This is a genomic window from Caulobacter sp. SLTY (assembly GCF_009905535.1).
Classification (GTDB): Bacteria; Pseudomonadota; Alphaproteobacteria; order Caulobacterales; family Caulobacteraceae; genus Caulobacter.
Window position 1 is genome coordinate 1 of record NZ_JAAALA010000017.1, and the last position, 94,775, is coordinate 94,775.

Below are 94,775 nucleotides of genomic sequence, written 5' to 3' on the forward strand. Positions count from 1 at the left end.
CGGCTGGAGGTTGGTTAGGGGGCAGATCGATGCTTCTCCCGCAACGGGTGCGCCTGCGCCTTGACTCCCCTGCCCCACTCCCGCAGGAGAGTCCCCGTCTCGCGGGAGACGTCGGGAGTCGCCTCCCGAGGCCGAAGGCGCAACCGCCCCGGAAACGCTCAGGCAAACGGACCGCGACACACGAGGAACGCTGGAAAGAACCGCCGCAAGCGGTTCGCCGAAGGAGCAAGGCGGCTGTTGAGCTGCTGAAATCTCTCAGGCGCAAGGGACAGCGGGGGCGAAGACGAACCGGCATTCGCCGGGCGTGGACGCATCGACCCCGGAGAGCCCTTGATGAGCGACGACCTCAAGAAGACCCCGCTCTATGACGCTCATGTCGCCGCCGGCGCCCGGATGGTCCCCTTCGCCGGCTATTCGATGCCGGTGCAGTACCCCGAGGGCGTGCTGAAGGAGCATCTGTGGACGCGGGAGCATGCCGGGTTGTTCGATGTCAGCCACATGGGGCAGGCGAAGCTGCGGGGCGTCTCGCCACTGTCGGCGTTCGAAGAAATCACCCCTTCCGACTTCATCGGCCTGGCGCCGGGGAAGCAGCGCTATTCCCTGCTGCTCAACAAGAAGGGCGGGATCATCGACGATCTGATGGCCAGCCGGCCGGATGACGATGGCCTGTTCGTGATCGTCAACGGCGCCTGCAAGGACGGCGACTTCAAGTTCATCGACAATGAGCTGGCACCCCAGGTCACTATCGAGCGGCTGGAAGACCGGGCGCTGCTGGCGCTGCAGGGGCCGGAAGCCGCCGCGGTGATGGCGCAGCATGCGCCGGATGCGCTGACCCTGGTGTTCTCCGAAGCCAAGGCGATGACCGCGTTCGGCCTGCCCTGTTTCGTCTCGCGGTCGGGATACACCGGCGAGGACGGCTATGAGATTTCCATTCCCGGCGAGAGCGCCCAGGCGGTGTGGGACACCCTGCTGGCCGATCCGCGCGTGAAGCCCATCGGGCTGGGCGCCCGCGATTCGCTGCGGCTGGAGGCGGGGCTGCCGCTGTACGGCCACGACATCGACGAGACAACAAGCCCGATCGAGGCCGACCTGGCCTTCGCCGTCAGCAAGAAGCGACGCGATGCGCAAGACTTCCCTGGCGCGGCGCGGATCGCCAAGGAGCTGGCCGAGGGGCCGAGCCGGGTGCGGGTCGGCTTGAAGGTGCTGGAGGGCCCGCCGGCCCGCGAGGGCGCTGAGATCGCCGATGAAGACGGCCATGTGGTTGGCGTGGTCACCAGCGGCGGGTTCGCGCCCAGCCTGGGCCATCCGATCGCCATGGGCTTCGTGCCGCCGGCTCTCAAGGCCGTGGGGACGCGGCTGAAAGTCATTGTCCGGGGCAAGGCGGGGGCGGCCGAGGTGGTCGCCATGCCGTTCGTTCCCAAACGTTACGTTCGCAAGCTTTAGGGAGGAGCTCCGATGCGGTTCACCAAGGATCATGAATGGGTCGTCGTCGAGGACGGCGTCGCCACCGTGGGCATCACCGCCTATGCCGCCGAGCAGCTGGGTGATGTGGTCTTCGTCGAGGTGCCCGAGGTCGGCAAGACCGTCGGCCAGGGCGACAGCTTCGCCGTGGTCGAGAGCGTCAAGGCGGCGTCGGACGTCTATGCCCCGGTGTCGGGCGAGGTGGTCGAGGCCAACACCGGCCTGGGCGATGCGCCGGAGACGGTGAACGCCGCGCCGGAGGCCGGTGGCTGGTTCGCCAAGGTGAAGCTGAGCGATCCCTCACAGGTCGAAGGCCTGATGGACCGGGGCGCCTACGAAGATTACCTGGGGACGCTCTAGACCCCATGCCCTTCGAGATCGGGTTCCGCGCCAGCACCAGGACCGAGGGGCCGATCGGCTTCTCGGGCGGGGTGGCGCGCGCCATGGCGCGGATCGGGGCCCGAAACGATCGTGAGGCGGAAACCGTCACCCTGGGCAGCGGCGAGGTCGTTCAGCTGGTGCTGGACGAGGACTCGGGGATGGCGCTGATCATCGCCGACCGGTTCTCCGAAGAGCTGGTCGCGTTGACCTGGGCCCTGGCGGACGAGACGGCGACCTTCGTCCAGGCCATGGACATGACCGTCGCCACCCAGACGGCGGGCGATCCGCCGGCCGTGCTGATGAACGTGTTTCCGACGGTCTGGCGGCTGGCGTCGCCGGACGAGCTGCACGACCCGCTGCACGCCGCCTTCCTCGACGACGAGGCGGGCGACGCCGAGCTGGCCGCCCATGACCAGGCCCGGGCCCAGCGCCGGGGCTCCGCCCCTTCCGCCCCCTCCCGCAATCTTTTCCAGCGTCTCTCCGACGCCCTGTTCGGCAAGGCTATCTGAATGCGCTATCTCCCGCTTACTCCCGAAGACCGCAAGGTCATGCTGGGCGCCGTCGGCGCCGGCAGTATCGATGCGCTGTTCGTCGATGTGCCCCGGTCGGCCGTGCTCGATGGACCCGTGGACCTGCCCGGGTTCGCCGGCGAGCTGGAGGTCGAGCGGGAGCTGGGCGCCCTGGCGGCCAGGAATGTGGCCGCGGGCAGCGTGCCCTTCTTCTGTGGGGCCGGCGCGTATCGGCACCACGTCCCGGCGACGGTCGATCATGTCATCCAGCGGTCGGAATTCCTGACCAGCTACACGCCCTATCAGCCCGAGATCGCCCAGGGGACCCTGCAGGTCCTGTTCGAGTTCCAGACCCAGGTGGCGGCCCTGACCGGGATGGAGATCGCCAACGCCAGCCTCTACGACGGCTCCACGGCGGCCGGCGAGGCCGTGATGATGGCCAGCCGGGTGACCCGGCGCGGCAAGGCGGTGCTGTCGGGTGGGGTGCATCCGCAGTACGTCCAGACCATCGAGACCCTGGCCCATGCGGCCGGCGTGGCGACGGAGCGCCTGGCGGCGGCTATCGACGCCGAGGACGCGGTGATCGCGGCCATCGACGCCGACACCGCCTGTGTAGTGGTGCAGACGCCTAACGTGTTCGGGACCGCGACGGATGTGTCGAAGATCGCGGCGGCGGCGCAGGCGGCCGGGGCGCTGCTGATCGTGGTGACCACCGAGGCGGTGTCGTTCGGCATGCTGAAGTCGCCGGGCGAGATGGGGGCCGACATCGCCGTGGCCGAGGGCCAGTCGATCGGCAATGCACTGAACTTCGGCGGGCCTTATGTCGGGCTGTTCGCCTGCAAGGAAAAGCTGGTGCGCCAGGCGCCGGGCCGCCTGTGCGGCGAGACGGTGGACGCCGACGGGCGGCGCGGCTTCGTGCTGACCCTGTCGACGCGGGAGCAGCATATCCGGCGCGACAAGGCGACCAGCAACATCTGCACCAACAGCGGCCTCTGCGCCCTGGCCTTCACCATCCATATGTCGCTGCTGGGCGAGGTGGGCCTGCGCAAGCTGGCGGCGCTCAATCACCAGCAGGCGGTGAAGACCAAGATCGCCCTGGCGTCCGTGCCGGGGGTCGAGGTGCTGACGCCCCGATTCTTCAACGAGTTCGCGGTGCGGCTGCCAAAACCCGCCGCCGAGGTGGTCGAGGCGCTGGCCAAGCGCGGCGTCATTGCCGGCGTGCCATACAGCCGCCTGGACCCCGAGGCGGGGCTGGACGACGTGCTGCTAGTCTGCGCCACCGAGACCGTCACCGACGGTGATATCGAAACCTTCAAGACCCAATTGGCCGAGGTGCTGGGATGAGCATGAACAGCGTTGGACGCCCCACCACCCCGCAGGCGGACACCGCCACCGGGGGCTTCGCGTCCCTGACGGGGGCCAAGGGCCTGGTGCAGGACGAGGCCCTGATCTTCGAGATGGGCGGCTGGAACAAGACTGGCGTCGATCTGCCGGACGCCTCGATCCACGCCGATGACCTGGGCGATCTGGTCCGCACCGCGCCGATCGGCCTGCCGGGTCTCTCGGAGCCGGAGACGATGCGCCACTACGTGCGCCTCAGCCAGAAGAACCACGCCATCGACCTGGCCCTCTATCCACTGGGCAGTTGCACGATGAAGCACAACCCGCGCCTCAACGAGAAGATGGCCCGGCTGGCCGGGTTCGCCGACATCCACCCGCTGCAGCCGCAGTCGACCGTGCCCGGCGCCCTGGAGCTGATGGACCGGCTGGCCCACTGGCTGAAGACCCTGACCGGCATGCCGGCTGTAGCCCTGACCCCCAAGGCCGGCGCGCATGGCGAGCTGTGCGGCATCCTGTCGATCAAGGCGGCGCATGAGGCCAAGGGCGACACCGCCCGCAAGGTGGTGCTGGTCCCGACCAGCGCCCACGGCACCAACCCGGCCACCGCCGCCTTCGTCGGCTACAGCGTGCGCGAGATCGCCCAGACCGAAGATGGCCGGGTGGACCTGGCCGACCTGGAGGCCAAGCTCGGCCCCGACGTGGCGGCTATCATGGTCACCAACCCCAACACCTGCGGCCTGTTCGAGCGCGACATCGTCGAGATCGCCCGGCTGACCCATGCGGCGGGCGCGTACTTCTACTGTGACGGGGCCAACTTCAACGCCATCGTCGGGCGAGTGCGGCCGGGCGATCTGGGCGTCGACGCCATGCACATCAACCTGCACAAGACCTTCTCCACCCCGCACGGGGGCGGTGGGCCGGGCGCGGGGCCGGTGGTGCTGAGCGAAGCGCTGGCGGCCTATGCGCCGACGCCGTGGCTGGTGCACGGGCCGGACGGCCTCACGTTGCAGGAAGACGCCATCGGCGAAGCGGCCGGCGCTTTCGGGCGGATGAGCGCCTTCCACGGCCAGATGGGGATGTACGTCCGCGCCTATGCCTACATGCGCAGCCACGGTTCCGATGGCCTGCGGCAGGTGGCCGAGGATGCGGTTCTGAACGCCAACTACGTCAAGGCGCGCCTGAGCGACCTGATGACCCCGGCCTTCCCGGAGGGCCCCTGCATGCACGAGGCGCTGTTCGACGACGCCTGGCTGGAGGGGACGGGCGTCACCACCCTCGACTTCGCCAAGGCGATGATCGACGAGGGCTTCCACCCGATGACCATGTACTTCCCGCTGGTCGTCCACGGGGCCATGCTGATCGAGCCGACCGAGACGGAATCGAAGCAGGAGCTGGACCGGTTCATCGGGGCGCTGCGGGCGCTGGCCGAGGCGGCGAAGGCGGGCGATGCCGACCGATTCAAGGGCGCGCCGCACCTGGCCCCGATGCGGCGGCTGGACGAGACGCTGGCGGCTCGGAAGCCGAGGCTGCGGTGGAAGCCGGAAGCGCCGGCGAGCCTGGCGGCGGAGTAGTCCCCTCCTCCGTCGTCCCGGAAAGCGCGCAGCGCTTATCCGGGACCCAGGGGGTGACTGAGCGCCGGCCGCAACGCCGCGTTTGATAGCGAGATCACGCCCTCCTGGGTCCCGGCTTTGCGCGCTCTGCGCTCCGGCCGGGATGTCGGGGCTTTTGTAGGCAGAAAGTCACGCGGCCCGCGTTACAAACCGCAACCGCGAATTCTGTCTTCGAATTCACATTATCCATGGCCGTGCCGGCGAAAACGGACAAAGCCTTACGCCATCAAGGCTTTGGCACGGCCTCAGCGGATCCTTCACAGAAAATCTAAGTAAACTTCACGATTAAACCTTCGTCACACAGGGTCCGCGCACCTTTTCTTTCCACATTCATAGGCCATATGGCGAAGGACGGGATCGGACAGGCCGAGACCGCGCCTCCAGTCCGCAAAGCCGCTTCGAAATGACCGCCGTCACCCTGAGCCCCGCCGTCCGATCCGCACGCCCCGAGGGGTTCGCGCGACAGCTCGGCAAGATCGGCGCCCTGGCGCTGGGCTGGCTGGTGGTGGTGCTGGGCATCCTGATCGCGCCGCTGCCGGGGCCGATGGGCGTGCCGATCATGACGGTCGGCCTGATCCTGATCCTGCGGGCCAGCTACGGCGCCAAGCGGATGTTCGTCCGCGCTCAGCGGCGCTGGCCCAAGGCGCTCAGCCCCATCCGCCGGCTGCTGAGGCGCGAGCCGCCGATCGCCCAGGTCTTCTGGCAACAGACCCTGCGTCTCGAGCGGCTGGTGACCACCAAGGGCCACCGGGCGCTGGCGCGGATGCGCAAGAGGCTGAAGCCGCGCCGCGTTTGGCGCGCCGCCTAGGTTCGGCCTGCCTCGCGAGCCTCACGGATGGCGCGGCCCAGCAGATAGGCGAAAACATGGTCCTTGAGGGCCGGGTCGGGCAGTTTCAACTCGGCGGTCACCCGATCGATGATCGGAAAAGCCGCGGCGGCCTCGGCCCCGATGTTCTGGCGCATGGCGGCCAGGGCGAACAGCCGCAGGGTCTCACGGTCGGCCTCCGGCAAGCGGCCCCAAGCCTTATCGAGGCTGCCCTTCGCGACCTTGCCCTTCTCGAACAGCACCGCGTCGGCGCCCTTTTCGAGGATCACGGCGCCGAGGATTTCGCCGGCCGTCAGCTCCTCTTCGGGCTTCAGCTTGCAGGTCGTGCGAAGGGCGTTTTCCATGGTCGCATCGACGGCGATCTCGTTGAGGTAGTCGGCGCCCTTGTCACGATAGCCCTGGATCATCGTCGCCCGGTTGGCGTCGGTCAGCGCCCCCCACAGGCAGGCCCCCTGGGGCGCGGCGAAGGCCGGGGCGGCCAGGCTGGTCGCAGCCACGGCCACAACGGCCAGGATCAGGTTACGCATCGGGGACATCGGGCAGGCTCCGTGGGTTCCGGTCAGTCGGACATGAGCTCACGGTAGCCGCGACCGAGGATGAAAGCTATCAGATGCGGCATCTCGGGCGCGGTGGCCTGCATCAGGACGGCGAAGCGCGGCAGGGCGTCGAAATACTTCTCCTCGCCCCGGCCGTCGGCAATGGCGGTGGCGGCCCAGCGGCGCAGCTGATCCTTGTCTTCCTCCGACAGGCTCATCCAGGCCTGTTCAATGGCGAAGGCGCGGCCGGTGCGGCGGGCCCAGTAGCGGCCGGAGGCGGTCTCCAGGGCGCGGGCCAAGACCAGGTCGCGGATCTGGCCATGCTGCATCTGGGGCACCGCGCAGGCGTCGGCCAAGGCCTGGATGCGGTCGGACGGCAGCTGTGTCTTCAGCAGGCCACCGAGGTCACGGTCGTAGGAGGCCAGCAGGGCGTCACGCTCGGCCGCCGGCGTCGCCTCCCACAGGCAGTCGGCGTTGGCGGCCAAGGATGGACCGGCCAGGAGGGTCAGCGCCAGGCCAACGAGAAAAGCGCGCAAGAAAAATGCCCTCCGGCGGGACCGAAGGGCATCTTAGATCGAAGCGCGGCCGGAGCCAGCCTTCGAGATTACTGCAGTCGGCCGGCCAGCTGAGCGATCGCCGCATCGACCGAGGGGTCGGACTTGGCGGCGGCGACGCGGGCAGCCAGCAGGCGCTCGGCGGCCTCGGTCGCCAGTTCAGCAGCGGCGGCCTTCACCTCGGCGGCGGCCTGGGCCTCGGCGTTGGCGATCTTGCGCTCGGCCAGGGCCGTGCGGCGGGCGATGGTCTCTTCCAGCTTGGCCTTGGCCTCGACCGCCAAGCGGGCGGCATCCTCCTCGGCGTTCTTCAACATGGCGGCGGTCTGCTTTTCGGCGTCCTCCCGCTGGGCGCGGATCTCGGCCAGAAGGGCTTCGGCCTCGGCGCGCAGGCGGGCCGCTTCGTCCAGGTCGGCCTGGATGGTGGCCGACTTGGCGTCCAGCGCCTCGGCGACCTTCTTGAAGCCGCCGACGAACAGAACGATGCCGAGGAAGACGACAACGCCCCAGCCGACCCAGTTCTCGGGGCTGCCGAGGAAGGCGATCACGGACTCGGGCATCGGATCAGGCTCCCTTGGCGGCGGTCAGGGCCGCGTTGAGGTCGGCCTGGCTGGGCGCAGCGCCGGTCAGCTTCTCGACGATGGCCGAGGCCGTGTCGGAGGCGATGGTCTGCACGTGGGTCATGGCCGCGTCGCGCGAGGCGCGAATGCGGGTCTCGGCCTCGGCCAGCTTGCCGGCCAGCTTCTCGTCCTCGGCGGCCTGGCGAGCCTGGGCTTCGGCGTTGGCCTTGGCGCGGGCTTCGGCGGCGAGGCGCTGTGCCTTGCCGCGGGCTTCGGCGAGGTCGGCCTGGGCCTTGGCGGCCTGGGCGTTGGCCTCTTCCTGCACCTGGCGGGCCTGGGCCAGCGCGCCGGCGATGGTGCCTTCGCGCTCGTCCAGCACCTTGCGCAGGCGCGGGATGAACACCCGCGACATCATCAGGTAGCCGATGACGAACAGGATCAGCAGCCAGGCGATCTGACCCGCCCAGTGCTCGAACTGGAATTGCGGCAGACCGCCGCCGCCGCCATGGGCGGCTTCGGTGGTCGCGTGGGTTTCACCCGCTGCTGGAGCGTGTGGATCAGGCGTGGCCATATCGGTGTCCCAGGGCGGCGCGCCGCCTCGTCAGAGGCGAGCGCGCCAACACAGTCAGTGGTGCTTAGCCGAACAGGATCAGCATGCCGAGCACGAAGGCCAGGATGCCCAGGGCTTCGGCGAGGGCGGCGCCCACGAACAGGTTGCCGATCTGGCTGGCGGCGGCCGACGGGTTGCGCAGGGCGCCCGACAGGAAGTTGCCGAAGATGGTGCCCACGCCGATACCGGCGCCGATCATGCCCAGGGTCGCGAGGCCCGCGCCGATGAACTTGGCGGCTTCAGAGTCCATGACTGTATTCCTAGTTTAGAAGTTTTGGGTTTCAGGGTGGTTCGGTTTGGGCCGCTTTTAGTGACCGTGACCGAGATTGACCACATCGTTCAGATAGATCGTGGTCAGAACGGCGAAGACGAAGGCCTGCAGGAAGGCGACGAGGAACTCCAGCGCGGTCAGGGCGGTGACCATGCCGAAGGCCAGCGGGCCGATCAGCAGGCCCAGGTAACCCACGGCGCCCGCCGCGGCGGTGGCCACGAAGCCGGCGAACACCTTCAGGGCGACGTGGCCGCCCATCATGTTGCCGAACAGACGCAGCATCAGGGTGACCGGACGCAGCAGGAAGGAGATGAACTCGATCAGGATGATGACCGGCAGCAGCGGCCACGGCACGCCGCTGGGCACGAACAGCTTGAAGAAGCCCAGGCCATGCTTGCCGAAGCCGACGATCAGCACCAGGCCGATGGTCAGCACCGCGAAGGTGGCGGTGACCGCCAGCTGCGAGGTGGCGGTGAACAGGTGGACGACGCCGGGGATGTTCACCAGGCCCAGGAAGTTCATCGCCAGGATCAGCATGAACAGGGTGAAGACGAACGGAGCGTACTTGCGGCCGTCATGGCCGATGATCGAGGTGGTCAGGTTGTCGACCATGCCGAACAGCGTCTCGCCCACCGACTGCAGCCGGCCGGGGACCACCTTGGCGGCGCCGGTGACCATGGCCATGAAGCCCATGACGATCACGAACGCCAGGGTCATGACGAAGTGCGAATTGGTGAAGGCCAGATCGACCGTGCCGAGCACGGGCAGGGTGACGTCAGGAAGATCGACGATCTTCTGGATCTGGAACTGATGCAACGGATCGGCCACGGGCCTCTCGCTCCTTAGTCTTCGTCTTCATCATCGACGATCGACGGGAGCGGGGTGTCGCCCTGCTCCGCCTTCGCCGACGCCATGAGCCGATCGGCGGTCCGCTTCGCCATCCACAGCGAAAGCACGAAACCGCCAAGGACCCCGCCGATCATGCCCCACGGCCTGGTCGGTAAGAACCAGTCCACAATGGCCCCGAGCGCCAAGCCGACGAGCACGCCGCCCAACAGCTCGGCAATGATCCGCCATGCCTGCCCCGCTGCTGCTTCCCCGGCCGCATGGGACGTCGCCCGGGCGGTCCTCGCCTGGAGGGCGGCGGCCCGTTCGTCGAGACGCTTCAGCGCCTCTTCGCGGTTTTCGTCGGCCCTAGGCATGGGAGCGGTCAGCTCTGCAAACGGCCCCGAGAGAACTCCCTCCGGGCCCGGCTTGATCGGCGCGGAACCTATAGACCCTGCTGCGGTGCGTCAAGGCTGGTTGAGGACTATTTAAACCCATGAAAACGTTAGAGTTTTCGACCCTGCGTCAGGCGGTCGCCGGTTCCCGCGCCTTGATCGCCGCGACCCGGCCGATGGCGGCCTCCGCCTCGGCCATGATCCGCCGCACGATCTCGCCCGCGGGCAGGACATCATGGACGCCGCCAGCGCTCTGGCCCATGGCGAAGCAGCTCTTATCGGGGTCGAGGTTCTCGGTCTGGCCGCCGATGCCGCCCATGGCGTTGTTCTGGATGCTGATCCCGGCCTGGATCGGGAAGGGCTGGATGTCGGCCGGGCGCGATTCCCAGTCCTCGACGTAGGGGTTTTTGCGCACGCGCATCGGCTTGCCACTGTAGCAGCGAGTGCGGACGGTGTCCTCGTCGGCCGATTCGAGGATGGTCTGGCGATAGAGATCGCCGGCGTGAGACTCCTGCGAGGCGATAAACCGGGTGCCCATCCAGACCCCGACGGCGCCCAGCGCCAGCGAGGCCGCCAGACCCCGGCCGTCATAGAGGCCGCCGGCGGCGACCACCGGGACCTTCACCGCCTCGACCGCCTGGGCGACCAGCGGCAGGGTGCCGACCAGGCCGGTATGCCCGCCGCCCTCTCCGCCCTGGCAGATCACCGCGTCACAGCCGGCCTGCTCGGCCTTCACCGCATGTTTAACCGCCCCGCAGACGACCATGACCTTGAGGCCGGCCTTCTTCAGCTTCTCCATGATCGGCATCGGCACGCCGAGGCCAGCCACGAAGGCGGAGGCGCCCTCCTGGATGATCACATCGACGCTGTCGGTCAGGCTTTCGGGGCTGGCGGCCAACAGATCGACGCCGAACGGCTTGTCCGTGAGGTTGCGGACCAAGCGCATCTGCTCGCGGATGAAGTCCGGCCCCCGCCCGGCCATGCCGAGCACCCCATAGCCGCCGGCGTTGGACACCGCCGCCACCAGCTCGGCGTAGGAGACCCCGCCCATGCCGGCCAACATGATCGGATGCTCGACCTCGAGGAGGTCGCAAAGGGGGGTGTGGAGGCTCATGGCATTTCGTCCCGACGTCGTTTTTCGCATCAGACGGCGGGTTACGCGGCGGGCGTCAAGGGCGGTAGCGGTCAACGGCCTCGCGGATGACCCGGCGGGTCTCCTCCCACTCGACGGCGGCCAGCGCCTCTTCGAGCGGGAAGAACCGCGCATCCGCCGCATCATCCCCGGCCACGGGCTGGCCGGCTGTCCAGCGGGCGGCGTAGTCGATCATGATGTAGTGGCGGGTGGTCATCACCCCGTCGACCACATCGACGAGGCCGAGGATCTCCGCCTCGACCCCGGTTTCCTCGGCCAACTCACGCAGAGCGCCGGCGTGTAGGGTCTCGCCCCACTCCAGCCGCCCGCCCGGCAGGCTCCACTGGCCCTTGCGGGGCGGGTTGCCGCGCTTGATCAGCAGCACCTCATCGCCGCGCAGGCAGACTACGCCAACGGTTGGGACAGGGCGCTGGGTCATCGGAACGGCTTCTTCAGGTCGAGGCTGGAGGCGATGCCGATCTGCTCGCCGCAGCTCCCCAGCCACTCTGTCGCGGCCGCGCGGCCGCGGTCGCGCAGGTCGGAGAGGAAGCGCCGGTCGGTGTTGAACTTGGAAGCCATGCTCAGGTCGTCGAGTCGTTTGTCGGCGGTGATGGCATGGACCAGCATCCGACGGTAGCGGCCCTTGGCCTCGTCCTTGAGCAGGCCCTCGTCCAGCAGCTTCTGCACAAAGCCGATGGCCCGCAGTTCGGCGACGAGTGAGGCGTTGAAGGTGATCTCGTTCAGCCGGTCGAGAATCTCGGCCGGGGTCTTGGGCACGGCCTCCCGTTCGAAGGGGTTGAGGCTGACGATCAGGATGTCGTCGGGCGTGTCCTCATAGAAGAGCGGCCACAGCGGCGGGTTGGCCAGGTAGCCGCCGTCCCAGTAGGGCTCGCCATCGACCTCCACCGCCTGAAACAGCTGGGGCAGACAGGCCGAGGCCATGACGTGCAGGGAGGTCAGTTCGGTGCGCTTGAACACCCGCGATTCGCTGGTCTTCACCGCCGTGGCCGAGATGAACACCGGCAGAGTGGAGCGCTCGCGGACGGCCTTGAAGTTGACGACCTTCTCCAGGACGTCATGCAGCGGATTGAGGTTGAAGGGGTTGAAGTCATAGGGGCTCATCGAGCCGGCGAACCCCTGCATCCAGTTGAAGGCCGGGGTATTGCGCAGCCAGTCGGGATTGAAGGCGGCGCTCCAGATGCCGAGGTCGCCGAACACGCCGCGGCCGCTGTCGCCGACACCGGACCAGAAGGCCTCCAGTTTGCGTATCGCCCCTGCCCGGCCGCCCTCGGCCAGGCCATCGGCCAGGACCACGGCGTTCATCGCCCCGGCCGAGGCGCCGGTGACCGCGCCGATCTCGATCGTCTCGTCTTCGAGCAGCCGCTCGATCACGCCCCATTCGAAGGCGCCATGCGATCCCCCGCCCTGCAGGGCCAGGCTGATCCGGCGGGGGGCCACGCGGGTCAGCCCGCCGTCCAGCCGCCGTCGATGGAGAGGTGGGCCCCGTTGACCCCCGCCCCGGCAGCGCTGGCCAGGTAGAGCAGCATGCCGCCCAACTGGTCGAAGGTGATGAACTGCTTGCTGGGTTGGGCCGCCAGGATGACGGTGCGGACCACCTCATCCTCGGTCAGGCCGCGGGCCTTGGCCGTGTCCTTGATCTGGCCATCGACCAGGGGGGTGTGGACGTAGCCGGGGCAGATGGCGTTGCAGGTGATGCCCTGCTCGGCGATCTCAAGCGCCACCGTCTTGGTCAGGCCCAGAACGCCATGCTTGGCGGCAACATAGGCGCCCTTGAACGGGCTGGCGACCAGCCCATGAGCAGACGCGATGTTGATGATCCGGCCGTGCTTCTGGGCCTTCATGATCGGCAGGGCGGCGCGGATGGCGTGGAAGTTGGAGGTCAGGTTGATGGCGAGGATCTGGTCCCACTTGGCGACCGGAAACTCATCGATGGGCGAGACGTGCTGGATGCCGGCGTTGTTGACCAGGATGTCGAGGCGGCCGAGCTGGGCGTTGGCGTAGGCGACCATGTCGGCGATCTGCTCGCCGTCGGTCATGTCGGCGCCGTGGTAGAGGACCTTTGCGCCGGTCTCGGCGGCCAGGTCGGAGCGGGTCTTCTCGATGGCGGCCGGATCGCCCAGGCCGTTCAGCACCACATCGACCCCGTTTCGCGCCAGGGCGCCGGCCAGCGCCAGCCCGATGCCGCTGGTCGAGCCGGTGACCACCGCCGCCTGACCCTTGAGCCCGAAATCCATGGATGCGCTCCGACGTTTCTTCTTATGCTGCGGCGCAACATAGACTTTTGCGCCGCATCAGACGAGGGCGTATAATTCATCGAAACGTGAATTACGAGGCGTCAGAAGAGGACGCGAGGATTCATGATGCGCTTGGGATCGAGCGCGGTGCGGATCGCCCGCAGAGCCTCAACCTCGATCGAGCTCTTGTAGCGCAGAGCGTCGGCGGTCTTGGCCGAGCCTAAGCCATGCTCGGCGCTGATCGAGCCGTCGAGCTCGGCGACCAGATCGTGGACAATCCGTGAGCCTTGGTCGCGAAGGGCGTTGTGGGCCTCGTCCGATCCGCCGGCCGGCCGGAGAACGTCGTAGTGGACATTGCCGTCGCCGACGTGACCGAAGGCGACCACCCGGACGCCGGGGCTGAAGGCCTCGACTGCCGGGGTGGCCCGCTCGATAAACTCGGCCATCTTCGAGACCGGGACGGAGACGTCGTGCTTCCAGGCCGCGCCCTCGGCCTTCTGGCCGCCGGACTGGTTCTCGCGCACGGCCCAGAAGGCCTTGGACTGGCTGTCGGTCTGGGCAATGGCGGCGTCCGCGATCAGCCCGTCCTCCAGGGCATGGGCCAGAAGGCGTTCGAGGGCGGCCTCGGCGACGCCGGGCTCGCCGCTGGTGGTCTCGACCAGGACATACCAGGGATGGACGCCCTCCAGCGGCTCGCGCAGGCCGGGGATATTCTTGATCGCATAGCCGACCCCGGCCCGTCCCATCAGTTCAAAGGCCTCGACAGCGCCGCCGGTCTCCTCCTTGGCCCGGGCCAGAAGGGTGATGGCGTCACGGGCGCTGTTCAGGCCGCAGATGGCCGTGCAGACCGAGACCGGCTGTGGGAACAGCTTCAGGCTGGCGGCGGTGATCACCCCCAGGGTGCCCTCGGCGCCGATCAGCAGCTGCTTCAGATCGTAGCCGGTGTTGTCCTTGCGAAGCCGCTTGAGGCCATTCCAGACCTCGCCATTGGGCAGCACCGCCTCCAGCCCCAGGACCAGGTTGCGGGTCGTGCCGAACCGCAGCACCTGGGTGCCCCCGGCGTTGGTCGACGCCACCCCGCCGACCGTGGCCGACCCCTCCGAGGCCAGCCCCAGCGGGAACCGACGGCGAATCCTGGCGGCGGCCTCATGCACGGCGGCCAGCGTCACCCCGGCCTCGGCGACGATCACATCGTCGAAGGCGTCGATGTCGCGGATCGCGTTCATCCGCTCGGTGGAGAGCAGGATCTCCCCCTGCGGGATCTGTCCGGAGACCAGCCCGGTGTTGCCGCCCTGAGGCGTGATCGCAACCCCGACCTCGGCACAGAGACCGACCACGGCGGACACTTCGGCTGTGGTGCGGGGCAACACCAGCAGCGGCGTCGTCCCCTCCCACCGCCCGCGCCATTCGACCAGCTTGGGCGCGAGCCGATCCGGATCCTGGCTCCAACCGCCTTCGCCGAGCACGGCCTTAAGGCGGGAGACGACATCGGCGGGGGCGGGGATGGTCATGGCGGGAGGATACGCTTCCCGTGGCGGCGCGGCCAGTATATACTGAGGTATATATCGGAGAGCACCATGAGTATCTTCATCAGGAACCCCGAGACGGAGCGAAAGGTCAGGGAGTTCGCGGCCATGGATGGCCTGACCCTCACCGGCGCCATCGACGCGGCGATGGATGAGGTGCTTGCGAAGAGGAAAACCGCCAAGCCTCGCCGCACGATGGAATCGATGATCGCCGCCAATGAGCGGTTTCGGAAGGCCGCAGGCCTCGACAAACCTCATGACCCGATCACCAAGGCGGACTTCGATGCGCTGTACGATTACCTCGATGAGGAGATGAAGTGATCGTTGTCGACAGCTCGGCATTGATCGCCATCGCCGAGACCGAAGCCGACTGGAAACCTCTTCTCGCGAGCCTGCTGGGGACCGACCACCCCGCTATTTCGCAGATGAACTACGTCGAAGCCGGGATGGTGCTGACCAACCGTAGCTTCTTTCCTGGCCGAGCCGAGTACGACCGATGGTTGGAAGAATTCGGTGTTGTCGTAGATCGGTCGACGCCTCTCGACGCATACGCTCTGGAGGCCTTCCTGCAATTCGGTCGCGGCCGGCATCCGGCAAAGCTGAACCTGGGCGACTGCTTCGCCTACGCGCTCGCGAAGGCGTTGGATGCGCCACTGCTGTTCAAGGGCAATGACTTTTCCAGGACCGATATTCGGCCCGCCCTTCAGCCCACGTAGCCAGAGGCCCGCGTCAGGCGGTCGTTGATCGCTTCCCCTAGCCCTTCGTCCGGAATTGGCGCCACTGCGATAGCTGTCGGCTTCGTCCTGTCCGCGGCCCGCAGCATGGCGAACAAATTGGCGGCAGCCTCAGCCAGATCCGAGCCCCGGCTGAGGTTGAAGGGGCTGTCGGAGGGGCCGAAGGCGAGGAAGGCTTCGCCGGGGTTGGGGCCTGTGGCGTTCAGGCGGACGGGGGCGTCCGGGGCGTAGTGGAGGGCGAGGCGGCCGGGGGAGCGTTTGGCGTCGGCTTCGGCGTCGGCCAGAGGGCCGATCAGGGCTTCGATCTGGACGCGGGTCACGGCGCCGGGGCGCAGCAGGCGGGCCGGGCCGTCGAGGACAGAGACGACCGTCGATTCCAGGCCGACCTGACATGGGCCGCCGTCGAGGGCGGCGGCGGCCTTGTCGCCGGTTTCCTCGACAGCGTCGGCATAGGTGGTGGGGCTCGGCCGGCCGGAGCGATTGGCGCTTGGGGCGACCAGGGGACGGCCGAAGGCGGTGAGCAGGGCGCGGGCCATGGCGTGGCCGGGGACGCGGAGGGCCACGGTGTCGAGGCCGGCGCGGGCGAGGTCGCAGACGGCTGTCAGGTCGCGCAAGGGGGCGACCAGGGTCAGCGGGCCGGGCCAGAAGGCTTGGGCCAGCTTGAGGGCGCGGTCGTCCAAGTGCGCGATGCGCTCGGCCGCCGCGAGGTCGGCGACATGGGCGATCAGGGGGTTGAAACGGGGGCGGCCCTTGGCCTCGAACACCCGCGCCACGGCCAGGGGGTCGGCGGCGTCGGCAGCCAGGCCGTAGACGGTTTCGGTGGGCAGGATGACCAGGCGGCCGTCATTCAGCGCCCGGACGGCGGCGTCTATTTCGCCCGCCTGGCGGTCACCTGAACGGTCACCGTCACCGGGTCCGGAATGACGTCGATCTTCTTCCACTCGTCCTGTCCCACGCCGAAGGCCAGCCGGCTGAGGCTGATCCGGGCGTTCATCTTCGCCTGATCGCCGGTGATGACCAGGGTGAAGGGCAGGGTCAACGGTTTGCTTTGTCCGCGCAGGGTGAGGGTTCCGGTCGCCTGGTAGCGCCCGCCGCCCAGCGCCTTGAACCCGGTGGTCCGATAGACCGCCTTGGGATGAGCCTTGGAGGAGAACCACTTGGGCTCCTTCAGGTTGGCGTCCCGGTCCCCATTGCCTGTGAACACCGAGGCAGTGTCGATGGTCACCACCGCGCTGCTGCCGGCCAGGTTGGCAGGGTCGAAGCGAATCTGGGCGTCCCAGCGGGCGAAGGCGCCGTTGAACCCCTCGCCGTCGAAGCTGGAGGAGAAGCCGATTTTCGAGGCGGCCTTGTCCACAGTCCAGGCGGGCGCCGGGGCGGCGGCGGCCGGCAGGGCGGCCAGGAACAGAACGGCGAGGGCGGCAAGGAGGCGGCGCATGATCAGGCTTTCGGCGGGGGCAGGAAGGGGATGATCCGGCCCAGCTCCCCGTCCTTGTCCAGGAACTGGTGCTTCAGGGCCCCCAGGACGTGCAGCGGGAAGAGGACGTAGACCAGGGCCTTGGCCAGCACGTCGTGACCGAGGCCGAAGGCCTGGCCGATGCTCTTGGCCTGGTCGCGCGGCAGGTCGCTGATGAAGCCGATGGCCGGCCAGTCGAACAGGCCCCAGAAGCTGATTGGATAGATCTTGATCACCGGGCTGGCCGAGGTCATCGCCCAGCCGCTCAGCGGCAGGCCGATCATCACCACGTAGAAGCCCCAGTGGACGATGTGGGCCAGGGCCTTCTCCCAAGCCTTGAGGTGCGAGTTCATTACCGGCGGGCGGTGGGTCAGGCGCCAGGCCAGACGCGCCAGGCTGAGCAGCAGGATGCTGATGCCCATGGTCTTGTGCAGCTGCATCAGCTGAATCTTCTGTTCCCCGCCCTCCATGTCGCCGCCGACCCAGCCGAGGCCCACATTTGCGATCAGCATGGCGGCGATCAGCCAGTGCAGGGTCATGGCGACGGCGGAATAGCGACGGGCATCGGTCATTGGCGCAGGAACTCCACTTCGATGATCAGCTCGATCTCCTCGCCGGCGAACATCGACATGCTGGTCGAGCCGAACTCGGATCGCTTGATGAGGCCGGTGGCGGAGAAGCCGGCGCGGGCGCCGAGCAGGCCCTGCTCATAGCCGCGAAACTCGACGTCCAGGGTCACCGGCCGGGTGACGCCGCGCAGGGTCAGGTCGCCGATCAGCTGGCCCTTGGCCCCGTCGCGCTTGATCTCGCGGGAGACGAAGGTCGCCTTCGGGTGTTTCTTCGCATCGAGGTAGTCGTCGGCGAAGTTGGCGCTGGTCTTGGGATCGCCGACGTCGAGCGAGGTGGTGTCGATGGTTACGGTGACCTTGGCGGCTTCAGGCGCCTTGGGGTCCCAGACGTACTGGGCGTCGAAGCGGTTGAACCGCATGGTGTAGTTGGACAGCCCCATGTGACGCACGCGGGCAACCAGCGAGGCGTGGGTCTTTTCCAGCACATAGGTCCCGGCCGGCATCTTCGCGGGGTCGGTGGCCGGCGCCGCCAGGACAGGCGTCCCACAGACAAGCGCGACGGCGAGGGCGGCGGCGAACAGGCGCGACATCGGTGCTCCAAAGACTGGACAGTAACCTTAGTGCCCGGATCGGCTTAGGAAAGCCCCTTGCGACGCCGGGTCCCGGGTGTATCGAGGCTGGGCCGCGAACAGGACCTTTCCATGACCTACCAGCCGCCGATCCCCGACCTGACCCTGGCCCTGAAAGCGGCCGGCTTCGACCAGCTGCGGGAGGCCTATCCGGAGGCCGATGCGGCCACGGTCGAGGCGGTGCTGGACGGCGCCGGCGCCTTTGCCGCAGAGGTGATCGCCCCGCTCAACCGGCCGGGGGACCTGGCCCATGCCAAGTACGCCAACGGCAAGGTCACCGCCGCGCCGGGCTATGCCGAGGCGGTGCGGGCGTTCGGGGAAGGCGGCTGGAACAGCCTGTCAGCCGAGCCTGAGTACGGCGGCCAGGGCCTGCCCAAGGCGCTGGAGATCGCGGTGTTCGAGATGTTCAACGCCGCCAGCCTGGCCTTCGGTCTGTGCCCGATCCTGACCCAGGGGGCCATCGAGGCCCTGGCCGCCCACGGTACGGCGCGGCAGAAGGCCCTCTATCTGCCGCGCATGGTCGGCGGGGAATGGACCGGCACCATGAACCTGACCGAGCCGCAGGCCGGCTCGGACCTGTCGGCGCTGACCACCCGCGCCGACCCCGACGGCGAGGGCGGTTGGAGGCTGACGGGGCAGAAGATCTACATCACCTGGGGAGACCACGACGCAGCCGACAACATCGTCCACCTGGTGCTGGCCCGCACGCCGAACGCCCCGGCGGGGGTGAAGGGCATCTCTCTGTTCGTGGCGCCGAAGTACCTGGTCGGTGAGGATGGCAGCCTGGGCTCGGTCAACGACCTGCGTCCGGCCGGGATCGAGCACAAGCTGGGCATTCACGCCTCGCCGACCTGCGTGATGGCGTTCGAGGGGGCGAGGGCGGAGCTGGTCGGCGTCGAGGGCCAGGGACTGGCCCATATGTTCACCATGATGAACGCCGCGCGGCTGCAGGTCGGCGCCCAAGGGGTGGCCATCGCCGAGCGGGCCTACCAGCAGGCGCTGGCCTTCGCCCAGGATCGCCGCCAGGGCCGCTCGGCCTGGACTGGAGAGTCGCCGGCCCCGCTGTTCGACCTGCCGGACGTGCGGCGCACCCTGATGCTGATCAAGGCCAAGATCGCGGCGGCGCGGGGCGTCTGCCTGGCCACCGCGGTGTCGGCCGACCTTGGCCGGGCCGGCGATGCGGCGGCGAAGATGCGCGAGGAGCTGCTGACCCCGATCGCCAAGGGCTGGTCGACCGACGTCGGCGTCTGGGCCGCCTCGGAGGCGCTGCAGGTGCACGGCGGCATGGGTTTCGTCGAGGAGACGGGCGCGGCGCAGCACTACCGCGACTGCCGCATCCTGCCGATCTACGAGGGCACCAACGGCATCCAGGCCATCGACCTGATCGGCCGCAAGCTGACCATGGGCGACGGGGCGGCGATGGCGTCCCTGGTCGCCGACATGCGCGAGACGGCGCGGGCGCTGAAGGGCGAGGCGGTCGGCGACCGGCTGGGGGCGGCGGTCGATGCGATGGCGGCGGCGGGGGATTGGCTGGCGGAGCAGCGTGGGACACCTGACGCCCTGGCTGGGGCGACGGCGTTCCTGCGGCTGTGCGGGGAGACGGTCGGCGGCTGGATGCTGGCGCGGCAGGCGCAGCTTGACGCACGGATGGCGCCTTTGGCGGCGCTCTACGCCGGCCAGGTTCTCAGCGGCGTCCCCGGCCAGGTGGCCGCGGTGACGCAGGGGGCGGGGCCGCTTGAGGCCTTCACAGCCGAGACGGCTTGAAGGCCCGCAAGGACGCTTGCCAAGGTGATCGAAACGGCGTTCGCTCGGATACTCAATCCGGAGAATTTCATGCGTCGCGCCGTCGTCCTGGCCCTTGTCGCCAGCAGCCTTTGCCTGGCGGCCCCGGCCGTGTCCCAGCAGACGAGCGAACAGACCTACAAGGCGTATGGGAAGACGGCCTCGAAGCCGACTCTGGTCGCCCGTTATGGCCCTGACGATCTGCGTATCGGCCAGCTGCGGCTCCCCCCCGGCAAGGGGCCTTTCCCGGTCGCGGTTGTGATCCATGGCGGGTGCTGGTCGGCTGAGTACGACACCCTCGACGGCATCGCGGGGTTCGCCGACGCGCTGACCCAGCGCGGCTTCGCGACCTGGAACATCGAGTATCGCCGCCTGGGCAACCCGGGCGGAGGATGGCCCGGCACATTCGAGGACGTCTCGGCCGGGATCGACCACCTGGCGGAACTGGCCAAGACCCAGCCCCTGGACCTGTCGCGGGTCACGATCGTCGGCCATTCGGCGGGCGCCCATCTGGCGTTGTGGGGCGCCTCGCGGGGGAAGCTCGGCGGCGCCTACCCGCCCAAGGTCAAACCCGTTTCGGTGTTCGCCATCGACGGCCCGTCCACCCTCGCGCCCTTCATCGGCATCGACCGACAGGCCTGCGGCAAATCGGTAATCGAGCCGTTCATGGGCGGGGCGCCGGCCGACCGAGCCGACGCCTATCGCCTGGCCTCTCCAGCGGAGCATCTGCCGCTGGGGGTGGACCAGTACATCGTACAGGGCTCGCTTACCCCGCTTATCGCGCCGTACGCCCAGGCCGCCAAGGCTTCGGGTGACCGTGTCGAGGTGCTGCAGGCGGGCGAGGATCACTTCGACATGGTGACCCCCGACACCGAGAACGGCAAACGTACCCTAGACTTCATCGCCAGCCGCGCCTTCGCCAAGTAGGCTCCCGCCAGGCCCCGTGATGGGGACTGGCGGGGTCGGTAAGCCCTACAGCTGGGCCAGCATGTAGTCGGCGGCGCTGACCTTGAATTCGCCACCCTGTTCGACGTTCAGAGTCTCGACCACGCCGTCCTTGACGACCATGGAATAGCGCTGGCTGCGCGAGCCCATGCCGAACTTGCTGCCGTCCATCTCCAGACCGATGGCCTTGGTGAAGTCCCCGTTGCCGTCGGCCAGCATGATGATGTCCTCGCCGACGTTCTGGTCCGCGCCCCAGGCCTTCATCACGAACACGTCGTTGACCGACAGGCAGGCGATCGTGTCCACGCCCTTGGCGCGGAACTCGGCGGCGTGCTCCTTGAAGCCGGGCACATGCTTGGCCGAGCAGGTCGGGGTGAAGGCGCCGGGGACCGCGAACAGGGCGACGGTCTTGCCCTTGAACAGCTCGTCGGTGGTGACCGGCCGCGGGCCCTCGGCGCCGCTGGTCATAAAGGTGGCGTCCGGCAGCTTGTCGCCGACTTTGATGGTCATGAAGTCTCTCCCTGGTCCCGGCATCGGGTGTCGAGAAGGCAAATAGAGGGCTCGGGCTTTCCCGCCAAGCGGCGTGTCTTGAAACAGCCGCCAACCGGGCCGATGTTGCACCCATGGCCTCTTCCGAAGATGACAGCGAGTTCCTGGCCGGGCGGCTGCTGATCGCCATGCCGGGCATCGACGACGAGCGGTTCGAGCGGGCGGTGATCTATGTCTGCGCCCACGACGACCAGCATGCCATGGGCATCACCCTGAACCGGCCGGTGGACGGGCTGACCATGCCGGACCTGCTGACCAAGCTGGGTGTCACCGTGACCGACAACCACCGCGACGACATCGTGCTGATGGGCGGGCCGGTGGAGCGCGAGCGCGGCTTTGTGCTGCACACCGACGACTATGCGAGCCCGGCGGGAACTTTGCCGGTGGCCGAGGGCGTCGCCCTGACCACGTCGCGCGAGGTGCTGGCCGCCTTGGCCGCCGACGGGCCGCCGCGCAAGGCGGTGCTGGCCCTGGGCTATGCCGGCTGGGGCGCCGGTCAGCTGGAGGCGGAGATGCGCCAGAACGTCTGGCTGGTCGGCGATCCGGACCCCTCCCTGCTGTTTGGCGACGACCATGAGCACAAGTGGTCGGCGGCCCTGGCGCGGCTGGGGATCAGCGCCGATCATCTGTCGGGACAGGCCGGGAGAGCTTGACTTAAGCAGGGGGAAGACATGGCCGATCTGGCGGCGCGGCGCATCCAGGTGGTGCGCGACCACATGGCGCTAGAGGTGACCCACGACTGGGATGCGGTGATCGCGACCTTCGAGCATCCGAGGTACGAAATGCATGGCGGCGGCCAGGTATTCGACGGCGAGGAGGCCGTGCGCGCCTACTTCGCCGCCAGCCGCACGCCGTTTCCGGACCAGGGCAACGAGGTGATCGCCATCGCGCACGACGGCGAGACGGTGCTGGTCGAGTTCTGGCTGACGGGCACGCATCTGGGGCCTTTGCGGACGGCCAACGGTGTGGTCGAGCCGACCGGTAAGGCGTTCAAGGTGCGGATGGCGGCGGGGTTCGAGTTCGCGCCTGGGTCGGATCGGATCGTCTGCGAGCGGCCGTACTTCGACCAGGGCATGGTCCTGCGGGCGTTGGAGCTGGCTTGAAGCGTTTGCTCTCCGCCCCCGAGAGGGGGCGGAGGACGGTTCGGAGCGTGAGCGACGGACCAGGAGGCGGGGCAGCACCGGCGTTAGGGATTAGCGGTCCACCACCGGCGGGGACCCCCTCGGTTTGGCTCGCTTGCAGCGCTCGCCAAATCCACTCCCGCATTTCATGGGGGAGAGCAATCAATACCGACGCCGCCCTACCCCTGCCGGCGCACCGGCGCCTGGCCGTCGACGTAGCTTTCGTTGAGGTAGACTTCCGCTTCCTGCGGGGAGAGCGGCGGGGCGTAGCCGAAGCCCTGGCCGTAGTCGCAGCCCAGCTCCAGCAAGCGGCCGGCCATCAGGGCGTTTTCGACCCCTTCGGCCACCACTTCCAGGTTCAGGTCCTGGCCGAGCTTCACAACCGACTGCACGATCTTGGCCGAGCCCGGGTTGGCGCCCATCGTCCGGACGAAGTAGCGGTCGATCTTCAAGGTGTCGAAGGGAAGGCGGGTCAGGTAGCTCAACGAGGAGAAGCCGGTGCCGAAATCGTCCAGAGCCAGGCCCGCGCCGCCCGCGCGCAGGGCCTTCAGCACCACGGCGGCGCCTTCCGGGTCGCGCATGATGTCGCTCTCGGTGATCTCCAGCTTGAGAGCGCCAGGGCGCAGGCGGTGCTTGGCGATCAGGCCGGCGACGTCCTCGATAAGGCCCGCGCGGTGAATCTCGCCGGTCGACAGGTTGACGCTGACCGTCAGTTCCCAAGCCGGCGGATGGCGGGCCTGCCAGTCGGCGAGCTGGCGGGCGGAGGCGCGCAGCATCCGCTCGCCGATCTCCTCCATCAGGCCCATCTCTTCGGCCAACGGCAGGAACTCGTCGGGCGGCAGCAGGCCCCGGCGGGGGTGGCGCCAGCGGCAGAGGGCTTCGAAGCCGGAAAGCTCGCCCGTCGAGAGGCGGACCACCGGCTGGAAGAAGGGGCCGATCTCGCCCCGGCCGACCGCCCCGCGAAGATCCGCTTCGAGAGCGAGGCGGGAGAGACCGTCGCTCTCCATGGCGCGGCCATAGGCGGCATCGCCGCCCCGGCCACCGGTCTTGGCCGCCTCGACGGCCAGCTCGGCGCGGCGCAGCAGCTCGGCGGCGTCGGGCGCCTCGATCCCGCCCTGGGCCTCGACGGCCCCCACGGCCAGGGTGGGATGGATGTCGAAACCGGCGATACGCAGGGGCCGCTCCAGCGCCTCGCGCAGCTGGGGACCAGCGGGGATCAGGCCGGGGGCCAGGACGGCGAACTCATCCTCGCCCACCCGGGCCATCAGGCTTTCCGGCGGGAAGGCGGCGGTCAGGCGGGCGCCAAGCGCGGCCAGCACCAGGTCGGCCCGCTCGTGACCGAGGGCCTCGTTGAGGCGGCGCAGGCGGTCGAGGTCGGCGACCACCAGGGTGAAGGGACTGTCGGCCTGCAGCCGCTCGCGGGCGCGGGCGACGAAGCTGCGGCGGTCCAGCAGGCCGGTCAGCGGGTCGGTCTCGCTGGCGGCGAAGGCGGTCTCGGGGGCGACCACGCCGGCGGCGCGGCTGCCCTCCTCCAGCCAGACTCCGCGCCAGACGCCGATCTCGCCGCCGCGCATGCGCAACCGCAGGGAAATCTCGCTGTGCGGCGGTTGTTCGCGCAGCAGCTCCTCGGCCAACACCCGGTCCTGCGGCAGGACCAGGGCGCGCAGGGCGGCTGACGAGCACTCAGGGGCCAACGGTCCCAGGCCCAGGGTGCGGGCCGAGCCGGTGAAGCGGATGCGGTCTTCGGACGGGGACCAGGTCCACAGGGCTACGCCGGCGGCGCCCAACGCTTCCAGCGTCAGGGCGGCGTCCCAGCCTCGGCGGTCGTTACCCAGCGCCATGCGGCGCGCCCCTTTGGAGCCGTGATTTCACTACGGACCGGAGGCTAGGGTGCTTCGGGGCCGGCGGATACCGGTTACCTGCAACGCCCTCCCCCGCCCGTCAGGCCTGTTCCCGCTCCCGAGAAATCAACCCGAACAGGCGATGGTCTCGCCACTCGCCGTTAATTTTCAGATAAGCGCGCGCAAAGCCCTCCTCCTGGAAGCCCGCCTTCAGCAGCAGGGTCGCGGAGGCCTCGTTGCCGGGAACGCAGGCCGCCTCAAGCCGCGAAAGGCCCAGGGTGCGGAAGGCGAAACGGGTGACGGTTCGGACGGCGGCCAGGGTGTGCCCCTGGCGGGCCGTGTGGACGCCGCTCCAGTAGCCGACCGTCCCGGTCTGGGCGACGCCCCGGCGGACGTTGCTGAGGGTGATGCCGCCGGTGAGGGCGCCGGTGTCCTGGGAGAAGACGAAGAAGGGGTAGGTGACGCCGGCGTCGAGGTCGCGTCGCCAGGCGTCGAGCCGGCGGCGGAAGGCGGCGCGGGTCAGGTCGTCGCGCGCCCAGGTCGGTTCCCAGGGCTGGAGGAAGTCGCGCGAGGCGGTGCGGACAGCCGCCCATTCGGCATAGTCGGACGATTTGGGCGGGCGCAGCCGAACCGTGCCGCCGTCGAGGCGGAAGGCGGAGTCCAGGCCGGTCCAGTCGATCAGGGCCATGGAACAATTAGGGTGCGAGGCGGGGGAGGACGTCAACCCTTGGCGAGTGCGTCCGAGAAAGCCTCCACCGCGCCGAGAGCGGTCTTCGACCCCAGGACGGAGCCGGCGGCGAGGCCCGGTTCGAGCAGGCGGTCGCCAACCCGCGCGATGTCGGCGGCGGTGACCGCGTCGATAGCCCGGCCCAGTTCGGCGGCGGGGAACAGGCGGCCGAACAGCAGGGCCTGGCCGGCGGCGGTCTCGGCGCGGGACAGGGGCTGTTCGCGAGCCATGAACAGATGGGCCTTGAGCTGGGCCTTGGCGCGGGCCAATTCGGCTTCGCCGCAGTGCTGGGCCAGATCGAGAATTTGGGCGGCGGTGAGCTCCGCCAGGGGCGCGGCGTCGGCGGCGGCGCAGCCGGCATAGACGCCCAGCATGCCGGCGTCGGCGTAGGTGTCGCTCCAGCCGTCGATGGCGTAGGCGAGGCCGCGCGTCTCGCGGGCTTCCTGGAACAGGCGGCTGGACATGCCGCCGCCCAGCATTTCCACGAACAGTCGCAGGGCGAAGTAGTCCTCGTCGCGGGCCCCGAAGGCGGGGAGCAGCAGGACCAGATGGGCCTGTTCCAGCCGGCGCAGCTTGGCGGCGCGGCCTGGAGAGAAGACCGGGGCGGGTGGGCTTGGCGCGCCCTTGACGGCCGGCTGATCGCCGAAGGCCGCTTCGGCCAGGGACAGCAGCTCGGCCTCGTCGACCGCGCCGGCGGCGCTGACCACCAGCTGGTCGGGGGCGTAGAGTGCGGCGCGCCAGGCCTCGATGGCGGCGCTGTCTGCGGGCTTCAGGGACTTGGTTGTCCCGAGGATGGGGCGGCCGTGCGGCTGGTCCGGATAGGCGCCAGCCTGGGCCAGTTCGAAGACCAGGTCATCGGGTGTGTCGGCGGCCTCGGCGATCTCCTGGGCGACGACCGATTTTTCCTTGGTCAGGTCGGCGGGGTCGAGGGTCGGGCGCAGGACAAGGTCGGAGAGGATCTCCATGCCCAGCGGCAAGCCGCCCTTCAGCGCCCGGATCTGGAAGCTGGTGCGCTCATAACCGGTGGCGGCGTTGACCTGGCCGCCTTGGGACTCGACCGCCTCGACGATCTCGCGGGCCGAACGGGCGCCGGCGCCCTTGAACACCATGTGTTCGAGCAGGTGCGACCAGCCGGAGCGGCCGACGTCCTCGCTGGCCGCGCCCCGGCCGGCGACCACGGACAGGGCCAGGGTCTCAAGGCCCGGCATGGGGTCGCAGATGACGCGGACGCCGTTGGAGAGGGTGTGGATGGCGGGGGTCATCGCCCCGCGAAGCTCCGCACGTAGTCCATGACCACGGCGGCGTCGGCGGGGAGGCGGTCGTAGCGTTCGGGCTTGGTGGACAGGGCGCGGTCGGCGCGGGGGAAGGTCGGTGTTGTGCCGGTGGCGGCGCTGACCGCTTCCGGGAACTTGGCGGCGTGGGCGGTGGAGAGGACGATCACGGGCGTGGAGCCATCCATCCCGGCGCGGCGGACAGCGCTGACGGCCACCGCGGTGTGGGGGTCGATCAGACGGCCGGTCTCGTTAAGGGTGACTAGCATCTCGCGGGCGGTGTCGGGTTCGCTGGTCGAGGCGCCGGCGAACAGTTCACGCATGGCGGCCAGGGCCGAGGGCGGGATGTCGATTACGCCGGTCTCGGCAAAGCCCCGGAAAGCGCGGCCGGTCTCGACGCCGTCGCGGCGGACGGCCTCGAAATAGAGGCGCTCGAAGTTGGAGGCGACCTGGATATCCATGGCCGGGCTCTGGGTGGCGGCCACGTTGCCTCGGGCGTATCGACCGTCCTCGAAGGCGCGGGCCATGATGTCATTGCTGTTGGTGGCGACCAGGATGCGCGGAATGGGCAGGCCCATGCGCTGGGCCACATAGGCGGCGAATGCGTCGCCGAAGTTGCCCGTCGGGATGGCGAAGGACACCGGCCGATGCGGCGCGCCCAGGGCCACGGCAGTGGTGAAATAGTAGACCGCCTGGGCGGCGATGCGGGCGAAGTTGATCGAGTTGACGGCCGACAGGTCGACAGCGGTTGCGAACTGGCCGTCGGCGAACATGGCCTTGAGGATCGCCTGGCAGTCATCGAAGCTGCCCTGGAGGGACAGGTTGGCGACGTTGGCGTCCTCGACCGTGGTCATGAACCGGCGCTGGACTTCGCTGATCCGGCCCTCCGGGAACATGGCGCAGATGCGGACATTGTCACGGCCCCTGAAGGCCTCGACGGCGGCCCCGCCGGTATCGCCGCTGGTGGCGCAGACGATGGTCAGGGTGCGGCCGCGCTGGCCCAGAATATGGTCGTAGAGCCGGGCCAGCAGCTGCATGGCCACGTCCTTGAAGGCCAACGTAGGCCCGTGGAACAGTTCGGCCATGAACAGGTTGGGGCCCAGCTGCGACACCGGGCAGGTCGCGGCATGGGCGAAGGTGGAATAGGCCTCCTGGCACATCTCCAGCAGGACATCGCCCTCGATCTCCCCGTCGGCGAACTTGCCGAGCACGGCGGCGGCGACCTCGGCATAGGGGCGGCCGGCGAAGGCGGCGATCTCTTCCGGCGTGAACGTCGGCCAGGTCTCGGGCACATAGAGGCCGCCGTCGGGGGCAAGGCCGGCCAGCACCGCGTCGAGGAAGCCGATCGGCTGGGCGGCGGAATCGCCGGACCGGGTCGAGATGTATTTCATAGCGCCTTCGTGGACTTGAACCTGCGCCAGAGCATGGCGGCGTAGATGGCGACGAGCGTCGCCGCAAGGCCGTACCAGGTCAGGGCGTACTCGAGGTGACGGTTGGTGATCGACGGCGGCGTCGGGGCCGGGGTCAGGTCGCGGGCCGCCGGGATTTCGCTCTCGACGGAGATGTAGAGGTCATCGATGCCGTTGGATCCGGCGACTGCCGAGATCAGCGACGCATCGCGGGCGTTGGCTCGCAGGCCGCCCGGGATCTTGGCCGGGACCACGACGGCCAGGGCGGATGCCGTTGGCGCGGTGAGCCGCACGATGCCGACCACGGCCCGCGGCGGAGGCAGGGTCGGGACCGCCTTGGGGTCCACAACGCCGTCGAGGGCGTGGAAATAGCCGCGCTCGACGGCCAGGGTGTCGGTTCGCCCGACCAGTGGACAGGGTGTGATGACCCGCCAGGCGACCTCGCCGTTCACCAGTCCGTAGATCAGCGCATTGGAGGCGTCCGGAGCGGTGTCGGGCCGGCACTCAAGGCGGACCTTTCGCCACTCGACCTGTTGGCCGGCCGTCTTGAGTCGAAGGATGTCGTCGATGGAGACCGGGGCGGCGGTGCGGGCCGCCTCGATGCGGGTCAGGATGTCGGTCTTCCAGGCCAGCCGCTGCATCTGCCAGGTTCCCAGCCACAGCAGGATGGCCAGGGCGATGGCCGAGGCGACGGTCAGGATGATCGGGAAGCGTCTAGCGGACATCGTCGCGGCCGGCCTCGCTGGCCTTGTTGGCGAACTGGGCGGCGACCATCAGGCCCTTCATGGGCCGGAGCAGGGCGACGCAGACGATCACGCTGAGCGGCATCCAGATGAGCAGCAGCAGCCAGATGGGCGGGCGCAGGGCGATGAAGTGGAACAGGGCGCCGAAGGCCAGCAGGAATCCGGCGATCAGGATGATGAACACGGCCGGACCGTCACCGCTGTCCGCCTTCGTAAAAGGGGCGCCGCAGGCTTCACAGCCGGGCGCCACCTTCAGGAAACCATCGAACAGGAAGCCCTCGCCGCAGCGGGGGCAGCGGCCTGCCGCCCCCGCCAGGTAGGGGTTCGCCACAGCTACATCGTCCCGAAGATGACGTAGATGAAGGCGAACAGGAACAGCCAGACCACGTCCACGAAGTGCCAGTACCAGGCGGCGGCCTCAAAGCCGAAGTGCTGCTGGGGGGTGAAGCCCTTGCCCATCAGGCGGAACAGGCAGATCAGCAGGAAGATGGTGCCGACCAGAACGTGGAAGCCGTGGAAGCCGGTGGCCATGAAGAAGGCGGAACCGTAGAGGCCCGAGTTGGCGGCCTCTTCCGAGTAGAACAGCTTCTCATGCAGGATGTGCTGGTACTCGTAGACCTGCACCGCGGTGAACAGGGCGCCCAGGATGACGGTGATCAGCAGGCCCTTCTTGGCCGCGCTGCGATCGCCCTGCTGCAGGGCGTGGTGGGCCCAGGTGACCGTGGTGCCCGACAGCAGCAGGATCAGGGTGTTGACCAGCGGCAGGTGGAAGGCCGGGACCAGCTCGACGCCCTTGGGCGGCCACTGCTTCCAGGCCTCGGCCACGCCCTCGAAGTTGCCGATGGCGGGGGTCAGGGTGCGGTGCTCCCAGAACAGGGCGCTTTCGAAGAAGATCCAGAACCAGGCGACGAAGAACATCACTTCCGAAGCGATGAACAGGATCATGCCGTAGCGCAGGCCCAGGCTGACGACCGGGGTATGATCACCCTGGTTGGCTTCCTTGGTGACGTCCATCCACCAGCCGAGCATGCAGTGGAGCACCATGGCGAAGCCGGCGATGCAGACCAGCCAGTTGCCCTTGTCGAGCCCGAACAGGCCCTTCATGCCGATGACGGCGCCGATGGCCATGACCAGGCCCGCGAACGAGCCATAGAGCGGCCAGATGCTGGGGTTGACCAGGTGGTAGTCGTGTTTGACGGCGCCGTGAGCCATGTCTTCTAAGCCCTGCCCTTCTCAATTCTCAGACTCAGAGTCCCCCGGACCCTGAGATGGTTTCGCTATAGCCCCGCCTTGGTCGCATCGCCAAGAGGCGAAGCGGCCTTGGAGGCGTCGGCTTGTTGGGAGTCCACCGGGAAGAAGGTGTAGCTGAGGGTGACCTCGCCCTTGCCCTTCGTCTCGAAGTCGGTCGCGTACTCGGGATCGACGAAGTAGACCACCGGGAACTCGACCGTCTGGCCGGGCTGGATGGTCTGGTCGTTGAAGCAGAAGCACTCGAGTTTCTGGAAGTAGGCGCCGGCCTGTTCGGGCACGACGTTATAGCTGGCCCGGCCGGTGATCGGCGTCTTGCCGTTGTTGGTGACCTTGTAGAAGGCCAGGCCCGTGGCTCCGATCTTCACCTCCTGGGTCACCTGGCTGGGCTTGAAGCTCCAGGGCAGGTCGCGGACGTTGGCGTCGAAACGGATCTGCAGGGTCTTGTCGAGCACCTTGCTCGGGGCGACCTCGGCCTTGCGGATCGAGCCGTCAAAGCCGGTCAGCTGGCAGAAGGCGCGATAGAGGGGCACCGAGGCGTAGGCGGCGCCGACCATGAAGGCCAGGCCGACGGCGCAGAAGATGGCGACCTTGGCGTTGCGTTTGGCGAGCGCCTTGGGGGTAGCCGGGTCAGAGGGGGCGTTCTGCAATATGACCTCCCATCCGCATGACGGTGACCAGGTAGACCAGCACGATGAAGCCGACGAGGCCCAGCGCGATGGCGATGTTGCGGTTGCGGCGCGCCTTGGCGAAGGCGACGGGATCGGCCGGGGGCGGCGGGCGGCCCGGAACGTCGAGGTGCGGCGGCGTCGGGTTGTCGGTCATCAGGCCATCCCCAGCATGCGCTCGGCCGCCAAGGTCGCGAACAGGGCGAACAGGTAGCCGATGGAATAGGCGAACAGGTTACGGGCGTCCTTGGCCCCGGCCTTGACGTCGTAGAGTTCCGGGGTGTTGCGCGGGTCGGCCCCCTCCCCCGCCTTGCTGCGGAACAGCCGCCAGGCCAGCAGCAGGAACACCGCCCCGCCCAGCGCCGAGACCGCGAGATAGGGCAGATGGCCGAGGCCCGTGAAGAAGGGCGCGATGCAGACCGGGATGAGGACGATCGAATAGACCAGGATCTGCAGGCGGGTGGAGGTTGCGCCCTTGACCACCGGCATCATCGGCACGCCGGCCTTGGCGTAGTCCTGGCTGGTATAGAGGCTGAGCGCCCAGAAGTGGGGTGGGGTCCACAGGAAGATGATTGCCACCAGCAGCCAGGCGTTGGCCGGGGCCGTGCCAGAGGCCGCCGCCCAACCGATCGCTGGCGGCAAGGCGCCGGCCAGGCCGCCAATGACGATGTTCTGGGCCGTCCAGCGCTTCAGCCACATGGTGTAGACCACCGCGTAGAAGAAGATGGTGAAAGCCAGCAGACCGGCCGCCAGCCAGTTGGTGGTCAGGGCCAGCAGCAGAACCGACAGCAGGGTCAGCACGATACCCAGGCCCAGCGCATCGGCGCCCTGGACCTTGCCGGCCGGCACCGGGCGTCCGCGGGTGCGGCGCATCACCGCGTCGATGTCGGCGTCGTACCACATGTTGAAGGCGGCGCTGGCCCCGGCCCCGACCGCGATGCAGAGGATGGCCACGGCGCCCAGCAGCGGGTTGATCGGCGTACCGGCGCAGACCAGACCGACAAAGGCGGTGAACACCACCAGGCTCATCACCCGGGGCTTCAGCAGCTGGATATAGTCGGTCCACAGCGCCGGAGCCTTTTGGGCGGGAGCGCGGCGGGCGTCAGGGGCGGTGGTCGAATGGGCCATGGGCTCATCGCCACCCGGAAGCGGCGAACTCATCTTCTGTAATGCGGCGCCGCCGCACCTTTTGGGGTGCGGCGGGCCTGGTCCTTAGTGATGGTCGGGTTCGACCACCGGGGGTTCGTTGAACTGGTGGAACGGCGGCGGCGAGCTGAGGGTCCACTCCAGCGTGGTGGCGCCTTCGCCCCACGGGTTGGCCTCGGCCTTGCGGCGACGCACGGCGGCCTCGATCAGCACCAGCAGGAACACGCCCACGCCGACGGCGGTGATCACATAGCCCCAGGTCGAGACCTGGTTCCAGTAGGTGTAGTTGTCCGCGTAGTCGACATAGCGGCGCGGCATGCCCTGGAGGCCCAGGAAGTGCTGCGGGAAGAACACGATGTTCACGCCGACGAACATGATCCAGAAGTGCAGGGCGCCGAGGAACTCGTTGTACTTCACACCCCACATCTTCTCGAACCAGTAGTAGAAGCCGGCGAAGATGGCGAACACGGCGCCCAGGCTGAGCACGTAGTGGAAGTGCGCCACCACGTAGTAGGTGTCGTGCAGGCTGTAGTCGATGCCGGCGTTGGCCAGGACGACCCCGGTGACGCCGCCGACGGTGAACAGGAAGATGAAGCCGACGGCCCATAGCATGGGCGTCTTGAAGTCGATGGAGCCACCCCACATGGTGGCGATCCAGCTGAAGATCTTCACCCCGGTGGGCACGGCGATGACCATCGTCGCGGCCACGAAGTAGGCCCGCAGGTTGATGCCCATGCCCACGGTGTACATGTGGTGGGCCCAGACGATGAAGCCGACGAAGCCGATGGCGACCATGGCGTAGGCCATCGCGAGGTAGCCGAAGACCGGCTTGCGCGAGAAGGTCGAGACTATGTGGCTGATGATGCCGAACCCGGGCAGGATCAGGATGTACACTTCCGGGTGCCCGAAGAACCAGAACAGGTGCTGGAACATGACCGGGTCGCCGCCGTTGGCGGGGTCGAAGAAGTGGGTCCCGAAGTTACGGTCGGTCAGCAGCATGGTGATGGCGCCGGCCAGGACGGGCAGCGACAGCAGCAGCAGGAACACGGTGACCAGGATCGACCACACGAACAGCGGCATGCGGTGCAGGGTCATGCCCGGCGCGCGCATGTTGAAGATGGTGGTGATGAAGTTGATGGCGCCGAGGATCGAGCTGGCGCCGGCCAGGTGGAGCGAGAAGATCGCCAGGTCCATGGCCGGACCGGTGTGGCCCGAGGTCGAGAGCGGCGGATAGATGGTCCAGCCGCCGCCGAACGCCTTGCCGGGGCCGCCGTCGCTGAACATCGAGGCGATCAGCAGCACCCAGGCGGCGATCAGCAGCCAGAACGAGATGTTGTTCATCCGCGGGAAGGCCATGTCCGGCGCGCCGATCATGATCGGGACGAACCAGTTGCCGAAGCCGCCGATCATCGCCGGCATGACCATGAAGAAGATCATGATCAGGGCGTGGGCGGTGACCACCGCGTTGTAGCCGTGCTTGGACTGCTCGATCAGGCCCAGCAGCTGGACCGAGGAGCCTTCCTTGAAGATCTGGATGCCCGGCTCGTAGAGCTCCCAGCGGATCAGGCCCGACAGCGCCCCGCCCACCAGGCCCGCCATGATGGCGAACAGGATGTAGAGGGTGCCGATGTCCTTGTGATTGGTCGACAGGAACCAGCGGGTGAAGAAACCCGGCTTGTGGTCCGCATCGTCGTGGGCTTCGTGCCCGTGAGCGTCATGAGAGACGGTGGCCATCTAGCGTTACCTGTAGATCAGTTGGCGGCCGGCGCGGCGGGAGCCGGCGCAGCGGGAGCGGGCGTGGCGGCGGCGGGAGCCGCGCCTTCGGCCGGGGTGACAGCGGCGGGGGTGGGAGCCGGCGGAGCCTTCTTGGCGGCGACCCAGGCGTCGAACTCGGCCTGGCTGACGACCTTGATCTCGATCGGCATGAAGGCGTGATCGACGCCGCACAGCTCCGAGCACTGGCCGTAGAAGGTGCCCACGCGGTCGGCCTTGAACCAGGTTTCGTTCAGGCGGCCGGGAACGGCGTCCGTCTTCAAGCCAAAGGCGGGAAGAGCAAAAGCGTGGATCACGTCCACGGCGGTCACCTGCACCCGGACCACCTTGTTCACCGGCACCACCATCGGCTCGCTGGCCTTCAGGCGGTAGAGCCTGTGGGGCAGGCCGTTCTTGGCGACGTCATCTTCGGACATCATGGTCGAGGTGATCTCGCCGATCTCCTGGTCCGGGTATTCATAGCCCCAGTACCACTGGTAGCCCGTCGCCTTGACCGTGACGTCGGCCTTGGGCGCGTCGTGGTACTGGAAGAGCAGCTGGAACGAGAAGATGGCGATGAACATCAGGATCAGCACCGGCACCAGGGTCCAGACGACCTCGATGACCGTGTTGTGGCTGAACTTCGCCGGGACCGGGTTGGCCTTGCGGTTGTAGCGGACCACGCACCAGAGCAGCAGCCCCAGCACGAACAGGCTGATCACCGTGATGATCGGCAGCAGGATGACGTCGTGGAAGAAATGGGCGTGGTGCTTCAGCGGCGCGGCCGCCGGCTGCAGCCCCATGCCCCCATTGGTCGGCTCGCCGATCAGGTCCTGAGCCAGGGCGGCCGAAGACACCATCGCGGTGGTCAGCCCGACGCCCAGGGCGCTGACGAGTCCGCGCATCCCCTTTATCGCTTTCATACGCCTCATCCGTTTGCCGGCCGAGCCGGCGCTCCTCGCTCCGTCAAGGGTGGGCAGTCTAGCGCAGGCTGTCCGGCAATCGACTCGCCAGACCCATGCGCGCCCGCCCAAGGCCTTGATCGCCGCGTGCATACGCGTTGGTCCGGCGTTGGGCAAGCGCCCGGCGGGCCTGTGAACGCGGCTTTGGCGTCATGAATTACTAAGATGTAATGACAGGTACCTTGCATCGACCACTACCGGGCGATACAAGGGAGCGGTCAACAGGACGGAAAACACCGTGCCAGAAGCCATCGAAACCCAACTGAAAAAGGGCGTTCTCGCCCTCTGTGTCCTGGCCCTGCTGTCTCGAGGGGACGGCTACGCCTACGACATCGCCAGCCGGCTTTCCGGCGCCATCGATATGGGGGAAGGGACCATCTACCCCCTGATGCGCCGGCTGCAGGCCGACAAGCTCGTCGAGACCTACCTGGTGGAATCACCGGCCGGGCCGCCGCGCAAATATTACCGCCTGACCGATGCCGGTCGGGCCTCCTTCGCCCAGCAGAAGGCCGAATGGGAAACCTTCGCCGGGGCGGTCAACAACATCCTGGGAGAGGGGTGATGACCAAAGCCGAATTCATGGCCAGGCTGCGACGGGGCCTTGCCGCCCTCAGCCCGGTGGCCCTGGCGGAAGTGACCGCCGACTACGAGGCCCACTTCGAGGAGGCGGCCGCCGCCGGCCGCTCCGAGGAGGAGACAGCCGCGGCCTTGGGCGATCCGGACCGTCTGGCCCGCGAGCTGCGCGCCGAATACGGCCTGAAGGCCTGGGAGGACAAGAAGAGCCCGGCCAACGCCACGGGAGCGATCATCGCCCTGCTGGGCCTGGGCGCCATCGACGTGCTGATCCTGGCGCCGATCCTGTTCAGCCTGATCAGCGTCATCTTCACCCTGGTGTTCGTGGTCATCGCCCTGTTCTTCGTCGGCGGGGCGGTAATGATCGCCGGTCCGTTCGTGGACTATGGCGGCGGGCCGGTCATGGCCGTTCTGGCCGGCCTGGGCCTGGTGGGCGGGGCGACCGGTTTCGGCGCCCTGCTGACCCTGGCCACCGTGGGGCTGATCAACGCCCTGGTCTGGTACGCCCGGCTGCACTTCAAACTGCTCAAGCCCGCCATCGAAGCCCAATAGGGAGGGACACGTCATGATCCGCACACTCAGCATCATTGCCGCGGCCGGCTTCCTGGTCTGCCTGGCCTGTTTCACCGCCGTGTTCGCCCTGGGCGGCGGCGAGGTGGTCCGCGACGGCTTCGTCATCCCCGCCGTGCTGGAGCGGCTCGAGGAGGGCGACAGCTACGAGCCCAGCGACACCCCTCGGGTCGAGAAGACCATAGCCTGGGCCGGCGCCGAGGCCCTGACCATCGAGGTTCCGGCGGACGTGGTCTACATCCAGGCGCCCACCCCGACGATCACGGTCAGCGGTACGCCGCGCCTGGTCGACAGGGTGCGGGTCGAGGGCGGCCGGGTGTTCTTCGTCGATGAGGACGAGAACCACGTCAGCTGGGGCAATCGCCGCCGCCTGACCGTGACCATCACCGCCCCGAAGGTGACCCGCTTCGAGGTCAACGGCTCGGCCGACGTCGAGATCAAAGGCTACGACCAACCGACCCTGGCCATCGAGATCGCCGGCAGCGGCGAGGTCGACGCCATCGGCAAGACCACCACCCTGGACCTGTCGATCGCCGGCAGCGGCGAGGCCGATCTGCGGAACCTGGCCGTCACCGACGCCAGCATCGCGGTGGCCGGCAGCGGCGATGCGACGGTGGGTCCCACCGGCGCCGTCGAGGTGGCCATCGCCGGCAGCGGCGACGTGACCCTGACCCGCCAGCCCGCGAAGCTGGACAGCGACATCGCCGGCAGCGGTGATCTGCAGGTCGAGAACTGATCAGGACGGCGGGTGGTGACGAACCGCCCGCCAGTCCCTACCTTGTGAGGCATGAGCCTTCCCGCCCTCGCCCCCTCGCTTCTGGACGCCGCCGGCGTCGATCCTGCCCGCGCCCGCGACATTCTGTCCGAGGCCCTCAAGGGCGCCGATGACGGGGAGCTGTTCCTGGAGCACAGCGAGAGCGAGGCCTTCCTGTTCGACGACGGGCGGCTGAAGACCGCCTCTTATGATTCGGGCGAGGGCTTCGGGCTTCGCGTCGTGGCCGGGGAGACGGCCGGCTACGCCCACGCCAGCGAGATCAGCGAAGCGGCCATCGGCCGGGCGGCCGATTCGGCCAGGCTGGCCAAGCGCGGCTACAGCGGCGTCGCCGCCGAGGGGCCGCAGGGCACCAACATCCGCCTCTATGGCGAGGACAACCCGGTCGCCTCCCCCGCCTTCTCCGAGAAGGTCGCCCTGCTCCAGGAAATCGACGCCTTCGCCCGCGCCCGCGACCCGCGCATCGTCCAGGTCACCGCCTCGATGGCCGGCGAGCGGCGGGTGGTGGAGATCCTGCGGGCCGACGGCCGGCTGGTGCGCGACGTGCGGCCGCTGAGCCGGGTCAACGTCCAGATCGTCGTCGAAAAGGACGGCCGGCGCGAAACCGGCACGAGCGGCGCCGGCGGCCGCGCCGGCTTCGAGACCTGGATCACCCCGGAGAGCTGGCAGGGCCAGGTGGACGAGGCGCTCCGCCAGGCGCTGGTCAACCTGGAGGCCATCGACTGCCCGGCCGGCGAGATGGACGTGGTGCTGGGACCGGGCTGGAACGGGGTGCTGCTGCACGAAGCCGTCGGCCATGGCCTGGAAGGCGACTTCAACCGCAAGGGCATCAGCGCCTTCTCAGGCCGCGTCGGTGAGCGCGTGGCCGCCCCGGGCGTCACCGTGGTCGATGACGGCACCCTCCCCGGCCGCCGGGGTTCCCTCACCGTCGATGACGAGGGCACGCCGACCGAGCGCACCGTGCTGATCGAGGACGGAATCCTGACTGGCTACATGCACGACCGCCAGTCGGCGCGGCTGATGAACCTGAGCCCCACCGGCAACGCCCGGCGCCAGTCCTATGCCCACATGCCGATGCCCCGGATGACCAACACGGTGATGCTGGGCGGCAACCACACCTTGGAAGAGATGATCGCCTCGACCAAGCGCGGCCTCTATTGCGCCTCGCTCGGCGGTGGCCAGGTGGACATCACCAACGGCAAGTTCGTCTTCCAGTGCACCGAGGCCTACCTGATCGAGGACGGCCGCATCACCCACCCGGTCAAGGGCGCCACCCTGATCGGCGACGGACCCAGCGCCCTGACCCGCGTGACCATGATCGGCAACGACTTCGCCCTGGACCCCGGCATCGGCGTCTGCGGCAAGGCCGGCCAGGGCGTGCCGGTGGGCGTCGGCCAGCCGAGTCTGAAGATCACCGGGCTGACGGTGGGCGGGACGGCGGTTTAGGCACAGCCCCAACTGATCGCCGACAACATTTCACAGATTTAATCTACATTTCAGGCTTGTAACGTGTGGCGGTAACCGGGCGCAGGCAGGTTGCGCGTCGACCTGACGGGCCGGGGGGCTCTGATGGGGGAGACCTGATTTGAGCCCGTTGCTTGCCCTTTTGGCCGCCGCCTCGCCCGAGGTGATCGCGACCGCCGCGCCCGCGCCCCTCGTCATCGCTCAGGAGGCGGCGCCGGTCGCCGCCCAGTCGGCCGCGGCCGAGACCCAGGGGACCACCCCCTATCCGGCCAGTTTCTTCGCAGAAGCCCAGCCGAACTCGGCGATGGACATGATCATGCGCATCCCGGGCTTCGCCTTCGACGGCGGGGACAGCGTGCGCGGCTATGGCGGCGCGGCCGGCAATGTGCTGATCGACGGCCAGCGGCCGGCGACCAAGTCGGAAAGCCTGGAAGACGCCCTGCGCCGCATCCAGGCCAAGCAGGTCGAGCGCATCGACATCATCCGCGGCGGCGCCCCGGGCATCGACATGCAGGGCAAGACGGTGATCGCCAACGTCATCCTGAAGAAGGACGCGGGGAGCCAGTGGCTGTTCGCCGTGGCCAGCGCCATCCACCAGGACGGCCGCACCACCCCCGCCATGCGGTTCGAGGGCAGCGCCCCGGTCGGGCCGGGGACCTTCGAATGGTCCAACCTGTTCTACCGCTTCTTGGATGATGGGGCAGGCGAAGGCGTGCAGCGCGCCGAGACCGGGGGCGTGGCCACCCGCACCGCCTGGGACGAGACCGCAGGCGGCCATGGGTATGACCTTAAGGCCGGCTGGAAGAGCCCGCTGCTCGGCGGCCGGCTGTCGGTCAACAGCCGCTACCACCCCGAGATCTACGAGTGGTCGGTCAACGCCTTCGACAGCCCGCGGACTGGCCGCCTGTTCGTGGTCCGCGATCGAAACGACCAGGTCGATGGCGAGTTCGGCGGTGGCTGGGAGCGGGCCTTCGGCAAGGCGCGGGTCGAGCTGACCGCCCTGCAGACCCTGCGCGAGGTCGACTTCACCTCGCAGTTCGACGACGGGACCGACGACGCCCTGTTCAGCGAGCATGCCGAGAGCGGCGAGACCATCGGCCGGGCGTCCCTGCGCTATACCTTCGGCCCCAACCTGATTGTCGAGGGCGGTGGGGAGCTGGCCTTCAACTACCTCGAGACCTCGATCGACTATGCCGAAAATGGCGTGCCGGTGGTGCTGCCGTCCTCCGACGTTCGCGTCGAGGAGGAGCGGGGCGAGATCTTCACCACCGCCAACTGGCGGCTGAACCCGAAGTTCGCCCTGGAGGCCGGGCTGAAAGTGGAGTTCTCGACCATCAGCCAGAGCGGCGACACCAACCTGTCGAAGTCCTTCACCTATCCCAAGCCCCGCCTGATCGCGACCTGGGACATCACCTCCAGCGACCAGCTGCGAGTGCGGGTGGAACGGGAGGTCGGGCAGCTGAACTTCCGCGACTTCGCCTCCTCGATCGCCCTGTCCACGGGGGGTACGGTGACGGCGGGCGGCGCCGACCTGGAGCCCAGCAAGGCCACGGTCTACGAAGCCACTTACGAGCGGAAGTTCTGGAAGGACGGGGCTCTGGTCCTCAGCCTGACCCACGAGGACATCACCGACGCCACCGATCGCATCCGGGTGACCGACGTGGCCAGCTGCCCCCTGGTGGGCGGTATTCCGGACACCACCGACCTCAGCTGCAACTTCGACGCCCCCGGCAACATCGGCGAGGGCAAGAACACCGAGTTCGAGATCCGCCTGACCCTGCCGCTGGCGAAGCTGGGGGTGCAGGGCGGTCTGTTGCGGGTGAACACCGAGTGGAGCCAGTCGGAGGTCACCGACCCGACCACCGGCGAGCAGCGGCGGATCAGCGGCCAGGCGCCGTTCGAATGGGAGGTGCGGTTCTCGCAGGACCTGCCGAAACACCGCACCCAGTGGGGTGTCGACGTCTTCGGCGCCTTCCAGGAGCGCTATTACCGCTTCGACCGCATCGACCAGATCGAGCTGGAAACCTGGGTCACCTTCTATGCCGAGTGGAAGCCCCGGCCCGACTTCGCCATCCGCATCGAGGCCCACAATCTTCTGGGCCGGGACGTCACCCGGAGCCGGCAGCTGTATGACGCGCCGCGCGACACGGGCTCAGTCTACTTCGTCGAGAACCGGCCGCTGGACTTCCCGTCGTTCTTCTACATGCGGCTCCGGAAGACGTTCTAAGGCGCCGGCTGTCAGAGTCAGTTCCATCCACGGACATAGAAAAAGGGCCCCGGATTGCTCCGGGGCCCTTCCTCATTTCAAGACAACCCAGCCTAGGCCGGATTGCGGTCCGGACCGGCCTGGCGGTCGGCGTCGATGCCTTCCACCGGGTGGTTGGAGGCGTCGTTGACCCCGTGGGCCCAGTGCTTGATGGCGAAGCTGATCAGGATGAAGAACACCCCGACGCCGACGCCTGCCCAGCCGAGCTGGCCGAACACCTTCAGCGAGGTCGCCAGCGCCGCGCCCGGGTCGAGCACCTGGCCGCCGACCGTTTCGGTCCCGGCCAGACCGGCGATCCAGCCGCCGACGTACTGGGCGATCGAGCTGGACAGGAACCAGACGGCCATCATGAAGCTGACGACCTTGGCCACCGACAGCTTGGTGATCTCCGACAGACCCACGGGCGACAGGAACATCTCGCCGGTGGTGTGCAGCAGGTAGAGCAGGCCCAGGATGATCAGCGGCATGCGGAAGGCCGAGTCGACCATCCCGCCGGCCCAGACCACCACCAGGAAGCCGAGGCCCACCTGGACGATGCCGAGGCCGAACTTCATCACCGGGTTCGGATCCTTGTTGTGCTTGCCCAGCCACAGCCACATGGCCGCGAAGATCGGGGCGAAGATCAGGATGAAGCCGGCGTTGAACGACTGGGTCTGGGCGGCGGTGATGCCCATGTCGATCCAGCGCACATCGTCGGGCACGCCCGGCGCCATGACCATCTCGCGGCTGCCGAAGAACCAGGTCTGGCCGAACAGGTTGAGCGTGTAGGGCTCGCTGATCAGCGCCAGGTCGACGTTGCGGTCGGCGAAGAGGTTCAGCGAGGTGCCGGCCTGTTCGAAGAGGGTGAAGAACACCACCGCGCCGAAGATCAGCACCATGGCCAGCATCATCCGCTCGCGCTCGACCTTGGTGCACTGGCGGATCATGAAATAGACGATGTAGGCCACCGACAGCAGAGTCGAGACCCCCAGCACCCAGCCGACCAGGGCGTTGCGCTGGACCATGAACCAGACCACCGCCACCCCGGCTAGGCCGCCGAGGTAGACCAGGGTCTCGGTGTTGATCGGCCCGAAGACCGGCTTCTTGATCGCTTCCGGATTCGGCGGCTCGCCCTTGCCCATGAGCAGGGGCTTGCCCAGCACGAAGACGACGAAGCCCAGCAGCATGCCGACGCCGGCCAGGCCGAAGCCCGCCCACCAGCCATAGGTCTGGCCGAGGTAGCCGCAGAGCACCGAGGCCCAGAAGGCGCCGAGGTTGATACCGTAGTAGTAGAGGGTGAAGCCCGGATCGCGGCGCGGATCGCCCTGCGGATACAGCTGGCCGACGATGGTGGAGATGTTCGGCTTCAGGAAGCCGACCCCCATGATGATCAGACTGATCGCGAGGAAGAAGATGTTGGTGTAGGTCGTGCTGCGCTCGGTGACCTTGACCTCATAGGCGCCCTTGGCGGCGCTGGCCGGCAGCGGCGAAGCGGCCGGCAGGCCCTCGACCGTCAGGGTCTGGTCCGGCTTGATGTCGATGTCGTACTGGGCGCCATTGATCACCACCTTGGCGTCGCCGCCACGGCCGACCAGCTCATAGGTCGCGCCGTCGTAGATGATCGATTGCTTGGCCGGAGTCCCCTCGACCGCCATGGTCAGGTGGCCGGCGACCAGCAGCAGGGCGCCGAACGCGATGGCCTTGCGGGTGCCGATGAACCGGTCGGCGACGATGCCGCCGATCAGCGGGATCAGGTAGACCAGCGAGGTGTAGGAGCCGTAGAGCGAGCCGGCTTCCTTGTCGTTGAACAGGAAATGCTGGGTCAGGTAGAAGATCAGGATGCCGCGCATCCCGTAGAAGGAAAACCGTTCCCACATCTCGGCGAAGAACAGGACCTTCAGACCCGGCGGATGCTTTCGCATCTGCAGAAAGACCGGAATGCCGGTCGCCAGGGTCACGAGGATCCCCAGCACGATAACAATGTTCATACGATAGACCCTGTTTGACTCGCGGCTGTGGCGAAACGGTCGTTACGCCCCAGCCTCCCCGATTTGCGGGGAGAAAATCACGCTGCGGACGGTTTCACAAGCAACGGTTTACCCAACCTTGTTCGCCGGGAGCCCGCTCGCCATCTGAAGCGTTTAGACTGGCAAGCCTTTCAAGGAGCGCCCCCGATGACCGAATCCCGCCTGAAATTCGCCGCCGCCGATGGCCGCGTGCGGGCCCTGTTCGAGGGCCACGAGATCGCCGATTCGGCCAACGCCTTGGTGCTGCGCGAAGGGGACTATCCGCCGGTGGTCTATTTCCCCCGTGAGGATGTTGAGATGCTGGTCCTGCGCAAGACCGACAAGACCAGCCGTTGCCCGTTCAAGGGCGAGGCCAGCTACTACACCATCTACCGCGACCGGCAGATCATCGAGAACGCCGCCTGGTCCTACGAGGAGCCGATCGAGGGGGCCGAGCTGATCCGCGGCCGGATCGCCTTCTATCCCCAGCACGTCGACATTGAGATGGGCGAGGCCGGGTCGACGGTCGGTGACGTGAAGACCTTCTCGGCCGACGGGAACGACGCGCCGTTCAAGGTGCCGGCGCATGACCCGCCCTACGCCGACATCGATCCGAAAGACCGGGTCTAGTAGGCGCAGTCCTCGAACACCCGGTCGATGTCGCCGCCCCATTCGCCGTGGAACTTCTCCAGCAGGCGGTCGGCGGGGGTCAGGCCGCTGTCGGCGATGGCTTCAAGCTCGCCCAGGTAGGTGGTCTCGTCGATGAAGCTGCCGTCGAGCTCGGCGCGGTTCTTCAGGCCCTGGCGGGCGATGGCGACCATGTCGACCGCGACATCGCGGGCCGACCGGCCGGCCACCATGGCCTTGAGGCCCAGTCTCGGCACGTCACGGCGAAGACCCTCGCGGTCCTCCGGTGTCCAGTGCTTGCAGAGGTCCCAGGCCGCCGCCAAGGCCGCTTCGTCATAGAAGATGCCGGTCCATAGCGCCGGCAGGGCGCAGAGCCGGCTCCAGGGCCCGCCATCAGCGCCGCGCATCTCCAGATAGGACTTCAGCCGCACCTCAGGGAAGATGGTGGTGGTGTGGTCGGCCCAGTCCTTCATCGTCGCCCGCTGGCCCGGCATGTCATCCAGCTTGCCGTCGATGAACTGCTCGAACGACTGGCCGGCCAGGTCGATGTAGAGGCCCTTGCGCTTGGCGAAGTACATCGGGACCTTCAGCGCATAGCGCGCGTAGGTCTCAAACCCGAAACCGTCCTCGAAGACGAAGTTGAGCAGGCCCGTGCGGTCCGGATCGGTGTCGGTCCAGACGTTGGCGCGGGCGGAGAGGAAGCCGTTCGGCCTGCCCTCGGTAAACGGGCTGTTGGCGAACAGGGCGGTGGCGATCGGCTGCAGCGCCAGGCTGGTGCGGAACTTGGCGACCATGTCGGCTTCGCTGGAGAAGTCGAGGTTGGCCTGCACCGTGCAGGTGCGAAGCATCATGTCGAGGCCGAGATTGCCGACCAACGGCATGTACCGCCGCATGATCACGTAGCGGCCCTTGGGCATGATCTCCGCCTGATCGCGGCGGATCGTCGGATGGAAGCCCAGCCCCAGGAATCCCAGGCCCAGTTCGTCGGCGACGGTCTTCACCTCTTCCAGGTGCTGGCCGGTCTCCGAACAGATGTCATGCATGGTCAGCAGCGGCGCGCCGGAAAGCTCGAACTGGCCGCCGGGCTCCAGGCTAATGTTGGCGCCATTGCGCTCCAGCCCGATGATGGTCTGGCCGCCGTCGGCGCGGTCCTCCAGCACCGGGGCCCAGCCGAATCGCATCAGCCCTTTCAGCATCGCCTCGATGCCGCCCTCGCCGTAGTAGGGCACGGTCGAATGGTCGGAGAGCTTGAACCCGAACTTCTCGTGCTCGGCGCCCACGCGCCAGGCGCTCTTGGGCTTACAGCCGTCGGCGAAATAGCCCGTCAGGTCTTCGAGCGTCAGCGGACGGTCGTCCGTCACAGCGTCTGCCATGTCTGCCTCCCCAGGCTATCAATAAGGCGTTGGCGGGGGAGGCCCTTCCCCGACCGGGCGCGATCTTTACGCTGTTCAGCAGGTGGGAGACAATCGCGGTTTGAACAAGGGGTCGTGACGGGCTGGGGACTGGTTATCCGCCGCGCCGTCGCTTCCGGACTTTCACCGGCGGTTCCCGGATAACCTGTCCCCGATCTGGCGCATCCGGCGATGGTGGACCGTCGGGGACAGGTTGTCCGGGACAAACTTGGGATGCTCGGTCACGTCGTAGACGCGGACAACCAGTCCCCCAGCGCCACTTGCCAGAGGGTCATGGCGCTGATCGCCGCCGTGTCGGCCCGCAGGATGCGGGGACCCAGGGAAACCACCGTGGCGTACTCGAGGCCGCGAAGCCGCTCGGTCTCTTCCGGCGCGAAGCCGCCCTCGGGGCCGATCAGGATCGCCCACGGCCCGCCCTCGACGCCGGACAGGGCCTCCAGCACCGGCGCGCCGCCGGTCTCGTCGCAGAACATCAGCCGGCGCGATGCGTCCCAGCTGTCGAGCAGCTTGTCGAGCTTCACCGGCGGCAGGATTTCCGGCACGTCCAGCCGGCCGGTCTGCTCCGCCGCCTCGACAGCGATGGCCTGCAGCCGTTCGACATTGGCCTTGTCGGCGTTGGTGCGGCGGGTCAGCACCGGCTGCACCCGCGCGACGCCGAGCTCCGCAGCCTTCTCGACGATGGTCTCCAGCCGGCCCCGCTTGACCAGGGCGACGACCAGGGTGAGGTCCGGTCCCGTCTCCTGGACCCTTATCCGCGAGCCGACGGTCAGACGGCACCGTCGCTTGTCGGCATCCACCACTGTGGCGCGCCACTCGCCGTCGCGGCCGTTGAACAGCGCCACCTCCGAGCCGATGGCCAGCCGCATCACGGCGATCAGGTAGCGGGAGGCGTCCATGCCCGGCGCGATGGGGGCGCCGGCCTTCAGGTCATCGGAAACGAACAGGCGGATCATGAGGCTCTTCTAGCAACGGATCGCCGGTCGTGGTTAGCCTTCAACCATGGCCGAAAACGACGCATACGAAACCGAACTGATCGCCCTGCAGACCGCGATCGTCGCCTGGCGGCAATGGTCGCTGGAATCCCAGGAGAAGGTGCTGGTCATCTTCGAAGGGCGCGACGCCGCCGGCAAGGACGGCTCGATCAGGCGGATCGTCGAGTACCTGCCGCCCCGCACCACCCCGGTGGTCGCCCTGCCCAAGCCGTCGGACCGCGAGCGCAGCCAGTGGTATTTCCAGCGCTATACGCCCCATCTGCCGGCGGCCGGCGACTTCGTGCTGTTCAACCGCTCCTGGTACAATCGGGCGGGGGTCGAGCGGGTCATGGGCTTCACGGAGGAAGCGGACGTCGCCTGCTTCATGCGCGAGGTTCCGCATTTCGAAGCCATGCTGGTCGATTCGGGAATCAAGCTGATCAAGCTCTGGCTCGATGTGTCGAAGGCCGAGCAGGCCGAGCGGATCGAGGAGCGGCGCAAGGATCCCCTGAAGATCCTCAAGATCAGCCCGCTGGACGCCGAGGCCCAACTGCGCTGGGACGCCTACAGCGAGGCCCGCGACGCCATGCTGTTGGCCACCTCGAGCGAGGAGGCCCCCTGGGTCTGCGTTCGCGCCGACAGCAAGAAGAAGGCGAGGATCGCCATCATGCGCCACCTGCTGCAGGAACTGGCCCCGGCCAAGCTGCGCAAGGGCGTGGAGATGCCCGACCCGAAAATCCTGTTCCGGTTCGAACCGTCGGCGCTGAGCGACGGGCGGCTGGAGCGGTAGGGACCGTGACGGACGGTGACAGTCATCCGGCTGCGCCGGAAGACAGTCACCGGAGGCGGCGCCATGCTCCGGTGACGGTCTCGCGCAGCGTGACTGTCGCCGTCCAGCGCATCAGACTAATCCGTACCCAAGATCATGCTTCAGGTGGGCCCCGAACAACCCCGCCAGGTGCGCCTTGTCCTCCGCCGACAACGCCACCGCCTCACGCTTTTCCGCATCCGGCACGATGGTCTCGCCATAGGTCGGGTCCAGACTCCGGGCCACCGCTTCTCGGCCTGAGACCGCCACCGCCGCCGCCACATCGGCGTCGGTCAGGGTCACCCCCCAGTGGGCCCAGGCGCGCCGCACCCCCTCGCCGGGGTCGGCCTGCAGGTCCTCGAACCGCAGCACCAGCACCCGGCCGGGCAGGGCCTCCGCCAGCTCGCCCCAGCGGTTGAAGAAGCGGATGAACCACCAGGCGTCATCGATCTTGCGCACACCCGGCGGCGGGCGGCGGAGAAACTCGGCCAGGGTCCCCAGCGGATACTCGTCCCGCCATTTGACGTAGTAGCTGAGCAGGGCCTCAGGGATCCCGCGGACCAGCACCACCGTCGGCGGCAGCCTGACCAGCCCCGCCTTCACCAGCGGCGCGATCAGCCGCGAGGGGATGTTGTGCGAGCTGCCGATGCGCGGCGCGGCGGGATGCACGCGGGCATGCTTGGGGTGGCCGATGAAGACGTCGCTGTCGGGGCCGCTGGAGTGGGTCGGCGGCGGCAGGTTCAGGTGGTGGGCGATGGCGTGGCTGGCCATGTAGCGCAGCCAGTGGGTGCCGCTGTTCTTGGCGGTGGCCAGGAAGCCGTCGACGGCGGGGCCGTACTTGACCAGGTGGAAGCTGGTCAGGTCATTCTCCAGGTCGCGGCCGGCCAGCCGCTGGGCGTCGGTTGCCAAGAGCGCGGGCCTCCACCAAGTAGGAGATCGCGGTGTAGCCGCCGCCGGAGGGATCGTCGATGGACTACGTGCGACTTGGCAACACCGGCCTGAAGGTCTCCCGCCTGTGCCTGGGCTGCATGACCTACGGCAGCCCCGACTGGCGGCCCTGGGTGCTGGACGAGGCGGCGGCGCAGCCCTTCTTCAAGGCGGCGATCGAGGGCGGGATCAACTTCTTCGACACCGCCGACATGTACTCCAACGGCGTCAGCGAACAGGTCACCGGCAAGTGGCTGAAGGAATACACCCGCCGGTCCGACGCGGTGATCGCCACCAAGGTGTTCTTCCCGCACGGCAAGGGGGCCAACGCCGGCGGCCTGTCGCGCAAGCACATCTTCGATGCGGTGGACCGGTCGCTGAAGAACCTGGGGACCGACTATATCGACCTCTACCAGATCCACCGGTTCGATCCTGACACGCCCATCGAGGAGACTCTGGAGGCGCTGCACGACGTGGTGAAGGCCGGCAAGGCCCGCTACATCGGGGCGAGCTCCATGTACGCATGGCAGTTCGCCAAGATGCTCGCCACCAGCGAGAAGCACGGCTGGACGAAGTTCGTTTCCATGCAGCCGCAGTACAACCTGGTCTATCGCGAGGAGGAGCGGGAGATGCTGCCGCTCTGCAAGGCCGAGGGCGTGGGCGTCATCCCCTGGTCCCCCCTGGCGCGCGGCTTCCTGGCCGGCGGCCGCGCCAAGCCCGGCGAGGGAAACACCGAACGCGCCCGCACCGACGAGTTCTCCCCCCGCCTCTACTACCAGGACGCCGACCATGCCGTGGTCGACGCCGTCGAGACGGTCGCCAAGGCGCGCGGCGTCTCCAACACCCAGATCGCCCTGGCCTGGGTCCTGCGCAACAGCGCCATCACCGCCCCTATCGTCGGGGCGTCCAAGCTGCATCACCTGAGCGAGGCGGTGGCGGCCCTGGACCTCACCCTGACCGACGAAGAAGCCAAAGCGCTGGAGGCGCCGTACCGGCCGAAGCCGGTTCTCGATCACAGCTGACCCGATCTGACGCCAGCAGCGAATCGGTCCAGAAACATATCGAGAACATCGGCCGCCCGGCGGAGCACAGATGACCCGCACCCTCTCCGCCGCCCAGGCCCGCCGGATCGCCCTGGCCGCCCAAGGCTTCGCCGAGGCCCGGCCCGACGCCCCCGTCCGCCGCCACTTCCGCAAGGCCGTCGACCGCCTCGGCGTCATCCAGATCGACAGCGTCAATGTCGTCACCCGCACCCACTACCTGCCGGCCTTCTCGCGCCAGGGCGCCTATGACCGCGAGCTGCTGCACGAGGAAGCCTGGGGGAAGAAGCGCAGCCTGTTCGAATACTGGGGCCATGAGGCCTCCCTCCTCCCCCTCCCGATGCAGCCGCTGCTCCGCTGGCGCATGCAGCGGGCGCTGGACGGGGACGGCATCTGGAAGGGCATCGCCCGCTTCGCCCGCGAACGGCGCGACTACATCGACGGCATCCTGGCCGAGATCGAAAAGCGCGGCCCGGTCACCGGCGGTGACTTCGCCACCGGCCCGCGCGGCGCCCCCGGCTGGTGGTCCTGGTCGGAGGGCAAAAGAGCCTTGGAGTGGCTGTTCTGGACTGGCCAGATCACCACCAAGACGCGCCGCGGCTTCGAGCGGTTCTATGACCTGACCGAACGGGCCCTGCCCGCCGCCATCGTGACCCTGCCGACGCCCACCGAGGCCGACGCCCAGCGCGAGCTGGTGCGCATCTCGGCCCGCGCCATGGGCATCGCCACCGAGACCGACCTGCGCGACTACTTTCGTCTCGGCGTGGCCGACACCAAGGCCCGCATCGCCGAATTGGTCGAAGCGGGCGAGCTGGAGCCGGTGACCGTCAAGGGCTGGGGCAAGCCCGCCTACCTGGCCGCAGGGGCGAAAATACCACGCCGTATCGAAGCCCGCGCCCTGCTTTCCCCCTTCGACAACCTGATCTGGTTCCGCGAACGGACCGAGCGCCTGTTCGGGGTGCGCGTCCGGCTGGAGATCTACACCCCGGCTCACAAGCGCGAGCACGGCTACTACGTCCTGCCCTTCCTGGAGGGCGAGGCGATCACCGCCAGGGTCGACCTGAAGTCCGACCGCAAGGCCGGCGCCCTGCTGGTCCAGGCCGCCTGGCGTGTGCCGGACGCGGGGCCGGAGACGGCGGCGGCGCTGGCGGCCGAGTTGAAGCTGATGGCGGGATGGCTGGGGCTGGAGCGGGTCGAAGTCGTGGGCAAGGGCGATCTGGCGGAGGCGCTGGCGCATCACGTCTAACGGCGGTGGGGCCCGCCTCCTGGTCCGTCGCTCACGCTCCGAACCGTCCTCCGCCCGCAAGCGGGCGGAGAGCGAAACAACACCGAACCGCTCTCCCCAGGAAATGGGGGAACCATCCTTTGGCGACCACGGCGGGGCGAAACCACCCCGCCTCGCTCTCCCCCATGAAATGGGGGAGTGGCTTTGGCGAGCGCTGCAAGCGAGCCAAACCGAGGGGGTCCCCCGCCGCGCCCTACGCCGACCCCTCGGTCAACGCCGCCAGCCGTTCATAGGCCCCACCCTTCGCCCGAAGCTCCGCGTGCCGCCCTTCCTCCACCACCCGGCCGTTCTCGAACACCAAAATCCGGTCCGCCCCCCGGATGGTGCTGAGCCGGTGCGCGATCACGATGGTGGTGCGGCCCACCATCAGCTCTTCCATTGCCGCCTGGACCTCGCGCTCGGTCTCGACGTCGAGGCTGGAGGTGGCCTCGTCGAACACCAGGATCGGCGCGTCGGCCAGGAAGGCGCGGGCGATGGCCACGCGCTGGCGCTCGCCGCCGCTGAGCTTCACCCCGCGCTCGCCGACCAGGGTGTCGTAGCCTTTGGGCAGGCGCTCGATGAAGTCGTGGGCGCGGGCGCGCCGGGCGGCCTCTTTCACCTTGTCGACCGTCGCGTCCGGACGGGCGTAGGCGATGTTCTCGGCGATGGTGCGGTGGAACAGGGCCGGGTCCTGGGGGACCACGGCGATGGCCGCGCGCAACGACCCTTGCGCGATGTCGGCGATGTCCTGGCCGTCGATCAGGATGCGGCCGCCCTGCAGGTCATAGAGCCGCTGGACCAGCTTGACGAAGGTCGACTTACCGGCCCCCGTCGCCCCGACCAGGGCCACCCGCTCGCCCGGCGCGATGCGCAGGGAGAAGTGGTCGTACAGCGGCGCCTCGGCGCTCTTGTACCGGAACGTCACGTCCTCAAAGACGATCTCCCCCACCCCGCCGCCAAAGGCCGGGGCGCCGTCGCGGTCGCGCACCTGCGGCTCCATCCGGGCGAAGGCGGCCACGTCCTCGGTATCGTCCAGGCCCTTCTGCAGCATACGGACGTTCTCGCCGAGGTTCCGCAGGTAGCCGCTCATCAACATGAAGGCGGTGATGGCGAAGGCGATGTCGCCGGGCGTCGCCTTGCCCTGGACCCAGAGGTGGACCAGCACCCCGGTGCTGCCCGCCTGCAGGATCACCGACAGGATGTTCTGGATGATCCAGACGTCCATGAACCGGTTCCAGGTGATCTTCACCGCCCGGCGCCAGGCATCGGTGATCTGGCCGAACCGCGCCTCCTCCCGCGCCTCGGCGCCGAAGGACTTCACCGTCGGGTTGGAGGTGATGGCGTCCGCCAGGGCCCCGCCGATGCGGCTGTCCAGGGCGTTGGACTTCAGGTTGGCCGGCCGCACATAGGCCTTCACCAGCCACAGGTTGGCCCACAGGTAGCCGCAGACCACCACCAAGGCGATCGCCCCGACCAGCGGCCACTTGAAGGCCATCTGGATGCACAGGCCGAACAGCACCAGCATGGCCGGGCCGATCCACAGGATCACCGCATCGGATACGGAGTCGTATCCCCACATCGCCCGGCTGATCTTGCGCACCGTGGAGCCGGCGAAGCTGTCGGCGTGCCAGTCGGCGCTGAAGCTCTGCACCTTCTTGAAGGCCTCGTCGGTCATGTCCCGCATGTTCCGCGCCGCCAGCGGGTTCCAGAACCGGAACGCGATGTTCCGGATGACGATGAAGGCCACATAGACCCCGACGAACCAGCCCCAGGCCGCCCAGGCGCGGTTCGCGTCCTTCTCCGGCGCCGCCACCGCGTCGAGCAGCCAACCGGCCGTGGTCGGCAGCATGAGGTCGAAGACCACCGCCACCAGCATCAGCCCCGCCGAAACGCTCAGCAGAAAGGGCCGCCGCAGCCACAGCCGGGCGATATAGGCCAGCACCTGGCCGTTCGAGAGCACCCGACCCCGGGTCTCCTCCTCGTCTTCGTAGTGATCGGTCATCCCGTCCTCAGGGCGCCGACATAGGCCAGACCGGCGTTCGGCGGGAGGGGCGGACGGTCAAATAGCGGCGGCGCGGCTTTGAAGCGACAGCTTGCCAAGGCGCCGGCCGGGTGGTCCGCTAAGCCAACACCACACAGGGAGAAGAGACATGGACCTAGGCTTGAAGGGCAAGCGCGCCCTGGTCACCGGCGGCACGCGCGGCATTGGCCGGGCCATCGCCGATCAGCTGGCGGCCGAGGGCTGCGACGTGGCGATCTGCGCCCGCAACCCCGATCAGGTGGCCGAGGCGGTGGCGGCGCTGAAGGCCGCCGGGGTCAACGCCTGGGGCGAGGCGCTGGACGTTTCGGTCGAAGGATCGCTGACCGGCCTGGTCGAGCGGGCGGCGGAGGCGCTGGGCGGGCTCGACATCTTCGTGTCGAACGTCAGCGGGGCCATGGGGCTGGGCAACGATCCGGCCGCCTGGAAACAGGCGGTGGAGGTCGACATTCTGCGCACCGTCGAGGGCTGCGAGGCCGCCGCCGCCCGCCTGCCGGACGGTGGCTCCATCGTGGTGATCGGCACCATCTCGGCGGTCGAGGTGCCCGGGCCGCGCCGCCCCTACGCCTCGGTCAAGGCGGCCCTGATCCCCTATGTGAAGAACCTGGCCCGCGATCTGGGCCCGAAGAACATCCGCGCCAACATCGTTGCGCCCGGGCCGATCTACTTCAAGGGCGGGGTCTGGGACATGGTCGAGCAGCATATGCCCGACCGCTTCAAGGCCACGATCGAGCGCAGCCCCCTGGGCCGCCTGGGCAAACCCGACGAGATCGCCAACGCCGCCGTCTTCCTGGCCAGCCCCCGCGCCAGCTACATCACCGGCGCCAACCTGATCTGCGACGGCGCGGTGACACAGCGGGTGGATTTCTAACGGCGGAGCGAGGCGTTCCTAAACTCTCCCCCCGCGAAGCGGGAGGAGGACAGGTTTCGAGCCTAAGCGAGAAACCAGGAGGCGGGCCCCACCGGCGGCAGGGAGGTTCCTCCTGAAGCGGACTTGCCCCCCTCCTGCTCTGTCGCTCCCGCTCCAGAGCGGTCCTCCCCCCGCAAGGCGGGGGGAGAGTTGAGACTCAGAACGTCTCCCCGACCATCTCCTCGCTCAGCTCCCACAACGCCTTGGCGTTGGCCGGGTCGATGGCGTAGCTGCGGACGCCGCCGCGCAGGCCGGGTTCGTTCTGCAGTTCGGCGAGGTGGCAGTCCTCGCAGTAGAGGCCGCCGACCTCGTCCGTATCGGCCACCACGGCGGCCCAGACCGAGGTGGCGGCGCCCTGCGGGATGGTCTTCCAGGAGAAGCCGGCGCCGGTCGAACCGGCCGGGGCCTGGGCGTTGATGCTGTCGATCATCTGTTGGGTGACTTCCGGCGTCATGTGGCGGCCCAGCTCGGTCTGGATGCCGCCCGGATGCACGGCCACGGCGCGGACGCCGCGATCCTTGTGCCGGCGGTCGAACTCCACCGCGAACAGGATGTTCGCCGTCTTCGACCGGCCATAGGCGCCGAACTCGGTGTACTCGGTGGTCTCGAAGTTCGGATCCTCCAGATTGACGTCCGAGAACCGGTGGCCGGCGGAGGCCAGGCTGACCACCCGCGAGCCCGGCTTCAGCAGCGACGCGATCCGATTGACGAAGACGAAGTGCCCCAGGTGGTTGGTGCCGAACTGGGTCTCAAACCCGTCCTCGGTCTTGCCGAACGGGCAGGCCATAACGCCGGCGTTGTTGATCACCACATCGAACGGCCGGCCATCGGCGACCAGCCTGTCGGCGGCGGCGCGAACGCTCTTCAGCGAGGCGAGGTCCAGTTCGATCAGCTCCAGCGAGCCGCCATTGGCCGCCTGTTTGCGGACCGTCTCGGTGGCCCGGCGTGCCTTGTCCAGGTCGCGGGCGGCGCCGACCACTTCGGCGCCATGGGCGGCCAGGGCGCGGGCGGTCTCGACGCCAAGCCCGGCCGAGACGCCGGTGACGAGGATTCGCTTGCCCGACAGGTCGACGCCGGCCAGGACGTCGTCGGTGGTGGAGGTGGCTCCAAAGGTCATGTCTGTGCTCCCGGACCCTGCTCCCGCGTTGCCATTCGCCGGCCGCGCCGATAAAACGGAGGGGGTCTCCGGTTAATATGCGGAGGGTGCCTCCGTTTATCAAGGAGTCGTTTGTCCGTGAGCTCGGAATCCGCGCGCAAGCCCCGTATCGACGGCCAGCGAAACCGCGAGCGCCTGCTGGAAGCGGCCAAGGCGGGGTTCGCCGAAACGGGGCCGGACGTCAGCCTGGAGGAGATCGCCCGCCGCGCCGACCTCGGCATCGGCAGCCTTTATCGCCACTTCCCCACCCGCGACGCCCTGGTCGGGGCCGTCTATCGGCGCGAGGTCGAGGCCCTGGCCGCCACGGTGGACGGCCTGCTGATCGCCCACCCGCCGGGTGAGGCCCTGCGCCGCTGGCTGCATCTGCTGGTCGACTATGTGGCGGCCAAGAAGCTGATCGTGGCCGCCTTGTCCGGGCCGACGGACGAGCTCTACGCCGGCTCCGGCCAGCTGATCACTGCCTCGCTGGACCGGCTGGTCGCCGCCGCCCGCACGGCCGGTGACGTTCGGCCGGGCATCGAGGCCAGCGACCTCAAGCGGCTGATGAGCGGCTTCTTCGCCGGCGCGGCCGAGCCCGGCTGGGCCGACAGCGCCCGGCGGCTGGTCGATGTGCTGGTGGATGGCCTCGCCGCGCCGAACCGGCGATAACCGCGCGATGACAGAGGTTCTGCCCGACGCCGCCCCGACCAACTGGGTCGACCGCCATGCGCCGGCGTCGCTGCGGCCGTGGCTGAAGCTGGGGCGGTTCGACCGGCCGGCGGGGATCTGGCTGCTGATGCTGCCCGGCTGGATGGGAATCGCCCTGGCTGGGTCAATGCAAGGACGTTGGCCGGACCTTGTCCTGATGGCGCAGTTCCTCGTCGGGGCGGCGCTGATGCGGGCGGCGGGCTGCGCCTTCAACGATATCGTCGATCGCGACTTCGACGCCCAGGTGGCGCGCACGGCGATGCGCCCGATCCCGGCGGGGCAGATCAGTGTCAGACAGGCCTGGGGCTTCCTGGTCGGCTGCTGCCTGCTCAGCCTGTTGATCCTGCTGACCATGAACCTCTGGGCCGTCGGACTGGGCGTCGCCTCGCTGGCTCTGGTCGCCGCCTATCCCTTCATGAAGCGGATCACCTGGTGGCCCCAGGCCTGGCTGGGCCTGACGTTCAACTGGGGGGCGCCGCTGGGCTTCGCCGCCGCCCTGGGCGGGCCGACGCTGCTGAGCGTCGCGGGCCTGATGGCCGAGCCGACGCCGCGCCTAGCCGAGCTCTGGCCCGCCGTCATGCTCTACGCCGGCCTCATCTTCTGGACCCTGGGCTACGACACCATCTACGCCGTCCAGGACCTGGAGGACGACGCCCTGGCCGGGGTGAAGTCCTCGGCCCGGCGGCTGGGCGAGAACACCACGCGCGGCGTGCTGGCCTTCTACGCGGTCTGTTTCGTGTTGGTGCTCAGCGCCGGCTGGCTCGGCGGTCTTGGCCCCCTGATGCTGCCGCCGCTGGCGGTGTTCGGCCTGATGCTGTCGCGCCAAGCGGCCGCCCTGCGGCTGGACGATCCGGCCGCCGCCCTGGCGCTGTTCAAGTCCAACGTCTGGGCGGGGGCGGTGCTGGTCCTGGCCCTGGTGGCCGGAGCCTGGCAGCCGGCGACGGCGGAGCGCGCCTTCCAGCTGGACCTGCAAAATCCGCCGACGGCCTCCCCTCCCTAGCCAAGCTGTTGCTCCGGACGCCAATCAGGTGAACACTGATCACCTGAATTGACGCAGATCAAAGCCACACCGGCGGCTCCGCCCAGAGTGTGGGAAAAAGCCTGAGGGAGACGACCATGCCAGAGGCCAAGGCCGAGCATTTCGACGTGCTGATCGTGGGGGCCGGCATCTCCGGCGTCGGCGGCGCCTATCACCTGAAGCAGCAGTGCCCGGACCGCAGCTTCGTGGTGCTGGAGGCGCTGGACAGCTTCGGCGGCACCTGGCTCTCCCACACCTATCCCGGCATCCGCTCCGACAGCGACCTCTACACCTTCGGCTACCGGTTCAAGCCCTGGGTCGGGCCGCCGATCGCCACCGCCGCCGAAATCCTCAGCTACATGGGCGAGGTGATCGAGGAGAACGATCTGGCCCCCCACATCCGGTATGGCCACCGCATCGAACGGGCCAGCTGGTCGAGCCAGGACAATCTCTGGACCATCGAGGCGGTGCGCGAAGACACCGCCGAGCCGGTGCGGATCACCGCCAATTTCCTGTGGATGTGCCAGGGCTACTACCGCCATTCGAAGGGCTACACCCCCGACTGGCCGGGCATGGCCGACTTCAAGGGGACCATCGTCCATCCCCAGACCTGGCCCGACGACATCGACCTGACGGCCAAGAAGGTTGTGGTCATCGGCTCCGGCGCCACGGCGGCCACCCTGGTGCCGGCCATCGCCGACGACTGCGGCCACGTCACCCTGCTGCAGCGCTCGCCCACATACTTCATCCCCGGCCGCAACGAGAACGAGCTGGCCAACACCCTGCGGGAGCTGGACGCCCCCGAGGAGTGGGTGCACGAGCTGGTCCGCCGCAAGGTGCTGCTCGACCAGGCCAACTTCACCAAGCGGGCCTTTGAGGAGCCCGAGGCGGTCAAGGCCGAGCTGCTGGCCGGGGTGGCGATGTTCCTGCCGGCCGAGGCGGTGGAGCAGCACTTCACCCCCAGCTATCGCCCCTGGCGCCAGCGGATCGCCTTCGTGCCGGACGGCGACATCTTCCAGGCGGTCACGCAAGGCAAGGCCAGCGTGGTCACCGACCACATCGACCGGTTCGTCCCGGAGGGCATCCTGCTGAAGTCCGGCAAGACGCTGGAGGCGGACGTGGTGATCACCGCCACCGGCTTTGACCTCAACGTGCTGGGCGACATCGCCTTCAAGGTGGACGGCGAGCCGGTCGATTTCTCCCAGTCGGTGACCTATCGCGGGATGATGTTCACCGGCCTGCCCAACCTCGTCTGGGTGTTCGGCTACTTCCGCGCCAGCTGGACCCTGCGGGCCGACCTCTTGGGCGATTTCGTCTGCCGCCTGCTCAACCACATGAAGGCCAAGGGCGCGGCCAAGGTCGAGGTGGCGCTGCGGCCGCAGGACGAGGGCATGGAACTGCTGCCCTGGATGGATCCGGAGAACTTCAATCCGGGCTACCTGATGCGCGGCATGCACCTGTTGCCCCGGCGCGGCGCCAATCCCGAATGGCAGCACACCCAGGACTATTGGGCCGAGAAGGATGTGCTGCCCAAGGTCGACCTGGACGGGCCGGAGTTTCGCTATAGCGCGGGGAAACCGGAACCGGCGGAACGCCAGCGAACCCCGGCCGAAGGCTCGGTGTGACAGGCCTCCCAGCCACAAGATATTGTGGGTGAACAAACCCGGAAGACGGCGCATTCCGCGATTCGGTCCGGGTCTGTTTCCTCCGTGTTCGGCCAAGGCTTAACGGAAGGCCGATCGGCGTTAACCGGTCAGGTCTTAACGAAATAGCCACCCGGCGCCGAGGCCCAGGGAAATTTGACGATGCGTGGCGGCTTGCCGTCGAAGAACTCTTCCACCGCCTCGGTCTCGCCCGGCCATTCGCGGATGGCGAACTCGTCGAACAGCACGACGCCCCCGGTCAGGATGCGCGGCCAAAAGGCCTTCAGCGCCGCCAGGGTGGGGGCGTAGAGGTCCATATCCAGGTGCAGCAGGCTGATCCGCATGCCGGGATGGTCCGCCGTGTACTGGCCGGCCGTCTCGCAGACATCGCCATCGACCAGTTCGATGCGCGGGCGGACCTGGACGAAGGCGTCCTTGTTGAAGGCCTCGACCAGGGCGAACAGGGTGTCGCGGAAGGCGCCGGGGTTCCAGCCCTCGGCGGTGTTGCCCACGCGGGCGTCGAGGCCGTCCTTCTCGCTGCGGTCGGCCAGGCCCTTGAAGTGGTCGAAGCCCAGCACCTTGCGGGTGCGGTCGCCGGGGCAGAAGGTTTCCAGGAAGCGGGCGAAGCTCAGGAGGGAGCTGCCCTTGTAGACCCCGCACTCGACGATATCGCCGGGCAGATCCTGGATCAGCTTGAACACCTCATAGTGGGCGAAGGCCTTCATGAAGTGCATGCGCCGGGCGAAGCTGCCCAGGTTGGCGATCAGGTCGTGGTCGTCCAGGTGGCCCTTGAGCAGGCCGCGCAGGGTTTCGTCGGCGGGGATCATGCGGGCTCCTCGAAGGCGATCAGCTCCGGGTGGAGCTGTTTGAAGGTGTCGAATCCGTCGACCCGGCGGTTGCGCCAGGCGCGGTCCAGGATGTCGGGGGCCAAGAGGTCGCCGAAGCGGACCTGGACCGAATAGCGGTGACGGGGGCCGGGGTTGCGGCCCGAACGGTGGACCAGCCGGTTGTGGAACAGGACCACGTCGCCCGCCGCCAGTTCCAGCGTCCGGGCGTCGGTCTCGAAGCGGGCCTGGAGGCCCTCGGCGATGAAGGCGTCGCGGGTGGCCAGCCGCCGGCCCTCGCCGTCGCGCTTGTAGCGTATGTCCACGGGCCACAGCCGGTCCGACGCATTGGGCGCGACCTCGATCGAGCCGTTGTGGGCGCCGGCCGGGGTGAGCGGCAGCCAGGCGGTGACGAACTGGCCCGAGAGCACGTTGTAGGGCGCGTCCTGATGCCACTGGAACCCGCGCCAGGCCTCCCCGGCCAGGTCCATGCGGAACACCGCGTGCTGCACCGGGGCGTGCAGCCGCTCGGCCCCCACCATATCCCGCGCCGCGGCGACCAGGGCCGGCTCGGTGACCAGCCGCAGGAAGACCAGGGTCTCGCGGAAGGCGTCGTAGACCGCGCCCAGCCGCGCCCGGTCGGCGGCGCGCAGCCGATCGACCAGGGTGTCGAGGTCGGCCTCGCCCGGCCCCTCCGGCGCCAGCATCTCGCGCAGGGTCTCGACCGCCTCCTCGATGAGGGCTGCCGGCATCAGGCGAGGATGCAGCCGAAGGAGATCGCCGGCGGGTTCGGTCATGCGGGCGAGCATAGCCAGGTTCGTCCTACTCGGCCTGATTGACGGCGTTGGCCTTGATCCGGGCCGCGCCTTCGCCGTCGAGGTCCACCCGCGTGTCCTGCAGGGCCAGCGGTCCCAGCAGCGAGGCATTCACCCGGTCCATCCCGGCGGGACCCGCCCCCTTGGCGAACAGGTAGCGCAGGGAGATCCGCTCGTGGTCGGCCTCGTCCGGCTGGGTGCCGTGCAGGGTGCAGGCGTGCCACATGGCCACATGGCCGGTCCCGCCGGTCAGCAGCCGTTGGCGGCAGAGCATCTCGCGGCCGTCGCTGCGATAGCGCCAGGCGTCGCCCTCGCGGGTCAGGTCATGCGGAAACACCGAGGCGCCCAGCCGCTGGCTGCCCTCCAGCAGGAACAGAGGGGCGTCGGCCCGGGTGACCGGGGCGAGGTAGACGTAGAGGGTCAGGAAGTCCGCCTCCCGACCCTTGAAGTCGATCAGGTCCTGGTGGAAGTCGATGCCGTAGAAGTAGGTGACGTCCCGGTACCGCGGCTTCACATAGGCCCCGAGATTGTTGACCGGATTGCCGGCGATGCGGGCCTTCAGCCAGGCCGGGATGACGCTGGCCGGCACGCCGCAGACAACCTTGCGTTCCATCAGGCTGTAGCCCTCGCCCAACAAGGCGGTCAGGCCCTCGATGATGGCCGGGGCCTGTTCGACGAAGGCCAGCCGGTCCTCGAACCCTTCCAGCAGGTTGCGACCCGGCCGGGGGTTCACCCCGCGATGCTGCGGGTCGGCGTCGAACTCGGCCTCGCTCAGAAACAGCCCCTCGCTCCAGTCGCGGCCGGCCTTGAGGTCGGCCAGCAGGGCGGCGCAGGCGGCGGGGTCGAGGATCTCGCCGAACCGGTGCAGGCCCGTATCGGCGAAGTCCTCCGCCGGAGTCGCCGTGCGGACGGCGGTGTCGTAGCCCATCTTGCTCGAGCCGAATGCCATGGAAGTTGCGTCCTAGCTGTCCGCCCGACGTGGTTAATTTGCCATGAAGCGGCTATGCGGCGCCATGATCCTCGACCGCACCGCCTTCATCCTGGAGAACACACGCCTCCAGGCCCCGCCACATACGCCGGAGATCCGGCTGCATCTGGCGGATGAGGTCACCCCGATCTGGCGGATGACCGAGGAAGCGCTCAGCGAGATCGGCCTGCCGCCGCCCTTCTGGGCCTTCGCCTGGGCCGGCGGCCAAGCGGTGGCCCGCTACGTCCTGGACCATCCGGAGGTGGTGGCCGGCAAGCGGGTGGTGGATTTCGCCACCGGCTCGGGCCTGGTGGCCATCGCGGCGATGAAGGCCGGGGCGGCCAGTGTGCTGGGCAGCGACGTGGACGGCTTCTGCGGCCCGGCGCTGGCGCTGAATGCGGCGGCGAACGGCGTTACGGTGGCCTTCACCGACGCCGACCTGCTGGACGGCCCTGCCCCCCAGGCGGAGGTCATCCTGGCTGGAGACATCTGCTACGAACAGCCGCTGGCGGGGCGGGTGCTGGCCTGGCTGGCCGCCGCCCGGGCCGGGGGCGCCACGGTGCTGATCGGAGATCCCATGCGCACCTATTTCCCGCGCGAAGGCCTGGTCCACTTGGCCGAATACCAAGTGCCGACGACCCGCGAGTTGGAGGACTATGAGGTCAAGCGCACCAGCGTCTGGGCGTTTCCGTGATCGCCGCCAAGAGAGCCGTTGACTCTCGCCGGGCCAAAGGAACAAATAAGGAACATCGGAGGACAGACATGCGCGAAGACGGCAAACTCGACTATCTGGAAATGCCCGGCGGGGCGTTGGGAACGACCAAGACCTTCTATGCCGAGGCCTTCGGTTGGCAGTTCATCGACTATGGGCCGACTTATGCGGCCTTCAACGAGGGGCTGGACGGCGGATTCGATGCGGACGAGGCGACGGCCAAGCCCTTGCCGGTGCTCTATGCCCATGACCTGGAGGCGATGGTGGATAAGGTGACCGCCGCCGGCGGGGAGATCGTCAGGCCGATCTTCGCCTTTCCGGGCGGGCGCCGCTTTCACTTCCGCGACCCGGCCGGCAATGAGCTGGCGGTTTGGTCGGAGGGTTAGGCGCTTCCCCGCGTCCGCCCCCCTCCCCCGTCATCCTCGGGCTTGTCCCGAGGATAACGGCCTGTGGGAGGTGAGCGGCCAACGGCAAACAGAGTCGCATCCCCTCATGCCTGCCCTATAGTCCCCGGCAGTCTTTCGGGGAGTGACACCATGCGCCGCCGCACCTTCCTTGCCGCCCTGCCGCTTTCGGCCGCAGCCGCCGCCGCCTCACCGGCCTCGGCGCAGGTCCCGAGGCCCAAGGACGGCAATCCCGATCTGGCGCGGGCCGACGTGCGGCCCGGGGACCGGGTGGCGGGGGCGCTGTTTTCGACCCGCTCGGCGGCCTGGGGGGTCAACGGGGCCGCGGCGACGGCGCATCCGCTGGCCAGCCTGGCGGCGATCGACATCCTGCGGAAGGGCGGATCGGCGGTCGATGCGGCGATCGCGGCCAACGCCTGCCTGGGGTTCCTGGAGCCGACCGGCTGCGGCATCGGCGGCGACTGTTTCGTGCTGCTGTGGGACCCGAAGACGAAGAAGGTGGTCGGGCTGAACGGCTCGGGGCCAAGCCCCAAGGGGCTGTCGCTGGAGACGGTGCGGGGCCGGGCGGTGGAAGGCAGGATCCCGTCCTGGGGGGCGATCACGGTCAGCGTGCCGGGGGCCGTGGCGGCCTGGGGCGCGCTGCACGGGCGGTATGGCAAGCTGCCCTGGAAGGACCTGTTCGGGCCGGCCATCGGCCTGGCTAGCGAGGGCGTCCCGGTGGCCCAGACCATCGCCTTCTACCTGGCCAGCGCGGTGCGTCGCTACACCAACCCGGCCTCGAAGATCGAGGAGACCGACAACTTCCTGAAGGTCTGGACCAAGGACGGCAAGGCGCCGGTCGAGGGCGAGATCTTCAAGAACCCGGCCCTGGCCAACACCTACAGACTGATGGCCGAAGGGGGTCCGCGCGCCTTCTACGAGGGCGAAATCGCAACCCGGATCGAGGCCTATTTCAAGCGGATCGGCGGCTGGATGACCCGCGCCGATCTGGCCGCCCACAAGAGCGAATGGACCCAGCCTCTGGTCACCGGCTATCGCGGGGTCGACGTCTATGGCCTGAGCCCCAACAGCCAGGGCCTCTCGACGCTGCAGATCCTCAGCATGATGGAGACCTTCGATATCAAGGCGATGGGCTTCCAGTCGGCGGCGGCCATCCACCATGCGGTCGAGGCCAAGCGGCTGGCCTATGAGGACCGCGCCCGCTACTTCGCCGACCCGTCCTTCTCCCCCGCCCCGCTGGAGTGGCTCAATTCCAAGGATTACGCTCGCGAACGCGCCAAGCTGATCCGGTCGGACCGCATCCTGGAGACGGTCTATCCCGGCCAGGCGCCGAGCCGGGGCGACACCACCTATTTCACCGTCGCCGACAAGGACGGGATGATGATCTCCATCATCCAGTCCAACTATCGGGGCATGGGCTCGGGCCTGTCGCCGGACGGCCTGGGCTTCATGTTCCAGAACCGGGGCGAGATGTTTGCCCTGACTGACGGCCACCCCAACGTCTATGCGCCGGGTAAGCGGCCGTTCCAGACCATCATCCCCGGCTTTGCGGTCAAGGACGGCCAGCCCTGGTTGAGCTTCGGGGTGATGGGCGGCGACATGCAGCCCCAGGGCCAGGCCCAGATCATCAGCAACATGGTCGACTTCGGCCTGGATGTGCAGGCGGCCGGCGACGCCCCGCGCTGGCACCATGAGGGAGGTTCGGAGCCGACCGGGGAGCTGTTGGGCCAGCCAGGCCTACTTCGGCTCGAGAGCGGTGTCCCTGGCGAGACCCGCGCCGCCCTGGAAAAGCTCGGCTGGAAGATCGGCGCCAGCGACGGCGGCTTCGGCGGCTACCAGGCCATCGAGCGCTGGCCTGGCCGCTATGCCGCCGCCACCGAGATGCGCAAGGACGGCATCGCCCTGGCCTACTGACGCGAGGGCCCGAACGGACGGCTTGCGGGGCGCGCGCGGCGGGGGTCTAGTGCGCGCCACGTCTCGTAGGAGCTTTCCATGCGCTATGCCGCCGCCGGCCTGACCGCCGCCTTCGCCGCCACCCTCGCCGCGGGGGCCTGGGTGGCCGCCGCTCCCGCAGCCGAAGCGCCGCTGATCCCGCGGGCCAGTTTCTTCGGCAACCCGACCAAGACCGCTGGGCGGCTGAGCCCGGACGGCAAGTGGATGGCCTGGATCGCGCCGCGCGACGGGGTGCTGAACATCTGGGTGGCGCCGGCCGCTGATCCGGCCGCCGCCAAGCCGCTGACCGACGAGAAGCAGCGGCCGATCCGCCAGTACTTCTGGGCCCAGGACAGCAGCACCATCCTATTCGTCAACGACAAGGGCGGCGATGAAAACTTCCTGCTCTACGGCGTCGATATCACCACCGGGGCCCAGAAGGCGCTGACGCCCTTCGAGAACACCCGGGTCTATGTGGCCGGGACCAGCAAGGACCGGCCGGACACCGTGCTGGTCGGGGTCAACAATCGCGATCCCAAATGGCACGACGCCTGGGAGATCAACCTGAAGACCGGCGCCATGAAGGAGGTGTTCCGCAACGACGGCTTCGGCGCCATGACCGCCGACGAACAGCTGGTCCCGCGCATCGCCGCCAAGGTGAACGACGATGGCTCGGTCGACTACTTCAAGATCGTCGACGGAAAGGCCGAGGCCAAGCCCTTCACCCAGGTCTCCTTCCAGGACAACGACACCAGCCCGCTGGGCTTCACCCAGGACGGCAAGACCCTCTACTGGGCCGATACCCGTGGCCGCGACAAGACGGCCATCGTGGCGCAGGACTGGGCGACCGGGAAGACCACCCTGATCGCCGAAAGCGACAAGGCCGATGTCGCGCCGGCCCTGTTCAATCCAACGACCGGCAAGCTGGAAGCCTATGTCGTCAACTATCTGAAGAACGACTGGAAGGCGCTGGACCCGGCGATCCAGGCCGACATCGACTTCCTCAAGACGGAGTTGAAGGGCGAGATCGGCATCGCCTCGCGCACCGACGCCGACGACCGCTGGATCGTCGGGGTGGACCCGGTGACGGCGCCGGCCTCGACCTGGCTGTACGACCGCAAGGCCAGGAAACTGACCAAACTCTATACCAGCCGGCCGGAGCTGGAGGGCCAGACCCTGGCGGCCATGTATCCGGTCGAGATCAAGTCGCGGGACGGCAAGACCCTGGTCTCCTACCTGACCCTGCCGGCCGGGACCGACCCGGACGGCGATGGCAAGCCCGACAAGGCGGTGCCGATGGTGCTGTTCGTGCACGGCGGGCCGTGGGCGCGGGACCGGTACGGCTATAACGGCGCACACCAGTGGTACTCTAACCGCGGCTATGCGGTGCTGAGCGTCAACTACCGGGGCTCGACCGGCTTCGGGAAGGCCTTCACCCGCAGTTCCGACGGCGAATGGGCCGGCAAGATGCACGACGACCTGATCGACGCCGTCGACTGGGCGGTGAAGGGCGGCATCGCCCAGAAAGACAAGGTCGCCATCACGGGCGGCAGCTATGGCGGCTACGCCACCCTGGTCGGGATGACCTTCACCCCGGACACCTTCGCCTGTGGCGTGGACATCGTCGGGCCCTCGAACCTGAAGACCCTGTACGACACCTTCCCGCCCTACTGGACCTCGGGCCTCAGCATCTGGCGCAAGGCGCTGGGCGATCCGAATACGCCGGAGGGCCTGAAGCTGATGCAGGATCGCTCGCCGATCAACCGGGTGGACGCCATCAAGCGGCCGCTGCTGATCGGCCAGGGCGCCAACGACCCGCGCGTCAAGAAGTCGGAGAGCGACCAGATCGTCGAGGTGATGAAGGCCAAGAACATCCCGGTCACCTACGTGCTGTTCCCCGACGAGGGCCACGGCTTTGCCCGGCCGGTGAACAACATGGCGTTCACCGCCACGGAAGAGCACTTCTTGGCCAAATGCCTGGGTGGCCGGGCCGAGCCCTACGGCACGGTGCTGAACGGCTCCTCGATCCAGGTGCCGCACGGGGCCGAGTACGCGCCCGGCCTGAAGGAGGCGCTCTCTACCAAGAAGTAGGGGGCGACCAAGACATGACCCCGGAGGAGTTCGCCGCCATCGCCCTGGAATTCCCCGCCTGCGAGGCGGGGACCAGCTATGGCGTGCCGAGCTTCAAGGTGCGGGGCAAGTTCTTCACCCGCATCCGGAGCGAGGACAACAGCGCCGTGATCCAGGAGGTGCCGTTCGATGAGCGGGACCTGCTGATCGAAATGGAGCCGCAGACCTTCCACTTCACTGACCACTACCGGAACTATCCCATCGTCCTGGCCCGGCTCGAGACGCTCAATCCGGACCAGCTCCGGGGCCTTCTCGAGCGGCGCTGGCGGAAGATGGTGACCAAGGCGATGGTCAGGGAGTGGGAGGCTAACTCCGCCGGGTCTTGAGCACCCAGCCCAGCACCGCCAGGGGAAAGCCCAGGCACAGCCACGACAGCCAGTCCCAGGGGCCGTCGCCGACCAGGGCGCCGACGAGGCCGATCAGCGACAGGATGGCCAGGACCGTCGGCCAGCCGAAGATCTTCAGAAAGCTGCTCATGGCTCGACCGCCACGGCTTTGCGCCGACCGCCGAGCCAGAGGTAGAGGCCGCTGGCCAGCACTACGATGGTGATGAGATCGAGGATCGCCCAGATAATCTTAAGCGGCAGGCCACCGTAGTCGCCGAAGTGCAGCGGCTTGGAGAGGGCCAGGGTCTCCACGTACCAGGGCATCTTCTCAACGGCGGTCAGGGCGCCGGTGCGGGCGTCGATCAGGGCCGGCTCGGCGATGTGCTTGGTCAGCGGCGTATTGCCGTGAAGGAAGACCGCCATGTGGTGGTCGGTCGAGAAGCCGCCGCCGGGGAAGGCGACGAACTGCACGGTCATGCCGGGCATGGCCTTCCGGGCGGTATCGACGGCCTGCTGCACGGAGGCGATCTTCGCAGGCAGCGCCTCGCCCTTGTAGGGGGCGGTCAGGGCGGCCAGCTGGTTGGTCTTCCAGGTTTCGAAGATCGGGTCGGCCAGGGTGTTGATCACCCCGGTCAGGCCGACGACCAGCACCCAGGCGACGGTCACCATGCCAAGCACGTTATGATAGTCGAGCCATTTGAGCTTCGAGGAGCGGCTCCTGCGGACCGTGCCGAACTTCATCCGGCGCATGAAGGGGGCGTAGACGACCACGCCCGAGACGATGGAGGCGGTGAACAGCACCCCCATACCGCCCAGGAACAGCATGCCGGGCAACCCCAGGAACATGTCGGTGTGCAGCTGGAGGATGAAGTCCATCACCCCGCCGCCCGGCACATCCGGCACCGGATCGCCGCTGGTCTGGTCGATGGGGGAGAAGACCATGTCGGTCTCCTTGGCGTCCGGGGTCGGGCCGCTGGTGACATTGACCACCGGCCGGTCGGTGTCGAAGCTCATGAACAGCGGCACGTGGCCCGGATTGCGCTCCAGGGCGGCTTTCAGCACCTGGTCGTAGTCCATCAGGGGGCCGGACGGATTGGCCGGCTTCCACTTGTCGTGGCCGAGCGCGTCGTCGATCTCGCGGTGGAAGATCAACGGCAGGCCCGTCAGGCACAGCATCAGCAGGAAGAGGGTGCAGACCAGGCTGGTCCACTTGTGGACCAGGGACCAGGCCCGCACCGCTCCCGGCTTCATCGCCACTAGAAGTCGACCGAGGCCGAGAGGACGAAGGTGCGGGGCCCGCCGAGCACCAGGTAGTTGGCGCCGGGATAGCCGCCGGTCGAGGCCCAGTAGGCCTCGTCGGTGACGTTCTCGACCCGGGCGCGGAAGGTGACCGGCTTCTCGGAGATGGTCACCGTGTAGCGGGCGCCGAGGTCCAGGCGGGTCCAGCTGTCGAGATCCACGGTGTTGGCCGCATTGGCAGGCTGCTCGCCGGTGTAGACCACCCGGCCGTCGAGGGTCAGGCCCGGCGCGAACGGCAGGTCGTACTCCAGATTGGCGTTGGCCTGCCATTCGGGAACCCCGATCGGGCGGGTGCCGTCCAGCGCACCGCCCGCGGTCTTGGTCAGCTCGGCGTCGACCCAGGTCAGGCCGCCCAGCACCCTCAGGCCCTCGGCCGGTTCGCCGAAGACGCTGAACTCGACGCCCCTGTTCTCCTGCTCGCCATTGGTATCGAAGCGGTTGTTCTGCACGAAGGCGCTGGGCAGGGTGATGGAGAAGACGCTGGCCGTGCCGCCGAAGCGGCCGGTGTCGAACTTCAGCCCCAGTTCCACCTGCCGGCCGCGGAACGGGTCCAGCACCTCGCCGGCGTTGACCACCGGGACGCCGCCGCTGGTCGCCGGCGCGATCTGGCCGGGGATCAGGGCCTCGGTGTAGTTGGCGTAGATCGAGATCTGGTCGGTGGCCTTGTAGACCACGGCCACGGCCGGGGTAATGGCGTCGGCCTTGTAGCCGCCGATGCGGGCGCCCGTGTTGTAGTCGTAGGTGGCGGTGTCGATCTCCTGCCAGCGGGCGCCGAGGGTGACGATCACCTTGTCGTCCAGGAAGGTCAGCATGTCGGCGATGGCGAAGCTGCGGTTATCGACCCGTTCGGTGACGTGGGGGTCGCTGGCCGAGCCGCCGACGAAGAAGGTGGCCGCCGGCTTGGGCGCATCGACCGGGTTGTAGAGGTCGGTGGCGAAGGGGGTGAAGAAGCTGGAGAAGGCGTACGCGTTGCGCGATTCCAGGCTGGTCGCCGCGCCCGAGAGCACGAAGCGGTGGGCGACCGGGCCGGTGTCGAAGGTCCAGCGCAGGCCGAGATCGGCCGACAGGATGCTGTCCTCGCGGGTGTTGTCGAAGCGGTAGGCGGTCATGGCGCCCGTGGCGTCGACATTGGGGTTGGCCAGGACGTTGCTTTCCTTGCCGTCGCGGCCGCCGAAGGCGACCCACAGCGAGATGTCGTCGGTGGCGTCGAACTCGCCGCGCACCACGCCGAACAGCTGGCGCTCGTCGGTGTAGGTCCAGGGCTGGGCGAAGTTCTTGTCGGGGTCCGGCGGGCTGGGGATGGCGCCGGTGGGTGTCACGCTCGGCCGGGGCCGGTCGATGCGGTGGTCCTGGATGCCGATGTCAGCGGAGAACCGGAAGCGCTCGCCGCGATAGTCGAAGCCGAGGCCGGCGAGCAGCAGGCGGCGTTCCTGGTCCTCGACCGAGGTCTCGCCGTCGCGGCCGGCGATGTTGAGGCGCAGGCCATACCGGCCGTCGGCGCCGAACCGGTTGGCGCCGTCGAACGCGCCGTAGATCGCGCCGCCGCCCTCGACGCCGGCGGTCAGGCGCGACAGGCCCTCGTCCGGAGCGCGCTTGGGAACCAGGTTGAAGGCGCCGCCGACGCCGCTGCCGCCCGGGGCCGCGCCGTTCAGGAAGGCGGTGGCGCCGTGGAAGACCTCGACACGCTCAAGGAATTCAGCGGCGACGAACTGGCGCGGCAGGATGCCGTAGACGCCGTTGTAGGTCATGTCGTCGGAGTAAACCGGGAACCCCCGGATGACATACAGCTCCTGGAAGTTGCCGAAGCCCTTGGCGACCCGGACGACCGGGTCGTTCTGGAGGATGTCGCCGACGCTCACCGCCTGTTGGTTGCGGGCCAGCTCCTCGGTGTAGTTGGTGGTGGAGAAGGGGGTGTCCATGACGTCCAGCGCCCCGAACATGCCCACCCGGCCGCCACGGGCCACCTGGCCGCCTTCATACGGACGGGGCAGCTCGACCTGGGAGCCGGTGACGACCACCGCCTCGACCTCGCCCTCCTGCGACTGCTGAGCAGACGCGGCGCCCGCCGCCAGAACCGAAACCATCGCGGCCGAAGCCAGAAGAGCAAAGCGCATCGAGGCACACCCTCATCAATTGAGAAGGGCTCGCAGATAGTCGCGATGAGAATGCATCGCAACATCGTAATGTCCCCTAGGCCACATTAGCCGCGTCCGTGCCCACAATGCCTCACACGCCGTCATCCCAGCCCTTGCATTTCCCCCGGCGGCGAAGAGCGCTAGATCGACCCGACAGCAAAAGGATCGCTTCATGGCCTATCGTTCGCTCCGCGACTTCATCGCTACCCTCGAGAAGGCCGGCGAACTGGTGCGGGTGAGCGAACCGGTCTCCACCGAGCTGGAGATGACCGAGATCTGCACCCGGCTGCTGGCCACCGGCGGCCCCGCGGTCCTTTTCGACAATGTGCTGAAGGCCGACGGGACCAAGTCGGAGATGCCCTGCCTGGCCAACCTGTTCGGCACGGTCAAACGGGTGGCCATGGGGGTGACCCTTGGCGGCAAGCCCCGCACCACCGGCGCCGAGCTGCGCGAGGTCGGCGAGCTCCTGGCCTTCCTGCGCCAGCCCGAGCCGCCGCGCGGGATGAAGGACGCCCTCAACCTGCTGCCGCTGGCCGGCACGGTGCTGTCGATGCGGCCGCGCGAGGTGAAGAGCGCGCCGGTGCAGCAGGTGGTGATGAAGGGCGACGCCATCGACCTGGGCAGGTTGCCGGTGCAGACCTGCTGGCCGGGGGAGCCGGCGCCGCTGATCACCTGGCCGCTGGTGGTGACCAAGGGGCCGTCGGACAGCAAGCAGGATGACTACAACCTCGGCATCTACCGCATGCAGGTTCTGGGCAGGGACCGGGCGATCATGCGGTGGCTGGCCCACCGGGGCGGGGCCCAGCACTATGGCCGTCACAAGGGGGCGGGAAAGCGCGAGCCGTTGCCGGCCTGCGCGGTGATCGGGGCCGATCCGGGCACCATCCTGGCGGCGGTGACGCCGGTGCCGGACACCCTGTCGGAGTATCAGTTCGCCGGCCTGCTGCGCGGGGCCAAGCTCGACCTGGCGCCGGCCAAGACGGTGCCGCTGATGGTGCCGGCCCAGGCGGAGATCGTCATCGAGGGCCATGTGCTGCTCGACGAGTACGCCGACGAGGGGCCCTACGGCGACCACACCGGCTACTACAACAGCGTCGAGAAGTTCCCGGTCTTCCAGGTGAGCTGCATCACCATGCGCAAGGATGCCATCTACCACACCACCTTCACCGGCCGGCCGCCGGACGAGCCCTCGATCCTCGGCGAGGCGCTCAACGAGGTGTTCATCCCGCTGATCCGCCAGCAGTTTCCGGAGATCGTCGACTTCTGGCTCCCGCCCGAGGGCTGCAGCTATCGGATCGCCGTGGTCAGCATGAAGAAGGCCTACCCCGGCCACGCCAAGCGGGTGATGCTGGGCGTCTGGAGCTACCTGCGCCAGTTCATGTACACCAAGTGGGTCATCGTCGTGGATGACGACATCGACGCCCGCGACTGGAAGGACGTGATGTGGGCGCTGAGCACCCGGATGGATCCGGGCCGCGACATCACCGTGATCGAGAACACCCCCATCGACTACCTGGACTTCGCCAGCCCGGAGAGCGGGCTGGGCGGCAAGATCGGGCTGGACGCCACCAACAAACTGCCGCCGGAGACCCACCGCGAGTGGGGCGAGAAGATCGTCATGGATCGCGCTGTGGTGGACCGGGTCAGCGAGATGTGGTCCCGTCTCGGCCTGCCCGGCGACGGCAAGCCGATCTGGAAATAACCATGCGACTGGCCTTCTCCGCCGTTCTCTCGTCCCTTGTTCTGTTGTCGAGTCCCGCCATGTCCCAGCCCGACCTGCCCAACGCCAAGCCCTGGGATCAGCCCTTCCTGCCGCCGGCGCCCGAGTGGAACGGCAAGTCCAAGGCCCTGCTGCGGCCGGCGACCGATCCCTGGGCCAGCGGCTTCGAGCAGGACGCCGAGCACGACTTTTCGCCCAACTACGTCGATACCCGTGCCTGGTTCGACAAGCTCGATGCGGCCAGCGCGCTGATCCGGATCGAGGAGTTCGGCGTCTCGCCCGAGGGTCGGCCGATCTATGCGGTGATCGCGTCCAAGGATGGGGCGAAGCTCGATCCCAAAAAGCCGGTGCTGCTGGTCCAGGCCGGCATCCATCCGGGCGAGATCGACGGCAAGGACGCCGGGATGATGATCCTGCGGGACATCGCCTTTTATGGGCGGGACAACCTGATCGATAAGGTCAACCTGATCCTCATCCCCATCCTGTCGGTCGATGGCCATGAGCGGTCGGGCGCCTACAGCCGGCCCAATCAGCGCGGGCCGCGCATCCAGGGCTGGCGCAACACCGCCACCAACCAGAACCTCAACCGTGACTACATGAAGCTGGACCAGCCCGAGATGCGGGCGGTACGGGCCTTCGCCAACAGGGTCCGGCCGGACCTGTACTTGGACGTCCATGTCACCGACGGCATCGACTACCAGTACGATGTGACCTTCGGATACAACGGCGAGGACGGCGGCTGGTCGCGCAGTCCGGCCTCGGCCAAGTGGCTGGACGAGCACTTCAAGCCGGCGATGTACAGGGCTCTGGAAGCCCAGGGTCATATCCCCGGCGCGCTGGTCTTCGCCATCGACGACCGCGATCCGAAGAAGGGCCTCAGCGACGGGGGCCTGGGCGAGCGGTTCTCCAACGGCTGGGGCGCGGCCGCCCATGTGCCGACCATCCTGATCGAGAACCATAGCCTGAAACCCCATGAGCAGCGGGTGCTGGGGACCTATGTGTTCATCGAGCAATCGCTGAGGGTGCTGGCCCAGCGCGGCGGCGACCTGCGCGCGGCTTCGGCCAAGGACGCGGCGCTGCGGCCGGCGGAAATCCCGGCCAACTTCGCAGCGGACGACAAGCCGGACGGCACGCGCGACTTCAAGGGCATCCAGTTCGAGTTCTACGACAGCCCGGCGTCCGGCGGCCGTGAAGTCCGCTGGCTGGGCAAGCCCGACCCGGTTCTCTGGCAGATGCCCTTCTACGGCTCCCAGCCGACCCTCACCCTCAAGCGCCCCGCCGCCTACTGGGTCCCGGCCTATCGCGCCGACCTGATCGAGCGGCTGAAGATCCACGGCGTGGTCATGGAGACGCTCGACGCCCCCCGCACCGTCTCGGTGGAGATGCTGCGCCTGGACGACCCCAAGGTCGCCGCCGCCACCAACGAGGGCCATGTGCCGATCCGGGTGAGCAAGGTCACCCCGCTCCGGCGCGACTGGGTCTATCCGAAGGGCTCGGTGCGGATCTCCACCGACCAGCCGCTCGGCGACATCGTCGTGCTGCTGCTTGAGCCGCAGTCGTCGGAAAGCTTCTTCGCCTGGGGCATGGTCCCGGAGGTGCTGAACCGGGTGGAATACATCGAGGGCTACGCCATCGCCCCGATGGCCGAGAAGATGCTGGCGCAGGATCCGGGCCTGAAGGCCGCGTTCGAGGCCAAGCTGGCCGCCGATCCGGAGTTCGCCAAGAATCCCGACGCGCGGCTCTCCTGGTTCTACGAGCGCACGCCCTTCTTCGATGACCGCTGGAAGCTGTATCCGATCGGCCGCGAACTGCCGCGTTGAGCCCTATTGATCCGCCGGCCGAATGAGCGACTAATCCCCCGCTTCCAAGGACGGGGAACCCGCGCATGCTCACCGAGTCCACCTTCGGCCACGCGGCGGCGCTGTGGGTCGGCCTGAACCTGCTGCTGCTGCTCGTGCTGTCCCTGCTGGTGGTGCGCCAGCGCCAGAAGCACAAGGTGGCGCTGGGGGATGACGGCATTCCCGAACTGGCCCAGGCGATCCGGGCCCAGGGCAATGCGGTGGAGTACATCCCAGCCGCCCTGATCGGGTTGGTGGTGCTGGAGGGGACCGGCGCGCCGGGGGTGCTGATCCATATCGGCGGGCTGATCCTTTTGCTCGGTCGGGTGGCGCACGCCATCGGCTTGAGTAACAGCGGCGGCATCTCGATGCTGCGCACCGGCGGGGTGGTGCTGACCTGGCTGGCCTACATCTTCATCATCGCATCCTGCCTGTTCTTCTCGATCGGCTAGGGGACTGGTTCGCCGCTGCGCGGACCTGACCGAGCGCGCTCCGGGCTGGCGCGGCGTACCTGTCCCCGATCTGGCGCGGACCACCGGGGACAGGCACGCCGAGCGACAGCGGCTCGAAACCTTCTCCATCGCGGCCGCGGCGAGCCCGTCCCCTGCCCTCTTGCGAGCGCGACGCCGGGCACCCATAAGCCCTGCATGGATCAAACCCTGTTGAACGACCTCGTCGGCGCCGCTCTGGCCGCCGGGGCCGATGCGGCCGAGGCCGCCTACGCCGAACGTCAGGCCCTGTCGGTGTCGGTCCGGCTGGGCGAGCTGGAAGAGGTCGAGCGCGAGGAGGCCCGGGACCTGGGCCTACGGGTCTTCGTCGGCAAGCGACAGGCGACGGTGTCGGGGTCGGACATCTCCGAGACCGGCCGCGCCAAGCTGGTCGAGCGCGTGGTGGCCATGGCGCGGCTGGCGCCGGAAGACCCCTATGCCGGACTGGCGCCGCGGGAACGGCTGGCCGAGGGGCCGCATCTGGACCTCGACCTGTATGACGATTTCGAGCCCTCCGCCGAGACGCTGGAGGCGCGGGCCCGCGAAGCCGAGGACGCTGCCCGCGCCGTGCAGGGGGTGACCAACTCGGACGGCGGCTCGTCCGCCTGGTCGTCCAACCGCTGGATGCTGGCCACCAGCCATGGCTTCTTCGGCGCCCACCGCACCTCCGGCTTCTCGATCAGCGCCAGCGCCATTGCCGGCGAGGGCGCGGGCATGGAGCGCGGCGGCGAAGGCCGCAGCGTGCGTCACAACGAAGACCTGCCCGACGCCGGCTGGATCGGCTCCGAGGCCGGACGGCGGGCCGTGCAGCGGCTGGGCGCGCGCAAGATTGCCTCGACCACCGCGCCGGTGGTCTTCGAGAACCGCATCGCCGCCAGTGTGCTGGGACCGTTCCTGGGGGCCATCTCCGGGCCGAGCGTGGCGCGGGGGGTGTCGTTCCTGAAGGACAAGCTGGGCCAGCGGCTGTTCAGCGAGAACATTTCCATCCTCGATGATCCGCTGCGGCGGCGCGGGCTGGGCTCCAGCCCGTTCGACGACGAGGGGGTGGTGACCGAGCCGATGGCGCTGATCGACGAGGGCGTGCTGACAACCTGGCTGCTTAACACGGCTTCAGCCCGGCAACTGGGGATGGAGACCACCGGGCATGCCTCGCGCGGGTTGGCCGGGCCGCCGGGGACCGGAACCTCGAACGTCATCCTGACCGGCGGGGAGAAGGATTTGGCCGGGCTGATGGCCGACGCCAAGGCCGGGCTGCTGGTGACCTCGATGTTCGGGCCGTCGCTGAACGCCAACACCGGCGACTGGTCGATCGGCTGTTCGGGCTTCTGGTTCGAGAGCGGGGAACTGGCTTATCCGGTCAACGAGATCACCGTGGCCGGCAACCTGGTCGACATCTACGGACGGTTGATTCCGGGGACCGACTTGGAGATCAAGGGCAGCCACGATTCGCCGTCGCTGCTGGTCGACGGGCTGGCCATCGCCGGATCGTGAACGACCTCGAGCTCATCAGCGAAGCCGCCCGCACGGTCGGCGAGACGGCCCGGGACCTGAGGTCCGAGGGCCTGCGGTCGCGCGAGAAGGCTGGCGGCATGGGGCCGGTGACCAACGCCGACCTGGAGGTCGACGCCCTGCTGAAGGCCATGCTGATGCAGGCGCGGCCGGAGTATGGCTGGCTGTCCGAGGAGACGGCGGATGATCCCTCCCGGCTGGAGCGAGAAAGGCTGTTCGTGGTCGACCCGATCGACGGCACGGTCTCCTTCATGAACGGCAAGCCCTATTGGGCGGTCAGCATCGCCGTGGTCGAGGCGGGGAGAACGGTGTCGGCGGTGGTGCATGCGCCCGACCTGGATGAGACCTATGAGGCCCAGGCCGGGAGCGGGGCGCGGCGGAACGGGCTCGAGGTCGGCGCCAGTGACGTTCGCCTCATCGAGAACAGCGGCATGCTGGGGGACGCCAAGATGTTCGGTCACCCCGCTTGGCCGACCCCCTGGCCGCCGATGCGGATCGAGACCCGCAACTCCATCGCTTACCGCCTGTGCCTTGTGGCGGACGGTCGGTTCGACGCGGCCCTGGCGCTCAGCGCCAAGAGCGAATGGGACGTGGCGGCGGCCGACCTGATCTGCGCGGAGGCCGGCGCTGTGCTGACCGATCACAAGGGCCGGCCCTTCGCTTACAACAAGCCCGTGCCCTCGATGCCGTCGGTGGTTTGCGCGGCGCCGGGCCTGCACCCGTTGATCCTGGAGCGCGTCCGGCATATCGACCTGGAAAGATAGCTTCCCCAAGGACAGACCATGCCCGACAAGCAGCTCCTGCACCTCGTCATCGGCGGCGAACTGAAGAACGTCACGGCCATCGAATTCGCCGACCTCGACAAGGTCGAGTTCGTCGGCGCCTTCGCCAGCTATGCCGACGCCCACAAGGCTTGGAAGGCCCGCGCCCAGGCCACCGTGGACAACGCCCACGCCCGCTACTTCATCATCCACGCCCACAAGCTGCTCGACCCCAGCCTGGACGCCGACCACCACTAGGCAAGCTGGCCGGCCGGAGTCATGGTTCCTTCCAACAGGACGGGAGGATGACCATGCATCTCGAGGGCGGCTGCTATTGCGGCAAGGTGCGTTACGCGCTGGACGGCGATCCGATGATGAGCGGCCAGTGCCATTGCCGCGAATGCCAGTACATTTCCGGCGGCTCGCCGAACGTCTTCATCGCCTTTCCGGTGAGCGGGGTGACCTACACCAAGGGCGCGCCCAAGGCCTTCATGCGCGAGGACCTGGAGGGGGCGGTGACCCGCGAGTTCTGCGCCGACTGCGGGTCGCACCTGATGGCCAGGCCACAGACGCTGCCGGCGGCGATCGTCAAGGTGGGCACGCTGGACAACCCGGCGGTGGTCACCCCGGCCATCGCCATGCAGATGGCGGACGCCCAGCCGTTCCATGCGCGGCCGGAAGGGATTCCGGTTTTCGAGCGGTTCCCCGGGTAGCTACTCGCGCTTAAGCAGCCGGTCCGTCACCAGGGTGCCCCACCAGGCGGCCTGGAAGTCGCCCTTGATAGTCTTGGGGTCGTAGGCGTCGCTCATCACCCATTCGAGGAACGTCAGGCCTTGGGGCTCGGCCTCGGTGAGGTAGCGTTCGAAGACGTAGTCCAGCACGCCGGTCTTGCCCTGTTTCACGTGCAGGGTGCGCAGGCCCAGTTCGGTCATGGCGTCGCGGATCGACTCGCCCAGGTGGAAGTGGCGGTAGAAGACGCTCATGATCCCGGCCCGGTCCGCGCCGGACTTGCAGTGCATCAGCGCCGGGTACTCGATGGTCTGGAACAGGGTGCGGGCGTCCAGCACCTGTTGGCGGGTGGGGACGGCGCGGGAGGTGATGGTGAAGTCGACCATCTTCAGGCCGAGGCGCTGGCAGGCGTCTTTCTCCAGCGCGTAGAAGGAGGCGTCGAAGCCGCCGCGCAGGTTGATGATGGTCTTGATGCCGTCGCGCTTCCAATAGGCGAGCTGGAACGGCCAGGGCTGGGCGGCGCGGACCATGTCGGGGCCGATCCAGTGGGCGTTGGAGAAACTCAGGCGCAGGAAGGCGTGATCCTTCCAAAAGAAGTCCCAATTGGCGCGCAGACGGCCCCCGCTGGTGCTTAAGTCGTAGCCGGACAAGTGGCGCTCCATCGCAGAGCGTCCTAAGTAGGCGGTGACCGCGCCGATGCAAACCCTTCCCCCACCTCGAGGGAGAGGACAGCGAAAGAACCCCGCCGCCGCATGAGCGACGCCGCCCCCGCCGAGATGACCAACCGCCAGCTGGCGGGCCGCGTGGCGCGGACCTACCTCAAGCCACGGTGGAAGGGGGTGACGGTCGCGCTGGTCTGCGCGGTAATCAGCGCGGCCCTGTCGGCGTTGCTGGTCAGCACCCTGGGGCCTGCCATTACCCTGATCGACCAGCCCACGACCCAGGGCCTGTGGGTTGTGCCGGTCACCATCATCTGCCTGGCGCTGGGCAAGGCGCTGGCCCAGATCGTTCAGGCGACCCTGGTCAACCGGATCGGCCATGGATTGGTCGGGGATGTCCAGGTCGATCTGTTCGGCCGCATGGTTCGGGCCGATCTGGCCCGGCTAAGGGCCACCCACTCGGGAGCTTTCGTTTCCCAGGTTCTCTATGACGCCGGCCTGATGCGCGAGGCGGCAACCACGGCAATCGTCAACTACACCCAGAACGTCCTGATCGTTCTGGGCTGTCTGGTGGTGATGCTGGAGACCGACCTGAAGATGGCGCTGGGCGTCCTGATCCTGGCGCCGTTCATCAGCCGGGTTATGGGACGGTTTTCGCGCCGATCCAAGAAGGCCGCCCGAGGCGCCATGGCCGCCACGGGCATCCTGTCGTCCCTGTTGATGGAGGGCCTGGACGGGGTGCGCGTGGTGAAGATGGAGAACCGCGAGGCCGACGAGGAGGCTCGGGTCGCCGAAGCGGTCAAGAAGCGCCAGCGGCACATCATCAAGGGCGCCAACGCCCGGGCCCAGGCGACCCCGGTCACCGAATTCCTGACCATGGTGATCGTCGCGGGCGTGTTCGTCTACGCCGGCTGGCGGGCCTCGCTCGGAGCCATGAACATCCAGGACTTCACGGTCTTCCTTGGCGCCCTGACCATGGCGGGGCAGTCCTTGCGCCAGTTGGCGAACCTGCAGACCGTGTTTGCCGAAGGCATGACCGCGGCCAGCCGCCTGTTCACCGCCCTAGACGTGGAACCGGAGGTGCGTGAGGCCGAGAACGCGCGGCGGCTTAGCAATGTGGACGGGCGCGTCCGGTTTGATGGTGTGTCGTTCGCCTACGGCGGCGGGGCGCCGGCCATCGAGGACGTGAGCCTTGAGGCGGGACGCGGCGAGACCATCGCCCTGGTCGGACCCTCGGGTGGTGGCAAGAGCACAATCCTGTCGCTGATCCCGCGCTTCTATGACGTCAGCGCCGGCCAAGTGACTATCGACGGCATGGACGTGCGGGAGGCGACCATCGCCTCGCTGCGCGACCGGATCGCCCTGGTCACCCAGGAGCCGTTCCTGTTCGACGACACCATCCGGGCCAACATCGCCTATGCCCGGCCCGAGGCCAGCGATGAGGACGTCGAGCAGGCGGCGCGGCTGGCGGCGGCGCATGACTTCATTCTGGAGCAGCCCGAGGGTTACGACACCGTGGTTGGCGAGGGCGCCGCCCGGCTTTCGGGCGGGCAGCGGCAGCGGATCGCCATTGCCCGCGCCTTCCTGAAGGACGCGCCCATCCTGCTGCTCGACGAGGCGACCAGCGCCCTGGACACCGAGAGCGAGGTGCAGGTGCAGCAGGCGCTGGATCGGCTGATGGCCGGCCGAACCACCATCCTGATCGCCCACCGGCTGTCGACGGTGAAGAACGCCGACCGCATCTATGTCATCGAGCGGGGCCGGGTGGTGGAGACCGGGACGCATGCGGGGCTGATCCGCCGCAAGGGCGGGCTCTATGCGCGGCTGGCGCGGGCCCAGGATCTGGAGACCGCGCCTGAGGAGTCCACCTCTTGATGAAGCAGTGGTTCCGGTCGGAAAGCGTGCAGCGGTTCCTGGCCGACATCTTCGCCCTGTGGCTGCGGCTGTGTTTCGCCACCATGCGCTGGCGGCGCGAGGGGCAGGAGCAGGTCGAGGCGGTCTGGGCCGGCTGGTATCGCGGACAGGCGCCTTATGCCGGCAAGGGGGCGATCCTCTGTTTCTGGCACGGACGGATTCCGCTGTCGCCGAAGAGCTGGCCCCAGGCGCCGGAGCGGCATGACATGCGAGCGCTGATCAGCCGCTCGTCCGACGGGGAGTTCATCGCCCTGGCCATGCAGGCGGTGGGGTTTCCGGCCATCCGGGGCAGCAGCGCCAAGAAGTCCGATCCGGGCAAGAACAAGCACGGCGAGCAGGCCTTCCGCGACATGATCCGTTGGGTCGGCCAGCAGGGCGCCATCGCCATTACTCCCGACGGTCCGCGCGGACCCAACGAGGTGATGCAGGCCGGGACGCCGGCCCTGGCGCGGGTGACCGGGGCGCCGGTGATGTTGGTCGGGCTGGCCTGTACGCCGGCCATTCGCCTGGGCAGCTGGGATGGGGCGATGATTCCGGTCCCGTTCGGGCGCGGGGCGATAGTCTGGGACGGGCCGCTGTTCGCGGTGCGAGGCGATGATCCCGAAGCCCTGGCGGCGGAGTGGGGGCCGCGGCTGTCTGCGGTCACGCGGCGGGCCGAGGCGCTGCTCAAGCCATAGCCCACAATGCAGAACGCCCCCCGGCCGGGCCGGAGGGCGCTTGCTCAGCGGCGCTGAAGACGAAGCTTACTGCTCAGCCTTCTGCTCGATCGCATCGGCGGTCTTGTCGGCGGACTCTTCCACCGCGTCGGCCTTCTGGTCGAGAGCCTCACCGGCCGCCTGGTTGCCGACGTCCTTCTGGGCGTCAGCCTGCTTTTCGAGGCTGTCGGCGGTCGCTTCGCCCTGCTGTTCGACGGCGTCGGCCTGCTTTTCGGCGGCCTTCTCGGCGGGGCTGCCGCAAGCGGCCAGGGTCAGGGCGCCGACAGCGGCAACGGCGATGGTCACGATACGCATGGGATGTTCCCTCCGGTTTTTTGCACGAAGGATTAGCGCATCACCCGGCCGATGGTTCACGCCGGGCGAGATAAAATTTGCCGCTACTAAAACGTCGCCGAAGCCAGCGCTTTCCATCACGGCCGTTCACAGGCTTGCGACCAGAGCTTAGGGAAGAGGCATGACGCGCGCGCCCTTTATCACCGTGATCGGAGCCGGGCCCGCCGGGCTGGCGGCGAGCGAGACCCTGGCGACCGCCGGGTGGGCGGTGCGGCTTCACGAGGCCATGCCCTCCTCGGGCCGCAAGTTGCTGATGGCCGGACGAGGTGGGCTGAACCTGACCCATTCGGAACCGATGGAGGGGTTTGTCGGTCGATATGGCGAGGCGGCCGGCTGGATGGGCGAGCGGCTTACGTCGTTCGACCCGGCGGCGCTGACGGCCTGGGCCGAGGGTCTGGGCCAGGCTGTTTTCACGGGCTCCAGCGGGCGGGTGTTTCCCAGGGCGATGAAGGCCTCGCCGTTGCTGCGGGCCTGGCTGGCGCGGCTCGGCGGTCTGGGCGTGGAGCTGAGGCTGCGGAGCGCCTGGCGCGGTTGGGACGAGGCCGGCGGGCTGGTGTTCGAGACAGCCGGCGAGCGGCAGGTCGAGGCGCCGGCGGCCACCGTCCTGGCGTTGGGCGGCGCCAGCTGGCCCCGGCTGGGATCGACCGGCGCCTGGGCGCCGCTGCTGGCCGGGCGGGGGGTGGAGATCAATCCGTTCCGCCCGGCCAACATGGGGTTCACCGTGGACTGGTCCGAGAGCTTCCGGGCGCGGTTCGCCGGCCAGCCGTTGAAGGCCATCGCCCTGAGCCATGCGGGCCGCACGGTGCGGGGCGAGGCAATGATCGCCGGCTATGGCCTGGAAGGCGGGGGACTCTATGCCTTGTCGGCAGGCCTGCGGGAGGCGGTCACGGCCGAGGGGTCGGCGGTGCTGACCCTGGACCTGAAGCCGGAACGGAGCGTCGGGGCGCTGACCGAGCGGCTGGCGCGGCCACGCGGCGGGGCCAGCCTGTCCAACTTCCTGCGCAAGGCGGCGGGTCTGTCGCCGGCGGCGATCGGGCTATTGCGGGAGGCCGGGCCGGTGCCGGAGGGGCCGCGAGACCTGGCGACGCGGATCAAGGCGCTGCCCGTGACCCTGAGCGGGGTCCAGGGGCTGGAGCGAGCCATCTCCAGCGCCGGCGGGATCGCGCTGGGCGAGGTGGACGAACACCAGATGCTACGCCGGCTGCCCGGGGTGTTCGTGGCTGGAGAGATGCTGGACTGGGAGGCGCCCACCGGCGGCTATCTGTTGCAAGGCTGTATCGCCACCGGGGTGGCGGCGGGACGGGGCGTGCTGGCCTGGCTTGAACCTTCAGGCGGTTGACGCGCTCCCTGCGCCGTGGGCCGATGGGGTCCGGAGGACTGCGATGGGCGCGCTCGCCGCCATAGGGGGCTGGATCATGCGGCTCCTGCGCTGGACGGCGCTTCTGGCGTTGGTCGGCGTTGGGGTGTTGATCGGCGGCTGGCTGCTGCTCAAGCCTGACCCGCGGCCGAGGGCGCCGGCCTTGTCCGAGCCCTACCAGGGCGAGACCTTCGCCGAGCGGCCGCTGGCGCCGCCGAGAGCCGTCGAGACGGGGGATTGCGGAGAGGCCACACAGTACACGGAGGCGGCGCGGGCCAACAGCGGGTCGGCGATCAGCCTGGTCTGGACGCCGTTCGGACCCGAGGAGGTGGGCTGGGAGACCTATGGCCCGCTCATCGCCGCCGAAATCGGGACGGCCTGCGGCTTCGGTCAGCCGGGGTTCGCCGCCGCCCTGGCCGAGTGGCAACGGCGGCATGGGCCCAGTCGCGACGGGGTGCTGCGCCCCGCCGACTTCGAGATCATGAAGCAGGCCTGGCATCGCAGGCGGCCGTTCTCGAAGATCCGGCCAGAGGACTGTCCGCCGCCCACCGCCGACCTCACCTTCGCCGGCGTGGAGGAGGTCTATGGCCGGCCGATGCAGCTGCGGCCGGGAACCCTGGCGGCCTATCGCCGGATGATCGCGGCGGCGCGGGCCGAGGCGCCGGAAATCTTCGCCCGGCCCGAGGCTTTGAAGATCTTCTCCGCCTTCCGCGATCCAGAGGCGGACGCGCTGCGGTGTGAGGCCGACGGCAACTGCGATGGCCTTCGCCGCACCCTCTGTTCGGCGCATCGCACCGGCCTGGCGCTGGACCTGCATGTCGGCATGGCCGCCGGCCGCGATCCGGCTTCCACGGCAAACGCCAACCGGCTGGCCCAGTCGCGGGACCCCGCCTATCGCTGGCTGGTGCGCAACGCCCACCGGTTCGGCTTCGTCAACTACGCCTTCGAGCCCTGGCACTGGGAATGGACGGGCGAACCGGTCTGACGGAACCGGCGGCCCGACAGCGAATTGGTTGGGCATGAAAAAAGCCACCACGCTCGCCCTGTTGACTGTTTCGGCCCTCGCCCTTGCCGCCTGTGGCGGCCAGGACGACAAGCCGCCGATCCCGCCGCAGGAGGATGTCGGACCCACGCCTGCCCCGCCACTGGCCGGCGGTCTGGCGCCGGGAGCCGTCAATTCCGCGACTTTCGCCGCCCCGCCCTCGGCCGACCAGCGGACCCCGGCGGTGTTGCGCGCCCAGGTGCTGCTCGACCGGGCCAAGTTCTCGCCCGGCGTGATCGATGGCACGGCCGGTGAGAACCTGCGCCAGGCGGTGGCCGCCTTCGAGGAGGCGAAAGGCCTGCCCGTCGATGGCGAGTTGGACGAGGCGGTGTTCACCGCGCTGACCAGCGGCGATGGCCGTCCGGTGCTGGGCGACTATGTGATCACCGAGGAGGACGTGAAGGGTCCCTTCGTCACCCTGGGCGACAAGATGACCGAACAGGCCAAGCTGCCCGCCATGGGCTTCGAAAGCCCCAAGGAGGCGCTTGCCGAGAAGTTCCACATGACCGAGGAGCTCTTGGACCAACTCAATCCCGGTGTGGACTTCGCCAAAGCCGGGACGAAGATCGTCGTGGCCCAGCCGGGCGACGATAGGCTGCCCGCCGATGTGGCGCTCATCGAGGTCGACAAGGCGGACAAGGCGCTGCGAGCCTATGACGCAGGAGGCAAGCTGCTGGCCTTCTATCCGGCCACCATCGGCAGCGACGAGCGGCCGGCGCCCGAGGGCCTGCTGACCGTGACCGGGGTGGCCCAGGATCCGACCTATACCTTCGATCCCAAGCGGCTGACCTACAGCCAGCCCGGCGTGAAGGGCAAGCTGACCTTGCCGCCCGGCCCCAACAGCCCTGTGGGCAGCGTCTGGATCGCCCTGAGCAAGGAGACCTTCGGCATCCATGGCTCGGACGCACCCAAGGAAATCGGCAAGAAGTTCAGCCACGGCTGCATCCGCCTGACCAACTGGGACGCGGAGGAACTGGCGAGCAAGGTCAAGTCCGGCGTGAAGGTCAGCTTCATAGAGGTCTCGGCCGGCGGATTGCGCGAGCAGCAGGCCAAGACAGCGCCGAAGAGCAAGACCTGAGCGACAGCCGCTATCCCATAACGCCGGACGGCCGCTATTTCGTGGTTCGCGGCCGGCTTTGGCGGCGGAGCAACCCAGCCCTGCCGGAGCCTGAGCGAGACCACCTGGTTCGACAGTTGATGGCGGCGAGACGGGCGGTCGGCCGGGCTTTGAAGGCCGTAGACCACGCGGCCGAGGCGGACGCCCGCGCCCAGGTCGATGCCGCCAAACGCGCCCTTGGCGAGCGCGGCCCTGTCTGGTGGACCGACGGCGCGGCGGATTTCAACCGGCACATGGCGCGCAACAGTCCTTATGCGGACTGGTGGTCCGCGATGACCTAGCCGTTTGAACGCGGGCCGTGGGGGCGGGGCGAACAGCCGGTTGCCCCCAGGTCGGTCTGGCGCCGCCGGCGGCTTGTCGGCATGGTCCGCCGAACCCCTGACCGGAGCTCCTGCCCTTGCTGCTGTCCGACGCCCTGCGCGCCCGCCGCTCGATCCGCGCCTTCCGCCCCGATCCCGTGCCCGAGGCGCTGGTCCGCGAGCTGCTCGAGGAGGCCAGTCGGGCTCCTTCAGGCACCAACATCCAGCCGTGGAAGGTGCATGTGGTCGCCGGCGAAGTGCGGACCCGGCTGGAACGGGAGGTCCTGGCCCACCGCGAGACCAACCCCCAGGACAACAGCGCCGAATTCCCCCGCCGCAGCGGCGCACGTCGCGATCCCTACCTCACCCGCATGCGCACCCTGGGCAAGGCGATGTACGGCCTGCTGGAAATCCCCAAGGGCGACCAGGCGGCCAACTGGCGCCAATGGGGCCGCAACTACCAGTTCTTCGACGCGCCGGTCGGCCTGATCTTCACGATCGACAAGGACCTGGACGCGATGAGCTTCCTGGACATCGGCATGTTCATCCAGACCTTGATGCTGAGCGCCACGGGGCGGGGTCTGGGCACCTGCGCACAAGGGGCGTGGAACAACTACTGGACCGTGACCCGGCGGGTGTTGGAGGTGCCGGTAGACCAGTACATCGTCTGCGGCCTGTCGCTCGGCTGGCCCGACGAGACCGCGGCGGTGAATGGGTTGGCGGCGGACCGGGAGCCGGTGGAAGCGTTTGCGGTTTTCCACGGGTTCTGAGGCTGGCGCGTCGGAGGGGGCAGACTTCACGCGATTGAGATAGCGCCGCCATTCAGGGTTGTTAACCCTCCCAACCTCTGACACGTTCGCCGAACGGTGATCGGGGGACACGCAGATGACAGGGGCGGGCGCTGTGGATGGGAAGCGCTATCGCGCCTTCATCAGCTACAGCCATAAGGACGCCGCCTTCGCGAACCGCCTGCATCGGCGCCTGGAGAGCTATGTGCTGCCAAAACGGCTGGGCTCGGGCCGGAGGTTGACGCCGATCTTCAAGGACCGCGAAGAATTACCCGCTGCGCACGACCTAAGCACCCAGGTGAGGGCTGCACTGGCGGTGTCGGACTGCCTGATTGTCGCATGCTCTCCAGACGCAGCCACTTCGCGTTGGGTTGGGCGGGAGATTGAGACCTTTCGCGCGCAGTACCCGGACCGGCCGGTTCTCGCCGCGTTGGTCCGAGGAGACCCAACGGCAGCTTTTCCGCCAGCGCTTTCGGAAGGCGGCGTAGAGCCGCTGGCGGCGGATTTCCGGAAGCGGGCGGATGGGGAGCGACTGGCCCTGCTTAAACTGGTGGCCGGGATGGCGGGGGTCGGCGTCGATCAGCTTGTGCAGCGAGATTCGCAACGACAGCTGCGGCGCGTGATGGCGGTCACGGTGGCGTCTTTGACTGCGATGGTAGCGATGGGGGGAATGACAGCGATCGCACTCCAAGCCCGTGCCGAAGCGGAGCGACAGCGAGTCGAGGCAGAGGAGTTGGTGGGTTTCATGCTCGGAGACCTTAGAGACAGACTTGAGGGCGTCGGGCGAATACCGGTGCTCGCGGCGGTGAACGGTCGGGTGCTAGAATATTACCACAATCAGCCGCTCGACCGGTTGCCCACCACATCTCTACATCTGCGAGCCAAACTCCTTCAGCTTATGGGCAAAGACGAAGCCCAGCAAGGCCGACTGGCCGTAGCAGAGGCACGTTTTCAGGAGGCGTACGCCGCAACCGAAGCTCTCCTAGAGAAAGCACCCCACGACCCCGAGAGCGTTTTCAGTCATGGGCAAAGTGCCTATTGGCGAGGCTACATCGAGTACAGTCGCAATCGGACGGCTCAGGCGAGAGCCGCCTGGGAGGACTATCGCCAGATTGCTCTAGAACTGATCCGACTTCAGCCAAGGGCAGCTCGTTCGATGCGAGAGCTAGCGTATGCCGACGGAAATCTTTGCACCCTTGCCCTGCAGCAGGAGAGAGAATTCGTCAGAGCCAATCGGTTGTGCCAGGCGGCGATCACCGGCATCAGAGCGGCCCTCGCAATACAGCCGGAAGATCGCGGCCTCAAACTTGATCTAGCCACCCGGTGGGCTTGGCTTGCGGAGACGCAGGTCGCCGAAGGCGACTTCCATGCGGCTGGCGATAGCCGCCTCGAACAGAAGAAAATCTTGGCGGCTTTAATCGGGCGCACCCCTGAAGACGCAACACTTCGCGACAATTGGGGCGTCTGTCACCGTGGACTCTCCTTTATTGCCTATCAGCAGGGAAATTTGGGGGCCGCAAGGAAGTATCTGCTTGAAGCTCGAGTAACATTTCGATCTCTAGCCGCGCTCGACCCTTCCAATACTCGGTGGAGGGATCAACTCGCCTATGCGGACCGCGCGCTCCCGATCATTGAATCCAAACTTGGACAGGAGATTTTGCAGTGACAAACAAATCGCAGCGCGGTGAGTTTCCAATAAAGCCTGACCCTCAACGGGAGTTGCGGACAGGGGCCTGGATCCAGCACCGGGTCCTGACAATCATCTGGGAAAAGGATGCGGACGGACAACCCGTCCAGCAGCTTCGGTTCCGGGTTCACGAGCCGAAAGAAGACAGCTCGACCTTGAATGTAATGGATTTCATAGAGACCATCCAAGACTATGAAATTCCCATGGAATTCCTGGAGAAGACACCCTGGGATATTGGACTACCAAACTTCCAAGGCGGCGCCGCGCTGAACCACCCTCGCCTCTTGGTCTTGCAGCTGGACAACGCCATCAACTGGGAATTCACGCCTACGGGACCGGGCGTCACCGCGAAAGTCGAGAAGCCATCGAGCCGACTGGAAGACTGCAGCCTCTACTTCGTTGATCGCGGCAATCAACGTTCGCCAGGGCAGGCCGGCGCCCCTGCAGACTGCCGCATCGCATATTGGTCAGTTCTGGAGCGCCCTAAAGACGCTCAAGGACTCTACGATCGGGCCTTTAATTTTCATGTCGACTTCATCGACTCGGAGACCGGCCGGCGTCTGCAGACAATCTTCGATCCGAATGTGCCGGACCAAGGTGGCGGCAGCATCCCCTAGTCAAACAGGACCATGCCCTCCACGCACCTCCTCCCCATCATCGCCCACGCCCGCGCCGGCGCCCTGGATCACGCCCTGCGCCTGTTCCACGACGCCGGCCTGGACACCCTCGATGACGACCCCGCCGTGCTGTCCCTCAAGGGTCGCCTGCTGAAGGACCAGGCGCGGCGGGCGACGGGGGAGGCCCGCCGCGCCCTCTACGCTCGTTCGGCGGAGGCCTATGGGGCCGCCGGGGCGATCAACTGGGCGACCTATCCGCTGATCAACGCCGCCAGCCTGTCATTGCTGGCGGGGGAGTCGGAGCGGGCGGGGGCGTTGGCGGAGAAGGTGCTGGCGCGGCTCGACAGGGGCGATGAGGAGCCTGACACCCCCTATTGGCGCGAGGCCACCCGGGCGGAGGCGGAGCTGCTGCTGGGACGGGTTCACGAGGCCTGGCTGACCCTGCAGGACGCTATCGCCCTGGCGCCGAAAGCCTGGGAGGACCACGCCGCCACCCTGCGCCAGTTCGCCCTCATTCTTGAAGAACAGGGCGGAGACGCCGATTGGCTGGAGCCCATGCGCCCGCCCCGCGCCCTCTATTTCGCCGGCCAGATGGGCGTCGATCCCGCCGACGCCGAGTTGCCCCGCCAGATCGCCGAAACCCTGGAGGCCGAGCGGGTCGGGTTCGGCTTCGGCGCCCTGGCGGCGGGGGCGGATATCGTGGTGGCCGAGGCCCTGCTGTCCCGCGGCGCCGAACTGCACCTGGTGCTGCCAGGCGGGCGCGAGGCTTTCCGAGCTGGAAGCGTGGCGCCGACGGGCGGGGGCTGGCCGGAGCGGTTCGACGCCGTACTCGACCGGGCCGACACGGTCAGCGTGGTCGGCGAGGACCGGCTCGACCGGCTGAGCGTCAGGCTGGCCGCCCGCGTGGCCATGGGCCGGGCGGCGATGCAGGCGCGCCTGCTGTCGACCGAAGCGATCCAGCTCGTCGTCCCCGACGAGGCGGAGGCGGCGGAAGCCGGCGGCAGCGGCTGGGCGCGCGCGGTCTGGCGCGCGGCCGGCCGACGCACGATCAGCCACCCCGCCGGACGGGTGCGAGACCCAGAGGCATCGGATCGCCTGGCGGCGCCCATGGGTCAGCCGTTGGCGATCATCGCCCTGGACGCTGGGCCAGCCGAGGACATGGCCGACCGGCTGCCGGCGCTTTGGGCAGGCCTGGACGCGGCGGGGATCACGAGCGACATCCCGCCCGTCTGGACCGGGTCGGCGCTGCTCCTGGGGTTCGAGACCTGCCGGGCGGCGGCGCGGGCCGCGCGCGCGGCGGCGGGATCCATGGGCGAATGCCGCATCGCCGGCGATGTCGGCGAGATTCGCGAAACGCCCGCGCCCGGCGGACCGGCCCTGCGCACAGGAGCCCCGATCAAGACTGCCGCGCGGCTGCTGGCCTCCGTGCCCTCTGGCGCGGCGCTGGTCAGCGACCGGTTCGCGGCGGTCCTGGCCTCGGAAACCGATGACCCGCTCTGCCCCTGCGAGCCGATCGGCGAACTGCCCAGCCGCCATCCCGGCGGGCCGGATACCCCCGTATTCAGCCTGGATGTCTCCTAAGCGAAGTCGCTACGCAGCAGCCGCGGCGAGATGATGATCAACGCCCGGCCCTCACGCCGAACAGCGCCCCGCCGCTCCAGCGCATTGATCGCCCGCGACACCGTCTCGCGGGCGATGCTCAGCTTGATCGCCAGGGCCGTGACGCCGGTGAACGGGTCAATGACCAGCCTGCGCTCCACCTCCACAGCCATCCGCAACAGCTCCGCCCGCACCCGGTCCGGCGCCGACAGGGTGATCCTGTCCGCCATCCGGCCGGTGGTCTCCCGCAGCTGGCGCAGCAGCAGCCGCGACACCGCCAGGCCGACCGCGGTATGGGTCTCGATCAGGGTCAGGAAATCGCCGCCCAGGAACAGGGCGGCCCGCAAGGTCTCGACCGCCTTGATCTCCGCCGCCTGCGGCCCCGCGTCCAGGTTGGCGATGGCGCCGAACAGGTCGCCGCCGGCATACTCCTGGAGCATCACCAGCTGTCCCTCGGACCCGTAGACCAGCGCCTGGGCCCGCCCAGCCATGACCAGCCAGGTATCGCTGGGTCGATCACCGGCCCGCAGGATCACCGCCTGGGCGGCATAGACCCGCTCCGTCGCCCGCCGCGCAATGACCTCGGCCGTCTCCGCCGGGCAGGCGAAGACGCGCTGAACGAACCCGGTGAGATCCTGGTCTAGCCCCATGCCCGCACCATACAGGCAGAATCGCCTGGGCGCTCAACGCGTGCGCGAAACGGCCGGCGCCGAGACCTCGACGGCGGCGGCCCTTGGCCCCTCCGCCTCGCCACGCCAGCGCAACGGCTCCAGCCGGTACAGCTGCACCAACGACCAGGCGAGCAGCGCCAGCACCATGGCCGCCATGCCGCCCAGCACCCAGGACAGTTTTTCATTGATGCCGCGATATCGCTCCGCGCACAGCTGCTCATGGGCGGCGATCTGCAGATAGGCGCCGGCCACCGTCTGGCGTTCCCCGCTCATCGGCCGCCCTCCCCCAGCAACCGTCGCCACCAGGAGGAGGTTGGGGCAAGCCGCGCCGCCGCCGCGCGCTCCTCTGCTTCGCAGCGGTCGAGAATCCAGATCACCGTCGCCTTGCGGTCGTTGGCGGTCTCCAACCTCCCGGTCTGGGCGTCGCCGAACGCCACCCACTGGCCGATGCTGTTGTCGGCCGGCGGGGGCGCCGGGGCGACCTCAGCGCGCAGCTGCGGGGGGATCCGCCCGGCGCAATCCAGCGCAACGGGGATGGTCAAGGTACGCGGCCCGCCGGCACAGCCCGGCAAGACCAGCATCGCCAGCAGCGCCGGCGTCAGCGCCCGCATCGGGCGCGGAAAGAACCGCATCGCGTGTCTCCTGTTCGAGGGCCGCCCGGCCCAGTTCCCGTTCGCCGTATTCGGCGGTCGCGTTCAACGCCGCGCCCGTGGCCGTCTCCCCGGCGCGAGAGACCTCGCCCGCCGCCCGCTGACGGGCCGCCTCGCGCCCGGCCCGCTCTTCGACGCCGGACCGCCAGCCGGCCAAGGCCAGCACTAGGCCCAGTCCGACCACCCCGACCAGCGCCAGCGGACCGGCAAACCGGCGCGCCAGCCCGGCCAGCCCCGCCCAGACGCCGGTCACGCCACCACCTCCAGGTCCCGGTCGCCGCTGCGCCAGATCGCCTCCCGCACCTGTCGGGGCAGGATGATGCAGCCGCGGCTGGCCGTTCCGGGCGCCCGCACGCTGTCGCCATGACACCGAAACGCGCTCCGGCCCGTGGGACCATGCGCATCGTCGACCACCCCGTCCGCCGCCTCGAGCCGCAGGGTGCAGGGCCCGACCCGGGCGCTGTCGTACCGGCCGGTGATGCGCCATCGGCCGCGCGGGATCGGCCCGACCCCGGCCAGCCCCTGCAGCGCCGGATTGTTCCGCCCACGGCCTTTTCCGCTGTACCCCGCAGAAACCAGGGCGCCGTCGCGATACAGCCGCCCCTCCGATTGATCCCAGGTCCACATCAGCCGGCCTGCTCCTTTCCGCCGGCGGCGCCCGGCATGATGTCCATGGTCTTGGCCCCGTGGATCAGCGCCCAGACGGCGCCGGCCAGCGTGAGGTAAAGCGCGCCGGCCTCCCCCAGGCTGACGCTCCCGGTCCGCCACAGCTGCACCCAAGGCAGCGTCAGGCCGCTGAAGAACATCGGCACGGCGGCGATCCGCCCGGCATGCCAGGTCTCCCCATCCGGCCCTGTGAACAGGTCGATGACGATCTTCGGGACCTTCATCTTGACGCCCCCCTGCCGACCGGCGCATCGTTTTGGAGATGCAGAGGTTGCTGATCCGACTGACCGCTTGGCTCCGCAAGGTGACTGAGCCGGACGCCGACAACGGCAAGGGTCCACTCATGCGCTGCCAAGACTGTCATAGAGCTCGGCATGACATCGGTCCCTTTGGAACCTGCCAGCCTTGTGATCTGAAGGCTTGGTAGGATCATTAGGTTGTCGCCATGAGCATTCGCCGGGCGTCGTCGACTGCTGGGACGACCGGCCAAGCTCGAAGTGAGTGTTCCGGCCCGACACTATTCGCGACACAGTAAGACTTGATCCGAGCCGCTACTTCCGTTTGAGCCCAGGTAAAGTCGCCGTTCGCTGCGTCTTTGAACACGGCCTTGGACCCGCGCGGATCGTCGCGGAGGTCCACAAAGAGGCTGTTAGCGTCATGGCCGGGGAAGCTTGCCAAGTACTCAGAAATAGTCGCTTTTGTGCCTTGGCCAAACTTCGTTGAGCTAATGGAACCCGGAGTACAGAATATGAAAACATTGTAGTCGGACTGCCACGTTAGTCCGCCCGCCTGTTCTGCAACCAAGATGCTTCCGCCAGTGCAAAGCGGCGTATCGACTAGGAATATGTTTCGATGAATGTTGGGATTTCCAAGCGGATCTCCGCCTGTGTTGATCAACTCGATGCAGACCGCGCGATAGTCATTGGTCGGGTTGGCGTCGCCAACAACTGTCTGCTCGTTTGTCCCATAGAAGATGTTCCGGGTGACCTCGTCGCTGCCACTCACGCGTAGCAACCGCATTCCCCGGTCACCGATCGCTGCGCCGGAGATGTTGACGACTTGGCTGATGCACTGCTCGGTTAGGTCGCGGGATTGAAAGCGACCGATGCAACGCGCCAAGCAGTGGTGAAAATGAGTGTAGTCGGCACCACTGTTGCCGTTAGTGATCTTGCCCTGATCGAAGCACCACATCTCCTCGACGTACGCGACTTGGTCGGAATCCCTCGGATCGCCCAGCGACAAGGAGCCGGAGGCATCGCGCGAGTTGATGGTCCAGACGTACGATATTTCGCCCGCTGTGTATTTTCCAGCGGCGGCATGACTGTAGATTGCCGAGTCGCAGTCATAGGCTATGCCGTTTGTCCACCGCCACGAGAAGCCGCTGGCCGTAGGCGAGACGTAGCAATTTCCTGCATTCGCTCCAGTATCAATTCCAGACTTCGCTCCACGATTGTAGAGAATGAAATTGCGAACCTCACCACCCTCGATGTGCAGCGTGTGCTTGTAGCCGTGGTAAGCAATTATACCGTCGAACACTGACTGATTGGAGCCGCATATTATTCCGAGGCCCCGCGCGCCCTGGCAGATCTCAATATTCTGTACAGCAGCTTGTCGAGTGTTGCCCTGGATCCAGTCCAAGCAGCTACCGAGGTTCGTAGCTCGGTACCGGTAAGTCGGGCTGGCATTGGGGGCCAAGCCATCGCGAGTGTGAATGTAGAGGGTATAGGAACTAGTGCCAGGAGTGAACAGCCCAAGCGTTCGCCCCGCTTCCGCCTTGACTTTGTTAATGGCCACGGTCTGATCAGCCGCAGGGACCGCACCGCTTAAGACGATGTTGACCGGCTCGTAAATGAACTGGCTTCCAAGGGGTTCATCGGCTTGCCGCGATAGTTCGATCTCGACGACTGAGGCATAGTCGTAGTTCAGCTTGCCGGCTGATAGCAGATCTGTCGCGCAGGGAACGGTCGCTGAGTAGGTGTTGCTACCCTCACTGGCCCACGCGAGGCCAGTGACATCAATTGCTGAGTCAAGAATGGGCCATGGGTCGGACACCCGGCCCTCCTGGTAGTCTCTTACCCGCAACCCCTTTGTTGTGGAGCCAATGATTGCGCTCAATGACTGGTTCCATCTGGAACCTCGCTTCAAGCCAATGACGCTCCCCGCGGCAACAGCTAAGCCCGCCGTGATGTTCTGCTTTGGAGCAAACAGTCCGCCAGTGGCACCGTCTAAGCCTGCAACACTGTCGAAAGCATAGGCGATACGCCCTTCATCAGCCACCCACATCCCCCGATCGCGTAGCCTCCAACGCGCCATCGGAGAAACATCATTCCACTCGATGACACGCCGGTTCTCGGGGACATTCGCCGTGCCTTCAAAACGCATTACCTGCGGAAAATGGGCAGCGTCGGCCGCGTAGACCTCGATGGGATAAACTGTGACTGCCGATGCCGATACGTTCTTGATCTCGATTTGAACGTAAGGACGCGGAAACGAGTTGTTCCAGGTCTGCCGATAGAAATCTGGATTAGGCTGCGTCGTAGTGTTGCCGGCGGCGATGCTGGTGCCGCCGAAATACACACGTATCTCAATCGCGCCTGTCGTTTCGGCTGTGGTCGGCACATAGGCATAGCGGTTACCGGCGATGTCGAACACGCCGGCCGACAGCTGAGGGCTTGTCCAAGTCGCGTTGGGCGGGAGGGTGTAGGTACCATTTGCGTTCTTGATCGCACCCCCCGCCAAAGTGCCCATGTACATGCGCAGCGCGTAAGGCTCTACGTATGGCCGGAGGCCCTGGCCAACCGCAGTGTCGTGCTGCGCCTGGCCGAAGAAGTAGCGGTGCGCCTTGCTTTGCCATGCCTCCAGCTGCCCGATCAGAGTGGCGACGGGCCCGATATCGACCCGGTAGACATTCAGCGCGGCACCGTTCGTCCCAGGCGTTGAGAAGTACTCGCCGATGTTGGTGTTAACACCGACAATGGCGGTCGCGCTGGCGCCGGTTAGGCCGCCAGAGGCGGCAAAACTGATCGTGGGTACGCTGGTGTAGCCTCTTCCCTTGGCGGTCAGGGTAATCGAGGTAACAGTGCCGCCAACGACTGTGAAACGACCCGCCGCGCCAGTCCCGCCGCCGCCGGTGAAGGCCAAGTCAAATGTTCCGTTTGCACCGCCGAACCCGCCCACCAAGCTGACTGTGTTGATCACGCCATTGCTCAAGCCGTCGGACGTGCTGGCATGGAGGTCACCGCCGCGCGCCGCCGCGATCAAGGCCAGCTTGGCATCGCCAGCCGTGTTGACGGCCACAACCTGTCCAGCACCGGCCGCGCTCGTCATGGCGATCTGATCGTCGCCTTCGTCCTCGACACGGCTGATCTGAACATCCCCGGCAGTGCCAACAACTTCCACCTGAGCCGCTCCAGCGGCCTCAACTGCGCCGACCTGCGTATCGCCGGCAGCCATCACCAGTTCCACGGCCTCCGACCCCACCGCCGCCGCCGCATCGGCCACGAACGTCTCATAGGTCTTGTCGTCGGGGGTCGGGGAGCCGACCGGCGCCTTGAAGGCCCGGCTGATGTCGCGGCGGGCGTCCTGGGCAATGAGGGTGAGCCGGTCGAGGGCCGCCTCGTGGGTTTCCGCCGGGAAGGCGTCCCCCGCCAGGTAGTCGGCGGCCTGGACCACCGTGGTCTCGGTCCAGAGAACCAGGGTTTCGCCGAGCGAAATCGGCGCCGCCGTGGTGACCGTCGCCCCGGCAGGCTCGCCGGCGTCGGCGACCGAGATGCCTTCGAGAGGCGTGCGGACGCCGTCCTCGGCGATCACGGCCGCCCTGAGGTCGCCTGCCTCCAGCACCCGGAAGGGAATGGGAAACGGCCCGCTGCCGCCGTCGCCGGCGTAGCTCACGGTGCGGGTGGACATTGCGGAAACGGTCATGCGGCTCCCTTGACGCCACAGCCCGGCGAGCGGGCAGTCGGCGCATTTGCTTACGGCTGGCTGTTGGAGCGGCTTGTCCGTCGGCCAGCAGGCCGGCGGGTCCGTGGAGTTCAATCGTCGATTACGCCCGGCGATCGACTAGGGCGCGGGCTGGGCCGGGAACTCAGCGCCTCAACGGCGGCCAATGATCAAAACCCTGCCCGATAATAGAACAATTCAAGAACATACGCAATCGACTGATGGCCTTCTCTGACCTTTGCGCGTCGGCGGGAGCCTGCCGGCTGGCAGCCTCATGGCGCGTCCCAGTCCAGCGCGGCCGCGTCAATGGCGTCGTCTGACGGAAGCCCTTCCCATTCCAGAATGGAATCCGAACCATCAGGCGGCGATGCGGTGTCCGCCGGCTCATCCCCCAGCCAATCTGACTCTTGGGCGACTGGGTCAGGCGGCGTCCCGTCGCCCAGGGCCGTCGCGAGCAGGGCAAGGTTCTGCAGCATTCGACCGACCGGGCTATCCAGCCCTGGAAGGGGTTGGTCTGGCACGGTCGGCGGCGGAGTCTTAAACAACCACCCGGCCAGCCCGGATCGGACCAGCGCCTGGGCAAACGCCCGACCGGGGTCGGATGGCGTTTCCGGCTCATCCTCGCCCTTGATCGCGTCGAGCAGGGCCGAGACCGCGCCCTTGGCGATCTCCGGCGCCAGAACGTCCAAGACGGTCGTTGCCGGGGCGGTCCTGGCGGTGTCGGCGCGCTTCCCAAAGTGGTTGACCAGCCGTTCGCCCAACGCCGTCAACAGATCGACCAGCGCCTTGACCCGCCAGGCGTGCGCGGCGGAGCCCCCGCCGAGCGCGGAGGTGGTTTCAGCCGTCCGAGCCCGATCCACCGCCCGCGCCGCCCGTCGGTCGGTCCAGCCGGGGGTCCACAGCCGGGGTCCATCAGCCTGCGGAGGAAATCGGCGGATCTGACCGGCGGCCGCCCGTCCCAACTCGCCATCCAGGCCGAAGATTGAGAGACGCTGAGCCTGCGCCCGAACCAAAGGCGAGCCCTCCGCCAGGTTGATCAAGGCGTCGGCCAGTTGATCGTCTAGGGTTTCTCCAACCAGCTCGCGCAGCTGGCGATCCCAGGATACCGCGACGATCCCGTTCCCTTGCCAGAAGCGGGTCAGCGACCGATCCAGCGCCCGAACCGCAACCCGGGCCTCTGCCGGATCGATCCCCATGACCTCCCCGGCCAGCCCCTCGAGACTGTCTTTCAGCCGTCGCCCGGCCGGGCCGGACCCAATGGCCCAGGCCGCCGCGTCGGCCAGTTCGGCGTGGGCGGGATCAGCGGCGATCCTGCGCATGGCCGTCAACGGATCGACAGCCATCTGCGTGTGATTGGGCTCCAGCGTCCGCAGCATACGATCGCGGCCGAGCTCGAGGGCCGCCAGATCCGCCGGGGCCTCGAAGTCGGTCAGGCGTCCGTCCGCGGCGGTGACCACCTCAGCCTCTTGCGGCGACAGACTGTCCCGCCGCAGCCGCTCGGCTAACGCCGGCGAGGCGCCCACGGCGGCCACGGCGCCGTTCGGGCCATCCGGTTCCGGCCCACCCCGCTCCGGGGGTGGCCGATTGATGTCCCGCCAGGCGATGGTCAGGCGGTCGGCTGTCGCGTCATTTGCCGGGGAGGATGGGCTCGGCGCGCTCAAGG

The 94,775-nt window shown here is 68.1% G+C and carries 97 protein-coding genes and 1 riboswitch; of the genes, 47 read left to right on the plus strand and 50 right to left on the minus strand.

Annotation, left to right across the window (positions count from 1 at the left end; genetic code table 11):
* Nucleotides 1-92 precede the first annotated feature (92 nt).
* Nucleotides 93-184, plus strand: a riboswitch (glycine riboswitch).
* Between the two features lie 149 nt (nt 185-333).
* The 6 genes from gcvT (at nt 334) to GVN21_RS11260 (ending at nt 6,110) form a co-directional block, all read left to right on the plus strand.
* Nucleotides 334-1,443 carry a glycine cleavage system aminomethyltransferase GcvT gene (gcvT, locus tag GVN21_RS11235; protein WP_166574836.1) on the plus strand — a complete coding sequence of 370 codons (1,110 nt, stop codon included), beginning with the start codon at nt 334-336 and terminating at the stop codon, nt 1,441-1,443.
* 12 nt (nt 1,444-1,455) lie between these two features.
* Nucleotides 1,456-1,821, plus strand: coding sequence for a glycine cleavage system protein GcvH (gene gcvH, locus GVN21_RS11240; protein ID WP_166574837.1), 366 nt, complete (start codon nt 1,456-1,458; stop codon nt 1,819-1,821).
* A 5-nt stretch (nt 1,822-1,826) separates the two neighbouring features.
* Nucleotides 1,827-2,351 carry a hypothetical protein gene (locus GVN21_RS11245; RefSeq protein WP_166574838.1) on the plus strand — a complete coding sequence of 175 codons (525 nt, stop codon included), beginning with the start codon at nt 1,827-1,829 and terminating at the stop codon, nt 2,349-2,351.
* Entirely contained in the window at nt 2,352-3,695 is a 1,344-nt protein-coding gene (gene gcvPA / locus GVN21_RS11250) for an aminomethyl-transferring glycine dehydrogenase subunit GcvPA (RefSeq protein WP_166574839.1), read from the plus strand. It abuts the gene before it with no gap.
* Nucleotides 3,692-5,263 carry an aminomethyl-transferring glycine dehydrogenase subunit GcvPB gene (gene gcvPB, locus GVN21_RS11255; protein WP_166574840.1) on the plus strand — a complete coding sequence of 524 codons (1,572 nt, stop codon included), beginning with the start codon at nt 3,692-3,694 and terminating at the stop codon, nt 5,261-5,263. Before gcvPA ends, gcvPB begins: the two co-directional genes overlap by 4 nt.
* Nucleotides 5,264-5,705: 442 nt before the next feature.
* Nucleotides 5,706-6,110 carry a hypothetical protein gene (locus GVN21_RS11260; RefSeq protein ID WP_166574841.1) on the plus strand — a complete coding sequence of 135 codons (405 nt, stop codon included), beginning with the start codon at nt 5,706-5,708 and terminating at the stop codon, nt 6,108-6,110.
* Here GVN21_RS11260 and GVN21_RS11265 read toward each other — a convergent pair.
* The 12 genes from GVN21_RS11265 to GVN21_RS11320 form a co-directional block, all read right to left on the minus strand.
* Nucleotides 6,107-6,664, minus strand: a complete 558-nt coding sequence (locus GVN21_RS11265; protein WP_166574842.1) for a hypothetical protein — start codon at nt 6,662-6,664, stop codon at nt 6,107-6,109. The two genes, GVN21_RS11260 and GVN21_RS11265, sit on opposite strands and share 4 nt — an antisense overlap.
* Nucleotides 6,665-6,687: 23 nt before the next feature.
* Nucleotides 6,688-7,200: a hypothetical protein gene (locus GVN21_RS11270; RefSeq protein ID WP_166574843.1), complete on the minus strand. Its 513-nt coding sequence runs from the start codon at nt 7,198-7,200 to the stop codon at nt 6,688-6,690.
* Between the two features lie 68 nt (nt 7,201-7,268).
* Nucleotides 7,269-7,775, minus strand: coding sequence for an ATP F0F1 synthase subunit B (locus GVN21_RS11275; protein ID WP_166574844.1), 507 nt, complete (start codon nt 7,773-7,775; stop codon nt 7,269-7,271).
* A gap of 4 nt (nt 7,776-7,779) precedes the next feature.
* The gene (locus GVN21_RS11280; RefSeq protein WP_166574845.1) at nt 7,780-8,346 is read right to left on the minus strand and encodes a hypothetical protein; all 567 of its coding nucleotides are present in this window, start codon (nt 8,344-8,346) and stop codon (nt 7,780-7,782) included.
* A gap of 64 nt (nt 8,347-8,410) precedes the next feature.
* On the minus strand, nt 8,411-8,635 hold the full coding sequence (locus tag GVN21_RS11285; RefSeq protein ID WP_166574846.1) for a F0F1 ATP synthase subunit C: 225 nt from the start codon (nt 8,633-8,635) through the stop codon (nt 8,411-8,413).
* 57 nt (nt 8,636-8,692) lie between these two features.
* Nucleotides 8,693-9,484 carry a F0F1 ATP synthase subunit A gene (locus tag GVN21_RS11290; RefSeq protein ID WP_166574847.1) on the minus strand — a complete coding sequence of 264 codons (792 nt, stop codon included), beginning with the start codon at nt 9,482-9,484 and terminating at the stop codon, nt 8,693-8,695.
* A gap of 14 nt (nt 9,485-9,498) precedes the next feature.
* On the minus strand, nt 9,499-9,858 hold the full coding sequence (locus tag GVN21_RS11295) for an AtpZ/AtpI family protein (RefSeq protein ID WP_166574848.1): 360 nt from the start codon (nt 9,856-9,858) through the stop codon (nt 9,499-9,501).
* Between the two features lie 148 nt (nt 9,859-10,006).
* Nucleotides 10,007-10,990 carry a nitronate monooxygenase family protein gene (locus GVN21_RS11300; protein ID WP_166574849.1) on the minus strand — a complete coding sequence of 328 codons (984 nt, stop codon included), beginning with the start codon at nt 10,988-10,990 and terminating at the stop codon, nt 10,007-10,009.
* 55 nt (nt 10,991-11,045) lie between these two features.
* Nucleotides 11,046-11,447, minus strand: a complete 402-nt coding sequence (locus GVN21_RS11305) for an NUDIX hydrolase (RefSeq protein WP_166574850.1) — start codon at nt 11,445-11,447, stop codon at nt 11,046-11,048.
* The gene (locus GVN21_RS11310) at nt 11,444-12,466 is read right to left on the minus strand and encodes a patatin-like phospholipase family protein (RefSeq protein WP_166574851.1); all 1,023 of its coding nucleotides are present in this window, start codon (nt 12,464-12,466) and stop codon (nt 11,444-11,446) included. The genes GVN21_RS11305 and GVN21_RS11310 overlap by 4 nt, the downstream gene beginning before the upstream one ends.
* A 5-nt stretch (nt 12,467-12,471) precedes the next feature.
* Nucleotides 12,472-13,263 (minus strand): 3-hydroxybutyrate dehydrogenase, encoded by a 792-nt coding sequence (locus tag GVN21_RS11315; protein WP_166574852.1) that lies wholly within the window; start codon nt 13,261-13,263, stop codon nt 12,472-12,474.
* 101 nt (nt 13,264-13,364) lie between these two features.
* Nucleotides 13,365-14,774, minus strand: a complete 1,410-nt coding sequence (locus GVN21_RS11320) for an FAD-binding oxidoreductase (RefSeq protein ID WP_166574853.1) — start codon at nt 14,772-14,774, stop codon at nt 13,365-13,367.
* Nucleotides 14,775-14,840: 66 nt separating this feature from the next.
* On the opposite strand from GVN21_RS11320, the gene GVN21_RS11325 reads away from it, so the two are divergent.
* Both GVN21_RS11325 and GVN21_RS11330 read left to right on the plus strand, forming a co-directional pair.
* Entirely contained in the window at nt 14,841-15,110 is a 270-nt protein-coding gene (locus GVN21_RS11325; RefSeq protein WP_166574854.1) for a type II toxin-antitoxin system VapB family antitoxin, read from the plus strand.
* Entirely contained in the window at nt 15,107-15,505 is a 399-nt protein-coding gene (locus tag GVN21_RS11330) for a type II toxin-antitoxin system VapC family toxin (RefSeq protein WP_166574855.1), read from the plus strand. The genes GVN21_RS11325 and GVN21_RS11330 overlap by 4 nt, the downstream gene beginning before the upstream one ends.
* On the opposite strand, the gene GVN21_RS11335 is transcribed toward GVN21_RS11330, so the two are convergent.
* The 4 genes from GVN21_RS11335 to GVN21_RS11350 are packed head-to-tail and all read right to left on the minus strand — an operon-like array spanning nt 15,493 to nt 18,135.
* Nucleotides 15,493-16,464 (minus strand): L-threonylcarbamoyladenylate synthase, encoded by a 972-nt coding sequence (locus GVN21_RS11335; RefSeq protein ID WP_166574856.1) that lies wholly within the window; start codon nt 16,462-16,464, stop codon nt 15,493-15,495. The genes GVN21_RS11330 and GVN21_RS11335 overlap by 13 nt on opposite strands.
* Nucleotides 16,392-16,958: a YceI family protein gene (locus GVN21_RS20870; protein ID WP_166574857.1), complete on the minus strand. Its 567-nt coding sequence runs from the start codon at nt 16,956-16,958 to the stop codon at nt 16,392-16,394. Before GVN21_RS20870 ends, GVN21_RS11335 begins: the two co-directional genes overlap by 73 nt.
* A 2-nt stretch (nt 16,959-16,960) precedes the next feature.
* Entirely contained in the window at nt 16,961-17,548 is a 588-nt protein-coding gene (locus tag GVN21_RS11345) for a cytochrome b (protein WP_166574858.1), read from the minus strand.
* Nucleotides 17,545-18,135: a YceI family protein gene (locus tag GVN21_RS11350; RefSeq protein ID WP_166574859.1), complete on the minus strand. Its 591-nt coding sequence runs from the start codon at nt 18,133-18,135 to the stop codon at nt 17,545-17,547. The genes GVN21_RS11345 and GVN21_RS11350 overlap by 4 nt, the downstream gene beginning before the upstream one ends.
* 111 nt (nt 18,136-18,246) lie before the next feature.
* Here GVN21_RS11350 and GVN21_RS11355 point away from each other — a divergent pair, with 111 nt between their 5' ends.
* Entirely contained in the window at nt 18,247-19,938 is a 1,692-nt protein-coding gene (locus GVN21_RS11355) for an acyl-CoA dehydrogenase (protein WP_166574860.1), read from the plus strand.
* 69 nt (nt 19,939-20,007) lie between these two features.
* The gene (locus tag GVN21_RS11360) at nt 20,008-20,883 is read left to right on the plus strand and encodes an alpha/beta hydrolase (protein WP_166574861.1); all 876 of its coding nucleotides are present in this window, start codon (nt 20,008-20,010) and stop codon (nt 20,881-20,883) included.
* 45 nt (nt 20,884-20,928) lie between these two features.
* On the opposite strand, the gene GVN21_RS11365 is transcribed toward GVN21_RS11360, so the two are convergent.
* Nucleotides 20,929-21,411, minus strand: a complete 483-nt coding sequence (locus GVN21_RS11365; protein ID WP_166574862.1) for a peroxiredoxin — start codon at nt 21,409-21,411, stop codon at nt 20,929-20,931.
* Between the two features lie 113 nt (nt 21,412-21,524).
* Between GVN21_RS11365 and GVN21_RS11370 the strand changes: the two genes are divergently transcribed.
* Together GVN21_RS11370 and GVN21_RS11375 are read left to right on the plus strand one after the other, a co-directional pair.
* A complete protein-coding gene (locus tag GVN21_RS11370; protein ID WP_166574863.1) occupies nt 21,525-22,103 on the plus strand; it encodes a YqgE/AlgH family protein in 579 nt (192 codons plus the stop codon).
* Between the two features lie 18 nt (nt 22,104-22,121).
* On the plus strand, nt 22,122-22,553 hold the full coding sequence (locus GVN21_RS11375; protein WP_166574864.1) for a nuclear transport factor 2 family protein: 432 nt from the start codon (nt 22,122-22,124) through the stop codon (nt 22,551-22,553).
* A 197-nt stretch (nt 22,554-22,750) separates the two neighbouring features.
* Here the strand turns inward: GVN21_RS11375 and GVN21_RS11380 are convergent, their stop codons facing one another.
* The 12 genes from GVN21_RS11380 to coxB all read right to left on the minus strand — a co-directional run bounded on the left by GVN21_RS11380 (nt 22,751) and on the right by coxB (nt 34,281).
* Nucleotides 22,751-24,412, minus strand: coding sequence for a bifunctional diguanylate cyclase/phosphodiesterase (locus GVN21_RS11380; protein ID WP_166574865.1), 1,662 nt, complete (start codon nt 24,410-24,412; stop codon nt 22,751-22,753).
* 100 nt (nt 24,413-24,512) lie between these two features.
* Nucleotides 24,513-25,100, minus strand: a complete 588-nt coding sequence (locus GVN21_RS11385) for a GNAT family protein (RefSeq protein ID WP_166574866.1) — start codon at nt 25,098-25,100, stop codon at nt 24,513-24,515.
* A 32-nt stretch (nt 25,101-25,132) separates the two neighbouring features.
* Nucleotides 25,133-26,401, minus strand: a complete 1,269-nt coding sequence (locus tag GVN21_RS11390; RefSeq protein ID WP_166574867.1) for a pitrilysin family protein — start codon at nt 26,399-26,401, stop codon at nt 25,133-25,135.
* On the minus strand, nt 26,398-27,801 hold the full coding sequence (gene thrC, locus GVN21_RS11395; RefSeq protein ID WP_166574868.1) for a threonine synthase: 1,404 nt from the start codon (nt 27,799-27,801) through the stop codon (nt 26,398-26,400). Before thrC ends, GVN21_RS11390 begins: the two co-directional genes overlap by 4 nt.
* Nucleotides 27,798-28,544 (minus strand): SURF1 family cytochrome oxidase biogenesis protein, encoded by a 747-nt coding sequence (locus tag GVN21_RS11400; protein ID WP_166574869.1) that lies wholly within the window; start codon nt 28,542-28,544, stop codon nt 27,798-27,800. Before GVN21_RS11400 ends, thrC begins: the two co-directional genes overlap by 4 nt.
* Nucleotides 28,534-28,893, minus strand: a complete 360-nt coding sequence (locus GVN21_RS11405; protein ID WP_346764250.1) for a DUF983 domain-containing protein — start codon at nt 28,891-28,893, stop codon at nt 28,534-28,536. Before GVN21_RS11405 ends, GVN21_RS11400 begins: the two co-directional genes overlap by 11 nt.
* Before the next feature lie 2 nt (nt 28,894-28,895).
* Nucleotides 28,896-29,774: a cytochrome c oxidase subunit 3 gene (locus tag GVN21_RS11410; RefSeq protein ID WP_166574870.1), complete on the minus strand. Its 879-nt coding sequence runs from the start codon at nt 29,772-29,774 to the stop codon at nt 28,896-28,898.
* Between the two features lie 65 nt (nt 29,775-29,839).
* Nucleotides 29,840-30,463 carry a cytochrome c oxidase assembly protein gene (locus GVN21_RS11415; RefSeq protein WP_166574925.1) on the minus strand — a complete coding sequence of 208 codons (624 nt, stop codon included), beginning with the start codon at nt 30,461-30,463 and terminating at the stop codon, nt 29,840-29,842.
* Nucleotides 30,441-30,635, minus strand: coding sequence for a hypothetical protein (locus GVN21_RS11420; protein ID WP_166574835.1), 195 nt, complete (start codon nt 30,633-30,635; stop codon nt 30,441-30,443). Before GVN21_RS11420 ends, GVN21_RS11415 begins: the two co-directional genes overlap by 23 nt.
* A complete protein-coding gene (gene cyoE, locus GVN21_RS11425; RefSeq protein ID WP_166574871.1) occupies nt 30,635-31,606 on the minus strand; it encodes a heme o synthase in 972 nt (323 codons plus the stop codon). Before cyoE ends, GVN21_RS11420 begins: the two co-directional genes overlap by 1 nt.
* Nucleotides 31,607-31,690: 84 nt before the next feature.
* A complete protein-coding gene (gene ctaD, locus GVN21_RS11430) occupies nt 31,691-33,358 on the minus strand; it encodes a cytochrome c oxidase subunit I (protein WP_166574872.1) in 1,668 nt (555 codons plus the stop codon).
* Nucleotides 33,359-33,375: 17 nt separating this feature from the next.
* The gene (coxB, locus tag GVN21_RS11435) at nt 33,376-34,281 is read right to left on the minus strand and encodes a cytochrome c oxidase subunit II (RefSeq protein WP_240902886.1); all 906 of its coding nucleotides are present in this window, start codon (nt 34,279-34,281) and stop codon (nt 33,376-33,378) included.
* A gap of 295 nt (nt 34,282-34,576) precedes the next feature.
* Between coxB and GVN21_RS11440 the strand changes: the two genes are divergently transcribed.
* The 5 genes from GVN21_RS11440 (at nt 34,577) to GVN21_RS11460 (ending at nt 39,944) form a co-directional block, all read left to right on the plus strand.
* A complete protein-coding gene (locus GVN21_RS11440; protein WP_166574874.1) occupies nt 34,577-34,900 on the plus strand; it encodes a PadR family transcriptional regulator in 324 nt (107 codons plus the stop codon).
* Nucleotides 34,900-35,463 (plus strand): DUF1700 domain-containing protein, encoded by a 564-nt coding sequence (locus tag GVN21_RS11445; protein ID WP_166574875.1) that lies wholly within the window; start codon nt 34,900-34,902, stop codon nt 35,461-35,463. Before GVN21_RS11440 ends, GVN21_RS11445 begins: the two co-directional genes overlap by 1 nt.
* Before the next feature lie 13 nt (nt 35,464-35,476).
* Complete coding sequence (locus GVN21_RS11450; protein ID WP_166574876.1) at nt 35,477-36,217, plus strand: DUF2807 domain-containing protein; 741 nt, start codon at nt 35,477-35,479, stop codon at nt 36,215-36,217.
* Between the two features lie 51 nt (nt 36,218-36,268).
* Nucleotides 36,269-37,699, plus strand: coding sequence for a metalloprotease TldD (tldD, locus tag GVN21_RS11455; RefSeq protein ID WP_166574877.1), 1,431 nt, complete (start codon nt 36,269-36,271; stop codon nt 37,697-37,699).
* A gap of 139 nt (nt 37,700-37,838) precedes the next feature.
* Entirely contained in the window at nt 37,839-39,944 is a 2,106-nt protein-coding gene (locus GVN21_RS11460) for a TonB-dependent receptor (RefSeq protein ID WP_166574878.1), read from the plus strand.
* Nucleotides 39,945-40,036: 92 nt separating this feature from the next.
* Here the strand turns inward: GVN21_RS11460 and GVN21_RS11465 are convergent, their stop codons facing one another.
* Nucleotides 40,037-41,950, minus strand: coding sequence for an oligopeptide:H+ symporter (locus tag GVN21_RS11465; RefSeq protein WP_166574879.1), 1,914 nt, complete (start codon nt 41,948-41,950; stop codon nt 40,037-40,039).
* A gap of 186 nt (nt 41,951-42,136) precedes the next feature.
* Between GVN21_RS11465 and GVN21_RS11470 the strand changes: the two genes are divergently transcribed.
* Nucleotides 42,137-42,598, plus strand: coding sequence for a DUF427 domain-containing protein (locus GVN21_RS11470; RefSeq protein ID WP_166574880.1), 462 nt, complete (start codon nt 42,137-42,139; stop codon nt 42,596-42,598).
* On the opposite strand, the gene GVN21_RS11475 is transcribed toward GVN21_RS11470, so the two are convergent.
* Together GVN21_RS11475 and GVN21_RS11480 are read right to left on the minus strand one after the other, a co-directional pair.
* Entirely contained in the window at nt 42,595-43,968 is a 1,374-nt protein-coding gene (locus GVN21_RS11475; RefSeq protein WP_166574881.1) for a glutamate--cysteine ligase, read from the minus strand. The genes GVN21_RS11470 and GVN21_RS11475 overlap by 4 nt on opposite strands.
* Before the next feature lie 260 nt (nt 43,969-44,228).
* Nucleotides 44,229-44,960, minus strand: a complete 732-nt coding sequence (locus GVN21_RS11480; protein ID WP_166574882.1) for a 16S rRNA (uracil(1498)-N(3))-methyltransferase — start codon at nt 44,958-44,960, stop codon at nt 44,229-44,231.
* Nucleotides 44,961-45,006: 46 nt separating this feature from the next.
* Between GVN21_RS11480 and ppk2 the strand changes: the two genes are divergently transcribed.
* Nucleotides 45,007-45,768, plus strand: coding sequence for a polyphosphate kinase 2 (gene ppk2 / locus GVN21_RS11485; protein ID WP_166574883.1), 762 nt, complete (start codon nt 45,007-45,009; stop codon nt 45,766-45,768).
* Nucleotides 45,769-45,879: 111 nt separating this feature from the next.
* Here ppk2 and GVN21_RS11490 read toward each other — a convergent pair whose 3' ends face one another.
* The gene (locus GVN21_RS11490) at nt 45,880-46,695 is read right to left on the minus strand and encodes a sulfotransferase domain-containing protein (protein ID WP_166574884.1); all 816 of its coding nucleotides are present in this window, start codon (nt 46,693-46,695) and stop codon (nt 45,880-45,882) included.
* Between the two features lie 59 nt (nt 46,696-46,754).
* Between GVN21_RS11490 and GVN21_RS11495 the strand changes: the two genes are divergently transcribed.
* The gene (locus GVN21_RS11495) at nt 46,755-47,735 is read left to right on the plus strand and encodes an aldo/keto reductase (protein ID WP_166574885.1); all 981 of its coding nucleotides are present in this window, start codon (nt 46,755-46,757) and stop codon (nt 47,733-47,735) included.
* A gap of 70 nt (nt 47,736-47,805) precedes the next feature.
* Entirely contained in the window at nt 47,806-48,999 is a 1,194-nt protein-coding gene (locus GVN21_RS11500; protein ID WP_166574886.1) for a winged helix-turn-helix domain-containing protein, read from the plus strand.
* 232 nt (nt 49,000-49,231) lie between these two features.
* Here GVN21_RS11500 and GVN21_RS11505 read toward each other — a convergent pair whose 3' ends face one another.
* Nucleotides 49,232-51,019 carry an ABC transporter ATP-binding protein gene (locus tag GVN21_RS11505; protein ID WP_166574887.1) on the minus strand — a complete coding sequence of 596 codons (1,788 nt, stop codon included), beginning with the start codon at nt 51,017-51,019 and terminating at the stop codon, nt 49,232-49,234.
* Between the two features lie 148 nt (nt 51,020-51,167).
* On the opposite strand from GVN21_RS11505, the gene GVN21_RS11510 reads away from it, so the two are divergent.
* On the plus strand, nt 51,168-51,926 hold the full coding sequence (locus GVN21_RS11510; protein ID WP_166574888.1) for an SDR family oxidoreductase: 759 nt from the start codon (nt 51,168-51,170) through the stop codon (nt 51,924-51,926).
* 196 nt (nt 51,927-52,122) lie between these two features.
* On the opposite strand, the gene GVN21_RS11515 is transcribed toward GVN21_RS11510, so the two are convergent.
* Nucleotides 52,123-53,082, minus strand: a complete 960-nt coding sequence (locus GVN21_RS11515; RefSeq protein ID WP_166574889.1) for an SDR family NAD(P)-dependent oxidoreductase — start codon at nt 53,080-53,082, stop codon at nt 52,123-52,125.
* Between the two features lie 117 nt (nt 53,083-53,199).
* On the opposite strand from GVN21_RS11515, the gene GVN21_RS11520 reads away from it, so the two are divergent.
* The 3 genes from GVN21_RS11520 to GVN21_RS11530 all read left to right on the plus strand — a co-directional run bounded on the left by GVN21_RS11520 (nt 53,200) and on the right by GVN21_RS11530 (nt 56,451).
* Complete coding sequence (locus GVN21_RS11520) at nt 53,200-53,769, plus strand: TetR/AcrR family transcriptional regulator (RefSeq protein ID WP_346764251.1); 570 nt, start codon at nt 53,200-53,202, stop codon at nt 53,767-53,769.
* A gap of 7 nt (nt 53,770-53,776) precedes the next feature.
* Nucleotides 53,777-54,808: a 4-hydroxybenzoate octaprenyltransferase gene (gene ubiA, locus GVN21_RS11525; RefSeq protein ID WP_166574891.1), complete on the plus strand. Its 1,032-nt coding sequence runs from the start codon at nt 53,777-53,779 to the stop codon at nt 54,806-54,808.
* Between the two features lie 116 nt (nt 54,809-54,924).
* Complete coding sequence (locus GVN21_RS11530) at nt 54,925-56,451, plus strand: NAD(P)/FAD-dependent oxidoreductase (protein WP_166574892.1); 1,527 nt, start codon at nt 54,925-54,927, stop codon at nt 56,449-56,451.
* Between the two features lie 128 nt (nt 56,452-56,579).
* On the opposite strand, the gene GVN21_RS11535 is transcribed toward GVN21_RS11530, so the two are convergent.
* From GVN21_RS11535 to GVN21_RS11545, 3 genes are read right to left on the minus strand one after another with little or no spacing between them, the layout of a single operon-like run.
* Complete coding sequence (locus GVN21_RS11535; protein WP_166574893.1) at nt 56,580-57,296, minus strand: TylF/MycF/NovP-related O-methyltransferase; 717 nt, start codon at nt 57,294-57,296, stop codon at nt 56,580-56,582.
* Nucleotides 57,293-58,090 carry a phytanoyl-CoA dioxygenase family protein gene (locus GVN21_RS11540; protein ID WP_166574894.1) on the minus strand — a complete coding sequence of 266 codons (798 nt, stop codon included), beginning with the start codon at nt 58,088-58,090 and terminating at the stop codon, nt 57,293-57,295. Before GVN21_RS11540 ends, GVN21_RS11535 begins: the two co-directional genes overlap by 4 nt.
* Before the next feature lie 25 nt (nt 58,091-58,115).
* A complete protein-coding gene (locus tag GVN21_RS11545) occupies nt 58,116-59,057 on the minus strand; it encodes a hypothetical protein (protein WP_166574895.1) in 942 nt (313 codons plus the stop codon).
* 64 nt (nt 59,058-59,121) lie between these two features.
* Here GVN21_RS11545 and GVN21_RS11550 point away from each other — a divergent pair, with 64 nt between their 5' ends.
* From GVN21_RS11550 to GVN21_RS11570, 5 genes are all read left to right on the plus strand, one after another.
* Nucleotides 59,122-59,769: a methyltransferase gene (locus GVN21_RS11550; RefSeq protein WP_166574926.1), complete on the plus strand. Its 648-nt coding sequence runs from the start codon at nt 59,122-59,124 to the stop codon at nt 59,767-59,769.
* Between the two features lie 68 nt (nt 59,770-59,837).
* Nucleotides 59,838-60,173, plus strand: a complete 336-nt coding sequence (locus GVN21_RS11555) for a VOC family protein (RefSeq protein WP_166574896.1) — start codon at nt 59,838-59,840, stop codon at nt 60,171-60,173.
* Between the two features lie 150 nt (nt 60,174-60,323).
* Nucleotides 60,324-62,105 carry a gamma-glutamyltransferase gene (ggt, locus tag GVN21_RS11560; RefSeq protein WP_166574897.1) on the plus strand — a complete coding sequence of 594 codons (1,782 nt, stop codon included), beginning with the start codon at nt 60,324-60,326 and terminating at the stop codon, nt 62,103-62,105.
* A 78-nt stretch (nt 62,106-62,183) separates the two neighbouring features.
* On the plus strand, nt 62,184-64,214 hold the full coding sequence (locus tag GVN21_RS11565) for a S9 family peptidase (RefSeq protein WP_166574898.1): 2,031 nt from the start codon (nt 62,184-62,186) through the stop codon (nt 64,212-64,214).
* Nucleotides 64,215-64,228: 14 nt separating this feature from the next.
* Nucleotides 64,229-64,579: an MmcQ/YjbR family DNA-binding protein gene (locus tag GVN21_RS11570; protein WP_166574899.1), complete on the plus strand. Its 351-nt coding sequence runs from the start codon at nt 64,229-64,231 to the stop codon at nt 64,577-64,579.
* Here GVN21_RS11570 and GVN21_RS11575 read toward each other — a convergent pair.
* From GVN21_RS11575 to GVN21_RS11585, 3 genes are read right to left on the minus strand one after another with little or no spacing between them, the layout of a single operon-like run.
* On the minus strand, nt 64,560-64,730 hold the full coding sequence (locus GVN21_RS11575) for a hypothetical protein (RefSeq protein ID WP_166574900.1): 171 nt from the start codon (nt 64,728-64,730) through the stop codon (nt 64,560-64,562). The genes GVN21_RS11570 and GVN21_RS11575 overlap by 20 nt on opposite strands.
* Nucleotides 64,727-65,815 carry a PepSY domain-containing protein gene (locus GVN21_RS11580; protein ID WP_346764252.1) on the minus strand — a complete coding sequence of 363 codons (1,089 nt, stop codon included), beginning with the start codon at nt 65,813-65,815 and terminating at the stop codon, nt 64,727-64,729. Before GVN21_RS11580 ends, GVN21_RS11575 begins: the two co-directional genes overlap by 4 nt.
* Before the next feature lie 20 nt (nt 65,816-65,835).
* Nucleotides 65,836-67,992, minus strand: a complete 2,157-nt coding sequence (locus GVN21_RS11585; RefSeq protein ID WP_166574901.1) for a TonB-dependent receptor — start codon at nt 67,990-67,992, stop codon at nt 65,836-65,838.
* 193 nt (nt 67,993-68,185) lie between these two features.
* Between GVN21_RS11585 and GVN21_RS11590 the strand changes: the two genes are divergently transcribed.
* From GVN21_RS11590 to GVN21_RS11620, 7 genes are all read left to right on the plus strand, one after another.
* Entirely contained in the window at nt 68,186-69,715 is a 1,530-nt protein-coding gene (locus tag GVN21_RS11590) for a UbiD family decarboxylase (RefSeq protein WP_166574902.1), read from the plus strand.
* A gap of 59 nt (nt 69,716-69,774) precedes the next feature.
* Nucleotides 69,775-71,553 carry a M14 family metallopeptidase gene (locus GVN21_RS11595; protein WP_240902887.1) on the plus strand — a complete coding sequence of 593 codons (1,779 nt, stop codon included), beginning with the start codon at nt 69,775-69,777 and terminating at the stop codon, nt 71,551-71,553.
* Nucleotides 71,554-71,618: 65 nt separating this feature from the next.
* Complete coding sequence (locus GVN21_RS11600) at nt 71,619-72,023, plus strand: MAPEG family protein (protein WP_166574904.1); 405 nt, start codon at nt 71,619-71,621, stop codon at nt 72,021-72,023.
* Nucleotides 72,024-72,218: 195 nt separating this feature from the next.
* Nucleotides 72,219-73,550 carry a TldD/PmbA family protein gene (locus GVN21_RS11605; protein ID WP_166574905.1) on the plus strand — a complete coding sequence of 444 codons (1,332 nt, stop codon included), beginning with the start codon at nt 72,219-72,221 and terminating at the stop codon, nt 73,548-73,550.
* Nucleotides 73,547-74,332, plus strand: coding sequence for a 3'(2'),5'-bisphosphate nucleotidase CysQ (locus GVN21_RS11610; protein WP_166574906.1), 786 nt, complete (start codon nt 73,547-73,549; stop codon nt 74,330-74,332). The genes GVN21_RS11605 and GVN21_RS11610 overlap by 4 nt, the downstream gene beginning before the upstream one ends.
* Before the next feature lie 18 nt (nt 74,333-74,350).
* Complete coding sequence (locus GVN21_RS11615) at nt 74,351-74,587, plus strand: DUF4170 domain-containing protein (RefSeq protein ID WP_166574907.1); 237 nt, start codon at nt 74,351-74,353, stop codon at nt 74,585-74,587.
* 47 nt (nt 74,588-74,634) lie between these two features.
* The gene (locus tag GVN21_RS11620) at nt 74,635-75,042 is read left to right on the plus strand and encodes a GFA family protein (RefSeq protein WP_205690041.1); all 408 of its coding nucleotides are present in this window, start codon (nt 74,635-74,637) and stop codon (nt 75,040-75,042) included.
* Here GVN21_RS11620 and GVN21_RS11625 read toward each other — a convergent pair whose 3' ends face one another.
* Nucleotides 75,043-75,708, minus strand: coding sequence for a protein tyrosine phosphatase (locus GVN21_RS11625; protein ID WP_166574908.1), 666 nt, complete (start codon nt 75,706-75,708; stop codon nt 75,043-75,045). It lies immediately after the preceding gene.
* A 102-nt stretch (nt 75,709-75,810) separates the two neighbouring features.
* On the opposite strand from GVN21_RS11625, the gene GVN21_RS11630 reads away from it, so the two are divergent.
* Both GVN21_RS11630 and GVN21_RS11635 read left to right on the plus strand, forming a co-directional pair.
* Nucleotides 75,811-77,592: an ABC transporter ATP-binding protein gene (locus GVN21_RS11630; protein WP_166574909.1), complete on the plus strand. Its 1,782-nt coding sequence runs from the start codon at nt 75,811-75,813 to the stop codon at nt 77,590-77,592.
* On the plus strand, nt 77,592-78,308 hold the full coding sequence (locus GVN21_RS11635; protein WP_166574910.1) for a lysophospholipid acyltransferase family protein: 717 nt from the start codon (nt 77,592-77,594) through the stop codon (nt 78,306-78,308). The genes GVN21_RS11630 and GVN21_RS11635 overlap by 1 nt, the downstream gene beginning before the upstream one ends.
* Before the next feature lie 66 nt (nt 78,309-78,374).
* Here GVN21_RS11635 and GVN21_RS11640 read toward each other — a convergent pair whose 3' ends face one another.
* A complete protein-coding gene (locus tag GVN21_RS11640) occupies nt 78,375-78,641 on the minus strand; it encodes a hypothetical protein (RefSeq protein WP_166574911.1) in 267 nt (88 codons plus the stop codon).
* 160 nt (nt 78,642-78,801) lie between these two features.
* Between GVN21_RS11640 and GVN21_RS11645 the strand changes: the two genes are divergently transcribed.
* The 8 genes from GVN21_RS11645 to GVN21_RS11680 all read left to right on the plus strand — a co-directional run bounded on the left by GVN21_RS11645 (nt 78,802) and on the right by GVN21_RS11680 (nt 87,168).
* Nucleotides 78,802-80,019 (plus strand): TIGR03862 family flavoprotein, encoded by a 1,218-nt coding sequence (locus tag GVN21_RS11645; protein WP_166574912.1) that lies wholly within the window; start codon nt 78,802-78,804, stop codon nt 80,017-80,019.
* A 43-nt stretch (nt 80,020-80,062) separates the two neighbouring features.
* Nucleotides 80,063-81,022, plus strand: coding sequence for a D-alanyl-D-alanine carboxypeptidase family protein (locus tag GVN21_RS11650; protein WP_166574913.1), 960 nt, complete (start codon nt 80,063-80,065; stop codon nt 81,020-81,022).
* A 34-nt stretch (nt 81,023-81,056) separates the two neighbouring features.
* The gene (locus GVN21_RS11655; protein ID WP_166574914.1) at nt 81,057-82,157 is read left to right on the plus strand and encodes a L,D-transpeptidase; all 1,101 of its coding nucleotides are present in this window, start codon (nt 81,057-81,059) and stop codon (nt 82,155-82,157) included.
* 119 nt (nt 82,158-82,276) lie between these two features.
* Nucleotides 82,277-82,477 carry a hypothetical protein gene (locus tag GVN21_RS20875; RefSeq protein WP_240902888.1) on the plus strand — a complete coding sequence of 67 codons (201 nt, stop codon included), beginning with the start codon at nt 82,277-82,279 and terminating at the stop codon, nt 82,475-82,477.
* 116 nt (nt 82,478-82,593) lie between these two features.
* Nucleotides 82,594-83,265, plus strand: a complete 672-nt coding sequence (locus GVN21_RS11665) for a nitroreductase (RefSeq protein WP_205690042.1) — start codon at nt 82,594-82,596, stop codon at nt 83,263-83,265.
* A gap of 115 nt (nt 83,266-83,380) precedes the next feature.
* A complete protein-coding gene (locus tag GVN21_RS11670) occupies nt 83,381-84,949 on the plus strand; it encodes a toll/interleukin-1 receptor domain-containing protein (protein ID WP_166574915.1) in 1,569 nt (522 codons plus the stop codon).
* Nucleotides 84,946-85,587: a hypothetical protein gene (locus GVN21_RS11675; RefSeq protein ID WP_166574916.1), complete on the plus strand. Its 642-nt coding sequence runs from the start codon at nt 84,946-84,948 to the stop codon at nt 85,585-85,587. Before GVN21_RS11670 ends, GVN21_RS11675 begins: the two co-directional genes overlap by 4 nt.
* 12 nt (nt 85,588-85,599) lie before the next feature.
* Complete coding sequence (locus tag GVN21_RS11680) at nt 85,600-87,168, plus strand: tetratricopeptide repeat-containing protein (RefSeq protein ID WP_166574917.1); 1,569 nt, start codon at nt 85,600-85,602, stop codon at nt 87,166-87,168.
* Here GVN21_RS11680 and GVN21_RS11685 read toward each other — a convergent pair.
* The 7 genes from GVN21_RS11685 to GVN21_RS11715 form a co-directional block, all read right to left on the minus strand.
* Complete coding sequence (locus GVN21_RS11685) at nt 87,165-87,836, minus strand: Crp/Fnr family transcriptional regulator (protein WP_166574918.1); 672 nt, start codon at nt 87,834-87,836, stop codon at nt 87,165-87,167. The two genes, GVN21_RS11680 and GVN21_RS11685, sit on opposite strands and share 4 nt — an antisense overlap.
* Nucleotides 87,837-87,869: 33 nt before the next feature.
* Complete coding sequence (locus tag GVN21_RS11690; RefSeq protein ID WP_166574919.1) at nt 87,870-88,130, minus strand: hypothetical protein; 261 nt, start codon at nt 88,128-88,130, stop codon at nt 87,870-87,872.
* Nucleotides 88,127-88,489, minus strand: a complete 363-nt coding sequence (locus GVN21_RS11695) for a hypothetical protein (protein WP_166574920.1) — start codon at nt 88,487-88,489, stop codon at nt 88,127-88,129. Before GVN21_RS11695 ends, GVN21_RS11690 begins: the two co-directional genes overlap by 4 nt.
* Before the next feature lie 267 nt (nt 88,490-88,756).
* Nucleotides 88,757-89,134: a tlde1 domain-containing protein gene (locus GVN21_RS11700; protein ID WP_240902889.1), complete on the minus strand. Its 378-nt coding sequence runs from the start codon at nt 89,132-89,134 to the stop codon at nt 88,757-88,759.
* Complete coding sequence (locus GVN21_RS11705; RefSeq protein ID WP_166574921.1) at nt 89,134-89,397, minus strand: hypothetical protein; 264 nt, start codon at nt 89,395-89,397, stop codon at nt 89,134-89,136. Before GVN21_RS11705 ends, GVN21_RS11700 begins: the two co-directional genes overlap by 1 nt.
* A 208-nt stretch (nt 89,398-89,605) precedes the next feature.
* Nucleotides 89,606-93,094 (minus strand): hypothetical protein, encoded by a 3,489-nt coding sequence (locus GVN21_RS11710; RefSeq protein WP_166574922.1) that lies wholly within the window; start codon nt 93,092-93,094, stop codon nt 89,606-89,608.
* A 290-nt stretch (nt 93,095-93,384) separates the two neighbouring features.
* On the minus strand, nt 93,385-94,775 hold a 1,391-nt coding region (locus tag GVN21_RS11715), incomplete at its 5' end, for a hypothetical protein (protein ID WP_166574923.1).

Coding starts and splice junctions, on each gene's coding strand:
- GVN21_RS11575 (WP_166574900.1), bottom strand. CDS start 64,730: ATGAGCAGCTTTCTGAAGATCTTCGGCTGGCCGACGGTCCTGGCCATC.
- GVN21_RS11555 (WP_166574896.1), top strand. CDS start 59,838: ATGCGCGAAGACGGCAAACTCGACTATCTGGAAATGCCCGGCGGGGCG.
- GVN21_RS11545 (WP_166574895.1), bottom strand. CDS start 59,057: ATGGCATTCGGCTCGAGCAAGATGGGCTACGACACCGCCGTCCGCACG.
- GVN21_RS11695 (WP_166574920.1), bottom strand. CDS start 88,489: ATGCGGTTCTTTCCGCGCCCGATGCGGGCGCTGACGCCGGCGCTGCTG.
- gcvH (WP_166574837.1), top strand. CDS start 1,456: ATGCGGTTCACCAAGGATCATGAATGGGTCGTCGTCGAGGACGGCGTC.
- GVN21_RS11445 (WP_166574875.1), top strand. CDS start 34,900: ATGACCAAAGCCGAATTCATGGCCAGGCTGCGACGGGGCCTTGCCGCC.
- GVN21_RS11700 (WP_240902889.1), bottom strand. CDS start 89,134: ATGTGGACCTGGGATCAATCGGAGGGGCGGCTGTATCGCGACGGCGCC.
- GVN21_RS11280 (WP_166574845.1), bottom strand. CDS start 8,346: ATGGCCACGCCTGATCCACACGCTCCAGCAGCGGGTGAAACCCACGCG.
- GVN21_RS11710 (WP_166574922.1), bottom strand. CDS start 93,094: ATGACCGTTTCCGCAATGTCCACCCGCACCGTGAGCTACGCCGGCGAC.
- GVN21_RS11585 (WP_166574901.1), bottom strand. CDS start 67,992: ATGCGCTTTGCTCTTCTGGCTTCGGCCGCGATGGTTTCGGTTCTGGCG.
- GVN21_RS11325 (WP_166574854.1), top strand. CDS start 14,841: ATGAGTATCTTCATCAGGAACCCCGAGACGGAGCGAAAGGTCAGGGAG.
- GVN21_RS11400 (WP_166574869.1), bottom strand. CDS start 28,544: ATGTCCGCTAGACGCTTCCCGATCATCCTGACCGTCGCCTCGGCCATC.
- GVN21_RS11355 (WP_166574860.1), top strand. CDS start 18,247: ATGACCTACCAGCCGCCGATCCCCGACCTGACCCTGGCCCTGAAAGCG.
- GVN21_RS11475 (WP_166574881.1), bottom strand. CDS start 43,968: ATGGCAGACGCTGTGACGGACGACCGTCCGCTGACGCTCGAAGACCTG.
- GVN21_RS11655 (WP_166574914.1), top strand. CDS start 81,057: ATGAAAAAAGCCACCACGCTCGCCCTGTTGACTGTTTCGGCCCTCGCC.
- GVN21_RS11510 (WP_166574888.1), top strand. CDS start 51,168: ATGGACCTAGGCTTGAAGGGCAAGCGCGCCCTGGTCACCGGCGGCACG.
- GVN21_RS11605 (WP_166574905.1), top strand. CDS start 72,219: ATGGATCAAACCCTGTTGAACGACCTCGTCGGCGCCGCTCTGGCCGCC.
- GVN21_RS11685 (WP_166574918.1), bottom strand. CDS start 87,836: ATGGGGCTAGACCAGGATCTCACCGGGTTCGTTCAGCGCGTCTTCGCC.
- GVN21_RS11565 (WP_166574898.1), top strand. CDS start 62,184: ATGCGCTATGCCGCCGCCGGCCTGACCGCCGCCTTCGCCGCCACCCTC.
- GVN21_RS11640 (WP_166574911.1), bottom strand. CDS start 78,641: ATGCGTATCGTGACCATCGCCGTTGCCGCTGTCGGCGCCCTGACCCTG.
- GVN21_RS11550 (WP_166574926.1), top strand. CDS start 59,122: ATGATCCTCGACCGCACCGCCTTCATCCTGGAGAACACACGCCTCCAG.
- GVN21_RS11645 (WP_166574912.1), top strand. CDS start 78,802: ATGACGCGCGCGCCCTTTATCACCGTGATCGGAGCCGGGCCCGCCGGG.
- GVN21_RS11245 (WP_166574838.1), top strand. CDS start 1,827: ATGCCCTTCGAGATCGGGTTCCGCGCCAGCACCAGGACCGAGGGGCCG.
- GVN21_RS11495 (WP_166574885.1), top strand. CDS start 46,755: ATGGACTACGTGCGACTTGGCAACACCGGCCTGAAGGTCTCCCGCCTG.
- GVN21_RS11465 (WP_166574879.1), bottom strand. CDS start 41,950: ATGAACATTGTTATCGTGCTGGGGATCCTCGTGACCCTGGCGACCGGC.
- GVN21_RS11595 (WP_240902887.1), top strand. CDS start 69,775: ATGTCCCAGCCCGACCTGCCCAACGCCAAGCCCTGGGATCAGCCCTTC.
- GVN21_RS11470 (WP_166574880.1), top strand. CDS start 42,137: ATGACCGAATCCCGCCTGAAATTCGCCGCCGCCGATGGCCGCGTGCGG.
- GVN21_RS11690 (WP_166574919.1), bottom strand. CDS start 88,130: ATGAGCGGGGAACGCCAGACGGTGGCCGGCGCCTATCTGCAGATCGCC.
- gcvPA (WP_166574839.1), top strand. CDS start 2,352: ATGCGCTATCTCCCGCTTACTCCCGAAGACCGCAAGGTCATGCTGGGC.
- GVN21_RS11320 (WP_166574853.1), bottom strand. CDS start 14,774: ATGACCATCCCCGCCCCCGCCGATGTCGTCTCCCGCCTTAAGGCCGTG.
- GVN21_RS11570 (WP_166574899.1), top strand. CDS start 64,229: ATGACCCCGGAGGAGTTCGCCGCCATCGCCCTGGAATTCCCCGCCTGC.
- ppk2 (WP_166574883.1), top strand. CDS start 45,007: ATGGCCGAAAACGACGCATACGAAACCGAACTGATCGCCCTGCAGACC.
- gcvPB (WP_166574840.1), top strand. CDS start 3,692: ATGAGCATGAACAGCGTTGGACGCCCCACCACCCCGCAGGCGGACACC.
- GVN21_RS11650 (WP_166574913.1), top strand. CDS start 80,063: ATGGGCGCGCTCGCCGCCATAGGGGGCTGGATCATGCGGCTCCTGCGC.
- GVN21_RS11500 (WP_166574886.1), top strand. CDS start 47,806: ATGACCCGCACCCTCTCCGCCGCCCAGGCCCGCCGGATCGCCCTGGCC.
- tldD (WP_166574877.1), top strand. CDS start 36,269: ATGAGCCTTCCCGCCCTCGCCCCCTCGCTTCTGGACGCCGCCGGCGTC.
- GVN21_RS11385 (WP_166574866.1), bottom strand. CDS start 25,100: ATGGCCCTGATCGACTGGACCGGCCTGGACTCCGCCTTCCGCCTCGAC.
- GVN21_RS11635 (WP_166574910.1), top strand. CDS start 77,592: ATGAAGCAGTGGTTCCGGTCGGAAAGCGTGCAGCGGTTCCTGGCCGAC.
- GVN21_RS11315 (WP_166574852.1), bottom strand. CDS start 13,263: ATGGATTTCGGGCTCAAGGGTCAGGCGGCGGTGGTCACCGGCTCGACC.
- GVN21_RS11350 (WP_166574859.1), bottom strand. CDS start 18,135: ATGTCGCGCCTGTTCGCCGCCGCCCTCGCCGTCGCGCTTGTCTGTGGG.
- GVN21_RS11515 (WP_166574889.1), bottom strand. CDS start 53,082: ATGACCTTTGGAGCCACCTCCACCACCGACGACGTCCTGGCCGGCGTC.
- ctaD (WP_166574872.1), bottom strand. CDS start 33,358: ATGGCCACCGTCTCTCATGACGCTCACGGGCACGAAGCCCACGACGAT.
- ggt (WP_166574897.1), top strand. CDS start 60,324: ATGCGCCGCCGCACCTTCCTTGCCGCCCTGCCGCTTTCGGCCGCAGCC.
- GVN21_RS11370 (WP_166574863.1), top strand. CDS start 21,525: ATGGCCTCTTCCGAAGATGACAGCGAGTTCCTGGCCGGGCGGCTGCTG.
- GVN21_RS11680 (WP_166574917.1), top strand. CDS start 85,600: ATGCCCTCCACGCACCTCCTCCCCATCATCGCCCACGCCCGCGCCGGC.
- GVN21_RS11630 (WP_166574909.1), top strand. CDS start 75,811: ATGAGCGACGCCGCCCCCGCCGAGATGACCAACCGCCAGCTGGCGGGC.
- GVN21_RS11390 (WP_166574867.1), bottom strand. CDS start 26,401: ATGACCCCCGCCATCCACACCCTCTCCAACGGCGTCCGCGTCATCTGC.
- GVN21_RS11285 (WP_166574846.1), bottom strand. CDS start 8,635: ATGGACTCTGAAGCCGCCAAGTTCATCGGCGCGGGCCTCGCGACCCTG.
- GVN21_RS11265 (WP_166574842.1), bottom strand. CDS start 6,664: ATGTCCCCGATGCGTAACCTGATCCTGGCCGTTGTGGCCGTGGCTGCG.
- GVN21_RS11365 (WP_166574862.1), bottom strand. CDS start 21,411: ATGACCATCAAAGTCGGCGACAAGCTGCCGGACGCCACCTTTATGACC.
- cyoE (WP_166574871.1), bottom strand. CDS start 31,606: ATGGCCCATTCGACCACCGCCCCTGACGCCCGCCGCGCTCCCGCCCAA.
- GVN21_RS11590 (WP_166574902.1), top strand. CDS start 68,186: ATGGCCTATCGTTCGCTCCGCGACTTCATCGCTACCCTCGAGAAGGCC.
- GVN21_RS11600 (WP_166574904.1), top strand. CDS start 71,619: ATGCTCACCGAGTCCACCTTCGGCCACGCGGCGGCGCTGTGGGTCGGC.
- thrC (WP_166574868.1), bottom strand. CDS start 27,801: ATGAAATACATCTCGACCCGGTCCGGCGATTCCGCCGCCCAGCCGATC.
- GVN21_RS11360 (WP_166574861.1), top strand. CDS start 20,008: ATGCGTCGCGCCGTCGTCCTGGCCCTTGTCGCCAGCAGCCTTTGCCTG.
- GVN21_RS11260 (WP_166574841.1), top strand. CDS start 5,706: ATGACCGCCGTCACCCTGAGCCCCGCCGTCCGATCCGCACGCCCCGAG.
- GVN21_RS11380 (WP_166574865.1), bottom strand. CDS start 24,412: ATGGCGCTGGGTAACGACCGCCGAGGCTGGGACGCCGCCCTGACGCTG.
- GVN21_RS20870 (WP_166574857.1), bottom strand. CDS start 16,958: ATGCGCCGCCTCCTTGCCGCCCTCGCCGTTCTGTTCCTGGCCGCCCTG.
- GVN21_RS11705 (WP_166574921.1), bottom strand. CDS start 89,397: ATGAAGGTCCCGAAGATCGTCATCGACCTGTTCACAGGGCCGGATGGG.
- GVN21_RS20875 (WP_240902888.1), top strand. CDS start 82,277: ATGGCGGCGAGACGGGCGGTCGGCCGGGCTTTGAAGGCCGTAGACCAC.
- GVN21_RS11295 (WP_166574848.1), bottom strand. CDS start 9,858: ATGCCTAGGGCCGACGAAAACCGCGAAGAGGCGCTGAAGCGTCTCGAC.
- GVN21_RS11345 (WP_166574858.1), bottom strand. CDS start 17,548: ATGACCGATGCCCGTCGCTATTCCGCCGTCGCCATGACCCTGCACTGG.
- GVN21_RS11420 (WP_166574835.1), bottom strand. CDS start 30,635: ATGACCGACAACCCGACGCCGCCGCACCTCGACGTTCCGGGCCGCCCG.
- ubiA (WP_166574891.1), top strand. CDS start 53,777: ATGACAGAGGTTCTGCCCGACGCCGCCCCGACCAACTGGGTCGACCGC.
- GVN21_RS11620 (WP_205690041.1), top strand. CDS start 74,635: ATGACCATGCATCTCGAGGGCGGCTGCTATTGCGGCAAGGTGCGTTAC.
- GVN21_RS11275 (WP_166574844.1), bottom strand. CDS start 7,775: ATGCCCGAGTCCGTGATCGCCTTCCTCGGCAGCCCCGAGAACTGGGTC.
- GVN21_RS11300 (WP_166574849.1), bottom strand. CDS start 10,990: ATGAGCCTCCACACCCCCCTTTGCGACCTCCTCGAGGTCGAGCATCCG.
- GVN21_RS11615 (WP_166574907.1), top strand. CDS start 74,351: ATGCCCGACAAGCAGCTCCTGCACCTCGTCATCGGCGGCGAACTGAAG.
- GVN21_RS11535 (WP_166574893.1), bottom strand. CDS start 57,296: ATGATCCCCGCCGACGAAACCCTGCGCGGCCTGCTCAAGGGCCACCTG.
- GVN21_RS11480 (WP_166574882.1), bottom strand. CDS start 44,960: ATGATCCGCCTGTTCGTTTCCGATGACCTGAAGGCCGGCGCCCCCATC.
- gcvT (WP_166574836.1), top strand. CDS start 334: ATGAGCGACGACCTCAAGAAGACCCCGCTCTATGACGCTCATGTCGCC.
- GVN21_RS11670 (WP_166574915.1), top strand. CDS start 83,381: ATGACAGGGGCGGGCGCTGTGGATGGGAAGCGCTATCGCGCCTTCATC.
- GVN21_RS11505 (WP_166574887.1), bottom strand. CDS start 51,019: ATGACCGATCACTACGAAGACGAGGAGGAGACCCGGGGTCGGGTGCTC.
- GVN21_RS11530 (WP_166574892.1), top strand. CDS start 54,925: ATGCCAGAGGCCAAGGCCGAGCATTTCGACGTGCTGATCGTGGGGGCC.
- GVN21_RS11450 (WP_166574876.1), top strand. CDS start 35,477: ATGATCCGCACACTCAGCATCATTGCCGCGGCCGGCTTCCTGGTCTGC.
- GVN21_RS11540 (WP_166574894.1), bottom strand. CDS start 58,090: ATGACCGAACCCGCCGGCGATCTCCTTCGGCTGCATCCTCGCCTGATG.
- GVN21_RS11375 (WP_166574864.1), top strand. CDS start 22,122: ATGGCCGATCTGGCGGCGCGGCGCATCCAGGTGGTGCGCGACCACATG.
- GVN21_RS11410 (WP_166574870.1), bottom strand. CDS start 29,774: ATGGCTCACGGCGCCGTCAAACACGACTACCACCTGGTCAACCCCAGC.
- coxB (WP_240902886.1), bottom strand. CDS start 34,281: ATGCGCGGACTCGTCAGCGCCCTGGGCGTCGGGCTGACCACCGCGATG.
- GVN21_RS11305 (WP_166574850.1), bottom strand. CDS start 11,447: ATGACCCAGCGCCCTGTCCCAACCGTTGGCGTAGTCTGCCTGCGCGGC.